At 58.9% G+C, this 87,132-nt stretch carries 72 protein-coding genes and 1 pseudogene; 50 read left to right on the top strand and 23 right to left on the bottom strand.

Annotation, left to right across the window (positions count from 1 at the left end):
* Window positions 1–226 precede the first annotated feature (226 nt).
* The 4 genes from PHF15_RS12915 to PHF15_RS12900 form a co-directional block, all read right to left on the bottom strand.
* Window positions 227–1,018 (bottom strand): IPTL-CTERM sorting domain-containing protein, encoded by a 792-nt coding sequence (locus PHF15_RS12915; protein ID WP_300121649.1) that lies wholly within the window; start codon window positions 1,016–1,018, stop codon window positions 227–229.
* Between the two features lie 235 nt (window positions 1,019–1,253).
* Window positions 1,254–1,421: a hypothetical protein gene (locus PHF15_RS12910; protein WP_300121648.1), complete on the bottom strand. Its 168-nt coding sequence runs from the start codon at window positions 1,419–1,421 to the stop codon at window positions 1,254–1,256.
* Window positions 1,422–1,539: 118 nt separating this feature from the next.
* Complete coding sequence (locus PHF15_RS12905) at window positions 1,540–2,649, bottom strand: hypothetical protein (RefSeq protein WP_300121647.1); 1,110 nt, start codon at window positions 2,647–2,649, stop codon at window positions 1,540–1,542.
* Window positions 2,650–2,671: 22 nt separating this feature from the next.
* Window positions 2,672–3,649 carry a tripartite tricarboxylate transporter substrate binding protein gene (locus PHF15_RS12900; RefSeq protein ID WP_300121646.1) on the bottom strand — a complete coding sequence of 326 codons (978 nt, stop codon included), beginning with the start codon at window positions 3,647–3,649 and terminating at the stop codon, window positions 2,672–2,674.
* Window positions 3,650–3,690: 41 nt separating this feature from the next.
* Between PHF15_RS12900 and PHF15_RS12895 the strand changes: the two genes are divergently transcribed.
* Complete coding sequence (locus PHF15_RS12895) at window positions 3,691–4,377, top strand: acetyltransferase (RefSeq protein WP_300121644.1); 687 nt, start codon at window positions 3,691–3,693, stop codon at window positions 4,375–4,377.
* A gap of 109 nt (window positions 4,378–4,486) precedes the next feature.
* On the opposite strand, the gene PHF15_RS12890 is transcribed toward PHF15_RS12895, so the two are convergent.
* The 3 genes from PHF15_RS12890 to xrtH form a co-directional block, all read right to left on the bottom strand.
* Complete coding sequence (locus tag PHF15_RS12890; RefSeq protein WP_300121643.1) at window positions 4,487–5,146, bottom strand: IPTL-CTERM sorting domain-containing protein; 660 nt, start codon at window positions 5,144–5,146, stop codon at window positions 4,487–4,489.
* Window positions 5,147–5,326: 180 nt separating this feature from the next.
* The gene (locus PHF15_RS12885) at window positions 5,327–5,935 is read right to left on the bottom strand and encodes an exosortase H-associated membrane protein (RefSeq protein WP_300121642.1); all 609 of its coding nucleotides are present in this window, start codon (window positions 5,933–5,935) and stop codon (window positions 5,327–5,329) included.
* Window positions 5,919–6,434 (bottom strand): exosortase H, encoded by a 516-nt coding sequence (gene xrtH / locus PHF15_RS12880; protein ID WP_300121640.1) that lies wholly within the window; start codon window positions 6,432–6,434, stop codon window positions 5,919–5,921. Before xrtH ends, PHF15_RS12885 begins: the two co-directional genes overlap by 17 nt.
* Window positions 6,435–6,608: 174 nt before the next feature.
* On the opposite strand from xrtH, the gene PHF15_RS12875 reads away from it, so the two are divergent.
* The 20 genes from PHF15_RS12875 (at window position 6,609) to PHF15_RS12780 (ending at window position 27,783) form a co-directional block, all read left to right on the top strand.
* Complete coding sequence (locus PHF15_RS12875) at window positions 6,609–8,567, top strand: tetratricopeptide repeat protein (protein ID WP_300121638.1); 1,959 nt, start codon at window positions 6,609–6,611, stop codon at window positions 8,565–8,567.
* 11 nt (window positions 8,568–8,578) lie between these two features.
* Window positions 8,579–9,721, top strand: a complete 1,143-nt coding sequence (locus PHF15_RS12870; RefSeq protein WP_300121636.1) for a DegT/DnrJ/EryC1/StrS family aminotransferase — start codon at window positions 8,579–8,581, stop codon at window positions 9,719–9,721.
* Window positions 9,722–9,811: 90 nt separating this feature from the next.
* Entirely contained in the window at window positions 9,812–11,530 is a 1,719-nt protein-coding gene (gene gspE, locus PHF15_RS12865; RefSeq protein ID WP_300121634.1) for a type II secretion system ATPase GspE, read from the top strand.
* The gene (locus tag PHF15_RS12860; RefSeq protein ID WP_300121632.1) at window positions 11,523–12,776 is read left to right on the top strand and encodes a type II secretion system F family protein; all 1,254 of its coding nucleotides are present in this window, start codon (window positions 11,523–11,525) and stop codon (window positions 12,774–12,776) included. The genes gspE and PHF15_RS12860 overlap by 8 nt, the downstream gene beginning before the upstream one ends.
* A gap of 21 nt (window positions 12,777–12,797) precedes the next feature.
* Window positions 12,798–13,877, top strand: a complete 1,080-nt coding sequence (locus PHF15_RS12855; protein ID WP_300121630.1) for an acyltransferase — start codon at window positions 12,798–12,800, stop codon at window positions 13,875–13,877.
* A 75-nt stretch (window positions 13,878–13,952) separates the two neighbouring features.
* A complete protein-coding gene (gspG, locus tag PHF15_RS12850) occupies window positions 13,953–14,396 on the top strand; it encodes a type II secretion system major pseudopilin GspG (protein ID WP_300121628.1) in 444 nt (147 codons plus the stop codon).
* On the top strand, window positions 14,365–14,868 hold the full coding sequence (locus tag PHF15_RS12845; RefSeq protein WP_300121626.1) for a GspH/FimT family pseudopilin: 504 nt from the start codon (window positions 14,365–14,367) through the stop codon (window positions 14,866–14,868). Before gspG ends, PHF15_RS12845 begins: the two co-directional genes overlap by 32 nt.
* Window positions 14,865–15,299, top strand: coding sequence for a prepilin-type N-terminal cleavage/methylation domain-containing protein (locus PHF15_RS12840; RefSeq protein ID WP_300121624.1), 435 nt, complete (start codon window positions 14,865–14,867; stop codon window positions 15,297–15,299). Before PHF15_RS12845 ends, PHF15_RS12840 begins: the two co-directional genes overlap by 4 nt.
* On the top strand, window positions 15,296–16,063 hold the full coding sequence (locus PHF15_RS12835; RefSeq protein ID WP_300121622.1) for a prepilin-type N-terminal cleavage/methylation domain-containing protein: 768 nt from the start codon (window positions 15,296–15,298) through the stop codon (window positions 16,061–16,063). The genes PHF15_RS12840 and PHF15_RS12835 overlap by 4 nt, the downstream gene beginning before the upstream one ends.
* Before the next feature lie 11 nt (window positions 16,064–16,074).
* A complete protein-coding gene (locus tag PHF15_RS12830; protein WP_300121620.1) occupies window positions 16,075–16,914 on the top strand; it encodes a general secretion pathway protein GspK in 840 nt (279 codons plus the stop codon).
* Between the two features lie 226 nt (window positions 16,915–17,140).
* The gene (locus PHF15_RS12825) at window positions 17,141–18,004 is read left to right on the top strand and encodes a PilN domain-containing protein (RefSeq protein ID WP_300121618.1); all 864 of its coding nucleotides are present in this window, start codon (window positions 17,141–17,143) and stop codon (window positions 18,002–18,004) included.
* The gene (gene gspM, locus PHF15_RS12820) at window positions 18,001–18,558 is read left to right on the top strand and encodes a type II secretion system protein GspM (RefSeq protein WP_300121616.1); all 558 of its coding nucleotides are present in this window, start codon (window positions 18,001–18,003) and stop codon (window positions 18,556–18,558) included. The genes PHF15_RS12825 and gspM overlap by 4 nt, the downstream gene beginning before the upstream one ends.
* The gene (locus tag PHF15_RS12815; RefSeq protein ID WP_300121614.1) at window positions 18,555–19,226 is read left to right on the top strand and encodes a hypothetical protein; all 672 of its coding nucleotides are present in this window, start codon (window positions 18,555–18,557) and stop codon (window positions 19,224–19,226) included. Before gspM ends, PHF15_RS12815 begins: the two co-directional genes overlap by 4 nt.
* A 119-nt stretch (window positions 19,227–19,345) precedes the next feature.
* A complete protein-coding gene (gene gspD, locus PHF15_RS12810) occupies window positions 19,346–21,460 on the top strand; it encodes a type II secretion system secretin GspD (protein ID WP_300121613.1) in 2,115 nt (704 codons plus the stop codon).
* A 46-nt stretch (window positions 21,461–21,506) separates the two neighbouring features.
* The gene (locus tag PHF15_RS12805; protein WP_300121612.1) at window positions 21,507–21,968 is read left to right on the top strand and encodes a hypothetical protein; all 462 of its coding nucleotides are present in this window, start codon (window positions 21,507–21,509) and stop codon (window positions 21,966–21,968) included.
* A 306-nt stretch (window positions 21,969–22,274) separates the two neighbouring features.
* Window positions 22,275–23,816 carry a cell surface protein gene (locus PHF15_RS12800; protein WP_300121610.1) on the top strand — a complete coding sequence of 514 codons (1,542 nt, stop codon included), beginning with the start codon at window positions 22,275–22,277 and terminating at the stop codon, window positions 23,814–23,816.
* 85 nt (window positions 23,817–23,901) lie between these two features.
* Window positions 23,902–24,795 (top strand): peptidylprolyl isomerase, encoded by an 894-nt coding sequence (locus tag PHF15_RS12795; protein WP_300121609.1) that lies wholly within the window; start codon window positions 23,902–23,904, stop codon window positions 24,793–24,795.
* Between the two features lie 47 nt (window positions 24,796–24,842).
* On the top strand, window positions 24,843–25,640 hold the full coding sequence (locus PHF15_RS12790) for an ABC transporter permease (protein ID WP_300121608.1): 798 nt from the start codon (window positions 24,843–24,845) through the stop codon (window positions 25,638–25,640).
* Window positions 25,637–26,884, top strand: coding sequence for an ABC transporter ATP-binding protein (locus PHF15_RS12785; RefSeq protein WP_300121607.1), 1,248 nt, complete (start codon window positions 25,637–25,639; stop codon window positions 26,882–26,884). The genes PHF15_RS12790 and PHF15_RS12785 overlap by 4 nt, the downstream gene beginning before the upstream one ends.
* Window positions 26,875–27,783: a hypothetical protein gene (locus PHF15_RS12780; RefSeq protein WP_300121605.1), complete on the top strand. Its 909-nt coding sequence runs from the start codon at window positions 26,875–26,877 to the stop codon at window positions 27,781–27,783. The genes PHF15_RS12785 and PHF15_RS12780 overlap by 10 nt, the downstream gene beginning before the upstream one ends.
* On the opposite strand, the gene PHF15_RS12775 is transcribed toward PHF15_RS12780, so the two are convergent.
* Window positions 27,716–29,104, bottom strand: a complete 1,389-nt coding sequence (locus tag PHF15_RS12775) for a methyltransferase domain-containing protein (protein ID WP_300121604.1) — start codon at window positions 29,102–29,104, stop codon at window positions 27,716–27,718. The two genes, PHF15_RS12780 and PHF15_RS12775, sit on opposite strands and share 68 nt — an antisense overlap.
* A gap of 100 nt (window positions 29,105–29,204) precedes the next feature.
* Here PHF15_RS12775 and PHF15_RS12770 point away from each other — a divergent pair, with 100 nt between their 5' ends.
* Window positions 29,205–31,238, top strand: a complete 2,034-nt coding sequence (locus PHF15_RS12770; RefSeq protein ID WP_300121603.1) for a tetratricopeptide repeat protein — start codon at window positions 29,205–29,207, stop codon at window positions 31,236–31,238.
* Here PHF15_RS12770 and PHF15_RS12765 read toward each other — a convergent pair.
* The 3 genes from PHF15_RS12765 to PHF15_RS12755 are packed head-to-tail and all read right to left on the bottom strand — an operon-like array spanning window position 31,208 to window position 37,302.
* The gene (locus PHF15_RS12765) at window positions 31,208–32,299 is read right to left on the bottom strand and encodes an acyltransferase (RefSeq protein WP_300121602.1); all 1,092 of its coding nucleotides are present in this window, start codon (window positions 32,297–32,299) and stop codon (window positions 31,208–31,210) included. The genes PHF15_RS12770 and PHF15_RS12765 overlap by 31 nt on opposite strands.
* Window positions 32,296–33,483 carry a class I SAM-dependent methyltransferase gene (locus PHF15_RS12760; protein WP_300121600.1) on the bottom strand — a complete coding sequence of 396 codons (1,188 nt, stop codon included), beginning with the start codon at window positions 33,481–33,483 and terminating at the stop codon, window positions 32,296–32,298. The genes PHF15_RS12765 and PHF15_RS12760 overlap by 4 nt, the downstream gene beginning before the upstream one ends.
* A 21-nt stretch (window positions 33,484–33,504) precedes the next feature.
* Window positions 33,505–37,302, bottom strand: a complete 3,798-nt coding sequence (locus PHF15_RS12755; RefSeq protein ID WP_300121599.1) for a methyltransferase domain-containing protein — start codon at window positions 37,300–37,302, stop codon at window positions 33,505–33,507.
* 55 nt (window positions 37,303–37,357) lie between these two features.
* On the opposite strand from PHF15_RS12755, the gene PHF15_RS12750 reads away from it, so the two are divergent.
* From PHF15_RS12750 to PHF15_RS12685, 14 genes are all read left to right on the top strand, one after another.
* Window positions 37,358–39,223, top strand: a complete 1,866-nt coding sequence (locus PHF15_RS12750; protein ID WP_300121598.1) for a glycosyltransferase — start codon at window positions 37,358–37,360, stop codon at window positions 39,221–39,223.
* Complete coding sequence (locus PHF15_RS12745; protein WP_300121596.1) at window positions 39,220–40,305, top strand: glycosyltransferase family 2 protein; 1,086 nt, start codon at window positions 39,220–39,222, stop codon at window positions 40,303–40,305. Before PHF15_RS12750 ends, PHF15_RS12745 begins: the two co-directional genes overlap by 4 nt.
* A 33-nt stretch (window positions 40,306–40,338) precedes the next feature.
* Window positions 40,339–41,193 (top strand): ABC transporter permease, encoded by an 855-nt coding sequence (locus PHF15_RS12740; RefSeq protein ID WP_300121594.1) that lies wholly within the window; start codon window positions 40,339–40,341, stop codon window positions 41,191–41,193.
* A complete protein-coding gene (locus PHF15_RS12735; RefSeq protein WP_300121592.1) occupies window positions 41,183–42,550 on the top strand; it encodes an ABC transporter ATP-binding protein in 1,368 nt (455 codons plus the stop codon). Before PHF15_RS12740 ends, PHF15_RS12735 begins: the two co-directional genes overlap by 11 nt.
* Window positions 42,543–45,968, top strand: coding sequence for a glycosyltransferase (locus tag PHF15_RS12730; RefSeq protein ID WP_300121590.1), 3,426 nt, complete (start codon window positions 42,543–42,545; stop codon window positions 45,966–45,968). The genes PHF15_RS12735 and PHF15_RS12730 overlap by 8 nt, the downstream gene beginning before the upstream one ends.
* A gap of 4 nt (window positions 45,969–45,972) precedes the next feature.
* Complete coding sequence (locus PHF15_RS12725) at window positions 45,973–47,886, top strand: glycosyltransferase family 2 protein (RefSeq protein WP_300121588.1); 1,914 nt, start codon at window positions 45,973–45,975, stop codon at window positions 47,884–47,886.
* Window positions 47,887–47,889: 3 nt separating this feature from the next.
* Complete coding sequence (locus PHF15_RS12720) at window positions 47,890–49,038, top strand: acyltransferase (protein ID WP_300121586.1); 1,149 nt, start codon at window positions 47,890–47,892, stop codon at window positions 49,036–49,038.
* Window positions 49,039–49,208: 170 nt separating this feature from the next.
* Window positions 49,209–51,578 (top strand): hypothetical protein, encoded by a 2,370-nt coding sequence (locus PHF15_RS12715; protein ID WP_300121584.1) that lies wholly within the window; start codon window positions 49,209–49,211, stop codon window positions 51,576–51,578.
* Window positions 51,579–51,763: 185 nt separating this feature from the next.
* Window positions 51,764–53,050: a choice-of-anchor Q domain-containing protein gene (locus tag PHF15_RS12710; RefSeq protein WP_300121583.1), complete on the top strand. Its 1,287-nt coding sequence runs from the start codon at window positions 51,764–51,766 to the stop codon at window positions 53,048–53,050.
* A gap of 38 nt (window positions 53,051–53,088) precedes the next feature.
* Window positions 53,089–53,727: an acetyltransferase gene (locus tag PHF15_RS12705; RefSeq protein ID WP_300121581.1), complete on the top strand. Its 639-nt coding sequence runs from the start codon at window positions 53,089–53,091 to the stop codon at window positions 53,725–53,727.
* Between the two features lie 16 nt (window positions 53,728–53,743).
* Window positions 53,744–54,700 (top strand): formyltransferase family protein, encoded by a 957-nt coding sequence (locus PHF15_RS12700; protein WP_300121651.1) that lies wholly within the window; start codon window positions 53,744–53,746, stop codon window positions 54,698–54,700.
* Window positions 54,701–54,710: 10 nt separating this feature from the next.
* The gene (locus tag PHF15_RS12695; RefSeq protein WP_300121579.1) at window positions 54,711–55,640 is read left to right on the top strand and encodes a GNAT family N-acetyltransferase; all 930 of its coding nucleotides are present in this window, start codon (window positions 54,711–54,713) and stop codon (window positions 55,638–55,640) included.
* A gap of 162 nt (window positions 55,641–55,802) precedes the next feature.
* Window positions 55,803–56,489 carry an IPTL-CTERM sorting domain-containing protein gene (locus PHF15_RS12690; RefSeq protein ID WP_300121577.1) on the top strand — a complete coding sequence of 229 codons (687 nt, stop codon included), beginning with the start codon at window positions 55,803–55,805 and terminating at the stop codon, window positions 56,487–56,489.
* A 19-nt stretch (window positions 56,490–56,508) separates the two neighbouring features.
* Window positions 56,509–57,132 carry an IPTL-CTERM sorting domain-containing protein gene (locus tag PHF15_RS12685; RefSeq protein ID WP_300121575.1) on the top strand — a complete coding sequence of 208 codons (624 nt, stop codon included), beginning with the start codon at window positions 56,509–56,511 and terminating at the stop codon, window positions 57,130–57,132.
* Window positions 57,133–57,168: 36 nt separating this feature from the next.
* Here PHF15_RS12685 and PHF15_RS12680 read toward each other — a convergent pair whose 3' ends face one another.
* Window positions 57,169–58,092, bottom strand: a complete 924-nt coding sequence (locus PHF15_RS12680; protein ID WP_300121574.1) for an IPTL-CTERM sorting domain-containing protein — start codon at window positions 58,090–58,092, stop codon at window positions 57,169–57,171.
* A gap of 114 nt (window positions 58,093–58,206) precedes the next feature.
* On the opposite strand from PHF15_RS12680, the gene PHF15_RS12675 reads away from it, so the two are divergent.
* Entirely contained in the window at window positions 58,207–58,836 is a 630-nt protein-coding gene (locus tag PHF15_RS12675) for an IPTL-CTERM sorting domain-containing protein (protein ID WP_300121572.1), read from the top strand.
* 31 nt (window positions 58,837–58,867) lie between these two features.
* On the opposite strand, the gene PHF15_RS12670 is transcribed toward PHF15_RS12675, so the two are convergent.
* From PHF15_RS12670 to PHF15_RS12655, 4 genes are all read right to left on the bottom strand, one after another.
* Window positions 58,868–61,816 carry a M4 family metallopeptidase gene (locus PHF15_RS12670; protein ID WP_300121571.1) on the bottom strand — a complete coding sequence of 983 codons (2,949 nt, stop codon included), beginning with the start codon at window positions 61,814–61,816 and terminating at the stop codon, window positions 58,868–58,870.
* Window positions 61,817–61,825: 9 nt separating this feature from the next.
* Window positions 61,826–64,795, bottom strand: coding sequence for a M6 family metalloprotease domain-containing protein (locus PHF15_RS12665; RefSeq protein ID WP_300121570.1), 2,970 nt, complete (start codon window positions 64,793–64,795; stop codon window positions 61,826–61,828).
* Between the two features lie 197 nt (window positions 64,796–64,992).
* Window positions 64,993–65,346, bottom strand: coding sequence for a DUF2304 domain-containing protein (locus PHF15_RS12660; RefSeq protein WP_300121568.1), 354 nt, complete (start codon window positions 65,344–65,346; stop codon window positions 64,993–64,995).
* Window positions 65,346–67,337 (bottom strand): tetratricopeptide repeat protein, encoded by a 1,992-nt coding sequence (locus tag PHF15_RS12655; RefSeq protein WP_300121567.1) that lies wholly within the window; start codon window positions 67,335–67,337, stop codon window positions 65,346–65,348. Before PHF15_RS12655 ends, PHF15_RS12660 begins: the two co-directional genes overlap by 1 nt.
* Window positions 67,338–67,407: 70 nt before the next feature.
* Between PHF15_RS12655 and PHF15_RS17015 the strand changes: the two are divergent.
* Together PHF15_RS17015 and PHF15_RS12650 are read left to right on the top strand one after the other, a co-directional pair.
* Window positions 67,408–67,608, top strand: a pseudogene (locus PHF15_RS17015) (DUF4124 domain-containing protein); the annotation flags it as partial.
* A 15-nt stretch (window positions 67,609–67,623) separates the two neighbouring features.
* Window positions 67,624–68,103: a lytic transglycosylase domain-containing protein gene (locus PHF15_RS12650; RefSeq protein ID WP_300121566.1), complete on the top strand. Its 480-nt coding sequence runs from the start codon at window positions 67,624–67,626 to the stop codon at window positions 68,101–68,103.
* On the opposite strand, the gene dbpA is transcribed toward PHF15_RS12650, so the two are convergent.
* Entirely contained in the window at window positions 68,100–69,494 is a 1,395-nt protein-coding gene (gene dbpA, locus PHF15_RS12645) for an ATP-dependent RNA helicase DbpA (protein ID WP_300121565.1), read from the bottom strand. The two genes, PHF15_RS12650 and dbpA, sit on opposite strands and share 4 nt — an antisense overlap.
* An 82-nt stretch (window positions 69,495–69,576) precedes the next feature.
* Here dbpA and PHF15_RS12640 point away from each other — a divergent pair, with 82 nt between their 5' ends.
* Window positions 69,577–71,091, top strand: coding sequence for a M48 family metalloprotease (locus PHF15_RS12640; RefSeq protein WP_300121564.1), 1,515 nt, complete (start codon window positions 69,577–69,579; stop codon window positions 71,089–71,091).
* Here PHF15_RS12640 and gshA read toward each other — a convergent pair.
* The gene (gene gshA, locus PHF15_RS12635; protein ID WP_300121563.1) at window positions 71,079–72,641 is read right to left on the bottom strand and encodes a glutamate--cysteine ligase; all 1,563 of its coding nucleotides are present in this window, start codon (window positions 72,639–72,641) and stop codon (window positions 71,079–71,081) included. The genes PHF15_RS12640 and gshA overlap by 13 nt on opposite strands.
* A gap of 95 nt (window positions 72,642–72,736) precedes the next feature.
* On the opposite strand from gshA, the gene PHF15_RS12630 reads away from it, so the two are divergent.
* The gene (locus PHF15_RS12630; RefSeq protein WP_300121562.1) at window positions 72,737–74,173 is read left to right on the top strand and encodes an AMP nucleosidase; all 1,437 of its coding nucleotides are present in this window, start codon (window positions 72,737–72,739) and stop codon (window positions 74,171–74,173) included.
* A gap of 11 nt (window positions 74,174–74,184) precedes the next feature.
* Window positions 74,185–74,817 carry a methyltransferase domain-containing protein gene (locus PHF15_RS12625; RefSeq protein WP_300121561.1) on the top strand — a complete coding sequence of 211 codons (633 nt, stop codon included), beginning with the start codon at window positions 74,185–74,187 and terminating at the stop codon, window positions 74,815–74,817.
* A gap of 75 nt (window positions 74,818–74,892) precedes the next feature.
* On the opposite strand, the gene purT is transcribed toward PHF15_RS12625, so the two are convergent.
* Window positions 74,893–76,134 carry a formate-dependent phosphoribosylglycinamide formyltransferase gene (gene purT / locus PHF15_RS12620; RefSeq protein ID WP_300121560.1) on the bottom strand — a complete coding sequence of 414 codons (1,242 nt, stop codon included), beginning with the start codon at window positions 76,132–76,134 and terminating at the stop codon, window positions 74,893–74,895.
* Window positions 76,135–76,303: 169 nt separating this feature from the next.
* Between purT and PHF15_RS12615 the strand changes: the two genes are divergently transcribed.
* The 3 genes from PHF15_RS12615 to PHF15_RS12605 are packed head-to-tail and all read left to right on the top strand — an operon-like array spanning window position 76,304 to window position 78,512.
* Entirely contained in the window at window positions 76,304–77,227 is a 924-nt protein-coding gene (locus PHF15_RS12615) for an ATP-binding cassette domain-containing protein (RefSeq protein ID WP_300121559.1), read from the top strand.
* Window positions 77,224–78,033: an ABC transporter permease gene (locus PHF15_RS12610; protein WP_300121558.1), complete on the top strand. Its 810-nt coding sequence runs from the start codon at window positions 77,224–77,226 to the stop codon at window positions 78,031–78,033. The genes PHF15_RS12615 and PHF15_RS12610 overlap by 4 nt, the downstream gene beginning before the upstream one ends.
* Window positions 78,030–78,512, top strand: a complete 483-nt coding sequence (locus PHF15_RS12605) for a hypothetical protein (protein WP_300121557.1) — start codon at window positions 78,030–78,032, stop codon at window positions 78,510–78,512. The genes PHF15_RS12610 and PHF15_RS12605 overlap by 4 nt, the downstream gene beginning before the upstream one ends.
* On the opposite strand, the gene PHF15_RS12600 is transcribed toward PHF15_RS12605, so the two are convergent.
* The 4 genes from PHF15_RS12600 to PHF15_RS12585 form a co-directional block, all read right to left on the bottom strand.
* Window positions 78,513–82,010, bottom strand: a complete 3,498-nt coding sequence (locus tag PHF15_RS12600; protein WP_300121556.1) for a DEAD/DEAH box helicase — start codon at window positions 82,008–82,010, stop codon at window positions 78,513–78,515.
* Complete coding sequence (lipA, locus tag PHF15_RS12595) at window positions 81,985–82,992, bottom strand: lipoyl synthase (protein ID WP_300121555.1); 1,008 nt, start codon at window positions 82,990–82,992, stop codon at window positions 81,985–81,987. Before lipA ends, PHF15_RS12600 begins: the two co-directional genes overlap by 26 nt.
* 92 nt (window positions 82,993–83,084) lie before the next feature.
* Window positions 83,085–83,816 (bottom strand): lipoyl(octanoyl) transferase LipB, encoded by a 732-nt coding sequence (gene lipB, locus PHF15_RS12590; protein ID WP_300121554.1) that lies wholly within the window; start codon window positions 83,814–83,816, stop codon window positions 83,085–83,087.
* Window positions 83,817–83,818: 2 nt separating this feature from the next.
* The gene (locus PHF15_RS12585; RefSeq protein WP_300121552.1) at window positions 83,819–84,124 is read right to left on the bottom strand and encodes a DUF493 family protein; all 306 of its coding nucleotides are present in this window, start codon (window positions 84,122–84,124) and stop codon (window positions 83,819–83,821) included.
* A 155-nt stretch (window positions 84,125–84,279) separates the two neighbouring features.
* Between PHF15_RS12585 and PHF15_RS12580 the strand changes: the two genes are divergently transcribed.
* The 5 genes from PHF15_RS12580 to PHF15_RS12560 are packed head-to-tail and all read left to right on the top strand — an operon-like array spanning window position 84,280 to window position 86,995.
* The gene (locus PHF15_RS12580; RefSeq protein WP_300121551.1) at window positions 84,280–84,699 is read left to right on the top strand and encodes an ATP synthase subunit I; all 420 of its coding nucleotides are present in this window, start codon (window positions 84,280–84,282) and stop codon (window positions 84,697–84,699) included.
* A 50-nt stretch (window positions 84,700–84,749) separates the two neighbouring features.
* Window positions 84,750–85,640 (top strand): F0F1 ATP synthase subunit A, encoded by an 891-nt coding sequence (atpB, locus tag PHF15_RS12575; protein WP_300121550.1) that lies wholly within the window; start codon window positions 84,750–84,752, stop codon window positions 85,638–85,640.
* Window positions 85,641–85,699: 59 nt separating this feature from the next.
* Window positions 85,700–85,948, top strand: coding sequence for a F0F1 ATP synthase subunit C (atpE, locus tag PHF15_RS12570; protein WP_180128455.1), 249 nt, complete (start codon window positions 85,700–85,702; stop codon window positions 85,946–85,948).
* Window positions 85,949–85,984: 36 nt separating this feature from the next.
* Window positions 85,985–86,455, top strand: a complete 471-nt coding sequence (locus tag PHF15_RS12565; RefSeq protein ID WP_300121549.1) for a F0F1 ATP synthase subunit B — start codon at window positions 85,985–85,987, stop codon at window positions 86,453–86,455.
* A gap of 9 nt (window positions 86,456–86,464) precedes the next feature.
* The gene (locus PHF15_RS12560; protein WP_300121548.1) at window positions 86,465–86,995 is read left to right on the top strand and encodes a F0F1 ATP synthase subunit delta; all 531 of its coding nucleotides are present in this window, start codon (window positions 86,465–86,467) and stop codon (window positions 86,993–86,995) included.
* Window positions 86,996–87,132 lie beyond the last annotated feature (137 nt).

Here is an 87,132-nt window from a genome sequence, read left to right as displayed (position 1 = left end):
TAATCCAGCCTCAACACGCTTGAGCGCGTCCATGATCTGGCTGTCGGTAAATCTCGATTTCTTCATGTAGAACTTCTTTCTAAGAAAATTCTACTTCTGGTGCCTTTGGTTTATCGGGGGGATTACCGTCGCCCGGACCCGCTGTCCGGCCCGGCAATTGAGTGAACAGTAAATGAAAAGACTCCGCGATCGACCGATTGCGGAGTCTTTTTTGTATGAAGTCCGGTCAGCGGGTCCGATGGCGCAGCGAAAACGCTGCGATCCCGGCGACAAACAGCGCCATTGTGATCAACGCCCACTCGGACAGTGTTGGGATCTGCTGCGGTGCCCTGCCGATGGCGTTGTTGGACGCGATGTTGGCAACGAGCTTGTAGAACTCGGCATTATTCTCGCTATCGCTCGCGTCCGGAAACAGATTTATCCCCATCACACGACCGCTGGCGCTGCGCGCGATCATGTTGACCCCGGCGCCGTCGGTGGCGAGCAGCGTCGCCCCTGTGTCGAGGGTCGGGTGCGCGAAATTGCTGTTGTGAGAGTAGGTGATGGCAGCGAGCGTGACGCCTGTGAAGATCGGGTCGGTCGGCACCACAGCCGACAACGTCCCGCTGACGTCAGCGTTGGACGCGATAACCAAGGGGTTGTACCCGGTGGTCTGCATCCGGCCGGTGATCGCCCAAGGCAGGCTTATGCCGTACGTTCCGATCGTCACGAAGCGCCCGGCATCGACAGCATCGGCAAGGACATCGCCCAAGCCACTCGGGTCCAAGGGAGTCGAATTGCTGAAAGCCAGGATCGCGTCGTAAGGGAGCAACTGGACCAGCGTGGGTGTGCCGGCATCCGCGTCGAAGGAATCGACCGAAGCGAACTTTCCGCTTGCCAGCATTTCGGATGTTGGTGGTACGGAACCCGCATAGATGATCAAAAGCTTGGGTAGGCCTTGCGCCATCGCGCTGGCCGCCGCCATCAGCATCGTTGCGCCAAGCACGAAGCCACGAATCAGTTTTTTGAAGCCTGTCACGTTGATTCCCCTTGCATTGATGACAACCGCTCCGCCACCTCTGCGACGGGCTTTCCGCGCTTCAGTTTATTCTTGTCACCCGAAAAAGTGCGCGTTTAATACGATCAGGTCAGGACTCTCTGCCGAACTTGTTGCTGATGTGCTACAGACGGTTTCCTGAGCGATGCACCCAAACGGTTCGCAGGCAGGAAGGAGATGGGAGTCCTTCACTCGCCTGTCGCGCCAAAGAGGCCAATCAACCGCCTTTTTTGCAGCGCTTGCCGGGGTTCTTCTTGTTGTTGGTCGCCACGCCACGCTCCAGGCTGCGCATCTGGCCGTGCGGGGCGGTAAAACACACGCCCTTGGGGGCAACTGGTCGGGGGGTAGCTTTGCGCTCGGCTTCGGTGCGGAATTCTTTGGCCATGTGGTGACTCCAGTAAATGAATAAAAACGGTGATTATCCCAGATCATGCAGTCACATTTGCATCTAGATCTTCCGTGCAACGAGCCAAGGTCAAGTTGGGTTCGCCGCGGGCGTAAAGCTAAACGCCGGCCTTCCAGTGCCCTTCAGACAACAGTCGCTCCACCTGACGCGGATCGGCCGCCCGCGAGCAGAGTTGTGAATTGGCACGAGGTGCCGGATGCGTGTTCCACGGACTCGGCGGTAGCTCAAAACCGGTAAATGCCTCGACAAGTTTCGCAAACCCGTCATGCCCCATGAAATAACGCTCGGCGGTTGGTGCCGTCAAACGCCCATTGAATTCATGAATACGCAGAACACCCTTTCGATCCCGTTGCGCTTGAATGTTGAACGGCCCGCGCCAGCCGTCGCGAATGAACACCTGAGCACACTGCCGCATCAACGCAGCACCATCCTCATCCTTGCAATGCTCAACATAGCGGGACCGCCATTGGGGTTCGTTGTCGCTGCAAAATTCCCCCACCAAATCGCCAGACGGCCCAATGATCAACTCCGCTGAAAAACGCGGACGCCCGTGAAACATATAAAAAAGTGGAACACCGTCATGCTCCAGCCCCTCTCGGAACTTTTGTACATCATCTGCCGGGCCAAGGTACTCCTCAATCACGTAATTGCCCACGGCCAGCCAACGTTCAATCTGCTTCATGGAATCGAGCAGGAAAATGCCCTTTGAACTGAACCCGTCACGGGGTTTTGCCAGTACCGGAAACCCAACTTCGTCAATAAACGCCCGAATGCTCGATGGGTTGGCTTCATGCAGCGAACGGGCAAATGGCAAACCATGCGCCACTGCATATTCGTGACTCAGCCACTTGTCACAAGCCATTCGTGCAATATGGCCAGGCCCCACGGCGGCCATATGCGAGCGATCCGGATTTCGATCGCGCCATGCGCCTAAAAATGCAACGTCGTCATCGCGCGCTGGAACGATGAGGTCAATGCCTTCATTGGTAATGATTTTTTCCATGAGGCGCTCAAACCCGACAGGATCCTTTGCTGTCTTCGGAGCCAGATAGACAGCATCGAAACCAAAAAGCCCTGCATCATCCGCAATGGACGATGTGGCGATCAAACGCATGTCAGCCCGTCTCCCGACAAGAGTGGTCATCAAAAATTGCGTGACCTGACTCCCGCCAGAGAGAAAAAGCAGGGTGATAGTTTTCTTGTTCATAAAAAGTTTTCTGTTTGATTTGTCATTCACGGTGCAGCAAACCACTGGCAAGAAGCGCAAGTACCCGGTCATGATCCTGTTTCATACGCCCATACACACTTTCAACTGAATCGCTCCAGGGCTCAAAGCCTATGCGTTTCAGGTGTCTAAGGAACGCAGGTTCTGCTGTCACGCGATTGATGGCGCTTGCAATCGTCTCAATGCGGGACTGCGCAACTTCAGACCGGCAAAAGAGTGCATACCACGGCTCAACCCGGAACCCTGGCGCACCTTGTTCAGCCAGAGTCGGAATTTCCGGGGCCAACGCCGAGCGGTGTGAGCCTGTCACACCCACAACGCGTAATTGCCCATCGCGTGCAAGTGGCAGTAAACGCGGCAAATCAGTGACCACAAGATCAAGGCGCCCTGCCAATACTTCCTGTGTGGCTGACGCGGTACCACGAAATGGCACATGTAAGAGCGGCAGTGAAAGTTGTTGAAAAAGCACTTCCAACGCAATGTGTGCCGACCCACCCAAACCGGCAGAGCCGCCAGAAAGTGACTGCTTGGCAGATCGTGCAACGGAAATTAGTCCAGCAAGATCTGAAACGCCAAGACGCTTGGAGGCCGCCAGGGCGAAAGGCACAGTCGCAAGAGGAGCAATGGCCACAAAGTCCCGTAGTGGCTCATACCCGGCCTGGCGGCTGAGTAACGGCGACATCACCATATTGTTGGCGCCACCGACCAGAAGGGTGTATCCGTCGGGTTCACTGCGCAGAGTCATTTGTGCAGCGATTCTTCCACCGGCGCCACCATAGTTCTCGACAATGACACGCGTGTCAAGCGCAGCTGCCAAACCGTCCTGCAATGCCCGAGCCACCATATCAGACTGCGCAGCAGGCTCCAGCGCCAACAAGCGAATGGTCCTGCCGGATTGGGCAAATGCTGACGGCAACCAAGTGGCCAATGAACAAGCTGCCGAATGGGTAATAAAGGATCTTCGTCGAAATGGGTTATTCATCTTGCTGAAATCTGCAGGCTTTCCATAAAATCCATTCCATTATGTTTGAGATTTCAGATCGAACCATCATTCTGTTTGGCGCGGGAGGGCATGCCAAGTCAGTCATCAGTGTCCTGCAAGCCCAAGCCAAATGGCAGTTGGCAGGTTTACTGGAAGAAGGCGACAGAGAAAATGAAAAACGGGTTCTGGGCTATCCGGTACTGGGCGGCATGGACGAGCTTGATCTTTTTAGGCAAAAAGGGATCACGAAAGCCATGGTTTGTATTGGAAGCAACCGGGCGCGCGCTCGTGTATCAGCCCTTTTGATCGCCCGTGGATTTGAGCTGGTCAGCATCGTCCACCCGACGTCGTCTTTGATGACCGACTGCGTCGTTGGCAAGGGTTCCTTTTTGCATGCCCAGAGTCTGATCGGAGCGGAATGCCAAGTCGGGTTGAATACCATAGTTCAGCCATTCACCTCACTTGGACATGAAGGACGAATTGGCGACTGTGTCCAATTTTGCCCAGGCACCCACATTGGGGGAAAAGTAACGATTGGCGATCTTTGTTTTTTCGGGCCGGGCGCCGTGGTTTATCCACACATTACGATCGGCCGCAATGTTTCTGTTGGCGCCAACGCTGTTGTTGACAAGAATGTTCCCGATGATGCCGTCGTCGTTGGAAATCCTGGTCAAATAGTCCACTATAAAAGTCACAAACCTCAAACGCGCCATCAAATCGAAATCTGAATATCTTTTGTTGATCAGATGATTAATTTTGACAAACGTCGCCTTTGCCAACCTGATCTCAAACTTTTGCTCGTTTGATTCTGCTGTCAGTCAAGGCCAGTGGCTTTGATTAAGAAGGACGTCGGCGCAAAGCAACGAAACTGCCGCCAGCAAGTAGCAAAGCCAGTGCCACCAGCATCGATTCAGACAACGTCGGGATCGGCATTGGCGCTGCCGCCGCCTGCAAAAGTTGGATGCGTGGCATCACTGAATTACCTGTATCGTCACCTTGTGTCCCGTCAATTTGTGCGAAGCCAGACTGACTGAAAGCGACGTTGTCGTTATCATAAAAGAAGTTCTGGTTCGAATTGCCAGCGAAGTCAAATCGCACATGGTAAAAATTCCCGGCCATCAGTTGTAGTGGTGTAATCGGGAAAGTGATGTACTGCAAACCGGTTGTGGTGAAGGTGTTGCTGCCCGAGCGCAGCACCGTCTTGCCGACACTGATATCGCCACTGGCACCGGTTGTCTGAGCGACTTCATAATTGACCAGCACGCCAGTCAGGTCCTGATAGAGTCCGATACCCGTGATGGTTTGTGTCGCTGTGGCCTGGAAGACGACGCCACGACTTGAACTCCAACCATCATTGGTATTGGTTGAAAATACATGGCCAGTGGGGTCATTTGACGGCACGAAAAATATCTGCGCTTGCGCGGCGGCCGCAAAGGAAGAAATGAGGAATACAACTGCAAAGAACCTCAGCAGTGATGATTTCAAGAATTTGCGCATCAAGAATTCCTTACAAATAATTCAATGTCAACTCTATCGTTGGACTGATTCCAGCTCTCCAGGCAGCACTGCGATAATAAAACTATATCAGGAAATATTGCCTTATTTTGATTTGAACGAATCAAGCGTGTCTTAAAGAGCGCGGGACGATGATATTGAATAGCTCCGCATTACCCATTACTAATGACGCGATACCGTGCCCTCCATCGCCCCCTCGACCGCCACGGTGATGACAAAGCTGCGCTCCAGGTACAGCCACATCAGCATGGGCACCAGCGTTGGCAACAACAAAAAGCCAATCTGGTTTCCCAAGCCGATCAGATTGACATCCCAGGCATTGAAGTAAGTGACGGCGCGTGTTTGCGGACCAGACTGAACCGCCACCTGCAGTAGCCAGGCAAAGCACACGCCCCAAGCCTGAAACGGCAACAAGCCAACTGCACACGTCGGCAGCTTCCACCATAACCCTTTGGCGCGGGCGGCCAGCAACAGCGCCACCAATAGCGGCAGGCCGTAGCAATAGGTCAATACGCTGACTTCCGGCGTGAGCTCGGCGATCTGCCCCGACACATGCGGTACGGTCAAGCGGGTCAACAGCGTCAGATTGATGCCGTCGAGCTCGCTGCCAGACACCCAGCCGGGAAAGAAGTAGCGCATCAGCCAACCGGCCAGCCAGGCCACGGGCATCACCACATAGTCGCGCGCCCAATACCACAGCGCCAATGCAGGCACCAGGAACGCCAGGGCGCGCACGAAAAAAATGGCGATGACACTACTGGGCTGGCGCATTGGCCACCTCCATGCGCGCTTCATGACGCGCTACCTGGCGCACCCACAGCAGCCACACCACCAGCACATCGAGCATGATCAGTGCCTGCCAAAGGTAGAGATGCGCAAATTCGAAGATGGCCTTGCTTTGTCCAGCCAGATAAAACAGCGCGATAACACGTAAGACGTTGACCGCCTGCACTGCCACAAAACCGACGACCAGACCAGCCAGACGCATCGACCACGAAGCCGGGTAGGCCAACACCGCAGCGAACAGGATCAGGCTGGCCTCAATGCCGTTGCAACCTGCCTCAATGGACACTCCCTGGCCGGTGACCGAGTTCTGTAACACCTTGCCATAAGACAGGACAGTGCTATCGAAAAAACCCAGCACCATGGCACTGATTTTTGCCAACAGGCTGGTCCACGGCAGAACGATGGCATTTTGAACCGGGTGCGTGAGTTCCGCGGTAAAAAGTGCAATCAAAAGAGCCAGAAATACAAGTACAAACCGAATCATTGACCAGACCTTTCAAGCGTTGAATCGCCATAAATTGACAAAAGGTGAGGGGTTCCTGCTTGGCCGAGATTGTATTGACATAGAGGTCGATGATGCATCGGTCAGGCATACCCTAGAATGAAAAATTATTGGTCGTTCTGTGGCAAAACCAATTGACGCGCAAAGGAGATACGGATGCCTCTGGGTCGGAACGATCCTTGCCATTGTGGCAGTGGAAAAAAATTCAAAAAATGCTGCATGAATCGCCAGGGAGCGGAGACTTTGCGGCAAACAGATGTGGGAAAAAACACATTGGCGGTATTGCAGCGGATTGTGGAGTTATTTCCCGGCGACATCAATGCCTACGGCAACCTGTGGCTGGCCCTGCGCGAACGCGGCTTGACCGACGAAGCCGAGGCCAGCTACCGCCAGGCACTGGCAGCCAATCCCCGCTTTGCCGAGGCGTACCTCAATCTGGGCAGCGTTCTCTGCGAGCGTGGAGAAAATGAAGCCGCTGCAAACCTCTTTCGGAAAGCCCTGGCGATCAAGCCCGGAAATGCTCCAGCCCATAATAATTTGGGCAAGGTCTTGCGTGATCTTGGGCGTCTTGATGAAGCTGTGGCAAGTTGTCGCCAGGCAGTTGAGATAGAGCCAGATTTTGCAGAGGCCCACAGTAATTTGGGTAACGCCTTGCGTGATCTGGGGCAGCTCAAGACTGCGGAAAACAGCTACCGCCACGCGCTGAGCATCAACCCATATTTGGCCGATGTGCATTGCAACCTTGGTTCGGCGCTGAGTCATCTTGGGCAACTTGATGAGGCGCTGGCGAGTTATCGTCAGGCCTTGGCAATCAATCCGGACTTTGCCCAAGCCTATAGCGGCTATTTGTTTTGCCTGAGTCACAGCGAGGCAATGAGTCCGCAGTCGATCTTTGCCGAGCACTGTCGCTTTGCCGAGAGGTTCGAGGCGCCCCTTGTCAAAACCTGGCCGAAGCATGCCAATGTGCGCGACCCTGAACGGGTTTTGCAGATTGGATTTGTCTCAGGCGACTTTCGCAACCACGCGGTGTCCCATTTTGTCGAGCCGGTGCTGGCCGAGTTGCGCAAGCAATCTGGATGTGTTCTTCATGCTTATTACACCCATACGGCAGAAGACGATATCACTCGACGACTGCAGGCATACTTTTCGCATTGGCATTCGGTTTCAAGGATGACAGACGCTGCGCTGGCCGAGAAAATCATCAACGATGGCATAGATATCCTGGTCGATCTGAGCGGGCACACGGCCTACAACCGGATGCTCACCTTGGCTCGAAAACCCGCTCCCATTCAAATCAGCTGGATTGGTTATCCCAATACCACCGGACTAAGTGCCATGGACTATGTTCTGGGTGATCGCTTTAATTCTCCAGTGGGTCTGCATGAACCCTATTACGTGGAGAAGTTTGCCCGCCTTCCATCCTCTGGCACCTTTGTCCCTCAATTCGAGGCGCCTGATATCAACGAGTTGCCCGCGCTGGGCTGCAAACACATCACTTTTGGCAGTTTCAATCGCCCTGACAAGTTGCAACCGCAAGTGATCAGGACGTGGTGCCAGGTAATGCTCGCCGTTCCCAACTCAGTCATGATGTTGGGAAATGTGTCGGATGCGGCCCATGCGCAGCGATTGAAGGATCAGTTCGGGTTACATGGTGTTGCAGCAGAGCGCCTGCTGTTTCAACCACGAGTGCCGCTATATGACTATTTGGCACTCCACCACAGGGTGGACATCATTCTTGACACTTGGCCATACACTGGTGGCACCACCACCAACTTTGCCTTGTGGATGGGGGTTCCAGTCGTCACCTTGATGGGGCCATTGCGCGCGCATTGTGCTTCAGCCGCCGTGATCGGCCGCTGCGGGCTTGAAGGTTGGATCGCACAAGACATCGCCCAGTTTGTTCAGATTGCAGTGCACTGGACAAATTCGCTCGACGAGTTGGCAAGCCTGCGCACAGGCTTGCGCAAACGAATGAGTGATGCGCCACTGCGGCAGCCAGAAACCGTCGCCAAGTGGATGTCGCACGCATTTCGCATGATGTGGCACCGCTGGTGTGCAGGTTTGCCAGTACAACACCTGGAGATGGATGTTCATGGTGTTGGGAACGTCCAATGACAAGTTTCCCTATGCAACCCATCAAACTGCTCCTGCCCGACCTGCCCTTGGCTGAAGACTTGCTGCCGCTCCTGCGCAGGATCGACGCGACACGCTGGTACACAAACTTTGGCCCGCTGGTCAAGGAATTCGAGGCAAAGCTGAGTCAACAGTGGCCAATTCCACTGGCCTTGAGCATGGGTGAGCTGCCAGCATTGCAGGTCGTGACGCTTAACTCAGGCACGGCCCCGCTTGAACTGGGTATTGCCGCATTGGGGCTGCCTCAGGGAAGCAATGTCTTGTTGCCCTCCTTTTCCTTTCCGGCGACGGCCTCGGCCCTTTTGCGCAACAACTTGAAACCTGTTTTCAGCGATGTCGCCGCTGATAGCTGGCAACTGACACCCAGCTTGGCGCGAGCGACGGCGGCGCAACATCCACTCGCCCTGGTCATGCCGGTTGCCACCTTTGGCTGCCCGCTGGATGTGGTCGCCTGGGACAAGTTCGTTGAAGACACCGGGATTCCCGTGTTGATGGATGCTGCCGCGGCATTTGGCAACCAGGCCATCGGAAGACTTGTCCACGCCTCGTTCAGCCTGCATGCCACCAAACCCTTCGGCATCGGGGAAGGCGGTCTTTTTGTCACACGTGATGCCGAGCTGTCAGAGCGTGTGCGTCGATTGTCGAATTTCGGATTTGAGAATGAGCTATCGACTCTGGTTGGAACCAACGCCAAGTTGTCCGAATACGCAGCAGCTATCGCCCTTGTTCAATGGTCTCGCTGGCCAGAAATGCAGATCCGGCGACGTGCGCAATGGGCGCATTATCACGAGTGTTTGGCGGCGCTTGATGAGGTGCAGTGTCAGTCCGGCTTTGAAACATCCATGCCGCCAGCAAACTTGATTGTCACCTTGCCAATGGCCGCTGAAGTGGTCGCCAGGGCGCTATCGCAATCCGGCATTGAAACGCGCCGCTGGTACTATCCGCCGCTGCACCGACATCCAGCGTTTGAGCGTTACTCAGGCCATTGGGGAACCCCGGCAACATCCTTGGCGGTGACTGAAAAGCTGGCTTACTGCGCGTTGGGATTGCCATGGCACCATCTGTTGTCGCAAGCTGCGATGCAACAGATTGCGTTGGCATTGGCGCAAGCCCTCAATTCTGCAAAATCGCGTTGAGGCGCGCTGCATTGACAAGCGAACCTGATGAGGCACATCTGTTTGCCATTACCATAACAGGTTATTGATACAAACCCGTGCAGACACTTTATGACCGCAGCCACTGATACCTTGACGAGTCGCCTCAAACCTGAAGAAAAACAGCACCGCCTGGGTGATTTGCTGGTCAGCATGGGCAAACTCTCGGCTCGGGATCTGGAGCGTGCCGTCTCTGCGCAGGCTGAAGCGGGTGGTTTGTTGCCCGCCGTTTTGATCAATTTGGGATTGGTGTCCGAGCTTGATGTGGCAGAGGCACAGGCTCGTTTGCTTGGGCTGCCTTTTGTCGCTGCAGAAGAATTTCCGTCTCTTACGCCTGAGGTCAAGGGTCTGCAGCCAGATTTTTTGCGAACCAACCATGTTTATCCGTTGCAGCTCGATGAATCTGGCCTGACCGTGGCCATGGCTGCGCCCGACGATGCGTTCATTCTCAAGGCCCTTGAGTTGGCCACGGGCTTGACGATTTATCCCTGTGCGGCGGTTGCCTCAGATATCGAGCGGGCGCTTGCCTCCGGCGACGAGGCAGTTGATGCCGAAGAAGAGCCCGGTTTTGAAGCCGATGCTGGCGATTTTGTCGAGCATTTGAAAGACCTCGCCAGCGAGGCCCCGGTGATCCGGTTGGTCAATCAGGTCATTGGCCGCGTGATCGATCTGCGCGCCTCCGATATTCACCTGGAGCCATTCGACGATGGACTGCACGTGCGTTACCGGGTTGACGGTGTCATCTATGTTGCTGAAGTCGTGTCGTCGCAGCTCAGTGCTGCCGTCAACTCGCGCGTCAAGCTGATGGCACATCTAGACATTGCTGAGCGGCGCCTGCCGCAAGATGGGCGCATCAAAACCAGAGTCAAGGGCCGCGAACTTGACCTGCGCGTCTCCACCGTACCCACCGTGCATGGCGAGAGCGTGGTCATGCGTGTCTTGGACCGATCCAGCGTGCGTTACAGCCTGGAGGCCATGGGCTTTGCGCCAGACAACCTGGAACACTTCAATCAGTTGCTGGCCCGCCCGCACGGCATTCTGCTCATTACCGGCCCCACTGGCTCCGGCAAGACCACCACTCTTTACACCGCCCTGTCCAAACTTGATTCGACCGCCCACAAAATCATCACGGTGGAAGAGCCTGTGGAATACCAGCTCGAAGGCATCAACCAGATCCAGGTGCACCCGCAAATCGGGCTCACCTTTGCCAGTGCTTTGCGCTCTATCCTGCGACAAGACCCCGACATCATCATGATCGGAGAAATGCGCGACGGCGAAACCGCACAAATTGCGGTTCAGTCGGCGTTAACGGGTCACTTGGTGCTCTCCACCTTGCACACCAATACCGCCGCAGGAGCCATTGTCCGGCTGCAAGATATGGGCATTGAGCCTTACCTCATCACATCGTCAGTGAATGGTGTGATCTCCCAAAGGTTGGTTCGGCGTCTGTGCGAGCACTGCAAATCGGCCTACGCACCAGACCCCAGTCTGGTGGTCAGCAGTGGTCTGCAGCGCATCGGATTGAATCCGGCGCAGCTGTTTCGTGCAGTTGGATGCGAGCATTGCCGACGGACCGGCTACGACGGTCGCTGCGGTATCCATGAGCTGCTCGTCCTTGACGACAGTATGCGTCGCGGCATTTTGGATGGGCTGGACGCCTCCGCCCTGCATGCCAAAGCGACTGCTTCGGGCATGCATACTTTATATGAAGACGGTCTGCGAAAGGTGGCAGATGGTGTCACAAGTTTGGACGAGTTGCTGCGCGTGACGCAGGACCACGCTGATGTCTAATTTTCTCTGGAAAGCCGCACGAGCTGACGCGCAAATCGTGGAAGGTCACATTCAGGCCGCGAGCCTCGCGCAGGCCATGATCCAACTGCGTACTCAGGGCCTGACGCCGTTGCAGATCAGCGAGGCGGGGGGGGCCGTCGTCAGCCTTGCCCTGGCGCCGACCGAACAGCCTTCGGGCTCGTCCCGATTCGGGGGACTGTTTGCATCCAACGCGATCACCCAGGCTGACATTCTGGTGATGACCAGCGAACTCTCAATCATGCTCAAGGCCGGCCTGGCGCTCGACAGCGCATTGCGGGTGCTCATTGGAATGAGCGCCAAACCTGCCATGATCAGCCTGAGCCAGACCATTCTTGATGATGTCAAGAGTGGCGTTCCCTTAAGTCGCGCGCTCAAGCGCCATCCGCAGCAGTTCGGTGACTTTTACATCAATATGATCCGCTCCGGCGAAGCCAGCGGTCAGCTTAGTGATGTGCTTGAGCGGATGGTTGAGCACCTGGAGCGACTGCGGGCACTGCGCGAAAGCGTTGTGTCTGCCACCATTTATCCCGCCATCCTGCTCGGCGTGGCGGTGCTCTCGATCATCGCCATGCTGGGGTTTGTCGTGCCCCAGTTTGAAACCCTGTTCAAGGGCATGGGCGACGCCCTACCTACTCCTACCCGGATCATCATGTCCATCGGGCACGTCTTTACAGATTACGGACTCATGATGGGTCTTGGCCTGGTCGTTCTGTTCGGGCTGCTGAGGCGCTGGTGGCGCACACCGTCAGGGCGTCAATGGCGACAAACGCGTGCCTTGCGCTTGCCACTGGTGGGCAAACTCATGCTCAAGTACGACCTCACCCTGTTTGCACGTTCACTTGGCACTCTTCTGGGCAATGGAGTGCCCCTGATTTCAGCCCTGAACATTGCAACGCAAACCGTTGGCAACCTCAAGCTGCGCCAAGCCCTTGAAGGCGTCGTGCCCAAGGTCAAAGGGGGCGGCAAAATAGTTGACGCATTCAAGGCTAGCGGTATCTTTGAGCCCCTGGCCATCAACCTGATCAAGGTTGGTGAGGAAACGGGTCGCCTGGGGCCCATGTTGCTTGAACTGGCCCGTATTTTCAACCGTGATGTCGAAACCGGCATCAAACGTGGGCTGACCTTGCTCGAACCCCTGCTGATCCTGATGCTGGGCTTGCTGATTGCCACCATCATCGTGTCGATCATGCTGGGCATCCTGTCGGTGAACGACTTGGCTGTGTAGGGGATTTCCTGTAAATTCACGATGAAGGCAACGTCTGGCGAGCACTACATAGCACTTGATCATGTTCGTGCCTTGGCTGCCATGTTGGTGTTTGTCTGGCACTTCACGCACGGACACCAGGGATCACCCGTCTCGTTCGAAGGTGGGCCGGTCTGGAGTCCGCTGGTGCTGTTTGACGAAGGGCATGTCGGCGTTGCCCTGTTTATGACCTTGAGCGGTTATCTGTTTGCAAAACTGCTGGATGGAAAACGCGTCAGCTACCCTCTTTTTTTCTGGAATCGATTACTCAGACTAATGCCCCTGTTGCTGCTTGTCATGGCCATCAATGCCGCAAGGGAGGCGCTAGTCAGCCACGACATCTGGGCCGCGTACGAGTACCTGCGCGCCTTGCCAGGCGGATTCATCTGGCCCACATGGCCAAATGGTGGCTGGTCCATTACGATTGAGTTGCATTTTTACCTGCTGTTACCCTTGTTGCTGTATTGCCTTCGGCGCTGGTACCAGGGGCTCGGGCTGTTGCTGGTGTTGGCCATCCTTTTTCGGGCCGGCATCCATTACTGGACAGGTGAAGTTCAGCATCTTGCCTACGGAACCATTTTTGGCCGTATTGACCAGTTTGTTCTCGGAATCATCGCTTTTCACGGCCGCTCGCATCTGATCGGTTACCACGGCAGAGCTGTGGCCATTGCCGTGGCTTTCGTCACACTGTATTGGTGGTTCGATCACCAGGGGGGGTTTTACCTGCAGCCATCCTACCCCTCACCATCCAGACTCTGGATCGTGCTCCCAACCCTGGAAGGCGCTGCATTTGCCGGACTGATCGCCTGGTACGACGGATCTTTTTCTCATGGCGATGGACCGCTGTCAAAAATGTTCAGCCTTCTAGGTGAATACTCGTACTCGATCTATCTGCTGCATTTCTACTTTGTCTTTACCGTTGCTCAATGGATTCACGTCAATGTGCTCGATATCTCCAATTTTTATGTGGCGCTGCCCGTGTCCTTGTTGGCGCTGGTTGCGATGATGCCCATCGGTTACCTCAGCATGCGTTTTGTTGAGGGCCCATTTCTGAGACTGCGGCGACGCTACATTAGGGTTTAATCCTTCCAGGCTGGGCGGTGACTATCTGGGTTTTGGAACTCACCTATAATTTTTTTTAAACAATTGTGATCGCCAATGCAACTAACCCTCTCCCAAATGCCGTCCGTAATGCGGCGAAACAAAGGCTTCACCCTGATCGAATTGCTGGTGGTGCTTGCCATTTTGACGATGCTTGCCGGCTTGGTTGGTCCGCGCGTCTTAAGTTTGCTGGGTGGCGCCAAATCCAAGACCGCCGCTGTACAAATTGCCGACATTGAAAAAAGCATCGAACTTTTCAAGCTCGATGTCGGACGCTTTCCGACGACGGCCGAGGGCCTGGACTCATTGGTCAGCAAGCCCGCCGCTGCCAACGGATGGAACGGCCCATACCTCAAAGGTGGTGTGCCCAATGACCCGTGGGGGAACTCCTACAAATTCACAAGCCCGACGGCTAACGGCGAGATCGAAATTGTTTCTTTGGGAGCTGACGCATTACCGGGCGGCGAAGGTGAAAACGCCGATATCCGCAATAAGCCCTGACCAACAACAGCATCAGGTCGAGCGCCACCAGCGAGGGTTTACGCTGATCGAGTTGCTGGTCGTGCTGGCCATTGGCTCCTTGTTGGTCGCGTTGGTGCCCCCTGCCTTTGATCGGCTGCGTGAAATCAGCCAATACCGTGACACCGTGCGCGCCATGGTGGTTGACCTCAAGCAGGCCCGTCAGATGGCGCTGGCTTACGGCCAAACGGTGGCTTTTAATGTTGATCTGTCAGCACGACAGTTTGGTATTGAAGGCAGCCCCATGAAAACATTGCCTGCTTCGCTCGAGCTCAAAACCACCGTAGGCACCAACGCCCAGCCGACAGAGACACAGCATGCAGCCATCGTCTTTATGCCGGAAGGTGGTTCATCAGGTGGCACGATCGAACTGGTCAGGCCATCTGGTGCCGGCGTTCGCATTCGGGTTGACTGGTTGTTCGGGCAAGTTACCCAAGAGCCGCGCACCCCATGAAACGACGTGTCGGGTCATCAACGCGTTGCAGGCGGCGCGACCTTCAGCATGGGTTTTCCTTGCTGGAATTGTTGGTGGCTTTCGCCATCATGGCCATGTCCCTGGGTTTGCTGTACCGGGTGGCTGGTGGCAGTGCGCGTCATGTTGCAGACGTGGTTCAGCATCAGCAAGCCGCCTGGTTGGCTGAGTCATTGCTGGCCGGCCGCAGCAGTGTGCGGGCAAACGGCTGGAACGAAGACGGTGAATCTGCTGGATTCAAATGGCAAGTGCGCAGTCAGCCCTATGCCGGTGGCATCAACGCCCCGCTGGCTGTTCCGCTTCACGAAATCAGGCTATCGGTGTCCTGGACAATGGGTTCGCGACCTGGCCAGCTTGACCTGGTCACGTTGCTGCCTGAGCGCAAGCCGCGACCGAACGAGGTAACTCAGTGAACACTTCGGGCATGGCGTTTGCCGGCAAGCCGCTGCTTTTGAAAAATAAGGCGGTGCGACAGTTTAATTTGCCGTTAAACGGCTCTGAGCGGGGATTTACGCTGCTGGAACTGCTGGTCGTCATGTCATTGCTGTCGATCATCATGATCGGGCTCGTATCCGCCTTGCGCACCATGGCGCAGACCGAAAGCAAGATCGACCAGCGGCTGGAGCGCCTGGATGAAATTCGCGTTGCACGCGCATTTTTGCAGCAGACCCTTTCCCGTGTTTCGGCCACGTCGCTCGAAGCGCCCGGAGCCACAGGCAAAACTATCGTGCCATTTGTTGCTACGCCAGACAGCTTGACTTGGGTTGGTATCCTGCCCGCCAGGTCCAACGTCGGAGGGCGCCATTTTTTTCGGCTTGCGATGAAAGACACCGAGACAAGCAATGAACTGGTGCTGCAATTCTCGCCCTGGAAGCCTGACATCGCTTGGCCCGATTGGTCGAGTTCAGAATCACGTGTTCTCCTTCGTGGCATCAAGCAAATCAGTGTCCAGGCCCAAGGATTGCTTCCTGAAGGATACAACCCTGCGCAAGCCTGGCCCGCTGGGTGGCAAAGCGGCTGGCCGATAACCGACAGCTTGCCCGAGCAGGTGCGCCTGGGCGTGGTGGACGCGCAAGGGGAATGGCCTGAGTGGAACATAAACATAACGCTTCGCGCTTTGCCACAAAGCGATAGCGGCTCAGGCAGTACTGTCATTGGGGGGGGCGCAGTACGATGAAATGCCCGGGAATGAAACGGCGCGGTGTGGCTTTGATTGCAGTTTTGTGGCTGGTTGCCGCCATGGGGCTCATCATCACTGGCGTCGTACAGGCCGTGCGCAGCGAAGCTCGGACCATCGGATTGCAGCGTCAAGCCCTTGTGGCCAGTGCGCTGGCCGATGCTGCGATCTTGTTGGCCATTCAAGGCATGGACGCACAGAAAACCGAGTTGCCCATCACCATCCAGACCATTCAGGTTCAATTCGAGGGCCGAATCAGCGATGTCTCGGTTCGACCGCTCAATGGACTCATTGACATCAATAATGCCAGCGCCTTGCTCCTCGCCGACCTTTATCACTATGCCGGAGGCATGGACCCGGGCTCAGCTCAGGCCTTGGCGCAAGCCACAATTGACGCCCGGCAGACCAAAAACGTCAAGGGAACAGCACTGGGTTTTCACAGCATTGAAGACCTGTTGCGAGTGTCGGGCATGACTTATGACCTCTATGCTAAGATCAAATCTCTGATCACATCAGATCTCATAACGGCAAGTGGACGCGTTAATCCCATGGCCGCTCCGCTGGGCGTGCTCCAAGTATTATCAGGCGGAGATGTATCCCGGGCAGCTATTTTTGCGGCCAATCGCGACGCCAATCCCAATCTTATGGATAGCTCTTTTTTCAAACCAGACCATATTGAAATGACCACATCGGACAGCCTGCAATTTCAAGTTGGCATCGGCATGCCTGATGGCGGGCTACTGAGCAAGGCTTGGCGAGTGTCGTGGAGCACCGACCCTCGGTCGGGCTTGCCGTGGCACGTCCTTGGCTCGCAGCAATCAGTGCAACGCATGCGCCAGCCAAACAACTGAATTGTCAACCACCATGCTCACTTCGCCCGTCTCCACGAGACCCCTCACGCAACCCGGCAAGGCCCATTTTTTTGGCCTTGACCTGGCCTCGCTTTGGCGTGACCTTCTTGCCGCCTGGCGAGACATGCTGGAATGGCCCGTGTTTGCCTGGGCCTGGCCAACGCAAGCGGTGCGCGTGCATTTACCCACAGGGGGCCAAGCGATCAGCCTTGATCTGCGCGCACCATTGACCGATGCGGATAAAAGCGTCCAGTCAGCCCGTTTCGAGGCTGTTCTGTTGCCCGAAGACCTGCTGCTACGCCGTACCCTTGAGCTCCCAAAACTCCAGTCTGCCGAGCTTGAGGCTGCGGTCACCCTCGAAATACAGGCGCTCAGCCCATTTCCGGCAACTGATGTCATCTGGAATCATGAAATCATCCAGCAGCCAGGCAACACCTTGCGCGTGCAAGTTGTGCTGACTTCTCGTAAATTGATTCAGCAGCACGCAGAGTCAGTGCACGCACCATTGAAATTGCAGGATGCCGAAATTTGGGTCGCCCGCGCACAAGGACCCGGATTCGTCATGTTGCCCGGTTTTGGTGAAGCCCGCCGCCAACGCCAAAGCACAATTTGGCGCTGGACCAGTGTGGTACTTGTCCTGGTGGCGCTGGCGTTGCTGGCTGCCATGGCTTTTACTCCCAGCATTAAACTTTATCTGCGGGCTCTGCAAGCCAATCAGGCGATGACCAGCCTGGGTCAAAAGGTCAGTCCAGCCATCGCCCAGCGTGAAGCTTTGGTGCGTTTGAGTGATCAACTGAGCAGTCTCGCGCTTCTCACCGACAAATCGGTGCCACCTTTGCAGACGCTCAAGCTCGTCACCGAGGCTTTACCCGACGACACTTCCCTGCTCACTTTGCAACTTCAAGGCCAAAAAGTCATGATGACCGGACAGACCGGCAATGCTGCCGCCCTCATGAAACAACTCGGGAGCACGCCAGGCCTGCGTGATGTCAAGGCGCCGGCTCCTGCCACCAAACCCCTGGGCGCGCCACGTGAATCTTTCACGATTGAATTCACGCTGGATCCGGCGCAACTCAAACCTGCATCATGAGTCGAATGATCATCAATCGAATCGCATGGCTGCAGGCCCTGACCGTTGTCGCCCTGTTGGCGCCTTTGATGGGCGCGGGCCTGTTTGTCTGGATCCATCATCAGCGCATCGAGGGTCATCTGGCCGACCTGGAGCCTCGTTATGCGCGCCTGGCTGGTCTATTGGAGCGGCAGGCTGACCTCAAAGCGATGACCTTAAAAGCGAGTCAACAATTGGCTTCACTGGTTTACCCGGCTTCGCAAGACATCACGCAAGCTGGTAACGATGCGCAGCAGCGTATTCGTGGCATATTTTCCGAGAGCAAGCTTGACATCATCAGTATTCAAGTGCTCCCGTCCCCCAAGGAAGAGCTTAAATTCGACCGTATTCCGATCAACCTGCGGGTGGAAGGTGACTTGGCCGGCATTCAAAACGCCTTGATCAAGCTTTCAAGTCAGCACCCTGTGGTCTTGGTTGACAGCCTGTCGCTGCAAACCATTGGCGCGGTCAAACCGGCCAGCACGCAGCGTCTGGGCGGCCAGTTCAATCTTTTTGTTCTGCGAGTGCAGCCATGAGTCACGCTTACATGCGGTTCCGACCCGTGCGCTTCTTGCTGCTCCTGGTCTTGCTTTTTGTGGGCGGCCTGGCCTGGCTCTGGTTCGATCAAAATGCCCAATTGCGTCATGTGACCTGGGTGGCTCCAAAAGCGTTGCCGCCTGACATCAGTGTGCCAGTTGGCCCAACCAGGGTCGATGCCGCTGCCAATGATCCGTCCAGGTTTGCCGCGGTTCTCGAGCGTCCGATCTTTGCGCCTGATCGCAGACCACCGCCACCGCCCCCTGCGCCAACCCCGCCGCCGCCACCTGATCCACTGGCGAACATCCACCTTCATGGAATTTTTTCGGGTGAAAACGCAGGTATCATCGCCCGGGTTGAGGACAAGATGCGGCGTGTCAAGATCAACGAAACCATTGGTTCATGGACCCTCAAGAGTATTGACGACCGGGATGTCACCTTTACCCAAGGCACTACAAGCCGTAAGTTGCATTTGTCCTATGCCCGGCTTAATGCGGTCAGCCCGAAAGCTGCCGCCTCCAGTGCCCGCCCGGCGTCTGCCCCGGTGCCTGCGCCAGAATCAGGCGCTGGCGGCATATCCAAAAATTCACAGGACGAAACTCGTGACAGGTTAAGGCGTTTAAATGAATCGCGCGCAAGCCGCGGCTTGCCCCCGATAAATAGATAAGGATTGTGTTGAGTACTCTATTTCTGACCACAAAACGAACTGTCTTATTGGCTCTCGCGCTCTTGGCGTGGCTGCCGGCATATGCGCTTCCAGGAGATCCGGCGGCTGAAGACAACACTATGCAAACCCGCATCATTCGTGGCAATGATCAAGTGCTTGCCCCCATCAGCAACAAGGGGCAGATCGTTGGCGTGGCGGCTGGGCTTAAATTCGAAGAAGCCCCGTTGGCCGATGTCGTCAGCCTGATTTTGCGGGAAATTGCCAAGGTGGACTACGTCATTCACCCGCCCATCAACGGCACCGTGACCCTGGCCACCCAAGCCCAGATATCTTCCGATCAAGCCGTGCTGCTGCTCGAAGCTGCCTTGCAGGCCAATGGCTTGCAAATGGCGCGTGATACCCGGGGCGTTTACCACATAGGCCGCCCCGAAGCTCTCAAGGGCATCGTACCTGCCATTCGTCAGTCAGGCGGCAGTGGACCGCTGCCCCCCGGCTACGGTGCCATCGTGGTGCCCCTCAAATATATTGGCGCCGGTGAAATGGCCAGCATCCTTCGGCCCCTGTCCACACCCGAGGCCATCGTGCGGGTGGACACGGTGCGCAACCTGCTGGTGATGGTGGGCACCCGTACCCAGGCCGAAGGCTGGCTTGACATTGTGAACACCTTTGACATCGATATGCTCAAGGGCATGTCGGTTGGCGTTTTTCCGCTCAAGCATGTGACCACCAGCGAAGTCGAAGCCGCCCTGCGCCTCTTCACGACCGGTGGTGCTGGCGCAGGCGCAGGTGCCGGTGCCGGTGCCGGTGCCGGTGCCGGTACAGGTGCTACTTCGGCAATGCTGTCTGGCAATGCATCAGGGGCCGCAACCGCCAACAGCACGCCCACCTCGTTGCCACTGGTGGGGGCGCTGCGCGTTCTGCCGATTGCCCGCATCAACAGCGTGATGATCGTCACTTCGCGTGCCTCCTATCTGGATGAAGCCCGGCGCTGGATCGAAAAGCTCGATCAACCCGGTGGCAATTCTGCTGAAGCACAGCTTTTTGTGTATGCCGTACAAAACGGCAATGCCAAGCATCTGGCCAACGTTCTCAACGGTCTCTTTGGCGGCGGCGCATCCTCGTCGTCGCAATCCGCCAGCAGTGGCGTGGCACCCGGCCTGAAACCATCCTCTGCCAATACCGCTGGCTTTAACAGTGCCGGCCTGGGGTTGGCGGGGGGTGGCGCGGCGGGCAACCAGGCTGGTGCAGGCACCAGCACCATTCAGGGCACCGGCCTGACCTCTCTGACCCTTAACAGCGGTTTGCGCGTGATGGCCGATGAAATCAACAACGCCGTGTTGATTTACGGCACCAAAGGTGAATACGAAAAAATTGAATCGACCCTCAAACGCCTCGACGTTCCCCCGACGCAGGTGCTCATCGAGGCCAGTATCATCGAAGTCACCCTCAATGACGACCTCAAATACGGTCTTCAGTGGTCGTTTACCGACAAAGCTCGCACCAGCGCCGGGCTGGGCGGGGCTGGCTTGCTCAGCACGGTTCCAAACCTGGTGGGTGGCGCCATCTTTGGCAATACGCCAGCGGGTTTTTCATACACGTTGAGCAACTCCCTGGGTGATGTGCGCGCCGTGCTGAACGCTCTGGCCGACAAGTCGCTGGTCAAGGTGATCTCAAGCCCTTCCCTGATGGTGCTCGACAACTACACCGCCAGCATCGCGGTGGGCAACCAGCAGCCGATCCAGGTCGGTGAGACCACCACCTCCGGCGGCAACGTCAGCACCAACATTCAATATAAGGACACCGGCGTCAGCCTGACGGTCACGCCATCGGTCAATGCCGGCAACATGGTGACCATGCAACTCAGCCAGGCGGTTACCGATGTGGGTCAGGTGGACGCAGCGACCGGTCAGCGCAGCTTTCTGCAACGCCAGTTTTCCAGCAAGGTGGCGGTGCGCTCCGGCGAGACCCTGGTGCTCGGCGGGCTGATTCGCGACAACACCACCAATGGCAAAAGCGGTGTGCCGGGGCTGGTGGACATTCCCCTGTTCGGCAACTTGTTCGGCACGACCGCCAACAGCACCAATCGCACCGAGTTGCTCGTCATCATCACACCGCGTGTCGTGCGTACCTCGCAAGACATGCGTGAGCTGGGTCAGGAACTCAAAGACCGCATGAAAACACTTTACCCGCCTGAAGTGCCGCCACGACCCCAGGAAGAGGCGCTACACCACTAACCCGCCTCAGCTCGGCTTTTCCATCCATTCATCTGCAAAAAACAACATGCAAATTGCCGAAACCAAAACTCCGGTCCGTCAGCTCGCCAAGCCCCCATTGAATGCCAGCCGTAGCTTGCGGTGGCTGCCCATCGGCGCCTGCATGGCCTTGGCCGCCTGCGCCACGCTCAATAACAGCCCGCCAGAAGAGCGGGTCAAACAGCGTTCCACCGAACGCTGGCAAGCCGTGATGGCCAATGACTATGCCAAGGTTTATTCCTTCGCCATGCCCAGTTACCGGGCTCTGGTGTCGCAAGACACTTTTCGTAGCCGTCAGGGTGTTGCCGTGCAGCGGGTGTCTGCCAAGGTCTTCAGTGTGAATTGTCCAGAGGCCAGCAAATGCACTGCTCGCGTCGAAGTCGGTGTCAAACCGCCACTGGGTAAGCGTTTCGGCACGGTTATTACTGCGACCGTTGATGAGTCATGGGTGTTTGAAGACGGCCAATGGTGGCTGGCCGAGCGACTCTAAGCCTGTTGTGCCGGTAAGACACATCCGTTTGTGATTTCCGCATGGGACAATGAGCTTCTTGCAGGCTGCAGGTGTCTCCCATAGAATAAAACCGGAGCTTTTTTTCTACAGGAGGAATGACTATCGATTTCACCCATTGACTGTCAGTTTTTAAAAGAGTGGCCTTGATCCGTTGTATTTAATCAACACTGTGCTTAAAGCTAGCGAAATTTCAGCAAATTCATCACAAGGCTTGTGCTAACATAATCCTCAGCGTAATTCCAATTTACTTTGCGCTTTCTAACTTTCAACAACTGTGGAGTATCCATGAGAAAAAATCTTCTCTCCTTGAGTATTGCAGCCGCCATCGGCGGCCTGGGTCTGGTTGGTGGCGCACACGCTATCACTTCAGCTGATTCGACTGGTGCAACGGCAGACACACAGAACATCAGCAAGAATGGCATTGGCCACAGTTTGATCGTTCCGTACTACACCGCCCAAACCGAGCATGCCACCCTGATCAACCTGGTCAACACTGACACGGTCAACGGCAAAGCTGTCAAGGTCCGCTTCCGCGGCGCTGCCAACTCTGACGACGTGTATGACTTCCAGGTCTTCCTGTCGCCCGGCGACGTCTGGAATGCCAATGTCAGCCAAGACGCTGCTTCAGGCAAAGCCCGGTTGACGACTGTTGACAACAGCTGCACCAAACCAGCCAACGTCAATGGCGAATTTGTGACCGCTCGCCTCAAGAGCACCTGGACTGCCGAGAGAAAAGCCGCCAATACCCGTGAAGGTTACGTTGAAATTTTCAACATGGCTGACGTGCCCCCGGGTTCTGCTCTTTTCACGGCCATCAAGCACGTGGACGGCGTGGCGCCTTGCAAGGGTACCGCCTGGACCTACCTCGACACCGACCGCTCCTACGGTCTGTATGTCGAAGCTGGCTTGGCTAACCCCTCCACGGGCCTGATGGGCAACTGGACCATCATCAACGTCAACAATGCTGCTGCCTGGGGTTCTACCACGCCTGCCGTCCTGGCTTCTACCAGCCAAGGTACCGACGGTCTGGGCCGTATTGTTTACTTCCCGCAAGTCGCAACAGCTGCTGACCCGACGCTGATCGATACGTTCACGGCTGATCCGTTGTTGGTCGGTGGGTTCATTGCAGCAGCTCTGTATGACCTGCCTGACATGTCCACGCCTTATCTGACTGACGCCGGTTTGTTTGGTCTGCCCGCTGATATTCAGCCTTCTGAACAAGCTGGTCAGTTGACCCGGACCATTTCGGTTGACAACGTGATCAACGAGTACCTGACCAATCCTGACATCAATGCTTCGACTGACTGGGTGTTCTCGATGCCTACCCGTCGTTACAGCGTTGCCATGGACTATGCTCCGGCTACTTCGGAGCCTGTGTACAACGACCTGCTGCAACGCTGGTTCACCGCAGGCAACACTGCCGTTGACGGTGATCAGATTTGCGTCAAGAACGTGACGTACTCTGTGTGGGATCAAAGCGAAAATTCTCCCGCCAGCACGATCGACGTGGTGATTTCCCCGAACACCCTGCCTGATCCGGTGCTGTTCTGCGGTGAAGCCAGTATCTTGACCATCAACAACCCGGGTGCTGCGCAGTCTGGCGTGCTGAACGCTGCGCTGACCGTCAAGGACATCCAGACATCGACTTATACCGATGGCTGGATCAATTTGACAACGCCAGGTGCACAAGTGGGTTGGGGTCTGCCGGTCCTCGGTGGCGCCTTTGTGCGTGCTACCGCTGGTGCCAGCACCTTCGGTGCCAATTGGGATCACCGCTACAACAGTGCTGTCAGGGCTTCTGGTCCTGTCAATGCCCCAGCCAAATAAGTTTTTTGGCTTTCAATAAAAAAGGCGGGGTTTCCCCGCCTTTTTTTCGTGTACGGATTCATCGAATTTCAAGGGCAGGATCATTTTGAACGTTTTGATTACCAAGGTGTCGCGCGCCGGTATGGCCGCGCTTTTTATGGCAGCGGGGCTGTCAGCCCAAGCCCAGCCGCTGATCATGGCGCGTGGGCATGCCGTCGCCGTTTCTGCAGACGACGTGCTGGCCGATAGCCAGCGCATTCCACCCGACAAGCGACTGACCGTGTTGTCCAGTCCGGACAATGTGCAGCAGATTGCCACCAATTTGCTGGTGCGCCGTGCTTTGGCCCAAGAGGCCCAGCGAGATGGCCTGCAGGACGACCCGCAAACGGCGGCAACTTTGCAAGTGGCGCGCGACCGTGTGTTGTCCGAGGCGCGACTGGCCCGCCTGGATGTCCAGAATCAGCCTTCAGAGGCCGCGCTGGATGCCTATGCGCAGTCAACCTACAAGGCCAACGCCAAGCCCCAGCGCTTCGAGGCGCCGGCACAAACCCGGGCCAGCCACATCCTGATCGGCAACGAGGGACCGGCTTCACTTGACAAGGCCAAGAAGATTCTGGCCGATTTGCGTGCCGGCGCTTCCTTTGCCGAGCTGGCCAAACAGCATTCCACCGACCCGGGCAGCGCAGCGCGCGGCGGCGATCTCGGCTTCTTCGGTCCTGGCCAGATGGTCAGGCCGTTTGAGGATGCGCTCGATGCGCTGCAAAAACCCGGCGACCTGAGCGAGCCCGTTGTCAGCCAGTTTGGCTATCACATCATTCGTCTGGAAGAGCGGCGCGCCGCCGGAAAGCGCCCCTTTGCCGAGGTGCGAGCCGAGTTGATGCGCGAAGCACGCCAGGCCTTGCTGAACGAGGCCCGGCTGAAAAAAGCGCAAAGTCTGACCCAGGGCATCGAGTATGACCGAAAGGCTATCGAGTCATTTGCGGTCAAGCCAGCTTTGTGATGACCGGGCGTTAGCCTTGTGATGCCAGCAAGCGGGCAGAAACGCGCATGAGCTTGGGGCACGACGCACTCACCTTGTGGCGCAACAGAGAGCTGTTGCTGGTGTTGACGCGGCGCGAGCTTTCGTCCCGCTTTGCCGGCTCGGCAGCCGGGGTTCTGTGGGCTTACCTGCAACCCCTGTTGATGGTGGCGGCGTATTTTCTGGTATTCGACGTGGTGTTTGCCATGCGCATGGGTGACAACGCGCCCACCAGTCGGGTAGGCACTTACCTGGTGGTGGGTTCGCTGCCCTGGCTGTCGTTTGCGGAATCGCTTTCACGTGGTGCCAACAGTCTGGTGGAAGCGGGCAGTTTGTTGCAAAAGAATGCCCTGCCACCCGTGCTGTTTGTGGCACGCAGCGTGCTTGCCGGCTGGGTGGTCTTTGTGCCGCTGATGGTGTTGCTCACCCTGGGCTATTTGTCTGTGGCCGGTCTTGGCTGGGCCCTGCTGGCCATTCCCCTTTTGCTGCTGCTGCAGGGCTTGCTGGTCTTGTTGCTGGCGTATGGGCTGGCTATTTTGACTGCCGCCGTGCGGGACACACAGCAGGTGCTGGGGTTTGCGCTGTCGGTAGGCATCTTTCTGTCGCCGGTGTTGTTTCCCCTGAGTCTGTTTCCGCAGGCGTGGCGATGGGTGTTATTTGCCAACCCCATGACGGCGCTGGTGCTGGGTTATCAATCGGTGTTGTTATCGGGTGCCTGGCCACCCTGGGAATTATGGCTGGTGCTTGCCGGCTGGCTGCTGGCGCTGGCCTTGCTGCTCAATGTTTTGATTCGGCGCAGCCGCGATGAATTGGTGGACTGGTTATGAGCCAGGCGGTATTGCAAGTGCAGGGGCTGGGCAAGCGTTACCGTTTGTATGCCTCGCCGCATCAACGTTTGCTGGCCTTGCTGGGCTGGGCCGACCGGTCGCAGCCCCATTGGGCCTTGAGGGACGTAAGTTTTGAGCTGCAGCGTGGCCAGTGCCTGGGCGTGGTGGGCGACAACGGCGCTGGCAAAAGTACCTTGCTCAAGTTGCTGGCGGGCACGCTGCAACCCTCGCATGGGCAAGTGCAGCGGATCGGGCGCGTGACCGCCATTCTTGAGCTCGGGGCGGGTTTTCACCCGGACTTTACCGGGCGCGACAATTTGCTCTTTGGCGGCAGCTTCATCGGCATCGCGCGCGAGGAAATGCAACGCCTCACCGATGACATCATCGCTTTCTCGGAGTTGGGGGAGGCGATTGACCGACCGGTCAAAACCTATTCTTCGGGCATGGTGGTGCGTCTGGCCTTTGCCTTGGTCACGGCAGTGCAGCCCGAGCTGCTGATCATCGACGAGGCCTTGTCCGTGGGCGATCAGCACTTCCAAAAGAAGTGCGTGCAGCGCATTGAAGCGTTTCGGGCGAACGGCTGCACCATTTTGTTTTGCTCGCACAGTCTGTACCACGTGCGGCAGTTGTGTGACAAGGTGTTGTGGCTGGATCATGGGCAGGCAATGGGACTGGGTGACGCGGACGCCGTGCTGGCCGACTACGAGTTGCATGTGCGCCTGCAGGACCAGCCTGATGTGCCCGCCCGCGCTGAAAACCCTCGTGCGACGTCTGCACTGTCTGCGACCCAGGCGGTGCAAAATTGCATGGCAACGGGCAGGCGTGCCGGTTTGTTGGCAGCCGCAGTGAGTGGCTTGCACGATGGCGCAAGCCTTGATTCGGCAGCCAGATTAACCGAGCCCGATCTGGTCATCAGCGTGCAGGCGGTTTCGTTGAGCACCGAAGTGCCCAGTGTCGGCGTGATGCTGGAACAGTATCAAGGGGTTGGAATTTGCTCGGTTGCCACGCACGCGGATGGCGTAACGCTGACGGCGATTGCGAGCGAGGAGGGATGGACGACGTGGCAGGTGTACTTGACTTTTCCGCAATTGCCACTCCATTCCGGGCAGTATTGCCTGAGCTTTTACCTCTTCGACGCGCAGGGGTTGGTGGTTTACGATGAATGGAAAAACTTTATCCAGTTCCAGTGGGTCAGCCCCAGCCTGACCCCGGGGCTGGTTCATTTGCCGCACCGATGGCGCTGAATCCTGCCCCAGGGCTGTCGCGTTGGCGTGCCGAATGGCGCGATTTGCTGGAGCTCGTTTTGCTCCCCGGTCTGGCTGCGGTCTTGCCCTGGCGTTGGTGTTTTTATGTTTTTAAGCGGCTCGCCCGTTGGCGCTGGCTGTATCGGGAGCCGTGTGAAGCAGCGTTGGCACAAGCGCGTAGCCGGGGTTGGGCCGGCGTCGATGAGGCGCACTGGCTTTGGGGCCGACGGCTGGTGACCCTGGTGGACCACGCCGACCACTATCTGGGTCTTTGGCGCGGCGACGCCTGGATGCGCCGGCACTTGCAGGTGCAGGGCGCCTGGCCTGCGCCTCGGCAAGGAGTCATGTTGCTGACGTTTCACTGGGGTGCCGGTTATTGGGGCTTGCGCCATGCCGCTGCCCAGGGCTTGCGGCCGCACGCGCTGGTTGCATCATTGGACACCCATACATATCAGGGTCGAAGCGTCATGTCCTGGTATGCCCGTTCGCGCAATGCGCATGTGGCCCGCACCCTGGGTTCCCCCACCATCGATGTGGCGCTGCATCTGAAGCAGGTCATCCGGGCTTTGCGCGACGGACATTCATTGCTGGGGGTGGTCGATGTGCCGGCCGATGAGGTCAAGGCCAGTCTGCCCATTGCGCTGCTGGGGATGCAGGCCCGCGTGCCGCGCGGCTTGTTGCGCCTGGCAGTTGACAGCCAAGTGCCGGTAGTGATCTATGTGACCGGCCTGAATACCGCCAATGGCCAACGTTTTTTGCACATCAAGCCGATTGGCGTTCCGACCACGATCGATGCATTGGCCGCCAGGGTTTTTGGTGAACTGGAGCAGCTTATTGCGCAGGACGCACCGGCTTGGCATTTTTGGGGGATTTCCGAGCGCTTTTTTCGGCCGCTTTGAGCGGCTTGCGCGCGGTCACCAAAAACCCGGGCACCGGCTCGCCTGCCTCGTGGCGCAACACCAGGTCATTCATGTCAATGTCGGCGAAACCGGCTTCTTGCAGCAGGCGCTGCACGTAGCTGCGCTGATGCGTGTAACGAAGGGTGCTTTGCAGGGTGTAGTCAGCCTGATCGCCAGCCCCGGCCTCGCATGAGAAGACAAAACGCCCGCCATCGGTCAGGATGCGACAGGCATTGGGGATGGCCGTATCGAGTTCACCGACGTAGATAAAAACGTCGAGGGCGGTGATGACGTCGTAATGATCTGCCGGTGTGGCTGCAAGCGCGTCCAGAATATTGACACGGTGGAAGCGGTGGTAAACCTGGTGCACCGCCGCCTGATCTATCATTTGCTGTGACAGATCAACGCCAATCAGGGCACCATTGACCGGACCAAGGCAGGCGCCCAGCAGACCCGTGCCACAGCCCAGGTCGAGCACGTCAACCTTGCGGTCCGGGTACCACTCGATGATTTTCTGGGCGACGTCGCGGGGCAATTTATATTGCAACTGAACCACCAGACTGTGGTCAAAATGCGCTGCGTAGCCGTCAAACAGGCCGGTGATGATGGCGCCTGGTTGGGTTTTTGGGGTCTTGCCAAGAGCAATGTCCAGCAAGAACTGGTAAACCTCGTTGCTGGGTTCCATCGCGACCAGGGCCTCGCCATCATGAATCGCCTGGTCGGTTTGACGCGCGCTGAGGCAGGCGCGCAGGCGTTCGCGCAGCAGGACCTGATTGCCGGGCTGCTGTTCCAGCAACGCTGTAAAAATTTCAATGGCACGCCCGGGCGCACCGCTGCTGGCCAGGTTGAGTCCGATCTGGAAGCGAATGCGGGTGTCAGTGGGCCTGAATTCCTGGGCCTGCTGCAGCCACTGCAATGCGGTTTGGGGCTGACTGGCGCGGCGCGCGATGGCGGCGGCCTTGATCAACAGTTCCGGGTCGATGGGGGCTTGCGCAGAGCCTTGTTCAACGGCCAGCGAGGCCATTGACATGGCCTCATCGGCATCACCCCGGCCGGACAGCACCTCGGCGAGGTGGATGGTGGCAATGGGCCACCCCGGCGCGAGCTGATGCGCCTGGCGCGCGGCCTCAAGCATGCCCGCCGGGTTATGCGCGGCTTCGGCCAGACGCGAACCCAGCAAAAAAAGGCGCGGATCGCCCGGGTTGGTCCCGGCCAGAAAATTCAGCTGCCGGGCGGCTTCCTGCAATTGGTTTTGGTTGATTTGCTGCTCTATGTTCTTGAGCTGGGCAACATAGGTTTCGGCGTTTGAAAAGGGGCTCATCATTCAGTGGGCATGCTTGGCTATGGATGCGTCAAGTCTAAAGGCAAACCCGCGCCAACTCCGGCATCGCCTGCAAACCTGTTGACAATAAAATCCTGCCATGCAACCCAGCCCTCCGATGCCACGCGATATTTCCGAGCTCACCCACCTGGATGAAAAATTCAACGAGGGTTTGCTGCTGCATCGCAAGGGACAATTGGCGCAGGCACACGCAATTTACCAACAGGTGCTCCAACTGATGCCCGGGCACTTCGAGGCCTTGCACTTGTTGGGTGTGCTGGCTGGACAAAAAAATGATCCTGCCCGGGCGGTTGAATGGTTCGGCAAAGCCATTGAGGTCAAGCCAGACTTCGCGGCAACTCACGCCGGACGCGGTCACGCTTTCTGTCAATTGAAACTGCACCAGGAGGCCGTTGACAGTTTTCGCAAGGCCATTGCCATCAGTCCGGGTTCGGCGGAGCTGCACTTTAACCATGGCATCGCGTTGTACCAGCTATTGCAGCATCAGGCCGCCATTGACAGCTTTGACAAGGCGATTGCTTTAAGGCCTGACATCGCCGGGACATACAACAACCGGGGATTGGCCTTGAACGCCTGCAAAATGCACCAGGCCGCCATTGACAGCTACGATAAAGCGATCGCCATCAGCTTTGATCATGCCGCCTTTCATTACAACCGGGGCCTGGCCCTGAATGCCTTGCAACGCTATCAGGAGGCGATTGACAGCTTTGACAGAGCTATCGCCATCGAACCCGATTACGCGTACGTCAGTGGCGAGAAACTGTATTCAAAGATCAGAATTTGCGATTGGCGCAATGCCTCCGACGATGTGTCGGAGTTGGCAGCGCGGGCGCAACGCAACGAACCGGTGACAGCGCCATTTCAGGTTCTGGCGGTATCGTCATCGTTGACCTTGCAGCGCAAAGTGGCAGAGCTGTATGTGAAAGAGAATCATCCAGCCCATCAAGAACTGGGCGTGATCCCGAAACGCCCCAGACAAAAGAAAATTCGCCTTGGTTATTTTTCGGCTGACTTTCGCATCCATGCCATGGGCTACTTGACAGCCGGTTTGTTTGAGAAGCACGACAAAGACCGGTTTGAGCTGTTTGCCTTTTCTTTCGGGCCAGAATCAAACGATGAAATGCGCCAACGCATTGCCGCAGCATTCGACCAGTTCATCGATGTCCGCGCTCACACGGACCAAGAGGTCGCCCAGCTGGCGAGGCGTCTTCAGATCGATATAGCGGTTGATCTCTCGGGCTTCACGCAGGGGCACAGGCTTGGTATTTTTTCTTACCGCGCGGCACCCCTGCAAGTCAGCTACCTGGGTTATCCTGGCACTCTGGGCGCAGACTACATGGACTACCTGATTGCGGACCCAACGCTGATACCCGAGGCCAGCCAGGCCGGCTACTCAGAAAAAATTGCCTATCTGCCCCACAGCTACCAGGTCAACGATGACAAGCGCAAGCTTGCTGACCGGGTATTCAGCCGCCAGGAGTTGGGGCTGCCAGCGACGGGCTTTGTGTTTTGCTGCTTCAACAACAGCTTCAAAATCACGCCCGCCACCTTCGATGGCTGGATGCGTATCCTGCAACGGGTGGACGGCAGCGTGCTCTGGCTTTTTGACGGCACTCCCGGCGCGCTTGACAACTTGCGCCAGCAGGCGCGGCTCAGAGGCGTGGCTGCCGAGCGGCTGGTGTTTGCCAAACACATGCGGCTGCTGCCAGAACACCTGTCCCGCCTGCGCGCAGCCGACTTGTTTATCGACACGCTCCCCTACAACGCTCACACCACGGCCAGTGATGCGCTGTGCGCGGGCTTGCCCGTGTTAACTTGCGTTGGGGAAACCTTTGCCAGCCGGGTGGCTGCGAGTTTGCTCACCGCCATGGGTTTGCCCGAACTCATCACATCAACCCAGGAGGCTTATGAAGCACTTGCCATCGCACTGGCGACCCAACCGATGCGGTTCAAAGCCATCAAGGAAAAGCTGCAACGCAATCTCCTGACCACCTCACTGTTTGACACCCGGCTGTTCACCCGGCACCTGGAAGCCGCTTATATGCAGATGGTGGAGCGTTATCAGAATGACCTGGCACCTGATTATTTGGAGGTCAAGCCCCCTGTTGGGTGAAAACGGGCCTCGATGAAGCGCCAACTCGCCCAGCTCAGCGACAAAGCCACCGCAGCACCAAGCGAAAGCTTCCATTGCCAATCAAGTTCCGGAATAAACTTCTTGATTAAAACGGCGGGGAACAGGTGATAAATATAGAGACTGAAGCTGATCTTTCCGAGCCATGGCAAGCCGGAATAATGAAGCATCGGGCTGTACTTCATTCCTGCACAGGCGACGATCAAGACCGCAAATCCAGCTTCCAGGCTTGTTCGCCACAAGATGGCCGTCCATGCGTGAGACCAGTAATGGCCTGCATGATGTACCACGTAATAAAAATTCAACAGGGTTAAAGCCAACCCAAGCGTAAATATTGGCCAGCGCCATTGTTGGGAGATTTCGTCAAATTTCCCGTGCCGTGTGATGGCCGCCGCAGCACCGCCCAAAGCAAAGGCATCCAATGCGCCCGGCAACTGGGTTGCCGCAAAAAAGCGTCCCATGTCGGTCGGCACGATTTGAAACACCGCAGCGCGCCATACCAGGCAGACCAAAAGCATGGCAATAGAGATAATCCAGAAATATTTTTGCTCTCTAATAAAATAACCGATTGCCAGCATAAGAAAATAATAGGGAAATTCAACCCCCAGGGTCCAATAGGTTCCATTGATTGAACCACCGACACCTGGAAATAAATTATGCAACATGAAAAAATGAAGCAAAATGTTAGCAATATACTGTGGATCAAGACTATTTCCACCAGATATATTGAAAATAACAAAGAACATTATTGAGAATAAATAAGCAGGATATATTCTCGTAAATCTGGACATTAAAAATGCACTTGGCTTCCATGTTAGCGGACTTAATATGGCCTTGGTGATGAAGAAGCCACTTAAGACATAAAATAGATCGACGCCGAACATGCCGAAAAACGGCACTGCTGAGAAAGGAGAAGATAAGGCGGGAAGTAAACCGAATTCAGAAAAATGGAAAACAATAACCATCAAAATGGCAAAGCCACGAACTGCATCCAGCGAAAGGGATCGTTTTGACTGAGCTGAATTGAAGTTCTTCAAATTCATGTACGGTCGTTGGTTTCGATCATTGGGCCAGCATAGAGCAATGCCCTTTCGCCATTGTGTGCCTGCGCACTTACTTCAACAAAGGGGATGTTGCCACCAACTTTCCTGGCCTGTGTCAACTCCCACCCGCTCCACCTCAGCCGTGTGTCCTGAAAGACAGCTTCTACATCCCTGCGTTCGACAACGGTTTGGCATTCATGTGCTTGCCCATCGAACGAGATAAATACGCGATCAATCCCGCCCTCATCGAACGACGTCGCCCAACCAGAGAGTTGCAGTGCCCCGCCTTCGAGAATTCGACGCACATCGACCCAGCCCCAAGGTCCCCAGCGGAAAATGTCGAGCGCCGACATGCTTCGCAATGGATTTTTTGCAACAACGTAGATATCTTGTTGATAAGCCAGTCCACGCTTGATCCGGAAGTAGGGATGTGATTTTCCGAAAGCACGTTCAATGGCTTGACGAACAAAAAATTCACTGACGTGCGTGGTGCCATAGGCGTGACGGTCAAGCTCGGAGTTTTCACTTTCTGGAACAAATAAGATGCCGTTCTTTGGCATTGCCCGTTCGTTTGGCAACAGGCATTCATCATGCACGCTGAAGCACAGTACACCGTCATTGGTCAATAATGCAGATAGTCTTGCAAGCCAGTCATCAAATAGCGAGGCGGGTAAATGCGAGAACAGCGAAGCAACCCAGATAAAGTCGAATTTTCTTTCGGGAGCAAATTTTGAAGGATCAGCCTCTGAATACACTCCATGCACAGCAAACTGCGTTGAAACAAAATCGACAGCATCTCGCTGAATATCAGACGCCCATATCTGAGTGGGAGGAATGGCGTGAGCGAGGAACCTGAGCATCCGTCCATACCCGCATGCGAAATCAAGAATGGCGACGTGAGTCAGATCGGGAAAGAAAGTCTTCAATATCTGATCCGCAGCCCGATATTGCTCAAGCGCCACACCAAAATATTGACTCACGGCTGGACCGGCTTGACCAAAGTGCCTGAGTGAATGGTCCAACATTTGATCATTCGGGTGAATCGTCAGGTTCAGTGGTGTCGCCATGGAATTTTGTAAGGGCACGCCCATGTGCCGCGCAATCACGTCACGAAAGGCTGGGCTATTACACAAGTTATTGGCACGTGCCTGAAGAGGGCTTTGATGAGTGTGTTTCATTTGCATGGGTCCGAGTCGAGGAGGTCTTTATTTGCCAAGCCAGGTTTTGATCCGCCTTTGCTGATGCATTGGAATGAGTCTTGCCAGAAACGAGAGCGCTGGATGAATGCGCAAACGCATCAGCGCGCGCAAGGAGGACGTCTTGAGTACCGTGGAGGGGCCGCTACCGTTACTTGGGTACTGCAGGTAATTGAAGATATTCCGTTGGATTCGGCCCATTTCCTGCGCATCGGGTGTCAGGGGCCTTGGTAAGGATTGCAGGTAACTGCTGCGATAAGTAAACGATGTCCCCTCGATGGCATCGTGGCCCAACTCAGGAATAGGTCCTGGTCCGACCGCCCGGCAAAAGTGCTGTTGCCTGATCTGGCTAAAGAATTCGAGCCACTGGTTGGCGCTCAGTTGCCAGTCGCACAGCCAGGTCCAGTCGCGGTTTTGCAGGCGTTCTGCAAATGCGCCGATGTTGGGGGCGACGACAGGCAGACCGCTCTCCAGGCTGGCGCTGAGTGTGTAGCTGTAAGTCTCTGGCCATACGGCGGGAAACCACACGACGTCGGGTCGCAACCATTGCAACAACAGGGGCAAGTCTTTTTCTTCGTAGCCGCCGTGCACGGTGAGTCTGGCTTTGGACTGGGTGTGCAGGCTGCGGTAGGCGAAGCCGAGCAGGTGAAATTCGACCAAGGCGTTTTCCCGCGCGGCCAGCAAAGCCACCTCTTCCAATATGTCCGCCCCCTTGATCTTGCTGAGTGCGCCGAGAACAACAATTTTCAAAGGCTCATTGCTGTTCAGTTGACGCGGCTTGGGTAGCGGGTACACCACTGGTTTTTCCGCGAGCGTGGCATGGGGTACCACCTGAATGCGGGCAGTTGGCACAAAGCATTGCAGCCGCTGTGCAGCATCGGCGCTTGGGGCAATGACGTAGCGTGCCTGGCTGAGCAGCTGCGCGTGGCGAGCACGCCAGCTCTCGATACTTTCCCCATCGGGGGCGGGGTTGCGCTTGAGGCACGGTCGGCATTGTTGAAGGCCAAGCTCTCCGCAGTAGCGGTCGGTATGGTCGGTCAGGGAAATCTGCGGGCAGTAGCTGTAGTAGTCGTGCGCGGTGAAGTCGTGGGTGATGCCGAGTTGGATTGGCAATTCAGTGATGTCGGGCGCATAACCCAACAGATGATGGTAGTGGATGTGGCCCACCTGGAGCTGGCGCAGGGTCTGTCGCAAATCGCCCCCTTGGCGAGGCAAAGCAAAATGCAAGGCAAAACCCTCTTGCGGGCCTTCGATCCGCAGTTTTACCCCTTCAGGGGCAGGTGTGAGGCTCAGGAACGTGGCTTGGGCGCCGAAATGTTGCGCCAGTTCCTGGATGTGACGCAGCGTGCCGCCTTCACGGTTGTGGATGACGTTAAGTATGACCGGACGCTCACAGGCAATGATGCGGGCAATGTCAATCAGCAGTCTTGCCGGGCGCGTCGGGTCGCTTTGCACGTAGGTGTGCACGTCGCTCTCGTAGCGGGGATGCAGTCGGCCCAAGGTCTCCATGGCCTGAAGTTCACGGGTACTCTTGGATTGACCAAAACTGATACCCCCGGCATGGCGCACAAACGTGTCGAGGGTATGCAAATGGACCCAGCCGGTTTTGTGCGCGCGCACGCAAAAGTCGTTTTCTTCGCCGTAACCCTTGCCAAAATTTTCCACATCGAAAAGACCGGTTTCACGCAAGCACTGACGCCGGATGTACATGCAAAACCCCACGGTGGTGGGCACTTCGACAGTCTGGCCGGCAAGGTATTGGGCAAACAAACGGTCCAGGCTGGCGGTGTCCTGACCGCCGGGCATTTCGCTGGCCTGGCAAAAGCGGGGGTAGCTGCAGATGGTGGCGTTGTTGGAAAACGGGGAAACACTGGCCACGCGCTGGCGGCTGTAAGCGGCGCGCTGAATGCGGTCCAGCCAGTCGTTGGCGACTTCGGTGTCGCTGTTGAGCAGCATCACGTCGTTGTCATCGCTCAGTGCCATGCCGCGGTTGACGCTGGCGACAAAGCCAAGATTTTCAGGATTTTCCAGCAGCACAATTCGCAAGTCGCGCCGGGCAAACACGCGCAGCCATTCGGCCACTTCGGGTTCAGGGCTGCAGTCATTGATGACGATCAATCGCCAGCTGGTGTGGCATGGCGCAGCAAGCACCGATTCCAGGCAGCAGCGGGTGTCTTCCAGTCCGCGGTAAATCGGCACGATGATGTCAACCGGGTGCTCTGGTCGGGGTTGCGGCTGCGTAATAACGTGGGTTTGTCGCATTAAATTTTGGTGCAAAGTTCGCCCCATCAGGCCATCGAGTCGCATTTTGATTTGGACCAGAGGTCGCGTGGCGCGAAACAGGGTGGATTGTTCAATGCCATGCAAGTGCACGCTAAGCTGTGTCAACTGTTCCTGGAGGAAGCTGCGCTCACTTTGGCTCGATCGCAGCTCGCCGATCAGCTGCTGCTTTTCGTTTCTCACTTCTTGAAGGACCAGTCCGAGGCTGTCAATCCGGGATTTTTGATGCCTGAGCTCATCAAGGTCTTTCTGCAGGTAGGCCATAAACTGTTGCTGACTGGTTTGCAAGGTGTTGATGGTTGCGCTGGCCTGCAAATAATCGGCCGACATGGGCCAGCCGGCGCAGACCTCCAACTGGGCACCGTTTTGGCCAATTTGCTGGAGCACCGCGTCGTCAAGAGGAAGCTCCAGCCAGGGGTCGTCTCCGTGCAGCAATAACAGTGCCCCAGCCGACGTTTCCCATGGTGATGAGATCAAAATTTGTTGCTGATGCGCATTGGCCAGCACTGCCAGGGCGTCTTGCCCGGCTTGCCATTGCCACAAGCTCTGGCCGTCGGGCAAACTGAGCTTTAGATGGTGCAGCCGGAAAAAGCCGGGACGGTCTGCCGGGTCAAAACGGACATGGGTATAGGGCTCGGGAGCGGCTGGTATCTCATAGAGCAAAGTTTGCCGAGGGTCACCAATGCGCCCGGGCGCAACGAGTTTGGTGCACTCGTTGAAATGCCCCTGGGTTGCCAAATAGATTTCAGCGGAATAAAGGGCGCTGGCAGGCTCTGAGGCCGCGCTTTCGGCGTGCCCGCCTGCTGATGACCCGACCAGGGTTGGCATGGCCAGGTCGGCGGGCTGTAAAACAGAAATAAATTGGTAGGTCAGCGCGTCAGGTGTGGCCAGCAAGTGACGCGCCACAGCGGGCGGCAGGCTGTCAAAAGCCACCTTGAACTCCGATGCCAGAAGGCTGCGCTGAGTGATGTTGACGGACAGCGTGCCCCAGCCATTCTCGTCAAAGAACCGTTGCAGGGACCTGCGGGTGAAAAAGCGCAGATGGGTATTGTCGAGCAGCCCCTCCGGCCGGTAACGAAAATCGCCCAGGATGAGTTCTGCGATCAGCCCGCAATAACCCGCGTTGGGCACTGACGTGATCAGCCGCCCACCGGGCTTGAGCAGCGCCTGACATTGCGCCAGTACATTGGCAGGCGCCTTGAGGTGCTCCAGCACATCGGCACAGACAATGCAGTCGTATCGCTGATCGCCAAAAAGGGCGGTCAAATTATCGTGGTCCAGGTCGGCCACCAGGGCTTTGCGATACCAGGTGCTGGCGATTTCCGCCTCAGCCGGGTTCAGGGTGACACCATCGGCCACGATTGCATGGCGTTGACTCAGGTATTGCCCCAAACCGCCGGTTCCCATACCCAGATCGAGCAGGGTCTGACCCGGCTCAATCAGACTGGCGATGATGGACAAGGAATCCTGGCTGTCACCGCTGACGGCGCGTTGGTAAATGTGAGGCGAAGAATCGAGTTGCGGCATGGTGCCGGATTATCCCCTGTGCCGGGCAGGCCGGAAACTCAGTTAGCATTGAACGATGGCGCTGCGCATCCTCCATATCGGCAAATTCTTTCCTCCCTACCGGGGTGGCATGGAGTCGTTTCTGGCAGATTTGGTACTTACCCAGCGAGAGCAGGGTATCGACAGCCATGCCTTGGTGCACGGCGACCCCTTGCCGCAAGATCCGACCTGGTTATGCCGCGTGCCGGTGCAACTCAATCTGATCTACACGCCCATCGCGCTCGGTTTTCGGGCGGCGCTCAAGCACGCCATACGCCGCCTCAAGCCCCAGGTGCTGCACTTGCACATGCCCAATGTGTCGGCCTTTTGGGCCTTGACCCTGATGGGCGCGCACAAAATACCGTGGGTGGTGCACTGGCACTCAGACGTGGTGGTCTCCAGCGAACACCTGGCTTTGCGATTGGCCTACACGCTCTACCGGCCATTCGAGCAAGCCGTGTTGGAGCGTGCTGAGCGCATCATTGTCACGTCGCTACCCTACCTGTATGCCAGCGAGCCCTTGCAGCACTGGCAACACAAATGCGTGGTGGTGCCACTGGGTATCCGGCCTGAATTGCCTGCGCCTGACGATGCTGCATTGCCCTGGCAGTCTGGCCGGCTCAGGCTGCTGTCTCTGGGACGACTGGCCCATTACAAGGGGTTCGACACCCTCATCCGGGCCGTCAGCGGCGTTCCCGGCCTGCAGTTGGTGATTGCCGGGCAAGGTGAAAACATGGCGAGTTTGCAGGACATGGTCCAGGCGGGCACGCCGTCGGGTGGCCAACCCAATGTGCAACTCATCGGCGAGGTCAGCGAGGCCCGCAAACACCAGCTGCTGGCCAGTTGCGACGCGTTCTGCCTGGCCTCCTGCGAGCGCACCGAGGCCTTTGGCGTGGTGCTGCTCGAAGCCATGGCGCATGCCAAGCCCTGCATTGTGAGCGACCTGCCTGGCTCCGGCATGTCCTGGCTGGTGTCCTCCAGCGGCGCCGGGTTGTGCCACCTGCCGGTGGGTGACGTCAAGGCATGGCGGCAGGCTTTGCAAGCGCTGGCTGACCAGCCCGGGCAATTGGCCCGCTGGGGCGCCGACGGCCAGCGCGCCTTGCACGAGCGGTTTTCCATGACGGGCTGCTCAAACGCACTGGCCACTGAATACTTTGTGTCGCAAAACGAATCCCGCCCGGAAACCAGCCAGGACGCCATTTTGGTCGTCATACCCGCGCGCGACGAGGCCGCCACCATTGGCGCGGTGGTCAGCAGTTTGCTGCAAACCGGCTGGAAGCACGTGCTGGTGGTTGACGACCACAGCGGCGACGGCACGGGCGCCCTGGCCAGACAGGCTGGCGCCAGCGTGACGCGCCCTTTATTGCCCCTGGGCGCCTGGGGCGGCATGCAGATGGGCATACGCTACGCCCACGCCCATGGCTACCGGGCGGTCATCACGATGGACGCCGACGGACAACACGAGGTGGCCGAAATACCGGTCCTGGTGGCGGGGGCAGAGCAGGCCGATGTGGTCATCGGTGCACACACCGAGCGCGCCAGCCGGCTGCGACGCCTGGCCTGGCGCTGGTTTCGGCTGCTGGGTGGCATTCACCTGCACGACCTCACCTCGGGTTTTCGCTACTACAACCGCAGGGCCATTGCCACACTGGCAGCCAGCGAAGCCACCTTGCTCGACTATCAGGACATCGGCGTCATCATCATCCTGCAAAAAGCCGGCTTGCGCATCACCGAAGTGCCAGTCAACATGAGCTTGCGTCAGGTGGGCCGCTCCCGCATTTTTGACTCCTGGTTCAGCGTGGCGCGCTACATGCTCACCACTACCCTGATCTGCCTGGCGCACTGGCCAATGGCACCCAAACCGGCTTGCCCACCTTGCAGTCCAGGTGAAAAACCTGCATGACCAGCCCGCCGGAACTTGCTTGCGATCTGTCGGCAGCCCGGCCGGCAACAGGGTCCCACGATGTGGGCTATACCGTCATCAACTACAACACGGCCAGCCAAACGCTGAGATGCGTCGCGTCGTTGACCCGGTGCGCCGAGCCCCCGGCATGGATTTTGGTGCTCGACAACGCCTCCTCGGCAACCGACTTTGAAATCCTGGCGCATGGGCTGCAGCAAGCCGATCACAGCCACATCCAACTTTTTCGCAGCAGCCGCAATCTGGGTTTTGCCGCGGGCAGCAATTTTCTGATCGACCGCTTGCTTGCCACCCCCGGCTGCCATTACATCGGCCTGCTGAACAACGATGCCGTGGCGCAACCCGAATTGGTCCATCTGCTGCGGGATGCCCTGGCGTCCACCGGGAACCAGATCGGCATGTCAGGCGGCCGCATGCACCAGCTCGACAAGCCGGACGAAGTGGACACCCTGGGCATTTCCCTTTATGCCAGCCTGATGCCGGCCGACCGCAAAGACACGCAAGACCCCTACCTCGGACCCACCGGCGGCTGCTGCCTGATGACGCGCGCCTTTTTGCAAGACATCAGGGCCACCACCGGCTACTATTTTGACGAACGGTTTTTCTGCTATTGCGAAGACACCGACCTGGTGATTCGCGCCAATCTGCTGGGCTACCAACCTGCTTACGTTGACCAACTGGTGGCGCTGCACGAAGGCCAGGCCAGCAGCCGCGCAAGGCACAACACCTTCATCGCTTACCACGGTCTGCGCAACGCCATATGGATGCACTGGAAATATATGCCCACCTCGCTCCTGATCGGCCACGCCTTCTGGTTGCTGTTGTCGCACCTGTTGACCGTCGCAAGACACAGCCTGTCCGGGCGGCCAGGCGTCGTGTTGGCGCTGTACCGGGACGCCTTCAAACAACTGCCTGCCATGCGCCAGGAGCGTGCCCGGTTTCAGCTGGCAGCGCGGGTGCCGCCAGTCATTCTTGGCCGTGCCATCAGCAAGCGGTTTTACCGTAAAGGCTATGCCCGGGTTGTGCTTGCTGAATGGAGAAAACGCTGGCGTGATATCCGATAATCCAACGAGTGCTCCCGGCGCTGAACTTTTGGCATGACCCATTCCCCCACCACGATCAACCCCCACGCCGCCCAACCCACATCGCTGGTGGCGCTGGGCAAGAGCCTTTGGCGCAGCCGCCAGCTCATCGTGCAAATGACCAGGCGCGATGTGGTCGGGCGCTATAAGGGCTCGGCCATGGGGCTGGCCTGGTCGTTCTTTAACCCGGTGTTCATGCTGGTGGTTTACACCTTCGTTTTCTCGGTGATCTTCAAATCGCGCTGGAGCGGCGCTGGCGCTGACGACAGCAAGACCCAGTTTGCCGTGCTGCTGTTTGTCGGCATGATCGTCATGAGCCTGTTCAGCGACGTGCTCAACCGCGCCCCCGGCCTGATTCTGTCCAACGTCAACTACGTCAAAAAAGTCGTTTTTCCATTGGAAATATTGCCCGTCGTTGCCGCCGCCGCGGCGCTGTTTCACAGCCTGATCAGCCTGGGCGTGCTGCTGGCCGCTTTTTTGCTTTTTAACGGCTTCCTGCACTGGACCCTGGTGTTGACGCCTTTGGTGCTGCTGCCACTGTTCATCCTCACCACCGGCCTGGCCTGGATGCTGGCATCGCTGGGGGTGTTTCTGCGCGATGTGGGGCAGGTGGTTGTCATTGTGACCACCGTGCTGATGTTTCTGTCCCCGGTGTTTTACCCCATGACCGCCGTGCCCGAGCGGTTCCGGCCCTTCATCATGGCCAATCCGCTGACCTTCATCATCGAACAGGCGCGTGAGGTGTTGATCTGGGGGCATTTGCCAAACTGGCTGGGTTTGGGCGTTTACACCCTGGTCGCGACGGCCATCGCCTGGGCTGGTTACGCCTGGTTTCAAAAGACCAGAAAAGGGTTTGCAGATGTCCTCTAGCGATATTGCCATCCGCGTCCACAACTTGAGCAAGCGTTTCGAGATTTACGGTGCACCACGCGACCGGCTCAAGCAATTTGTGTTGCCGCCGCTGCAACGCCTCGCCGGTCGCCGAGCGGGACACTATTTCAGCGAGTTCTGGGCATTACAGGACGTGTCTTTTGAAGTTAAAAAAGGTGAGGCGATCGGCATCATCGGGCGCAATGGCAGCGGCAAATCAACCTTGCTGCAAATGATTTGCGGCACCCTGACACCGACCAGTGGCAGCATACAAACCACAGGCCGCGTGGCCGCGCTGCTGGAGCTGGGATCGGGGTTCAACCCCGAGTTCACCGGCCGCGAAAACGTCTATATGAATGCGTCGGTGCTGGGTTTGAGCAGCGACGAAATCAATGCCCGCTTTGCCGACATTGCGGCTTTTGCCGACATTGGCCAGTTCATTGAGCAGCCCGTCAAAACTTACTCCAGCGGCATGTACGTTCGCCTGGCCTTTGCCGTGATCGCGCATGTGGACGCCGACATCCTGGTCGTCGATGAAGCGCTGTCGGTGGGAGACGCCGTGTTTACCCAAAAATGCATGCGCTTCATCCGGCGCTTTCAGGAAAATGGCTCGCTGATTTTTGTCAGCCATGACACTGCGGCGGTGCAAAACCTCTGCCAGTCAGGTCTCTGGCTCAAGCATGGCCGGGTGGCGCAAACTGGCAGCGCCAAGGGCGTCTCGCAAGCGTATTTGCAGTACACACTGCAGGAAATCTACGGCGACGAGTCAAGCCTGAGCCCGTTGACACCGAAGACCCTGGGTGACGAAGCAGGCGACGGGTCAAGTGCCCCTGATGCCGAAGCGGCACCGCTACTCGACTATGGCTCGGTGGCCACGGTACGCGACAACAGCGGCGCGGCCAAAGGCTGGAAATCTGGCCAGGCCGACATTGTTTTTGTGAGCTTCAAGCCGGTTTCACCCGGGTCTGACAATGTTTTTTCAGGCGGTGAGCGTGTTCGCGTGACGGTTCGCGCCAAGGCCAACGAGGCGCTGCAAAACCCGATTCTCGGTTTTCTCGTTCGTGATCGCCTGGGGCAGGATTTGTTCGGCGAAAACACGCTTCCATTTTCCAGTCAGCAACCCACGCCGATCGGCGCGGGCGAGCAATTCGAGGCCATTTTTGAATTCCGCTTGCCCATGCTGCCCAATGGCGACTATGCGGTGATGGTCTCGGTTGCGGATGGCGACCTTTACAACAATGTGCAGCACCACTACATGCACGATGCCTTGATCATCCATGTTTCATCCGAAAAGATCCGCTGGGGACTCGTCGGCATACCGTTTGAGCGTGTCGAGTTGAAGGTCGTCCATGCGTAACCAGTCACTGACCGAGCTTTATGCCGGGCACACGGGCAAGGTCTCCGACAAGTGGTCTCTGTACCTGAGCGAATACGACCGTTTGCTTGATGCTTACCGCGACCAACCAGTGCGACTGCTCGAGATCGGCATCCAGAACGGTGGCTCGCTGGAGATATGGTCCAAATACTTCAGCCACGCGGTCACCCTGATCGGGTGCGACATCAACCCCGATTGCGCGCGCCTGAGCTACGACGATCCGCGCATCCATGTTGTCATTGGCGACGCCAATGCGCATGACGTCCATGCGCGGGTGTTGCAGCACGCGCCAGAATTCGACATCGTGATCGACGACGGTTCCCATCGGTCGAGCGACATCGTCAAATCATTCGCGCGCTACTTCCCCGCGCTGGTGGAGGGTGGCGTGTTCATCGCCGAAGACCTGCACTGCAGCTACTGGGGCGAGTTCGAGGGCGGTTTGTTCGATCCCTATTCCTCCATCACCTTCTTCAAGCGGCTGGCGGACGTCATCAACCATGAGCATTGGGGTGTGGACCGCGCCGCCAGCTCTGTCCTGCAGGGCATTTTTGCCAAATACGGCTGTGCCATGGAGGCGCAGGTGCTGTCGCAGGTGCACTCGGTCGAGTTCATCAATTCCATATGTGTGGTCCGAAAGGCGAGTCCCGCCGCCAATGGGCTTGGCCACCGAGTCGTCACCGGTTCGCAGGAACTGGTGGTTTCGGGGCACAGACACTACCATGACAGTCCCTATGCCGAGCATCCCGTCATTAACCAGACCGGCAACCCCTGGACCGCACGGACCTTGCCCCCAGACGAGGACAACGCCGATACCCGACTGGCGCTTGCTGATGCCCAGCTCGAGATCGCCCGTCTCAAGCAATCTCTGGCCGAATATGCGGCACAGGCATCGGCGCTGCGCAACTCGTTGAGCTGGCGCATCACGAGCCCGTTGCGCCATGTCCTGGAGCGAATGACATTTTTGCTGCGCGCAGTGCAATGGCTTGTGCCACTCATGCTGCGTGGCGGCAGCTTCAGCAACGCCTTTCGCATGGGCTGGACCCTCTACCAGGCCCGAGGCACGCAAGGGGTCAACCCGGTTTATCTGAAGCCGGTCAGCCACCAGGCAGAAGAACTTTTGGTGCCACGCGTCCTCATCATTGCCGAGTTGTCCTTGCCCCAGTGCAAGAAATACCGTGTCCAGCAAAAGTGCGACATGTTCAAGTTGCTTGGGGTCGATTGCACGGTCTGCAACTGGCATGACACGCAGGCGTGTCTGGATGCATTGCAAACACATTCCCTGGCCATTTTCTACCGGGTGCCCTCCTTCCCCGGCGTGGAGAGTCTGATCGATGAGGCGCGGCGACTGCGTATCACGACCCTGTGGGAGGTCGATGATTTCATTTTTGACCGCGCGGAGCTGGCCAAGAGCAAGACCCTGGCCCGGCTTGACAGGCATACCTTCGACGAGTTGCTGGACGGCGCAGAGCGGTACCGCAAGGCCATGCTGCGGTGCGGCGCGGGCATTGCCTCCACGCGCGTGCTGGCGCAGGCCATGAAGACCGCCGGTATGGCCCAGGTGCGGGTGATTGAAAACGCGCTGGATCAGCAGACGCTGGCTCTTGCGGCAATAGTTCGGTCCGAACATGCCGGTCCGGCCGGGGGCATTGTCCGCATCGTCTATGGCTCCGGCACCAACACGCACGACCTTGATTTTGAGGAAGCAGCGCCAGCCATCGTCAAAATTTTGGCCGCTTTTCCGCAGGTGCGATTCCGCCTCGCTGGCACGCTGAATTTGCCCGCCAGCTTCACGCCTTTTGAAAGCCGGATCGAACGCTTGCCGCTGTGTGACTATGAAACTTACCTGGCCAACCTGGCGGAGTGCGACATCAGCATCGCACCGCTTGAAAATGCCCTTTTCAATGATGCCAAGAGCAACATCAAGTTTCTTGAGGCCGCCATCCTCAAGCTGCCCTCGGTGTGTTCGCCACGCGCCGCTTTTGTCCAAGTCATGGTGCATGGCGTCAATGGTTTCCTGTGCGAGACCGATGCTGAATGGGAGGCTGCACTGGCCCTGCTCGTGACCGACAGCGCCAAACGGGCCCAGGTTGGTGAGGCTGCCTATCTGGATGCCATGCGTCTCTATGCGCCGCAAAGTGTCGCCCGGCAACAGGTTCTGCCCCTGCTGGCGCAGCACCAGCGCAAGCCCGGCACGCTTCGGGTGCTCAGCGTCAATTGCCTGTACCAACCGCGCTCCTTTGGCGGCGCAACCGTCGTGGCCGAGGAGCTGAACAAGCGCATCAATGCCTATGATGGTTATGAGGTGCATGTCTTTACCGCCTTGCCGCCTGCCACGGGGGCTGCCTACTCCTGCCGTCGCTACGAAGCGGACGGAATCAACGTCTTCGGGGTGGTTTTGCCGGAGCCGCTCGATGCCAGAGAGCAGTTTGAAAATCCCCATTGCCTCAGCGCCTTTGCCAGTGTGCTGGCTGTGCTGCAGCCCGACGTGGTTCACTTTCACAGCATTCAGGGTCTTGGTGTCGGCCTGCTCGATGTTTGCGCGCAAAAGGGCATCGAGTACGTTGTCACCTTGCACGATGCCTGGTGGTTGTGCGGCCGGCAATTCATGATCAACAGGCAGGGCCGGTCTTGCGGCCAGGAAACCATCGACCTCGGTGTCTGCGCCACCTGTGTTGACAGCCACCACTTGAATTTGTACCGGAGCAAGCGCCTGCACGACGCGTTGCACAAGGCTGCTGCGCTGCTGGCGCCGAGCCGTTATTTTGCAGATTTTTACCGGGCCAACGGCTTTGCCAAGGTGCAGGTCAACAAGAACGGCATCGTCAAGCCGGGCACGGCCATGCGTTTGCGCCACACCGGGCATCTCAGGTTTGGCTATGTCGGAGGCAACACGCCCATCAAGGGTTTCCATCTGGTCAGGCAAGTGTTCTCTGAACTGGCTGGTGCCAAAGCCAGCCTGGTGCTGGTGGACAATACCCTGAACCTGGGCTTTTCATCCTTTGGCCCGCAGGAATTGGCTGGCTTGGCGAACGTGGAGGTGGTGCCTGCCTATACGCAGCGCACGATCGACGCGTTTTTTGCCGGCATCGATGTGTTGCTGTTTCCTACACAAGGGAAGGAGAGTTTCGGTTTGACCGTGCGCGAGGCGCTGGCCCGCAACGTCTGGGTGATCGCCACCGATGCCGGCGGCGTGGCCGAAGACATCGTGCCCGGGCGCAACGGCTACCTTGTGCCGTTCCTGGACACGGGCGAAGGCCTCAGGCAGGCGGTGCTCGACACGCTAACCCATTACGAGGCCATTCGCCCTGGCGAACCCGTGGCGCTGGGGGCCACGGCCATCACCCTGTTCGAAGACCAGGCGGCAGAACTGGCCGCCATCCTCAAACGTGTCAAGGCATAAGTTGATGCAGGCGTTGACAGCGCCATTACGCGTCTTCAGGCGCATGCGGCTGGCCATGGCGCGCCTCGGTGGGCTGTCCAATACAGTGGCTGCCACACTGCAAATCCTTCGGCAAGAGGGTTTGGCAGGTGCCTGGCACCGCATCCGGATCAACACCACACCGCCGCCCGCGGTGCCTGCGCCCGGCTCGGGAGAGTTTGACAGAAATGACTACGCCGAGTGGACCCTGCGTTACGACACCCTGACCGATGATGTGCGCGCCAACTTGCGCGCACGCGCCAGCAGCCTGGCCAGCCAGCCGCTGATTTCAGTGATCATGCCGGTGTACAACCCCAAGCCCAAGTGGTTGACCGAGGCGATTGAATCGGTGCGCCAGCAGATCTACCCGCACTGGGAGCTGTGCATCGCCGACGACGCCTCCACCGACCCGCGTGTCCGCACCCTGCTGCAGCGCTACACCCGCGAAGATGCGCGCATCAAGCTCATTGTTCGCGCGCAAAACGGGCACATTTGCGCCGCCTCCAACAGCGCCTTGCAGCTTGCCACAGGGGCGTGGATCGCGCTGCTGGACCACGACGACCTGCTGCGCGAGCACGCCCTGTTCTGGGTTGCCGATGCCATCAACCGGCACCCCGAGGCACGGCTGATCTATTCCGATGAGGACAAAATCGACCCATCGGGCCAGCGGTCTGACCCGTACTTCAAGTGCGACTGGAACGTCGATCTGTTCCATTCGCAAAACATGATCTCGCATCTGGGTGTCTATGACGCCCCGACCGTGCGCGCGGTCGGCGGCTTCAGGCCGGGGCTGGAAGGCTCGCAGGACTACGATCTTGCCCTGCGCTGCATCGAGCGCATGACACCCCGGCAAATTCATCACATCCCCAGGGTGCTGTACCACTGGCGTGCGCATGCCGACAGCACGGCGTTGTCGGGCAGCGCCAAACCCTATGCGGTGCTGGCCGGTGAAAGGGCGCTGAACGAGCACTTCGAGCGGCAGCACACCAGCGCCAGGGCCGAGTTTGCCGGTTGCGGCTACCGGGTGCGCTACGCACTGCCTGCAGCTTTGCCGCTGGTGAGCCTGATCATGCCAACCAAAAACGCGCTGGCACTGCTCCAGCCCTGTGTGGCCAGCCTCATCAGCAAGACCAGTTATGCCAATTACGAACTGTTGATCGTTGACAACGGATCCGACGACCCGGCAACGCTTGACTACCTCGATGCGCTCAAGGCCGAGCCGCGGGTGCGCGTGCTGCGCGACAACTGTCCTTTCAACTATTCGGCGTTGAACAACGCCGCCGTGTCGCTTGCCCGGGGCGAACTGGTGGCTTTGCTCAACAACGACCTCGAAGTGATCTCGCCCGACTGGCTGTCCGAGATGGTCGGCCTGGCCCTGCAAGCCGGCGTTGGCGCCGTGGGCGCCAGGCTTTGGTACCCTGACAACACGCTCCAGCATGCCGGGGTGGTGCTGGGCCTGGACGGCGTGGCCGGGCACGCGCAAAAAAGGCTCGGGCGAAGCGCTTACGGCTATTTCTCGCGCGCCTGCCTGGCCCAGGGGTTTTCTGCCGTCACGGCGGCCTGCCTGGTGATCCGCAAGGCCATCTACCAGGAGGTGGGTGGCCTGAACGAGACGGACCTTGCTGTCGCCTTCAACGACGTTGATTTCTGCCTGCGCGTGCGCGAGGCGGGGTATCGCAATGTCTGGACACCCTTTGCCGAGCTGTACCACCATGAGTCTGCCAGCCGGGGTCATGAAGACACTCCTGAAAAGCAGGCGCGCTTCAACAGCGAAGTGCAGTACATGAAACAACGCTGGGGCGAGTTGCTGTTGACGGATCCGGCCTACAACCCCAACCTGACCCTGATCGGCACAGACTTCAGTCTGGCCTGGCCGCCCAGAGTCGCCTCGCTGGCCTGAGTCATGGCCACTGCCCTGAACAAACCCCAGTTGACCGAGCTGACCAGTGCGCGGTTCATTGCCGCCATGGCGGTCTTGCTGGGGCATTTTGCCGACCTGCTGGCCCTGCCGCCGCTGCTATCGCAATTCATCAGCGGTGGCATTGGCGTCAGCTTCTTTTTTGTCCTGTCGGGCTTCATCCTGTGCTACAGCTATTGGGACACCTTCAGTGGCGGCCTCGGCGCCGCAACATTTCGCCGCTACTGTGTGGCGCGCATTGCCCGCATTTATCCGCTTTATGTGCTGGCTTTGCTCTTGATCACCGGCCTGTATCTGGCCCTGGCGGCCTGGCGCGCGGAGCTTGTCACTTTCCCAGCCGATCCGCTCGTTTCATGGCTGGCCAACCTGCTGGCTGTTCAGACCTTTGCGCCCACGCTGGCCACCCAGCAATTCTGGAACGCACCCGGCTGGAGCATTTCGACCGAATTTGCCTTTTACCTGCTGCTGCCGCTGGTGCTTGCCGGCATTGCCAGATACATCCGCGACGGCACGGGCCTGGTGCTGCTGCTGTTGCTTGCCATCACCTTTGGCGCCCTGGCGCAAGCCCTCATGCTGATCCTGGCGCTCGGGTTCGGCTGGGACCAGGCCTACTGGGTTGACACGCTTGCCTCACGCCACATCGTCTGGCGCCTGCCGGAGTTCCTGACGGGTGTCATTGCCGCACGGCTCCTGTTTGGCCACCATCTTGGCTGGCTGAACCGCAGCCGCAACCGCAATGCGCTGCTGCTGGCGAGCCTGGCCACGGTTTGGCTCCTGAACCTGCTGCCCTGGCCGGCCGACCCGCGTGCGTTTGTGTTCATGCGGCAATTTCGCCTGGACATTGGCTATATGCTGCCATTTGCCGGGGTCATTGTTGCCTTGGCAGCGGGCCCAAGCTGTTTGTCGGCGCTGTTGCGGCGGCCCGTGTGCGTGCTGCTGGGCAATGCAAGCTACGCCCTGTACATATTTCACTGGATACCGTGGACGGCGCTGACGGCCCTGAAATCCGTCGGCATGGCGCCTCACCCGCTGGCGGTGGTGGCGGTCATTATGGTCACGATCCTTGCCTCCATCGGGGCCTACCTCTGGTTTGAGAACCCGGCCCGAAATGACCTGCGGCAACGCTTTGGCTAGCCCTGCGCCGCACAGCAGGCAAGGGCGCAAAAGCCAAGTAGTTCAGTAAAAAAGGGCTGAATACACACAGGCATGGTTGTAATCAGATACATTGCAAACCTGAGTTAGTTGGGGAAAGTGGTGTCGCTTTTCCGGCTAGACAATTTGTTTTTAGTTCCAGGGAAATGGGTATGTTTAAAAACTGGTCAACTTTTATCGGCATGAGCCTGAGCCGGCTTGGCGCATTGCTTCTTGCCGGTGCCACCCTGCTGACGGCAGCCACAGGATTGCACGCGCAACAACCTGGCACAAGCATCGAGGGAATTTTGAACACCGTATGGGGCGACCCGCACCCAGAACTCGGTGCAGCCGGTGCAATGCTGCATACGCTGGTATTGCCAGATGGCAAGTCGGTAGCGCTGGACATGAATGGGCAAGACAACCTGGCCGTGTTTTACTTTGGCAAGCGTGTGCTTGTCTCCGGGCAGGTGGTGGCAAAGCAGATGGGATTAGCGCAGAGTCAGAGTTCAGTGACTTTGGTTGTTGACACCATCGCCCCGGTCCGGATGCAGCAAGGCCCAGGTCTGGCACCCGGCGTGTTCGGAACGAAGAAGGTCATTTACCTGTTGCTTAAATTTTCTGACGATGTGGCCGTGCCGCACCCACCGCTTTTTTTCACCAACCTCAACAATCCTGACACACCACCTGTGGGCGAGGCGAGTCCCGCGACCATCAACGGGTTTTTCAAAAAAACTTCCTGGGACCAGTTCTCATGGATTGGTGATGTTGGTGGGCTGGGTGGCGTAGGCGCAGCGGGCGGCTGGCTGACACTGCCGCATCCCAAAAGCTACTACGCGCCCTGTGGCTGGAGCAGCGCCTGTGCAAATCTGCAAGCCATAAGCGATGATGGCACAGCGCTTGGACGGGCGCAGGGCATTGACTTCAAAAATTACGACAACATCAATTTTGTGTTGAGCAATGACCTTGATTGCTGCGCCTGGGGCGGGGGCTACTACAGTTCGGTCGATGCCAAGGTTTATGGTGCCACCTGGGAACCCCCGTGGGGTCAGGAAACCGGAACCTATGCCCACGAAATGGGCCATAGCCTGGGCTTGCCGCACTCTGGCTGGGTCTATCACGCCTATGACAGCCCGTGGGACATGATGAGCAACCGGGTGGCCGCCCAGTACGCCCTGTGTGGCTCGTATGTGTCCAAAAATTCGGGCTCTTCAAATGACCTGTATTGCAGCGAGCCGGGCGACGGTTACATCACTGCGCACAAGGACTATTTGGGCTGGATCCCGGTTGACAATCAAATCGTCACCACTACCAGCGACAGCACGACCGTGACTCTGGAGGCCGGGGCGTTGCCGCTCAGCACCCTGCCCAAGATCATGAAGATTTGCATCACCGGGTCGCCGTGCAGCGGCGCAAGTGCGCATTACTTTACTGTCGAAGCGCGAGTGAAAGGTTTAGGAATACCTTCCCAATATGACAATGGTCTTCCCAATGAAGGCATCATCATCCACGAATTCAAGGGCGACCGGCCTGCCATCAGCGGCACCTGTTTTTTCAATTCCCAGTCCGGTTGGGCCGTGCCCATTGATTCAACTCCGAACGATTACGACTCGGTCAATTGCAACCAGGGCGGCCGCAACTATCCCGACTTCGCCCTCTATAACGCCCAGTGGAGTCCGGGCCAGACCTACACCAACAGCAGTTACGGATTCAGCGTTTCAGTGCTCAGCCGCGCCGGATCGACGTTTGAGGTGGCTCTTGTCGGCACCACGGTGGATACCCGCCTCTCCAACATCTCCACCCGTGGCCGCGTGCAAACCGGCGACAGCGTGATGATCGGCGGCTTCATCATCGACGGGGCAACAGCCAAAAAAGTTCTGATCCGCGCCCGCGGGCCGTCGCTGTCGGCCTATGGCGTGCCCGGCGTGCTGGCCAATCCGAAAGTTGACCTGTATTCGGGCCCAACCGTGATCGCCAGCAACGACAACTGGGGCAGCGCGACCAATGCGGCTGACATCACGGCCACCGGGCTGGCGCCGACCAATTCACTCGAGTCGGCCATCCTGACCACCCTGAGCCCGGGCGCCTACACGGCCATCGTCAGCGGTGTCGGCAACACCTCGGGCGTTGGCATTGTGGAAGTGCTGGAGATGGACAACCCGGCGGCGCCGCTGATCAACATCTCCACCCGGGGCCAGGTGCAGACCGGCGACAACGTGATGATCGGCGGCTTCATCATCGATGGGGCCAACCCCCAAACGGTGCTGATCCGGGCGCGTGGCCCGTCGCTGTCGGACTACGGCGTGCCGGGCGTGCTGGCCGACCCGACGATGGAGGTGTATTCGGGCCAGAGCGTGATTGCCAGCAATGACAACTGGGGCACTGCGACCAATGCGGCTGACATCACGGCCACCGGCCTGGCGCCCACCAATGCAATGGAATCGGCCATTCTGACCACGCTGGACCCAGGGGCCTACACGGTGATTGTGCGGGGCTTCAACAACACCACCGGGGTCGGCATTGTGGAGGTGCTGGCGCAGTAGGGCTGCATGGATGGCGTCAGTATCCTGACACAGGATCAAACCTGGTCTTGTGTAACTCGTTGAAATCGAATAGGATTTCCCGCGCCATGTGGCAACGAAAAACACCAGGGGAATTCATGAAATTATTATCATTTGCGCGACCGGTCACTTCAATGTCCGCCAGGCTTGTGCTTGCGTGTGCCGTCATGGTGGCTAGTCCTCTTTCGCTTTATGCGGCCACATGGCCGTCGCTCGGGTGCGCTGGCACGCTGCAAGCCTGCATCGACGCCGCCGCCGTCGGCGAGGTGGTCGAAGTTGCCACCGACGGCCCGATCAACGAGAGCCCACAAATCAACGACAAGAGCTTGACGCTGCGCGCTGCTCCCGGATTCGTCCCGGTCTTCGCTTCGCCGAACAGTATCATCGTCGTCGGTGGTGACGTGTCGGCAACCAACGTGGTCGAGGGCATGACCATTGCCAATGGCCGTCTCATGGGGATTCAGGGCGGCTCCGGGACGTTCGATGTCACCTTTCGCAGCAACGTCATCCTCGACACTTTCAGTTACGGCACGGCCATTGAAATTTACAGCGGCAATGCCCAGCCACCCTACGGCCCGGTCCACTTCGACGTGTCCGGCAACCAGATCACCGTGAACGGTTTCGATGTCGGTGACCAGGTGGGTGCGATCTCGGTGGGCGGTTTCGAGAGCGATGCCACCGGACGCGTGGTCGGCAACGTGATCGTCCAGACGGGAGTTTCGACCCAGAATGCGGTGATCCAGGCCGCCAACGGCGTTCACGCGCTGAGTGTCGATGTCCTTGACAACGACATTAGCGGCCAGGGCTTCAATAATGGCATCTCGATTTATCAGTTTGCGCCTGGCGGATCACTGACGGCGCGGGTCATCAACAACCTCTTGCGCGGTGGGCAGATCGATGTTGCCGGACAGCCGGGTGGCATCGGGCTTAACGTCAGCCAGGGCAGCGGAGCCTTTACCGTCGTCAACAACACCATCACCAACGGCGCCCGCGGCATCATGGTGAATGGCCGCAGCGACCTTGGCGCCACGATCACCGGTATCCTGGCGAACAACATTGTCAGTGGCCACTCCGGCACCGGTATCTCGATTGACCCCGACTTCGAGGCCACTTTCACCAATGACCACAATCTGGTATTCGACAACGGGAGCGAGTACTTCAGCGCCGGGCCGGGCACGCTGTACACCAACCCGCAGTTCATCGGTCCGAACGACTTTCACCTGCAGGTGATTTCACCGGCAAAAGACACCGGCAACAGTGCGCAAGTTCCCGTCGATATCACCGGCGATCTGGACGGACTGGCCCGTATCAAGGGACCCGCAGTGGACATGGGTGCCTACGAGAACGCGACAGCGTCGATCACGCAGGTGCCGACACTTTCGTCGTTCGGCTTGATCCTGTTGGCGTTGAGTTTGGGCGCCACCGCGCTCGCGCTGAATCGGCGCCGCCAGTAGCAGGCGCAATCATCGCTAAGCCCGTCGTTCTGTTCGGTTTGAAGACCTTTGCGACGCTGGCGCGCTCGTGCCTGGAGCGCGATGCCGGCCGAACGGTCGCGGCGTTTACAGTGGATGCGTCTTATGTATCGACGGACGCCCACGAGGGATTGCCGCTGGTGGCCTTCGACTTGCTTCCAACGCGCTTTCCGCCGGCTGGCCATGACGTCCTGATTCCCCTGGGTTTTCGGCAAATGAATGGACTGCGCATCGCGAAATGTGCCCAGGCCAAAGCGATGGGCTACACGCTGGCAAGTTATGTGTCCAGCCGGGCGATTGTCTGGCCCGAAACCGCGATCGGCGAAAACGTGCTCATCTACGAGCAAGCAAACCTGCAACCCTTCGTCACGCTTGGGCCCGATGTGACCGTGCGCGCAGGGGTAAATATCGGTCACCATAGCGTGGTCGGAGATCACTGTTTTATTGCTTCGGGCGCGGTCACGGGCGGGAAAGTGACCATTGGCGCGCGTTGCTGCATCGGACTCGGCGCAGTGATTCGTGACGGTGTCAGGATCGCAGACCGGTGCTTTATCGGTGCGGGGGCAGTGGTGGTGTCGGACACCGAACCCGACGGCGTTTATGTGGGCAACCCGGCAAAACGAATGGTAGGCAAGATCTCTCGTGACGTCACCATGTGACTCGCCGAGAGCCTTGGTGGTGTTCACCGATCCGCTGCATATCGCTTCGCGGGTTCTTTTGCCGGCACTGCTCGCTGCGCTGCGACCACGAGAAGACATTTACTGCGCCTGCATCTGCATTCCTGACCACGTCTCGACCTGGCGACAACAATGGGACTGGCATCTTGCGCGCGGCAAGCGACGCCTCCAGGTGATGCTTGCCTCCGGGCGGTGGGAGCAAAGCCTGGACCTTCGCACTTTGAACCTGTATCGATTGGCACAGCCTTCTGGCACGGCGATCATGGTCATGCCCACCGGGGACCCCAATCATGCGTCGATCCTCAGGTGCATCGATCAGTTGCCCGGCACACCGGTAGCCATCAATCTGTACTGCACCCGGCGTTTCCGCCAACCGCTTTTGGAGCGGTTCGACCGTGTTGTGAACTACCACAATGGCAGCCTGCCCGGATTCAGGGGATGGCGCGTCAGCAATTGGGCGCTTTACATGGGAGCCCCCAGCAGCGGCCTGTCTTTTCACCTGATGACCGAAGCGGTGGACGCAGGCCATATTCTTGCGACCACCCAAGTGCCTGTGCGCACCCACGATACCGCGGCAGAACTCGAATTGCGCAAGGCGCTCGCCGCACGCGCACTGCTTCCCGCGCTACTGGATTCGATCGTAGCTTGCGACGACGGTCGTGCCCAGCATGGCATCGCTTGCGAGTACAACCGCAGCGCGTACGAACTGGCTACGCGCGTTACCGACCCTTCGGCGCTTTGTCGCGAGGAGTGGGAGCGCCGGTTGCGCGCATTCCTGCGCATCCAGACGCAAATTGACGGGCGGTGGTGGCCTGTCACGGCTATTGGCGATGGCGAAAACGGCGCACCCCTGTCTTTTACAAGCGCCGACCATCAGCGGCTATCGGTCACAGGCCTGGATTTCTGGCCGGCGAGTTGGATTCATCGTATCAACCCCCGCCACAATCGCGCTTGACGCCCCCAGAATGCAAATTGATTCGCACGCCTACCTACACCCGGATTACCTCGCCACGTTTGCCAGCCAGGGCACGCCGAGACGCCTTCGCAACAGCGGAGGATGGATCATTGAGCGACGCATTCCGGGTTCCGACCGCCACGATGCGATGGGCCCCTACCCACTCTTCTGCTGTAACGACTGGCGGGGACTTGCCGCCGATATCGATGACCTCCGTGGCTCGGGACTGGTCAGCGTGGCGCTGGTCACGGACCCGTTGTCAGGTCCGATCGATGGCAAGCCATTTGCCGGTTTCGACATTGTTCGCCCGTTCAAGACGCACTATGTGGCTGACTTGACCGTGCCGCTCGACGAGGCGTTCTCAAGGCACCATCGAGCCTGCGCACGCAGGGCATCCAGAAAACTGGAATGCGATATGCCCCCTCGTCCGCTTGACCATCTGGATGAATGGGTCGGGCTATACGCGCAGCTGGTCAGACGGTACAACATCACTGGCATGAGGCGGTTTTCGGTCGAAGCATTTCGGGGGATGCTCGCACTGCCGGGGACGGTTCTGATGCGCGCGCTGCACGATGGTGTCATTGTCGGCGCGCAGATGATGCTGATTCAGGGAAATGTGGCGCATGCTCACCTTGCGGCATTCACCGAAACGGGCTATCGGCTGGGCGCCTCTTACCTGCTTGATCGCGTTGCCCTGGATACCTTCCGTGGCAAGGTTCGCTTCATCAACTGGGGCGGGGGATCGGGCCTTGCCGAAGCCGACACGAGCGGGCTGGCGCAATACAAACAAGGCTGGACGACAGATCGGCACACTGCGCACTTCCTCGGCGCGATCCTCGACCGTGAAGCCTATACCAGCCTTGCGCGTGGCGAGCAGGCGGCTTCCAGCTACTTTCCGATCTACCGGACCGGTGAGTTCGGACAGGATATGGCGGAATAGCCTTGACCAAAAAAGAAATTGCTTTTTATTGCTCTCACATTTAAACTGAAACCACAATAATGTTGTGGTTATACATTGACTCCCTCCCATCTAACACAAGGAATTGAAATGAGTGCTTTAAGGTGCCTTAAAGTGGTTCTACGGGCCAGTGCGTTTTTGCTCATGACATACACGCCGGTGTGGGCCGCGACCATTACGATCGCCCCTACTTCGTCCACTTCGGTCCATAACTGTTACCCGTTTGGAGGGGGTGCTCCGGGATGGCCGCCATTTGCCGGGTTTATATACCAAAACATTCCCGCTTTCATTCTCAAAACAGGGGATACGCTCGCGTTTGACCTGGGCGCACAAACTGTCGAAAACATTCAATTGCAAATTGACATGGCGCCGACGACCGTCAATGGGGGTGACATTCCTTCCGGAACGTTTACCACCCTTGTGACCAATACGCAAACCCCGGCCAATCCGACGGGTGACACGATCATTGGTAATTTTGAGCTCCGCTTTACTTCGCAGGCAAACTTCAATTTTCCCGGTGGTGGCTTGATCATTCGCTTCTCTAACCCATCGGCAGCGTATCAGCTCGACAACTCCTGCTCCCAGGTGTTGGTGAGTGCAGATTCCTCGGATACCAGCGGCTATTTTGTCAAGCGTTTTTACAATGATGCAGACGGATTCACCCCTTACGACTCCTCAGGCACAGACGCCATAGGCGGCTTTCAGGTGGAAGCCACCGGGACGGCTGCAGTGGCCACACCCATTCCCACCTTGTCCGAATGGGGCATGATCATTTTGTCCAGTCTGCTGGCCGCAGGCGCAATCATCACTTTGCGTCGGCAACGGCTTTAACCCAGTTCGTCTCAAAAAAATGAAAACTCTGTACCGCCTGGTTTCGATAACCTCGTTCTGGTGCGCGTCCACCTTATCCCATGCTGTTCCCGTCACACTGGATTTCAGCGCTTACCCGTCTGGCACGCCCATCGCCAGCCTGTCGATTCCCGGAGTGACTTTTGAAGTTTCGCCAGGAACTACAGCGCAGGTCAACCACAGTATCGGAAGTGGAAACGGATTTTTCATGCTTGGCAACAACACGCAAGGCAGAGTCACCATCAGAACATCCGGTGCCATGACCTCGAGTACGTTTGTTACCTATGGTTATGGGTCATGCCAAACGCCCTTGCCAGGTGACATTGTCAAGTGGTATCTTGGCCCGGACCTGATTGAAACCAACGACAATTTTGTGCAGTACTCGGGTCGGTGTAATGAGCGTCAATTCACCAGGAATTTTGCTCATGACGCCATCGTCTTCGAACCGCACTATGATGCCCAATACGGTTCTCAAGAGATGTATGTCTCCGACATCACCCTTGATTTCACCCCGCCTGTTGCGACCACTCAGGCCATTCCCACGCTGTCACAATGGGGCCAGATGGCTCTCGTTGGCTTGATGGGCTTGAGCGCACTGGTCGCCTTGGGCCGCAAAAACAGCTAAGGGTGCTGTTGCACCCTTAGCTCATATGGCTCGAAATCACATCTGGCGGCGCAGTCGCATCAGCGCAAACAGCCCGAGCAGGCCAGCCAGCAGCATGGTTCCCCATTGGGACAAGGTCGGAATTGGCTTGGCCGCCACCGGTCCGGCGTTGACCCATTGGCTGCCAATCAGTGCGGCCATGAACGCTCTGGAGTCGTCTGTATAGGATGCCTCGTTATCTTGCCAGTCTGCTTCGAGCAGATACAGCATGCCAGCAGTCCCCTGGGGTCGGATGGCAAACATCACGGCACCGTCCAGTGCGCCACCCAATGCGGTCACGGCGGATTCTCCGGCAACCAGGGTATCCAGCCTATACCCGCAACTTGCTTCATTGATGGGTGTTTCCGCAATATTGTTGGCCACCCAGAAAGGATGCGCCGGGTTGAGTTTGACCTGCGGCATCGCATTGTCCTGGCAGTTTCCATACCAGGCACCTTGTGGGTAGGCGGTGCCATAAATTTCGTTGTAAACGGTATGAGATATTGAGAATTCCGTGATGATCTTGCCGCCACCATTGAGATAGGCAAGCCAGGCGGCGCCATTGCCGCCGATAGTGCCGGAGCGGGAAACCAGCATCGCCCTGGTGCTCCCAGTCGGTGCGCATCCAGTCACTTCGGTGTAAGGGCCGGCAGCGCCATACAGGTTGGCACCGGTTCGGCTCGTGTTACCGCAAAACATGATTTCAGTGAGCTGGGCGCTGGCGGGAGCAGACATCAGCATCAGCACGGCAGCAGCCATGGCGGCGCTCAAGCGCATGACAAGAGTTCGGGATAGGGCGTACATTTTTTCTTTCTTCATGAGGACATTGGGGATGATATTTGGGTGATATTCAATATCAGCCAGCATTTTGCCCACAAAAATTGGCGCTATCGCAATATCATTTCCGCTAATTCCAGAATACTCTGCTCGACTGTTGCGCATTCGCCGCAATCATGGTTTTGTAGTCGCAAACTGTTACAAATTACCTGCCAGAGCGTATACTTTTATCGCTCCAACGGTCACTGTCGTAACCTGTCAAGTTCAAGAAGGCAAACTATGAAATTAAAACTTTTGGCATCAGCCCTGTTTTATATGCTCGTTTCCAGCAGCCATGCTGCAATTTATGCTGAAACAGGAGATGCAGGGCAAACGCTTGGCACCGCCCAGTCGGTTGCAGCGAACACGACACAAATCAACGGCACACTTGGAGTAGCAGGAGATGTTGATTTATACAAACTGGTATTTGCCGCCAATGCTACAGTGACCTTTTATGCGCCAGCGACAAACATAGACAGCAACCTGATCCTGTTCGATGCTGCAGGCCATGGACTTTGGGGTGATGACGACGGCGGTGGCGGTCTTGACAGCCAGATTGTCTTTAACGTGACTCCGGGCACGTACTACCTGGCATTTGGCGACAACAATATCGATGCAAGAGATTCATCAAACATCGTTTTTTGCGCGAATGATGACGGTGATTGCACTGATGACCCGATCAGTGTGCTGGATCACTTCGGTTCTGACAGTGAAGGAGCAACAGGCCCCTACACGATCACCCTTTCGTCACCGGCAGGAGGCGCATCAACTCCGCAAGCCATTCCTACCCTGAGTGAGTGGGGAATGATCTTGCTGGCCGGTTTGCTGGCCTTTGGCACGGCGCTGGGGTTGCGCCGCCAGCGCCGATGAATGTGACTTGTTTCGCGCCGAAATCACCAAGCTACTGCGCCAGCACCTCCACAATGCCGACCCCGGTGGTGTTGTTGAAGCCCCGCACAATCACCGTGTAGGCCCCTGGGTCCAGGGTGGTCAGGATGGCCGATTCCATTGCATTGGTGGGCGCCAGGCCGGTGGCGGTGATGTCAGCCGCATTGGTCGCAGTGCCCCAGTTGTCATTGCTGGCAATCACGCTCTGGCCCGAATACACCTCCATCGTCGGGTCGGCCAGCACGCCCGGCACGCCGTAGTCCGACAGCGACGGGCCACGCGCCCGGATCAGCACCGTTTGGGGGTTGGCCCCATCGATGATGAAGCCGCCGATCATCACGTTGTCGCCGGTCTGCACCTGGCCCCGGGTGGAGATGTTGATCAGCGGCGCCGCCGGGTTGTCCATCTCCAGCACTTCCACAATGCCAACGCCCGAGGTGTTGCCGACACCGCTGACGATGGCCGTGTAGGCGCCCGGGCTCAGGGTGGTCAGGATGGCCGACTCGAGTGAATTGGTCGGCGCCAGCCCGGTGGCCGTGATGTCAGCCGCATTGGTCGCGCTGCCCCAGTTGTCGTTGCTGGCAATCACGGTTGGGCCCGAATACAGGTCAACTTTCGGATTGGCCAGCACGCCGGGCACGCCATAGGCCGACAGGGACGGACCGCGGGCGCGGATCAGAACTTTTTTGGCTGTTGCCCCGTCGATGATGAAGCCGCCGATCATCACGCTGTCGCCGGTTTGCACCTGGCCGCGGGTGGAGATGTTGGAGAGGCGGGGAGTGTCCGGGTTGACATCCGCGGCACACACGTGGATTTTGACGTCGTCAACGATCCATCCCAATAAATTGGCGCCTGAATCGGTGCCGACTCGCCAGCGAAAGCGCACGTTTTGCCCTGCGAGGGTGGCAAGGTTGTAGCGGCTTGACACATAGCCATGGCTTGCGCCAACAAACGCGGAACGACCTTGTAACGGGTTGCCGACAGCAAGCACGCCGCCATAATTCTGGCCTTCGGTGTATAAACTGCCCGCATCGATCCAACTGGCGCCACCGTTGCTGCTGTATTCCAGCACGCCACCGTCATAGAATTTTGTAGTGCCCTTTTCAAAACCGAACGCGTGGTTGAACCACAGGTGGGCGTTGGCAGGCAGCGTCACGCTGCTGGCCATGGCGGCTCTAAGGTCAGAACTGGTCGTCGGATCAAATCCGTAGAGCGAGTAAATACCGGTGGAGGCATACCCGGTCGTTCTGCTCCAGTCGTCTGTTCCCGCGGCGTGGGTAAATAACCAATTGCTGGTTCCGCCTTCAAACCCGTCGGCAAATAGGGTGCTGCTGACACTTTGGCCAGCCGGACACAGCACGGCGGCAGGCATGAAGCCGGCGCTTGGTGATGCGTTCATTTCAACAGCAAGGGTGGCGCGCTGCACTGCCAGACAATCAGCCGCGCCAATGCCTGCGCTGCCAATCAAGTCCTGGCAGGCTTGATAGAGTGCGTGATGAAGGTCAAGATAATCCGATCCGGACGTCAGCAGCGAAGTCTGCGCCCGGTAGTAAATTTGTGCCGTCTTCACCAAGCCAATCGCACTGACGGTTTGGCCATTGAAAGTGCCGCCGTCCACCATCAGGTAGGCTGCCTTGTTGTTGACGCCGCTGTTGGTGTGGACGCCCCCTTGGTCCAAAGAGCCTGTGTAGTAGTTGGCGCTGGTCATGCGGTCGGGGTCGCCATAAAGCGTTGGGTTGGACATGCTGCGCAAGGCGCCAATGCTCAAGTCTTCGCCCATCAGCCATTTTGTGGCCGGGACGACCGTCCCGGTCGGGTCGTTTTGTTGCACCAGTTCGCCAAAAACGTCAGACAGTGATTCATTGATGGCGCCGGCCTGGTAGTAGTAAAAAAGATTGGATTCCTTTTCGGTCACGCCGTGGGTCAATTCGTGCGCCACCACATCTTCCCCGGTTGCGAATCCTGCCCCGTACGACATCTTGACGCCATTCCAGTAGGCATTCTGGTAAGGACATGACTCTCCCACCGGGCAAATGCGCACCAAAGAGACCAAGGTCATGCCCAGACCGTCAATGCTGTCGCGACCGAGCGTTGCCGAATAAAAATCGTAGGTGGCGCCAGCAAAACGATGGGCATAGACGGCATCGGCGACACCGCCGGAACAGGTCGGATTTGATTCGTTGCAGACCAGCGTGCCCGGGTCGGCGGCGGTGTTGTTGGCGTCATAGGTCAGCCGGTTCTTGGCGTGCGGCACCTGGTTGAAGTGAAGGGTGATCGCGCCGTTGACGGCGTTGACGGCCACGAACTCCCGAATCGGCAAATCGCCTTTGGTCGTGACATCAAGCCGCCAAACCAGCGCCACCGGCGCAGCCAGTGGGGATATCAGCCTGGAGTCATAAATCGACAAAGTTGGCACCGGCACCAGAAACTCATCGGCGGCAATCGAGTACCACTTGACCATGGCCTCGCGGGCAATGGCCATCGCCTGCTGCGATGTAATGACCGGCGTGGTGGCGATCTGAAGTTGTGGTGATACTCTGCCGTTGATGGAGCTTAACTGGCGCTGCGCTGTCTGGTTGACGATCAGCTCACCGCCAATGACCGGGATGCCCTGGAAATTTTGCTGGTAGCGTGTCACTGACCTGCCGTCTTTGGCATCACGGTGTTTGATGACGGTTGTTTCGCTGGAAACATCGCGCAGACCAAAGAGTTCAGCGTAATCAGACAAGTGCTGTGTAGCCGCCATCTGTGCTGGCATCTGCAGGCGCGCAGCGTCAATTTGTTGACGGACTGCCAGAGGGGCATCAAAACCGACAAAGCGGACAACACCGGTCTGACTGTTGGCAACAACGCGTGCGCCAGAGTCACGAAGTTGCGCTTCTGAAACAGCCGCCAGCGCTGCCCCAAGCTGAAAAAAGAGGGCGCCCGACAGCGCAATTTTGGTCCAAAAAGATAATTTCATTGTCATTTCCTACTGCGCCAGCACTTCCACAATGCCGACCCCGGTGGTGTTGTTGAAGCCGCGCACAATCACCGTGTAGGCCCCTGGGTCCAGCGTGGTCAGGATGGCCGATTCCATTGCATTGGTGGGCGCCAGGCCGGTGGCGGTGATGTCAGCCGCATTGGTCGCAGTGCCCCAGTCGTCATTGCTGGCAATCACCGTCGGGCCCGAATACACCCCCATCATCGGGTCGGCCAGCACACCCGGCACGTTATAGGCCGACAGGGATGGCCCACGCGCCCGGATAAGCACCGTCCTGGGGCCGGTGCCATCAATGATGAAGCCGCCAATCATCACGTTGTCGCCGGTTTGCACCTGGCCCCGGGTGGAGATGTTGATCAGCGGCGCCGCCGGGTTGTCCATCTCCAGCACTTCCACAATGCCAACGCCCGAGGTGTTGCCGACACCGCTGACAATAGCCGTGTAGGCGCCCGGGCTCAGGGTGGTCAGGATGGCCGACTCGAGTGAATTGGTCGGTGCCAGCCCGGTGGCCGTGATGTCAGCCGCATTGGTCGCGCTGCCCCAGTTGTCATTGCTGGCGATCACGGTCGGGCCCGAATACAGGTCAACTTTCGGATTGGCCAGCACCCCGGGCACGCCATAGGCCGACAGCGACGGGCCGCGGGCGCGGATCAAGACTGTTTTGGCCGTTGCCCCATCGATGATGAAGCCGCCGATCATCACGCTGTCACCGGTTTGCACGCGGCCACGGGTGGAGATGTTGGAGAGGCTTGAATCCACCGGGTTGAGATCGAAGCTGGCCGCTACGCTCTGGTCCGCGCTCATGCCGACCACGCAAGTGCCGGTGCCCGAGCAGCCACTGCCACTCCATCCGGTAAAGGTGCTGTAGGCGTCTGGCGTGGCCGTGAGCGTGATCGAGGCGCCATCGCTATAGCCTGCGCTACAGGTGGCGCCGCAACTGATACCGGCCGGGCTGCTGGTGATGGTGCCCGCGCCAGTGCCTGTTTTGCTGACGGTCAGGATTTCAAGAATGCTAAAAGTGGCTGTAACGCTGCGCGCCGCGCTCATGCTGACCACGCAAGTACCGGTGCCCGAGCAGCCACTGCCACTCCAGCCTGTGAAGGTGCTGTAGGCGGATGGCGTGGCCGTGAGGGTAACCGTGGGGGCATCGGTGTAATATGCGCTGCAGGTGGCGCCGCAATCGATGCCGGCCGGGCTGCTGATGATGGTGCCCGCGCCGGTGCCTGTTTTGGCCATCGATAACGTGTAGCTGGGGGTGCTGGATGCCGTTTGCAGCGTCCCGGTCATGGTGCTCCCGGGCGCTGAAATGGCGCTGATGCCAAGGTTGCTGGCAGCGCCGCTGTAGTAGTTGGAGTTGGGCGTGGAGGTGCCATTGAACACCGCGCTGTTGCCGGAATAATAAAGAATGGTCTTGCAACCTCGTGATGAACCGCTGGTCGCTTTCAGGGAGCAAAGCGCAGTCGATGGCTCTTCGGCCATATTCCCCTGATGCGGGTTGTAGGTGTAGCGGTTAAAGCTGTTGGCCCATTTGGTGCCGATGTTCAGGTCGATATGCTGGATCAGCAACCCGCCGGTCCAGCCGCGCATCTCGGGCATGTAGTACATCCCGGCGTCCCAGCTCACTGGTGGACGGTTCTCGATGAGCCAGTATTCACTGCTACTCAGGACATTGTTCATCAGCATGACTGAAGCGTTGGGGCTGGCCAGCCCGCTGACGAATGTAAAACCGCTGCCACTGGCGGGATACTGCGGATTGGACCAGCCGAGGTATTGCCGGCTCCAGGCGTCGAGGCCGACCGGCGTTGCGCCGGCGGCTACATCGCCCGCTGTATAGCCCCAGGAGCCGCTAGCCATGAGGCTGAAAACCCCCAAACCCTGATTCGTGCCTGAGATGTCGTACAGATCAGGCAGGCCGCCCATGGCGTGGCCCATCTCGTGCGCAATCACGCCCATCGTCATTCGGGTGGTGGCGTCGTACATCTCTCCGTTCAAGGCCCAGTGGTCAACCCATTTGCCGCCGGCACTGACACCGCTGCCGCCCCAGGCGTGCGCCCAAATGGATGGCGACAGTCCTGAGCCAGCAGAGGTTTCGTAACCCGCCAGGACGAAATAGATGAGCGTTTCGTCAACGGAAATTGTGCCGTTGAGATTGGTGTCGAGCGCTGCAAAGTCAACATAGGGTGCGGCGGCGGCCAGCGCGTTGTTGATCCAGCCTGACTCGGTGGCATAACTGCAATTGATGCCGCAATTGGGATGGTTCTGCGCCAGCGTGACGGTGACGACCCCGGCGGGGCTGGCGACCTGGGTGTGAGGCACCGGCGATATCGCGAGGGCGTCAAAAGAATTGTCTTCGTAGTAAGTGGCCACGGAGGGGTCCACCGGGTTATGCACGACATTGTTCCAGTAGCTGGCGGCGCCGGAACTCAGGCTGACGCCCTTAAAATTAACCAGAATCACCAGTATTTTTTTGGTCCCGGTGACCAGTGTCGGCGCCCAGGTGCCGGTCAGCGCCGGGGTATATTGCGGGTCAGACTGTTGGATGCCTGGCGTTTTTGAAGCGCGGACGTTGTTCAGAAATTCTGCCTGGTACTCTTGCAGGCCGGTATTGGCTGGCGGGCGAAGCCCTTGCGGTGGCATCAGGCCCTGGGCTTTCATTTGTCTCTGGACGCTGGACGCGACGATGTTGCCCGAAGGAATCAATTCGCCAGCAGGATTTTGTTGGGCGTATTCGAAAAACCCGGTGGCCGGGTTCCTGACGACCGTGTAACCGTCGTCGGTTTCCATCCAGCCCTGAAACTCGTCGCCCTGCATGATGGCCTGAAACGTCGTGCCGTCAGGCTGCATGATCTGCTGCGGCACAGGGTTGGCCGGCCCCGCATGTGCCGGTTGCATGGCAGCCATCAGGGCGGCAAAAAACAACACCAGACGGGCAATCCACACGACAGCGACAGCTTGCATAACGAGTCCGGTTGAAAATTTGAGATAACGGCGTCACAGGCGGGAGAGCCCGCATGCAATTGGCGTGACGCGCAGGCAGAGTCTTGACCGGTCAAAAATATAGCATACACATGACTGGCATTGCTCGGGTACGGGATTGTCCGGGTTGCAATGTGTAACCAGGAGTAAATTTCTGTGGGCTTGAGCCGACATTGCACTCAATGCCCGCGCGGCGGGTCATCGGGCGCCTGCACGTCGAGCAAGGCAATGCGTTGATTGAGCCGGCGCAACTGGCGCTCAAGCCGGGTTTGCGTGATGTCCGAGTAAAGAGATTTGACCAGTAGCACCAGCACGGCCCCCAGCAACAGCGCCGCCGGCGGATAGCTGATGCCTACCCAGCCGGCAATGCGGTCAATCAGCCCCGGCCACAGCCCCAACAGCGCGCCCAGTGCGGCAATCACAATCCAGAACAGACCATGCAGAATGTAGATGTGGTCGCGGCGCAGCAAATAAATGATGACGACGGCCAGGCCCAAGCCAAGCAGACTGGTGGTGACTTGCAAATTGACCATCAGGGTTTTGTCGCGGGTTGGGTTGCGGCGGATGGCTGGGCCAGCAGTTGCTGAAGTTGAAGATAGGCCGGATTATTGTCATCAGTCTGCAGTGCCATGGCCAGGTCTTGCGCGCTGGCCAGGTGCTTGCCCATGGCGTAGTGGGTCAGGGCACGTGCGTAATATGCGGGGCCCGTGGGCCGCTCGGCAAGTTCAGGGTTCAGGATATCAAGTGCAGCACCAAAGTCATTTTTTCTCAGGTAGGCCATGCTCAGGCCAACTTTGTAACGCTGCTTGCCCGGGTTTATTTGAATAAGGATGCGGTAGGCAGAAATGGCTGCATCGTAGTTCGTGCTGGCTTGCGCTGACTCGGCTTGGCGCATGCGTGTGAATTCGGTGGCTTCTTCGGTCTGCGGGCGCGCCAAAGCCTGTGTAAAACTGGCGTAGGCCGGTGCAAATTGCCCCAGCGCATATTGCGATTCGCCGCGTTGGAAATAAAGCGCGGCCTCAGTAAAACCTTTGGCCTCGGCCTTGGCAAAGTTGTCGAGCGCCAGTGGGTGCTGGTTGAGTTGTTGCAAACTCACGCCCATGTTAAAGCGCGCAGACCCCAGTGGCTCACCCAGCGTTTCGGCCTGGGTAAACAGGTGCAACGCATCCTGGAACAGGCTGGCCTCCAGTTTCTCAGCGCCCAAATTAAGAAAGGGTCGCCAACGGCCCACGGCACTGGCCGGAGCCTGCAAGTCGATCTTGTCAGCGGCGTCAAGCCAGGCCACGGCGGGGCTGCGCAAACTGTGTATGCGCTCAAAACTGAATGCAGCCAACACGCCCACCAGGATCAGCACCAAAGCATCAACTTTGCGATTTGAAATGCCCACCAGTGGCAACGCCAGCAGCAAGGGCAGCGCCATAGACCAAAGGTAACTGCGGTAAAGCACGAACGGGTCTTGCAACCAGACCGTCGCAAATTCGGTGACAAACAAAAGGCAGGGCATCAGCAGGCCAAGCCCCACCAATCCCCACACATCGCCGCGCCGCAATACAAGCCAGGCAGAACCCAGCAGCAAGCAGAGCCAGGCCACGCCGCCAATCAGGCTTGCGCTGATCAGGGTCAGCGGAAACGCCGGGCGGATGTCGATCGACATCCAGCCCACATAAGGCACCAGCCACATCAGGCCATACTTGAAAAACAGCCCTGCCTGGTGGACGATGCTCAACAGATAAAGATGCTGGCGGATGCCGGGCTGCTGTTGTTCAAGTTGCAGGGCAAAGGCGCGGCTGGTTTCATCGAACACGGCACCGACGACGGCACCGTACTGGCTGTAGAGCACCGCGCCCACGGCCACAAGCAGAGTAGCAGCCAGGCTGATCGCAGCCATAACCCGCAGGATGGAAGGACGTTTGATGAAGACAAAAAGTGGCACGGTCAGCAGGATGGCTGTCACGGCATGCTCTTTGGCTGCCACCCCGAGCAGGTAGCACACGAAAGCAGCCACAAACCAGCCGGGTCGTCCACTGACAAGCCCGCGCACGAACCCCAGGCAGGCCAGAACTACAAACAAGGTCGCCATCAAAATGGAGCGCTGAATCAGGTAAGCCACTGCGTAAACGGCAACGGGGTTAAAAGCCCATAACGCCACCCCCGCGCGCGCTGCACCAGGCAACGATGATGCAAAATTTGGCTGACTTTTTTGCCCGTCACCCCAGCTGGCGCGCTCAAGCAACGCGAGCACCAGCGCATACAGTGCCAGCGCCGTGGCAATGTGCAAGCCTGTGTTGAAAAGGCGTTGCCCTGGCCAGTTTTCACCTAAAATATTTTGGACCCAGACAAAACTGCCGTATGACACCAGCCGGGTTTTGAGGTGCAGCAGGCTGCCGTATTGCGCAAAAATGGTGCCGTCGGTCAGACGGCCATCGTCAAATACCAGTTGGTTGTTCAAACCGAAGGCATACAACATTAAAATACCGGCTGCCAGGGCGACCGCGTACAGCGCGTGGGTAGATTTGGGCGTCATGCCAAATGATGTGATGGGTTAATTTGACTCATTTTTAATTGTAGAGGGTCGATTGAAAAGGGCTTTTGTAGTGGTTTTTTCATATTTATTGCGACACACCGCCGGGGTCAGTCTGTTTGCCCTGCTGTTTGCCGGCCTTCACTGCGCAGCTTCGGCTGATGTCTGGAAATACGTCGATGCAAACGGTGTGACTCAATTTACCAATGAGATGCCACCCAGGAAGGCAGAGTTGGTGATTCAATCGAATCATGAATCGTCTGGAACGGCACGCGCCAATGCGGCATCAATGCCGCACACATCAGCGCATACCACAGTCGCCGTCATCGATGGGTTGCCCGCGTACAAGGCGGCACAGGGCAGCATCAGTTCGGCTTCACAAGCTTATGGGGTTGACCTGGATCTGATCAAGGCCGTGGTGGCAACCGAGTCTGCGTTTAACCCGGGTGCCGTGTCAAACAAGGGCGCAGTGGGTCTGATGCAACTGATGCCCGCCACCGCCAGGCGTTATGGCGTGCTGGCTGAACCTGGTGCCACTGTGGTCAGCAAACTCAAAGACCCGGATTTGAACATTCACACCGGAACCCGCCACCTGGCCGACTTGCTGCGCCTGTTTGGCGGCCAAACCGAGCTGGCACTGGCCGCCTACAACGCGGGTGAAGGCGCGGTAGCGCGCGCCGGCAACCGCATTCCCAATTACAAAGAGACCCAGGCCTATGTGCTAAAGGTCATGGCGGTTTACCGGGTGCTGCAGGCTCGCGCTGTTTAAGTTCCCAGCAACCGCACCCTGACACTTTTGCCCTTGACCTTGCCGGCATTGAGCTTGTCCATGGCCAGGCGGGCGATGTCACGCTGAACCGCCACGAAGGTGGTGAACTCTGTCACCACGATTTTGCCGATTTGTTCACGACTGAAGCCGGCGTCGGCCGTCAAGGCGCCCAGCACGTCGCCGGGGCGGATTTTCTCCTTGCGTCCGCCCAGAATCTGCAACGTGACCATCGGCGGCAGCAGCGGGCCTTTGCCGGTGGGTGTGAGTTCATCGACCTTGTACCAGGTGGACGGCAGCTTCTGATACTGCTCGATCTTGCCCACCGCCCCCATTTCGTACATGGCGGCCAGGCTCAGCGCCAGGCCAGACTCGCCGGCGCGCCCGGTGCGGCCGATGCGGTGCACATGCACCTCGGGGTCGGGCGTGATGTCAACGTTGATCACGGCACTGAGTTCCTTGATGTCGATGCCGCGCGAGGCGACGTCGGTGGCCACCAGCACGGAAGTGCTGCGGTTGGCAAACTGCGCCAGTACCTGGTCGCGCTCGCGTTGCTCCAGTTCGCCGTACAAGGCTAGCGCGCTGAAACCCTGCTGCTGCAGATAGGTGACGAGGTCCTTGCATTGCTGTTTGGTGTTGCAGAACGCCAGCGTGCTGACCGGGCGAAAGTGGTTTAACAGTCTGGCTACCACTTCGAAGCGGGTGGGCCGGGTGACCTCGTAAAAGCGCTGTTCGATCAGGCTTTTTGCGGTGCCGTCTGCCACGGTGACCTGCTCGGGCGAGCGCATGAACTGTTTCGCCAGTTTCTCGATGCCCTCTGGGTAGGTGGCCGAAAACAGCAGCGTCTGGCGCTCGGGAGGGCACTGTTTGGTGACGGTCACGATGTCATCCAAAAAACCCATGTCGAGCATGCGGTCGGCCTCGTCGAGCACCAGCGTGGTGAGCGCGTCCAGCGCCAGATAGCCGCGCGCCAGGTGGTCCATCACGCGACCTGGCGTGCCCACCACAATGTGCGCGCCGTTTTCAAGCGACGCGCGCTGGCCGCGCAGCGCCACGCCACCGCACAGGGTGACGACCTTGATGTTGTCGAGCGCGCGCGCCAGCCGGCGCACTTCCACCGCCACCTGGTCGGCCAACTCGCGCGTCGGGCACAGCACCAGCGCCTGCACGGCAAAGCGGCGCGGGTTGAGGCGCTCCAGCAACGCCAGGCCAAAGGCGGCCGTTTTGCCGCTGCCGGTCTGGGCCTGCGCGATCAGGTCTTTGCCGGCCAGCGCGGTGGGCAGGCTGGCGGCCTGAATGGGGGTCATGGTCAGGTAGCCCAGCTGCCGCAGGTTATCCAGCGTGGCGGGATTGAGCCCCAGGGTGTCGAAGGACCGGGTGGTGGTGTTTGTCATGGCAGGATTATCGTGAATGCCCATGTGGGCAAAATGAGCTGGGCACAATAGGCGTTGTTGTCGATCTGAAAGGAGAACCCCCATGGTGCAAACACTGACCCGCCGCATCGGCTGGCCGCTGCTGCTGGCCACGCTGCTCACAGCCTGTGGCAGCGACATCGTGAACCCGGTGACCGGCCAGGCCGAGCGCTCGGTGATGAGCGAGCAGATGGAATTGACCGAGGGCGCCAAGTCGCACCAGCAGGTGCTGCAGGAATACGGCGTGGTCAGTGACGCGCGGCTGCAAGCCTATGTGAACAGCCTGGGCCAGCGCCTGGCCAAACAGTCGCACCGTGACCAGTTGACGTGGCATTTCACCGTGCTCGACAGCCCCGAGGTCAACGCCTTTGCGTTACCCGGCGGTTATGTCTATGTGACGCGCGGCATCATGGCCCATCTGCAGGATGAGGCCGAGCTGGCCGGCGTCATCGGCCATGAAATCGGCCATGTGACGGCACGCCACGGCGCCCAGCGCGCCACCCGCCAGCAGGACGCCGGCCTGGGTGTGCTGGCGGCGAGCGTGCTGGGCGCAGTGCTGGAGAGCCAGGGCGTGAGCGGCGCCGGGCGGCTGGCCAGCGATCTGTCGCAAACCGTGGCCTCAGGCTACATCGCCTCGTACAGCCGCGACCAGGAGTTGCAGGCCGACAGTCTGGGCGCCGAATACCTGGCGCGCACCGCATATGACCCGCGTCATATGGTCAACGTGATCAACTCGCTGAAAAACCTGGAGCGTTTTGCCGCCGACCAGGCCCGTGCCGCGGGCCGCTCCGCCCCGACTTCGGGCAGTTGGTTGTCCTCCCACCCGAGCAACGACCAGCGCCTGCAGCAAATCAGCCAACAGGCCACCCGGTTCAAAGGCAATTTCGCTGATGATGGCCGCAGCCGCTACCTGCAGGCCATTGCCGGTATGGCTTATGGCGAGAGTGCTGACCAGGGTTTGACGCGCGGCCAGAATTTTTACCATACCGACCTGGGCATCGCCATCACAGCCCCTGCGGGTTGGCAGATTCACAACGAGTCCAGCCAGTTGGCGCTGATCAATGCCGCCAGGGACGCCGCGTTAATGATCCAGGTGGCGCCGCCCAAGGCGGGGTCCACGCATGAGGACATTATTCGCAACCTGCTCAAGCCCAGCCAGGGCCGCAGCGAGCGCCTGAGCATCAACGGCTTGCAAGCGACCCGTTTTGTCGGCAGCCGCGCTTCCAACCAGGGCCAGCAGGCGATTGATGCCACGCTGGTGACCGGACCTGGGGGCACGGTGTTCGTGATGTTGCCCGCCGGCAAAAATGCCGCCGCGCTGCAGCAGGCCAGAGCCGGTTTGGCGCAGGCCCAGGGCAGCTTTCGCGCCATGGCGGCGCAAGACCGCGCCGCTGCCAGGCCCTGGACGCTACGCACCACAGCTTACCCCGCCGGCGGCTTTGCCCAGTTGGCCCAGCGCTCACCCCTGCCGCAGGCCGAAGCCCAGTTGCGGCTCATCAACGGTTATTACGGCGGTGGCGAGCCGCGCGTCGGCCAATCGGTCAAGGTGGTGGAACAAGCGCAGGCTTACGCAAAGTAAGCCGCCACAAAATCCTCGAACGGGACTTGCGGTGCGGCATCGAGCTGCTGCTGCGCCAGCAGCGATTGCTGCACGCTGGTTTTGAATTTGGTCAGCGTGTTGGCGGGCAGGGCGGTGGCTTGCAGGTCCCGGGTGTGGGTTTTTGACATCTCGAACGCAAAATTGAAGTAGCCGCCGTGCTTTCTGACGGCTTCAATCACCTGGGCCGACGGTGTGCGCTCGGGTTGGTCGATGCGCAGGCGCAGGTCTTGCAGTGCCTGCTGGTAGCGCTGACCACCGTAGGCGGTGTCGAGCATGGCGGCAAACGGCGCCATGTCGTCGAACAGCTCATGCGCCAGCGCGCGCAGCGGCTGCTCGTGGTTGTGCACCAGCAGTTGCAGGCCGGGTTGGCGGCCACGCGTGACCACGCGGTGTTTGTTTTCGTCGTTTTCACTTTGCTCGCGGCTGGTGATGGGCGGGCTGGCGCGAAACAGGCACATCAGCAGCAGCACGTCGGCAAACAGGCTTTGTTCGGGCGCAATGCCGATGTCGATGAACGGGTTCAGGTCGAACAGCCGCATTTCCAGATACTGCACGCCCATTGTGCGCAGCGCCTTGGCCGGGCGCATGCCTTCCGGGGCGATGCGCTTGGGGCGCATGGGGGCATAAAACTCAGCCTCCAACTGCAGCAGGCTGTCGCTGAGTTGCTTCCAGTGGTTGCCGTCGCGCACGCCCAATTCGGTGTAATACGGATCAGGCGTGCGGATGGCCGCCTCCAGTCCGTCGGTGTATTCAGCGAGCGAGTTGAAGTTGATGTTGAGCTTGTCTTGCGCGTGGTTCTGGTAACCGAGGTCGCTCATGCGCAGGCTGGTGGCATAAGCCCCGTGCAGGGTGCCGGGCACCAGTTCGGTCAGGTCACTGGGGTGGCCCTGCAAAAACGACTGGCACAGCGCTGGCGAGGCGCCAAACAGGTAGGGCACCAGCCAGCCGTAGCGCAAGAAGTTCCGGATCAGCCCAAAGCTGCGGTCGTCGATGAAGTCCTGCAAGTTGGCTGCGCCGCCGCAGCAGCCACGCAGGCTGAGCCAGAATTCTTGCGGCAGCGACCAGTTGTAGTGCGCCCCGGCAATGGTCTGCATGGCGCGGCCGTAGCGCAGGCCCAGGCCTTCGCGATAGACCATTTTGAAGCTCGCCGCGTTGGACGGGCCGTAGTCGGCAATGGCAATGTCGGCGTCAACGCCAATTTTGCAGGGCATTGAGCCCGCCCAGAGGAACTCGCCTTCAAGCTGCTGGGCGCTGAAACGGTGGATGTCTTTCAAGAATTCGAGCGGAAAACCTGGCTCGCTGGACGGCGGCGTAATGAACTCCAGCAGCGCCTCGGCGTAGTCGGTGGTGATCCAGGGGTGCGTCAGCTTGGCGCCCAAAGCTGGCGGGTGCGACGTTTTGGCGAGTTGGCCGCCGCGGTCCACCCGCAGGCACTCGCGCTCATAGCCGCGCTGAATCCCGCGCAGCAGCCGGGCCTGTGCCGGGTCGGAAAATTGGCGCACTTCGTCGCAACAGGTGAATTTCAGCATGACGGGGCTTGGTCTTTTTCGAAGTCGGGAAGTATGGCAGTTTTTACCCGGCGCCGCGTCGCGCCAATGTCATGCAGGCGTGAAACAATCAGTGCATGCCATACCTACCCGCTTTCATCGCGCCCATGCGCTTTAACGACCCGGCCGCCGCCTTGGCGCAGGCACGGCTGATCTATGACAACAGCATCGGCCACTTGCGCCAGGCCATGCAGCGCTATGTGGCGGGTGAAGACTTGCCCGGCCATGCGCGCGCCTGCTACCCGTTTGTGCGGGTGCAAACCGACACCGTGCGGCGCCAGGCCTCCAGAGAATCCGCGCGCCTGAGCTATGGCTTTGTCGCCGGTACGGGCCGCTTCGAGACCACCCTGACCCGGCCCGACCTTTTTGCCCGCTACTACCTGGAGCAGTTCACGCTGCTGCTGGACAACCATGGTGTGGCGCTTGAAGTGGGCACCAGCAACCAGCCGATTCCGGTGCATTTCTCCTTTGCCGAGAGCGACCATGTGGAAGGCAGCCTGAGCCCGCAGCGCCGCCAGTTGATGCGCGACGTGTTCGACCTGCCCGACCTGGCCGCCATGGATGACGGCATTGCCAACGGCACCCACGAGCCGCGCCCCGGCGAGGCACAACCCCTGTCGCTGTTTACCGCGCCGCGGGTGGATTATTCGCTGCAGCGGCTGCGCCACTACACCGGCACCGCGCCCGAGCATTTCCAGAACTTCGTGCTGTTCACCAACTATCAGTTTTACATCGACGAATTCATTGCGCTGGGACATGCGGCCATGCAGGACGCGGCCAGCGAATACATCGCCTTTGTCGAGCCGGACAATGCAGTGCGCCTGCCGCAAATGCCCGCCTACCATCTGGTGCGCCCGGACGGCAGCGGCATCAGCATGGTCAACATCGGCGTCGGCCCGGCCAATGCCAAGACCATTACCGACCACATTGCCGTGCTGCGCCCGCATGCCTGGATCATGCTGGGCCACTGCGCCGGCCTGCGCAGCAGCCAGCAACTGGGCGACTATGTGCTGGCGCACGGCTATGTGCGCGAGGACCATGTGCTCGACGAAGAGCTGCCGCTGTGGGTGCCCATACCCGCGCTGGCCGAAATCCAGGTGGCGCTGGCGTCTGCCGTGACGGAGGTCACGCAGCTCAAGGGGCCGGAGCTCAAACGCATCATGCGCACCGGCACCGTGGCCTCCACCGACAACCGCAATTGGGAGCTGTTGCCCGACAATGGCCCGCAGCGACGCTTCAGCCAGAGCCGCGCGGTGGCGCTCGACATGGAAAGCGCAACCATTGCCGCCAATGGTTTCAGGTTTCGCGTGCCCTATGGCACCCTGTTGTGCGTCAGCGACAAGCCGCTGCACGGCGAGATCAAGCTGCCCGGCATGGCCAACCACTTTTACCGCGAACGCGTGGACCAGCACTTGCGCATCGGCATCCGTGCGCTGGAATTGCTGCGCGAACAGGGCATCGACCAGCTCCACAGCCGCAAATTGCGCAGCTTTGCCGAGGTGGCGTTTCAGTAGGCAGGTCAGCCGTGTCCACCCCCTTGCATGTTGGACGGCTCGACGCGGTGGTCCGCACGCTGCGGGACAGTGGCGCAACCAGTGTGCTGGATCTGGGCTGCGGGCCGGGTGAGCTGCTGCTGAGATTGCGTGCTCATCCGCAGTTTGTGCAACTGCTGGGTATCGACATTGACGAACGGGTGCTGGCCGATGCGCGTTTTGCCCTTGGCATTGACTGGCTGCGACCCGACCCGCGGCTGAGCGTGCGCCTGGGCTCCTTCGAGGAGCCTGACCGCGACTTGAAGGGCTTCGATGCCGCCGTGATGCTGGAGACCATCGAGCACATCCCGCCCGGCCACTTGCCCCGGGTCGAGCGTGCCGTGTTCGACGGCATGCACCCGCGCCTGCTGCTGGTGACCACGCCCAACCAGGAATACAACGTGTTGCACGGCATGTCAGCCGGGCGAAAACGTCATCCGGGGCACCACTTCGAGTGGACCCGGGCCCAGTTTCAGCATTGGGCCGGAGGGGTGGCACAACGTCATGGCTACAGCGTCAGTTTTTCCGACCTCGGGCCACCGGACCCGGTGCGCGGCAGCTCGACGCAGATGGCGAAATTTGATACCTTGCGGGTCAGACCACTTTGCGAAGCAAACGTGCTCTGACCCCAACGAACCGAAGCCTTGCGGGTCAGACCACTCGCGCAGCGACGTGCTCTGACCCCAACTGATTAAATGACTTCAAACCGCTCGCGGCCTGACCTTTGACGCCGCCAGTTTGGCGTTGACGCGTGCCTGCTCGATGTCGGCATGCGCCGCCAGCGCCACGCCCATGCGGCGCTTGACGAAGCTCTCGGGTTTGCCGAACAGGCGGATGTCGGTGCCGGGCACGCGCAGCGCGTCATCGACGCCATCGAACACGACGCCCCTGGCAGCCACGCCGCCGTAAATCACGGCGCTGGCACCGGGGTTGCGCAGCGCGGTGTTGACCGGCAGACCCAGAATGGCGCGAGCGTGCAACTCGAACTCGCTTTGCCATTGAGTGGTCAGTGTGACCAGGCCGGTATCGTGTGGGCGCGGGCTCACTTCGCTGAACCAGACCTGCTCGCCCTTGACGAACAGCTCGACGCCAAAAATCCCCAAGCCTGAGGCCTGGCCGTCAAGCTCGATGCCGAGGTCGTCGGTGACGGTCTTGGCAATCTGGCGGGCTTTTGCCAGCGCCGCCGGGTGCATCGGGTGCGGCTGCCAGCTTTCCACGTAGTCGCCATTCACCTGCACGTGGCCCACGGGTTCGCAAAAATGGGTTTCGATCTGGCCGTTGGAGCCCTTGGCGCGCACCGTCAGCAGGGTGATTTCGTAATCGAAGTCGATGAAGCCTTCCACGATCACGCGGCCGTGGCTGACGCGACCGCCGGCCATGGCGTGGTCCCAGGCGGCCTGCACATCGGCCGGTCCGTTGAGCTTGCTTTGGCCCTTGCCGCTGGAACTCATCACTGGCTTCACGATGCAGGGGTAGCCTATCCCCGTTTGTCCGTTCGCGCCGTCGATGGCCGCCTGCAGTTCGGCCAGTGAGTCGCAAAACTGGTAGGGGCTGGTCGGCAGGCCGAGGGTTTCGGCGGCCAGGCGGCGAATGCCTTCGCGGTCCATGGTCAGGCGCGCGGCGCGGGCGGTCGGGATCACCCGCACCACGCCGGTGGCCTCCAGCACTTCGAGCATGGGCGTGGCAATGGCCTCGATCTCGGGCACGACCAGGTCGGGCTTTTCCTCCTCGATCAGTTCCTTGAGCAGCGCCGGGTCGCTCATGACGATGGTGCGCGTGTGGTGTGCCACCTGCTGGCCGGGCGCGTTGTCATAACGGTCCACGGCAATGGTTTCCACGCCCAGGCGCTGCAGCGCAATGATGACTTCCTTGCCCAACTCGCCGCTGCCCAGCAGCATGACGCGGGTGGCGTTGGGGGACAGGGGGGTGCCGATTGTGGTCATGAGGTTTTGCGCGTTGCCGCGTTCAATAAGGTAACAAGAAAATAACACGCTTGATTTTAGTAAACCTGCCATCTGCAGACATGATCTACAGCTTGCCGGACTCGGGTGTTGATGAAAATCAGTGATCGTGCAGCAAACCGGAGTTGCTGCCTCGGCGACAATTCAGCCCATGCCCGAATCCATCCTCTCTGTTCAACATCTGGTCAAGCGTTATGGCGGGGCCACGGTGGTCAGCGACCTGTCGTTTGCCATTGCGCCGGGCGAATGCCTGGGCGTGATTGGCCCCAACGGCGCCGGCAAAACCACCACCATCCGCATGTGTCTGGGCCTGACGGTGCCCGATGAGGGCACGGTGACGGCTTTTGGCCTGCAAATGCCGCGCGATGCGCTGGCCATCAAGGCCCAATTGGGCGTGGTGAGCCAACTGGACACGCTCGACCCCGACTTCAATTGTGCCGAGAACCTGCTGGTGTACGGCCGTTATTTCGGCATGAAGGACGCGCAGATTCGCGAGCGCATCCCGTCGCTGCTGGAATTTGCGTCCCTGACCAGCAAGGCCAATGCCAAACCGGGCGAGTTGTCGGGTGGCATGAAGCGCCGCCTGAGTCTGGCGCGTGCGCTGGTGAACAACCCGCGCCTGCTGCTGCTCGACGAGCCCACCACCGGCCTCGATCCGCAGGCGCGCCACCTGATGTGGGAGCGTCTGCAATTGCTGCTGGCCGAGGGCAAATCCATCTTGCTGACCACGCACTTCATGGACGAAGCCGAGCGCCTGTGCCACCGGCTGCTGGTGGTGGACCATGGCAAGAAAATTGCCGAAGGCGCGCCGCGCGATCTGATCCGGCAGTACTTGGAGCCCGACGTGGTGGAAGTGTTTGGCAGCGGCGCTTTGCAATTGGTGGATTCGCCCCTGAAAACCCTGGCGGCGCGGGTAGAAGTGAGTGGTGAAACCGTATTCTTCTACACGGCGGACGCCAAGCCGCTGATGCAGGCACTGGCCGCCCACCCGCAGTTGCGCACGCTGCACCGACCGGCCAACCTTGAAGACCTGTTCCTCAAGTTGACCGGCCGCCAAATCCGGGAGGACGCATGAGCGGCGCCATCAATCAATCGCACTGGCGCGCCCCGCAACTGTCCATGCGCTGGTGGCCGGTGTTTCGACGCAACTGGCTGGTCTGGAAAAAGCTGGCCATTCCGAGTTTGGTCGGCAACATTGCCGAGCCCCTGATGTGGCTGGTGGCCTTTGGCTACGGCATGGGCGCGCTGGTGGGCAAGGTCACGGTCGATGGCGTGCAGGTGCCCTATATTTTGTTTCTGGCCAGCGGCTCGATCTGCATGAGCGCCATGAACGCCGCCAGTTTCGAGGCGCTGTACTCGGCTTTCTCGCGCATGCACGTGCAAAAAACCTGGGACGGCATCATGAACGCGCCGGTCAATCTGGACGACATCGTGATGGCCGAAATGCTGTGGGCGGCGTTCAAGTCGGTTTTTACCGTGACGGCCATCCTGGTTGTGATGCTGGCGCTGGGCATCAGCTACAGCCCCAAACTGCTGGTGGCCTGGCCGGTGCTGCTGGGCGTGGGCATCACCTTCAGTTGCGTGGCGCTGATCTTCAATGCGCTGGCCAAGGGCTATGACTTCTTCACCTATTACTTCACGTTGTTCCTGACGCCGATGATGTTCCTCAGCGGTATCTTTTTCCCGCTGGAGCAGTTGCCACCAGTGGTGCGCGAGATTTCGCAATGGCTGCCCCTGACCAATGCGGTGGCGCTGGTGCGCCCGCTGTTCATGGACCAGTGGCCCGCCGACTGGCTGCGCCCGTTGGCGGTGCTGACGACCTACGCGGGCTTAGGTTTCTGGGTGGCGCTGGCGCTCACGCGCAAGCGGTTTCGGGCATGACTGAATTTACCGAAAAAATACAGCAGCCCCGCTTGTGGCGCGATGACGGCTGGACCGCCCGGGTAATCAAAAACGAAGACGACGACGGCTGGGCCGTGGCCATGTTCAAGGACGGCGAAACTGAGGCGGCACTGGTCGGCCCCTGGACCATGGGGCGCGACAAGAAGAACCCCAAACCGCTGGACGGTAATGCTTTCAGCACCCTGGTTAAAACCGCCAGCGAGTTTGTGCGCCGCAGCGAGCAGCAGTTACATGCCTCGCTGCACCAGAGCATCACCGTGACCGCCGGATCGACCCGCGTTGCCGTGTGTCTGGACATCGTGCCCGATGAGGACAACCCTTATGCCATGCTGAGCGCCAGGGACGAGGGCGACGAGCTGCTGGCTGAGGTGCGCGTGGCGTCGTCCTTCAAGCTCAACCGCAGCAGCGCCGTGGCGTGGGCGGAGGGCGGCTTTGCCCGGCCGGGCGAGTGCTCGTGATCAGTTCGAGAGCGGCTTGAGCAGCTCTGCCAGATCGCTTTCATTGAACAGCGGCTGCTTGCGCCCGACCGAGCCGCTGTACATGCTTTCGGCCAGCGCCGCCTTGCGGTCTTGGAGCGCCAGGATGCGTTCCTCGATGGTGCCTTGCGCCACCAGCTTGACCACCCACACGCTGTTGTTCTGACCCATGCGGTGGGCCCGGCCGGTGGCCTGGGCTTCTACTGCCGGGTTCCACCACGGGTCATAGTGGATCACGGTGTCGGCTTGCGGCAGGTTCAGGCCGGTGCCGCCCGCCTTCAGGCTGATCAAAAACAGCGGCACCTCGCCGCTGGTGAATCGGTCGATGAGCGCGTCGCGCTGCTGACTCTGGCCGGTGAGCTTGACCCAGAGGATGTTGCGTTGCTTGAGTTCGGCCTCGATCAGGCTCAGCATGCTGGTGAACTGCGAGAACAGCAAGATGCGCCGACCCTCGGCCAGCATCTCGGGCAGCATCGTCATCAACTGTTCCAGCTTGGCGGAGGTCTTGACCTTTTTGGCAGCTTCGAGTTTGAGCAAATGCGGGTCGCAGCAAACTTGGCGCAGTTTCAAGAGCGCATCCAGGATGGTGATTTGCGACTTGGCCAGGCCCTTGGCATCAAGCGCTTCGCGCACGGTTTTTTCCATTCCCAGGCGGATGGTCTCGTAGAGGTCGGCCTGCTTGCCCGATAGCTCGACGCGCATCACGGTTTCCACCTTGGGTGGCAGCTCGCTGGCCACCAGCGCCTTGGTGCGACGCAGCATGAAGGGCGTGATGCGGGCACGCAGCTGCTGCAGCGCCTCGGGGTCGCCCTGTTTTTCGATGGGGCCGCGAAACAGTTCGGCAAAACGCTTCTGGCTGCCCAGAAAACCCGGCATCAGGAAGTGGAACAGGCTCCACAGCTCGCCCAGGTTGTTCTCCATCGGTGTGCCCGACAGGCACAGGCGGTGCCTGCTTTTGAGCTCACTGGCCACCTGGGCAGCGTGGGTGTTGGCGTTCTTGATGTTTTGCGCCTCGTCGAGCACCACCAGGTGCCACTGCGCTTCGAGCCAGCGCTCGCGGTCGCGGTGCAACAGCGAATAGGGCGCAATCACGATGTCGTGGTCCATCATGTTGCCTGCCACCTCGTGGCGATCCTTGCCGTGAATCACCAGGCTGCGCAGCTCGGGGCAGAAGCGTTCGGTCTCGCGCTGCCAGTTGCCCATCAGGCTCACCGGTGCAATGATCAACGCCGGGTGGGTCAGACGGCCGGCGTCTTTTTCAAGCTGGATATGCACCAGGGTTTGCAGCGTTTTGCCCAGACCCATGTCGTCGGCCAGAATGCCTGCCAGACCATATTCGCGCAAAAACTGCAACCAGTTCACGCCTTGCTGCTGGTAGGGGCGCAGTGAGGCGTTGACGCTTGCGGGTGCCAACACTTCGGGTAATTCGGTGCGGCCTTGCAGGCGCTGCACCAACTCGCGCAGGTGCTGCGCACCCTGCCAGACCGCTCCTTCGCCCAATGAGGCGGTGGTGCGCATGGCGTCCAGCCGCGAGAGCTTGAGGCTGTCGCCTGCAAAATCATGGGCGCGCTCGCCCACCAGTTCCAGCAGCGCGCCGAGCCATGGTTTGAGGTTGTCGGTGGGCAGGCGGATAAAGCCGCCGCTGGGCGCGGGCAGGTACACGAAGTGCGGCATGTCGGGCAGGCCGGTGGCGGCGTCACGCGGGCTGCGCGCCGCCACTTTGATAAGCTCGGGCAGCAGGGGCAGGATGTTGTGGCGCACGCCGTTGATTTCCATGCCCAGGGACAGGTCAAACCAGGGTGAGGTGGCCTCGTCGTCGCTCTGGGCATCCAGGCGCACATCCAGCGCCTCGCCGTGCTGGATCCAGCCGGCAAGCGTATCGTCCAGCGTCACGTCGAAGCCGGCCTCGCGCAGCGCGGCGTAATCGGTATCGGCCCACTCCAGCCAGAGCTGCTGCGCTGGGCTGCCCTGGATGCCAAAGACGCCGTTGCCAGTGGCACTCAGGCCGAGTTGCACCAGGCTGGTGATGGCTTCGAGTTCGGCCTGCGGGTCGCGGTGCAGCAGCAGGCGGCCCTGCGCGTTGTCGATCAGCACCGTGGCGCCCTGGCCCACCCACCAGCCGCGGTGACCCGCGTAGTCAAAGCGCAGCGTGGCCTGCATCAGGCCCGACACCGGCGCGTCGGCGGGCGCCACGGGAGCCAGATGCAGGCAGGCCCCGGGCGCGATGCCGGTCAAGGTGGGCAACGGCTCCAGAACGGGCGGCAAGGGCACCGGCCCGAGTCGCTCGGCCAGCTCGGCCTGGTGTTTTTTCAGAGCAGTCGTTTTGAGCGGCGGGCTGCGCAACAGCACCGCCACCTGGCCCAGACTCATGTTCGCGACACGGGCCAGGCCGCAGATGCCGTGCTGGCTTTCCAGGTAGAGCGGCGGATTGTTCAGGCACAGTTGGGCCAGCGAATGGTCGAGCCTGGCGCGCAGCACCCAGGCGCTGTCATTGGTTTGGGATTGCGTGACCTCGTGCCATTGCCAGAGCACGTCCAGCGGCGGGCCCCATTGCGCGGGTGTGGTGGGTTGCCCGTTTTTGTCACCGATGAAAAGACGCCCGGTGCTGGCTGCCAGTTCGAGCGCCTGCACGCCGAATTTTCCCTCCACCGTGACGCGTGACTTGGCGCCATAGCTGTAAAAATAGGCGCTCGCGGCGCTCGGCATGGTGCGCATCAGTTGTAGCACGTCGCGGTCGGCCTCGGTCGCGAGGTCGTACACCGGCTGGCCGTGTTCCGGCGTGGTCTTGATGGGCTTGGCCTTGGCCCAGCCGCCGTTGACCTTGGGGTAGGACACCACGGCTTCGAGGGTCAGCAGCGGCTGCGGGCCTTGCGCTGCGATCACATTGAGCAGGTACAGAAACTGCTCGTGGCGCAGGTTTTGACCGCTGCGCTCGGCTGCCAGCGGTGCCTTGGCGCCACCACGTTCGATTTCGCCGAGCCAGCGGATCACCTGGTTCTCGGCCTCGAGCTGGGCCGCAGCCTGGCGCCGCTCCAGGTCAGCCTGGCGCTGTGCCGCCAGTTGCTGTTCGGTAAGCGGTTTGAAGCTGGGTGCCGATGCGCTGGCGCCCAGGATTTGCTGGCCCTTGTACGCCGCCTTGACCATCAGCGCCACGCCGTGCTTGCACTGGTAGCCGACCGGGCAGGTGCAGTCGCTGTCCCATTCCAGCACACGGCCATCGGGGCTGCGCTTGACTTCGATGGACACCGCATAGGGCAGGCGGGCGCTGCCCTGCACGTTGCCCAGCAGCAGCCAGTTGTCTGTCTGCGGCTCGATCGACAGGCTCAGCACGCGCTGGTTGCGGTACAACTCCAGACCACGCGCGTAGGTGGCGGTGTCGCAGCGCTGCACCAACGAGGCCAGGTCCAGCCAGAGACTGGAGGCGTGCCAATGGGTTTGCATGAACGCGGCTTCCTCAGGCTGACGTGTGGCCCATCGCATGGCCGGCCTGCTGGTCGGCGTGGTAGCTCGAGCGCACCATGGCGCCCACTGCGGCGTGGCTGAAGCCCATCTCGTAGGCCTTGACCTCGAACATCTTGAACACGTCCGGATGGACGTAGCGCTTGACCGTCAGGTGGGACGTCGATGGCGCCAGGTATTGGCCGATGGTCAGCATGTTGATGCCATGGGCGCGCATGTCGCGCATGACTTCCAGAATTTCCTCGTCGGTTTCGCCCAGGCCCACCATCAGGCCGCTTTTGGTCGGGACGTCGGGGAACAGCGCCTTGAACTTCTTCAACAGGTTCAGGCTGAACTGGTAGTCCGAGCCTGGGCGCGCTTCCCGGTACAGGCGCGGAATGGTTTCCAGGTTGTGGTTCATCACGTCGGGCGGGGCTGCCTTGAGGATTTCCAGCGCCCGGTCGTCCCGGCCGCGAAAGTCGGGCACCAGCACCTCAATTTGCGTTTGCGGCGATTTGGCGCGAATGTGCTCGATGCAGGCCACAAAATGCCCGGCGCCGCCGTCGCGCAGGTCGTCGCGGTCGACGCTGGTGATCACCACGTATTTGAGTTTGAGCTGGGCGATGGTGTTGGCCAGGTTGACGGGCTCGTTGACATCGAGTGGGTCGGGACGGCCATGGCCGACGTCGCAAAACGGGCAGCGCCGGGTGCATTTGTCACCCATGATCATGAAGGTGGCCGTGCCCTTGCCAAAACATTCGCCAATGTTGGGGCAACTGGCTTCTTCGCACACGGTGACCAGTTTGTTGCTGCGCAGGACGTCCTTGATTTCATAAAAGCGGGTGGTGGGCGAGCCCGCCTTGACGCGGATCCATTCAGGTTTGCGCAAAACTTCACCCTGCACCACCTTGACCGGGATGCGCGACAACTTGGCCGCCGATTTTTGCTTGGCCGTGGCGTCGTAGCTTTCAGCGCTTTGGGGTTCTCGGACCGTGTTCGTGTTGGATTCTTTGACTGTGTTCATGTGCTGCTTTGTAGGCTGTCACTGCGAGCGTAGCGCGGCAGTCCATGCATTTGGTCGTCATGGATTGCTTCACTGCCTTCGCAACGACGGCATCAGGGGGCGAGGTAAACGGCAAGTTTCTGGCTGAACACGTCAGCCACTTCCTGCCAGCTGGCAAAGACGCCAATTGTAGAAAGGTCCACCGTTTGCAGTCCCGAGTAACCACAGGGGTTGATGCGCGAGTAGGGCTCCAGGTCCATGGCCACGTTGAGCGCCATGCCGTGGTAGCTGCAGTTGCGACTGACCTTGATGCCCAAAGCGGCGATCTTGCCGAGGCCGGAGAAATTGGGGTCAGAGCCGTTCCGCTGCGCGGCCGGATCCGACCCCAATTCAACGGGATCCGACCCCATTTTTACCGGCCGCTGCGGCAGCAGCGCATGGCCAGACGGGTCGTCGAGCCGAACGTAAATACCCGGCGCGCCTGCCACGCGGTGGCCGGTGATGCCGAAATGCAGCAGGGTGCGGATGACAGATTCTTCAATGCGGTAAACATATTCCTTGACGAAATAGCCCGCGCGTTTCAGATTGATCAGCGGGTAGGCCACTACCTGGCCGGGGCCATGGTAAGTCACCTGGCCACCACGGTTGGTGGCCACCACAGGGATGTCGCCTGGGTTGAGGATGTGCTCCTTTTTTCCCGCCAGCCCTTGCGTATACACCGGCGCGTGTTCACACATCCATAAAACATCCGGCGTGCTGTCAGAGCGTATGGCGGTGAACGCCTGCATGGCGGCGTAGGTGGGCTCGTAGGGCACGCGGCCCAGAAACTGCACATCCATCGGCATGGCTACAGCACCACCTTGACCATCGGATGGGTGGACAGCGTGCGGTAAATCTCGTCAAGCTGAACACGACTGGTGACGTTGACGGTGATGGTGACACCCAGATAGTTGCCTGCCTTGCTTTCGCGCAACTCGATCGTGCCAGCATCGAACTGCGGGTCGAACTGCAGGGCAATATGGGTGACGGCGTGCACCAGGCCGTCCACTTTGGCACCCATCACCTTGATCGGAAATGCGCAAGGATAGGTGATGAGCGAGGGCTCATTCGTGCTGGGCACGCTGACTGAATTGGCAGGGGGCTGATCGGACATGATGCGGATTTGGCTGAATTTCGAGGGTGGGTTTCTACGTATAATGTGAGGCTGATCTGGCCCTGACGAACTGTAAAGTAAGCGTAATGTAAATGGTGACAATACCACCTTCAAAGGCGCCGAACTCCGGGTTCGATAGCGAGCTGCCAGATGTTGTGCCATTGACCCGCTCGCAAGCGCAGGCGCTGGCAGCGGCCCATCCGGCAGTTTCTCTCTGGTGGGTGGTACTGGGTCAGGTGGCGGTGGGTGGTTTGACTACCCTGGTGGCCTGGTTGGTGTTTGGCGACGGTGTTGCCAAGTCGGTGGCGTGCGGGGCGTTCGCGGTTGTCTTGCCTGCGGCTTTGTTTGCGCGCGGCCTGACCAGCCGTTTTGCCAGGGCCAATCCGGGCATGGCGGTGATGAGCTTCTTTGTTTGGGAGCTGGTCAAGATTGTGATGACGATCGGGGTGCTTTTTGCGTCCCATCGTCTTGTGGAAGACTTGAATTGGCCAGCCATGCTGGTGGGCCTGGTTCTGACTCTCAAGGTGTACTGGCTGGCGCTGGCGTTCAAACGCAAGGCCAAACCGGTGCGGTAAAACATGTTGAACGATTGCCTGACGGCAAAAGTAAAAATCAAAGAGTAAAGATGGCTGCTGAAGAACACGCTGCGCAACAAGGTCCCACCGCTGGTGAGTACATTGGTCACCACTTGCAACACTTACGAACGGGCGAGCAATCGGGTGTCATCGACATGTCGGTGTTCAACCTTGACTCCATCGTCTGGTCCATCCTGCTGGGCTGTCTGGGTCTTTTTGTCATGTGGCGTGTGGCCAAAAGCGTGACGGCCGGCGTGCCAGGGCGCATGCAGGCTGCGGTAGAAATCCTGCTCGAAATGGTGGACACCCAAGCCAAAGGTATCATCCACAATGCCGAGTCGCGCAAATTTGTCGGTCCCCTGGCCTTGACGGTATTTGTCTGGGTGTTCTTGCTGAACTCCATGGACTTTTTGCCGGTGGATCTGCTGCCGTTGGTCTGGGAAATGATTTACGGCGCTGCCGGTGGTGACACGCACCATGCCTACATGCGTGTAGTGCCCACCGCGGACTTGTCCACCACGCTGGCCATGTCTTCATCCGTGCTGCTGATTTGTCTGTACTACAACGTCAAGATCAAGGGTGCCGGCGGTTGGGTGCACGAATTGGTCACCGCCCCTTTTGGCACCAGCAAGAACCCCTTGTTTGCCCTGATTCTGGGTGTCCTGAACTTCAGCATGCAAATGATCGAATTCACTGCCAAAACCGTGTCGCACGGCATGCGGCTGTTTGGCAATATGTATGCGGGCGAACTGGTTTTTATGTTGATTGCACTCATGGGTGCGGTCGGTTTTGGTTCTGCCACGGGCATCGCCCTGTGGTTCGGACATTTGGTGGCAGGGCTTGGTTGGGCAATCTTTCACATTTTGATTGTTGCCTTGCAAGCCTTTATTTTCATGATGCTGACCCTGGTGTACGTGGGTCAGGCGCATGAGCACCATTAACGGTTTGTCAGTCGGTTTCTTTCTTTTTCTTTTCAACTTGAATCCATAGGAGCTTTTAAATGGAAAACGTGCTTGGTTTTGTGGCGTTGGCCGCTGGTTTGATCATTGGTCTGGGTGCTGTCGGTGCCTGTATCGGTATTGGCATCATGGGTAGCAAATACCTCGAGGCAGCCGCTCGTCAACCCGAGTTGATGAACGAACTGCAAACCAAAATGTTCTTGCTGGCTGGTCTGATTGATGCTGCTTTCCTGATCGGTGTCGGTATCGCGATGATGTTTGCGTTTGCCAATCCGTTCGTTTTGAAGTAATTCTCTTCGCCTTTCATTCACTAGAAAGGGGTTGTTGTGAGTATTAACGCAACATTCTTCGCGCAACTCGTGGTGTTTTTCCTGTTGGTGGTCTTCACGATGAAATTCATCTGGCCACCCATTGCAAACGCACTGGACGAGCGCGCACAAAAAATTGCAGACGGTCTGGCTGCCGCCGACAAGGCCAAAGTCGAGCTTTCATCCGCCAACAAGCGGGTCGAGGACGAACTGTCCAGGTCGCGCACCGAAACGGCTGGCCGCCTGGCCGACGCCGAACGGCGTGCCCTCACCATCATTGAAGAAGCCAAGGCCAAAGCCGCTGACGAAGGCAACAAGATTGTTGCCGCCGCCAAGGTGGAAGCCGAGCAGCAAGCCGTCAAGGCACGCGAGTCCCTGCGCGAGCAGGTCGCTGCCCTGGCCGTCAAGGGCGCCGAGCAGATTCTCCGCAAGGAAGTCAATGCCGGCGTGCATGCTGATTTGCTGTCTCGTTTGAAGACCGAGCTGTAAGAGGACGACATGGCCGAACTTGCCACTATTGCCCGTCCCTACGCCGAAGCCCTGTTCAAAGCCAGCGCCGCTAACGCCAAAGCCGTGTTGGCATGGCTTGACGAGCTGGCCCGCGTGGCACAAGAGGCCCAGTTGCAGCAGTTCGCTGACAGCCCCAAGGCCACCCACGCGCAGGTGTATGAGGTCATTGCGGGCGTCATGAAGTCAAAGCTGGACGACCATGCGCAAAACTTCATCCGCACCGTGATTGCCAACGACCGCCTGGCCTTCGTGCCTGAAGTCGCCGCGCAGTTCCGTGCCTTGGTGAATGCACAGAGCGGCTCCAGCGATGCCGTGATCTATAGCGCCTTCCCCATCGAAGGCGCGGCGCTGGCCGAGGTGTCGCAAATGTTGGAGAAGCGTTTTGCACGCCAGCTCAATGTGTCGGTTGAGTTGCAGCCTGAGCTCATCGGAGGCATCAGGGTGGTCGTGGGTGACGAAGTTCTTGACACCTCTGTCAAGGCCCGTCTGGAACAAATGAAAATGGCATTGACGGCTTGAGGCTCTGCCTTGAACCGTTGGCCCCACTAATGAAAGAAGGAAAGAGTCATGCAACTCAATCCCGCAGAAATTTCTGAACTGATCAAGAGCCGTATTGAAGGCTTGTCTGCCACTGCAGACATCCGCAACCAGGGCAC

The organism is Rhodoferax sp., from assembly GCF_028689295.1.
In the GTDB taxonomy this organism is placed as follows: Bacteria; Pseudomonadota; Gammaproteobacteria; order Burkholderiales; family Burkholderiaceae_C; genus Rhodoferax.
The sequence above is the reverse complement of the archived record's forward strand: the minus strand, read 5'-3'. Positions and strand labels throughout refer to the sequence as shown.

What these genes read in the sequence shown, in the direction of transcription:
- PHF15_RS12910 (WP_300121648.1), bottom strand. Translation starts at nt 1,421, where the DNA reads ATGGCCAAAGAATTCCGCACCGAAGCCGAGCGCAAAGCTACCCCCCGA.
- PHF15_RS12905 (WP_300121647.1), bottom strand. Translation starts at nt 2,649, where the DNA reads ATGAACAAGAAAACTATCACCCTGCTTTTTCTCTCTGGCGGGAGTCAG.
- PHF15_RS12900 (WP_300121646.1), bottom strand. Translation starts at nt 3,649, where the DNA reads ATGAATAACCCATTTCGACGAAGATCCTTTATTACCCATTCGGCAGCT.
- PHF15_RS12895 (WP_300121644.1), top strand. Translation starts at nt 3,691, where the DNA reads ATGTTTGAGATTTCAGATCGAACCATCATTCTGTTTGGCGCGGGAGGG.
- PHF15_RS12890 (WP_300121643.1), bottom strand. Translation starts at nt 5,146, where the DNA reads ATGCGCAAATTCTTGAAATCATCACTGCTGAGGTTCTTTGCAGTTGTA.
- PHF15_RS12885 (WP_300121642.1), bottom strand. Translation starts at nt 5,935, where the DNA reads ATGCGCCAGCCCAGTAGTGTCATCGCCATTTTTTTCGTGCGCGCCCTG.
- xrtH (WP_300121640.1), bottom strand. Translation starts at nt 6,434, where the DNA reads ATGATTCGGTTTGTACTTGTATTTCTGGCTCTTTTGATTGCACTTTTT.
- PHF15_RS12875 (WP_300121638.1), top strand. Translation starts at nt 6,609, where the DNA reads ATGCCTCTGGGTCGGAACGATCCTTGCCATTGTGGCAGTGGAAAAAAA.
- PHF15_RS12870 (WP_300121636.1), top strand. Translation starts at nt 8,579, where the DNA reads ATGCAACCCATCAAACTGCTCCTGCCCGACCTGCCCTTGGCTGAAGAC.
- gspE (WP_300121634.1), top strand. Translation starts at nt 9,812, where the DNA reads ATGACCGCAGCCACTGATACCTTGACGAGTCGCCTCAAACCTGAAGAA.
- PHF15_RS12860 (WP_300121632.1), top strand. Translation starts at nt 11,523, where the DNA reads ATGTCTAATTTTCTCTGGAAAGCCGCACGAGCTGACGCGCAAATCGTG.
- PHF15_RS12855 (WP_300121630.1), top strand. Translation starts at nt 12,798, where the DNA reads ATGAAGGCAACGTCTGGCGAGCACTACATAGCACTTGATCATGTTCGT.
- gspG (WP_300121628.1), top strand. Translation starts at nt 13,953, where the DNA reads ATGCAACTAACCCTCTCCCAAATGCCGTCCGTAATGCGGCGAAACAAA.
- PHF15_RS12840 (WP_300121624.1), top strand. Translation starts at nt 14,865, where the DNA reads ATGAAACGACGTGTCGGGTCATCAACGCGTTGCAGGCGGCGCGACCTT.
- PHF15_RS12830 (WP_300121620.1), top strand. Translation starts at nt 16,075, where the DNA reads ATGAAACGGCGCGGTGTGGCTTTGATTGCAGTTTTGTGGCTGGTTGCC.
- gspM (WP_300121616.1), top strand. Translation starts at nt 18,001, where the DNA reads ATGAGTCGAATGATCATCAATCGAATCGCATGGCTGCAGGCCCTGACC.
- PHF15_RS12815 (WP_300121614.1), top strand. Translation starts at nt 18,555, where the DNA reads ATGAGTCACGCTTACATGCGGTTCCGACCCGTGCGCTTCTTGCTGCTC.
- gspD (WP_300121613.1), top strand. Translation starts at nt 19,346, where the DNA reads ATGCAAACCCGCATCATTCGTGGCAATGATCAAGTGCTTGCCCCCATC.
- PHF15_RS12805 (WP_300121612.1), top strand. Translation starts at nt 21,507, where the DNA reads ATGCAAATTGCCGAAACCAAAACTCCGGTCCGTCAGCTCGCCAAGCCC.
- PHF15_RS12800 (WP_300121610.1), top strand. Translation starts at nt 22,275, where the DNA reads ATGAGAAAAAATCTTCTCTCCTTGAGTATTGCAGCCGCCATCGGCGGC.
- PHF15_RS12790 (WP_300121608.1), top strand. Translation starts at nt 24,843, where the DNA reads ATGAGCTTGGGGCACGACGCACTCACCTTGTGGCGCAACAGAGAGCTG.
- PHF15_RS12785 (WP_300121607.1), top strand. Translation starts at nt 25,637, where the DNA reads ATGAGCCAGGCGGTATTGCAAGTGCAGGGGCTGGGCAAGCGTTACCGT.
- PHF15_RS12780 (WP_300121605.1), top strand. Translation starts at nt 26,875, where the DNA reads ATGGCGCTGAATCCTGCCCCAGGGCTGTCGCGTTGGCGTGCCGAATGG.
- PHF15_RS12775 (WP_300121604.1), bottom strand. Translation starts at nt 29,104, where the DNA reads ATGAGCCCCTTTTCAAACGCCGAAACCTATGTTGCCCAGCTCAAGAAC.
- PHF15_RS12770 (WP_300121603.1), top strand. Translation starts at nt 29,205, where the DNA reads ATGCAACCCAGCCCTCCGATGCCACGCGATATTTCCGAGCTCACCCAC.
- PHF15_RS12765 (WP_300121602.1), bottom strand. Translation starts at nt 32,299, where the DNA reads ATGAATTTGAAGAACTTCAATTCAGCTCAGTCAAAACGATCCCTTTCG.
- PHF15_RS12760 (WP_300121600.1), bottom strand. Translation starts at nt 33,483, where the DNA reads ATGCAAATGAAACACACTCATCAAAGCCCTCTTCAGGCACGTGCCAAT.
- PHF15_RS12755 (WP_300121599.1), bottom strand. Translation starts at nt 37,302, where the DNA reads ATGCCGCAACTCGATTCTTCGCCTCACATTTACCAACGCGCCGTCAGC.
- PHF15_RS12750 (WP_300121598.1), top strand. Translation starts at nt 37,358, where the DNA reads ATGGCGCTGCGCATCCTCCATATCGGCAAATTCTTTCCTCCCTACCGG.
- PHF15_RS12745 (WP_300121596.1), top strand. Translation starts at nt 39,220, where the DNA reads ATGACCAGCCCGCCGGAACTTGCTTGCGATCTGTCGGCAGCCCGGCCG.
- PHF15_RS12740 (WP_300121594.1), top strand. Translation starts at nt 40,339, where the DNA reads ATGACCCATTCCCCCACCACGATCAACCCCCACGCCGCCCAACCCACA.
- PHF15_RS12735 (WP_300121592.1), top strand. Translation starts at nt 41,183, where the DNA reads ATGTCCTCTAGCGATATTGCCATCCGCGTCCACAACTTGAGCAAGCGT.
- PHF15_RS12730 (WP_300121590.1), top strand. Translation starts at nt 42,543, where the DNA reads ATGCGTAACCAGTCACTGACCGAGCTTTATGCCGGGCACACGGGCAAG.
- PHF15_RS12725 (WP_300121588.1), top strand. Translation starts at nt 45,973, where the DNA reads ATGCAGGCGTTGACAGCGCCATTACGCGTCTTCAGGCGCATGCGGCTG.
- PHF15_RS12720 (WP_300121586.1), top strand. Translation starts at nt 47,890, where the DNA reads ATGGCCACTGCCCTGAACAAACCCCAGTTGACCGAGCTGACCAGTGCG.
- PHF15_RS12715 (WP_300121584.1), top strand. Translation starts at nt 49,209, where the DNA reads ATGTTTAAAAACTGGTCAACTTTTATCGGCATGAGCCTGAGCCGGCTT.
- PHF15_RS12710 (WP_300121583.1), top strand. Translation starts at nt 51,764, where the DNA reads ATGGTGGCTAGTCCTCTTTCGCTTTATGCGGCCACATGGCCGTCGCTC.
- PHF15_RS12695 (WP_300121579.1), top strand. Translation starts at nt 54,711, where the DNA reads ATGCAAATTGATTCGCACGCCTACCTACACCCGGATTACCTCGCCACG.
- PHF15_RS12690 (WP_300121577.1), top strand. Translation starts at nt 55,803, where the DNA reads ATGACATACACGCCGGTGTGGGCCGCGACCATTACGATCGCCCCTACT.
- PHF15_RS12685 (WP_300121575.1), top strand. Translation starts at nt 56,509, where the DNA reads ATGAAAACTCTGTACCGCCTGGTTTCGATAACCTCGTTCTGGTGCGCG.
- PHF15_RS12680 (WP_300121574.1), bottom strand. Translation starts at nt 58,092, where the DNA reads ATGCGCAACAGTCGAGCAGAGTATTCTGGAATTAGCGGAAATGATATT.
- PHF15_RS12675 (WP_300121572.1), top strand. Translation starts at nt 58,207, where the DNA reads ATGAAATTAAAACTTTTGGCATCAGCCCTGTTTTATATGCTCGTTTCC.
- PHF15_RS12670 (WP_300121571.1), bottom strand. Translation starts at nt 61,816, where the DNA reads ATGAAATTATCTTTTTGGACCAAAATTGCGCTGTCGGGCGCCCTCTTT.
- PHF15_RS12665 (WP_300121570.1), bottom strand. Translation starts at nt 64,795, where the DNA reads ATGCAAGCTGTCGCTGTCGTGTGGATTGCCCGTCTGGTGTTGTTTTTT.
- PHF15_RS12660 (WP_300121568.1), bottom strand. Translation starts at nt 65,346, where the DNA reads ATGGTCAATTTGCAAGTCACCACCAGTCTGCTTGGCTTGGGCCTGGCC.
- PHF15_RS12655 (WP_300121567.1), bottom strand. Translation starts at nt 67,337, where the DNA reads ATGACGCCCAAATCTACCCACGCGCTGTACGCGGTCGCCCTGGCAGCC.
- PHF15_RS12650 (WP_300121566.1), top strand. Translation starts at nt 67,624, where the DNA reads ATGCCGCACACATCAGCGCATACCACAGTCGCCGTCATCGATGGGTTG.
- dbpA (WP_300121565.1), bottom strand. Translation starts at nt 69,494, where the DNA reads ATGACAAACACCACCACCCGGTCCTTCGACACCCTGGGGCTCAATCCC.
- PHF15_RS12640 (WP_300121564.1), top strand. Translation starts at nt 69,577, where the DNA reads ATGGTGCAAACACTGACCCGCCGCATCGGCTGGCCGCTGCTGCTGGCC.
- gshA (WP_300121563.1), bottom strand. Translation starts at nt 72,641, where the DNA reads ATGCTGAAATTCACCTGTTGCGACGAAGTGCGCCAATTTTCCGACCCG.
- PHF15_RS12630 (WP_300121562.1), top strand. Translation starts at nt 72,737, where the DNA reads ATGCCATACCTACCCGCTTTCATCGCGCCCATGCGCTTTAACGACCCG.
- purT (WP_300121560.1), bottom strand. Translation starts at nt 76,134, where the DNA reads ATGACCACAATCGGCACCCCCCTGTCCCCCAACGCCACCCGCGTCATG.
- PHF15_RS12615 (WP_300121559.1), top strand. Translation starts at nt 76,304, where the DNA reads ATGCCCGAATCCATCCTCTCTGTTCAACATCTGGTCAAGCGTTATGGC.
- PHF15_RS12610 (WP_300121558.1), top strand. Translation starts at nt 77,224, where the DNA reads ATGAGCGGCGCCATCAATCAATCGCACTGGCGCGCCCCGCAACTGTCC.
- PHF15_RS12605 (WP_300121557.1), top strand. Translation starts at nt 78,030, where the DNA reads ATGACTGAATTTACCGAAAAAATACAGCAGCCCCGCTTGTGGCGCGAT.
- PHF15_RS12600 (WP_300121556.1), bottom strand. Translation starts at nt 82,010, where the DNA reads ATGCGATGGGCCACACGTCAGCCTGAGGAAGCCGCGTTCATGCAAACC.
- lipA (WP_300121555.1), bottom strand. Translation starts at nt 82,992, where the DNA reads ATGAACACAGTCAAAGAATCCAACACGAACACGGTCCGAGAACCCCAA.
- lipB (WP_300121554.1), bottom strand. Translation starts at nt 83,816, where the DNA reads ATGCCGATGGATGTGCAGTTTCTGGGCCGCGTGCCCTACGAGCCCACC.
- PHF15_RS12585 (WP_300121552.1), bottom strand. Translation starts at nt 84,124, where the DNA reads ATGTCCGATCAGCCCCCTGCCAATTCAGTCAGCGTGCCCAGCACGAAT.
- atpB (WP_300121550.1), top strand. Translation starts at nt 84,750, where the DNA reads ATGGCTGCTGAAGAACACGCTGCGCAACAAGGTCCCACCGCTGGTGAG.
- atpE (WP_180128455.1), top strand. Translation starts at nt 85,700, where the DNA reads ATGGAAAACGTGCTTGGTTTTGTGGCGTTGGCCGCTGGTTTGATCATT.
- PHF15_RS12560 (WP_300121548.1), top strand. Translation starts at nt 86,465, where the DNA reads ATGGCCGAACTTGCCACTATTGCCCGTCCCTACGCCGAAGCCCTGTTC.